This window comes from Acinetobacter sp. YH16051, from assembly GCF_013417135.1.
In the GTDB taxonomy this organism is placed as follows: Bacteria; Pseudomonadota; Gammaproteobacteria; order Pseudomonadales; family Moraxellaceae; genus Acinetobacter; species Acinetobacter towneri.
On record NZ_VPEN01000004.1, the window covers coordinates 1 to 115343 of the forward strand.

A 115343-nucleotide genomic window follows, 5' to 3' on the forward strand; every position below is an offset into this window, starting at 1 on the left:
TCAACAATACAAAAAATTTCTGTAAAATCGTACATGGTAGTTAGAGCCTTTGGGTTGTGTCGTAACTTTCTAAATGGCTCTAACTACCTTTTTTTCAAGGGCTTTTCTTATCCGTAATTCGGGTTAAATTACATATTATGCAATCCAGTTTAGCTAGGTTGAATATTCATTTCAGACCAAAACTTAATTAACCCGATGCGGTAAACGGAACATTTCATGCGTATCGGTATAAAAACTGCGACCATCTAAATTCAGTTCAATTTCCTGACCACATTCCAACAACACATGTTTTCCGACTTCGACCCATTTAAAACCATCACGGGTATTTTGCTTTTTCTTTGATGCCACCAAAGACACCATAATTTCGCGACCATTCACTGCTTTCGCAAGCATTGTTTGCATTTTTTTCAATATTTACACCAATTCATTTATAACTTACAAATCAAGCTCAAATTAAAATTTTGAGCATAGTTTTTAATACAACAACATTCATCACACTTAATTTGCAGTGCATAGAAAATAAATGCAGCACAGCATGATGATGAATAACTACGAGAGAATAGAGATATTTTTATTGTACAAGTTATATTATAACATAGATTTAAAGTCTTTGCAGCATGGACTACAAAGTTGTAAAGATAAACTTAATAAAATAAAAATTTCTTAATCAAACCTTAATCATTTTCGTGAGATAATCTACCCCAAACACAATGGATGGTGTTTGATCGCACAAGCCCACTTCGGTGGGTTTCTTATTAGGCTAACTAAATAACGATAACAAACTTTATCTTTCTGACGTTTATCTTCTGATTTTTTATCTACAAATTTCAAAAATAAAAAAGAGTATGGATTTTTTTAACCCATACTCTTTGTGTGCGACTACGCTACTCCATTAGCGCATAGTCACAAATTCTTCTGCAGCAGTTGGATGAATTGCGACAGTATTGTCAAAATCTTGCTTGGTCGCGCCCATTTTGACCGCGACTGCAAAACCTTGCAAAATTTCATCCATGCCATAGCCAATACCATGCACGCCCACGACTTTCTGTTCATCACCAACGCAGACCAAATTCATTTTAGACACTTGACGATGCTGAGTTACAGCCGTGTACATTGAGGTAAAAGAAGATTGATAGACTTTGACCTGATCTTGCCCAAACTGTTCAATGGCTTGCGCTTCACTTAAACCCACCGTACCAATAGGCGGATGACTAAAGACCACCGTGGCAACATTTTGATAATCTAAATATTCATTTGGTTTGTGATTGAATAAACGTTCAGACAATTTACGTCCTGCGGCAACAGCAACGGGTGTCAGCTCAATTTTTCCAATAATATCGCCCACCGCATAAATACCTGCTTGGCTGGTATTTTGGAATTGATCTACTGCGATATATCCTTTTTCATCAATCTGCACATTTGCAGCAGCCAAGTTCAATGCTTGTGTATTTGGTTTACGTCCAACTGCCCAAATCAGACAATCGACCTCATGCTGTGAACCATCTTCAAGATGTAATAACAAAGACTGATCCGCTTGGCGAGTGACTTTCTTTGGAATGGCTTGCGTATGCACTTGGATATGTTCATCACGCATACATTCAAGTAATGTTTCACCTAAAAATTGATCTAAACTACGCAGCGGCAATTGTTTACGAATAAACAATCCAACTTCTGAACCCAACCCATTTAAAACACCTGCTAACTCTACGGCAATATAACCCGAACCGACAATTGCCGTGCGTTTTGGTAATTGTTGCAATTCAAAGAAACCGTTTGAATCAATTCCTAGCTCTGCCCCTTCAATATCTGGACGTGTTGGCTCAGTTCCTGTGGCTATTAAAATGTGATCTGCAGTGTATTGCTGCTGATTTACTTCAACTGTTTTTTCATTTACAAAACGAGCAAAGCCCTGAATCACATCAACATTGTTTTTAGCTAAACCTGATTGATACGATGCATGGATACGCTGAATATAAGCTTGACGATTTTGAATTAACGTATTCCAATCATGCGATTTTAATTCAGTATTAAAACCATAATCTGGGCCGTATTTTTGAATAGCATCGGCGATTTGCGCAGAATACCACATCACTTTTTTAGGCACACACCCCACATTGACACAAGTCCCGCCCAAATCTGCAACTTCAATTAATGCACATTTTTTACCATATTGCGCCGCGCGATTGGCCGAAGCAATACCACCACTTCCTGCCCCAATTACCAAATAGTCATAATGTTTAGCCATTTCATGCCTCAATTTTTCGTGATTTTTTAGATACTCATCTGCAGAAATTCAGCGCAGAAAAACATTCATTTTCATCAAAACTAACACATAAAACTGCATTTCCCAAGTCAGCCATATTGTCTAAATACACAAAATCGACACACTGTCATTCAATTGATTTCACTGCCAATAAAACTGACTATTCACTTAAATTTTACGCTTTTAAGGCTATAATATAAATTTGATTTTTTATCATTGGGGTCAATGTGAAGCAGTGGGTTTACGTTCTGATATGTAGCTTTATCACTTTCGGCTGTTCCCCATCCCAACCGTCAGATCAAGCCCCAAGCATGTTTGATGAACTCGATCTCATCAATACCAAAATGAATGAAATCTTGCTTCGCGATTTAGATAACTATTCTGCAGATGAGCGCAAACATATTATTTGTGAAGAATATACGCAGATTTACAAACATGAATATATGCCAATTGTACTTAAAAATTCTAAACCTGAAGATCGGCAATATAACGAGAAAAAATTACTTGCTGAATTAAATGAAACTTACACCAACTATAAAAATGAATATCAAATTCGTTGTGACTAAGCTAGATTATTTTTAATGTATTCCAGCCACAAAAAAGCCATTTCAACGAATTGATGAAATGGCTTTTAGTTTTTTAACTTAAACCTCTAACATACTATTTAGGGTTTCAACCACGTTTTTAGATTTCACCACAGACTGCAAATTTAGCAACGCTGCTTGCACTTGGTTACGTTGTGGCTCTGCCAAAGTGTACCAACGCGACAACACCTGCAATAAACGCGAACCTACAATTGGGTTTTTCTCATCTAAATACTTGGCTAAGTCAATAAAATGCTGAACACCAAAACTCCATGTATTCACAGGGTTGCTATTTAAACCACCACTGACTGAACGAATACGGTTAGGTGTACCCAAATCATAATCAGGATGTGCAGTTAAAGCCTGAATGGTTTCAGCTGTCGCTTTTGGATGTGAAGCTTGAACCATAAACCATTGATCAAGTGCTAAAGCTTCATCTTTAAAACGTGTATAAAAATCTTCCAAAGCAGCTTTGGCTTGCGGTGCATCATTCCACACCAAGACACGCAATGCCCCTAAACGCTCAGACATATTTCGAGTTGTTTGGTATTGCTGCTTTGCCAGCTCAAACGCTTCGGCATCGCCCTGACGTGCCATTAACGCCAACATGATATTCTTTAAAGCACGTACACCCATTGCCTGAGAGAAATCTTGCTGCATGTCTGGATCAAGGCTTAAATAGGTTTCTTTGCAGAATGCACCAAGTTCGCGCGCTAATGTATCTAACAGCGCATTGCGTTGTTGCTGAATTTTTTCAGGTTGATAATTTTGATCAATACGGCTGCCCAAATAGCCTTCAGAAGGTACATCAAAAATACGTGATGCCAACAAAGGATCTTTTTCAATTAAAGCAGGTACTGTATTTTTCATGGCTTGCAAATAAGTATCTGCTGCATGTTCTTCCAATAAAATACGTTCCAATAGAGTCTGAGTCGCCTGCCACTGGTTAAAGCCATTGGTTTCGTGCTGCATTAAAAATGCCAATTCATCATTAGAATAGTTAAATTCTAAATTCACAGGTGCAGAAAAATTACGCAATAAAGAAACAACGGGATGCGCAGTTATACCGCTAAATTCAATACTTGCTTGTGCCTGATCAAACAAATACACACCATCTTTTACTGAGTTTTCAACCAAAGCTTCAGACTGCAAAATATATTGCTCGCCTGTTTCTGCATTGAACAATGCCAATGCAACAGGAATAGGCAATGCTTTTAAGTTTGGATATTTGGCATTGCTTTTCAGACTTTGTTCTAAATTTAAACGATAAACCTGCGCAGCCGCATCGTATTCGCCCTGCACTTCAAGCTTTGGTGTGCCTGGTTGATTGTACCAAGTCAGGAAATTAGATAAATCAACACCTGAACCTGCGCTTAAAGCATTGACCCAATCTTCAACCGTGACTGCTTGTCCATCATGACGACGGAAATATTCATCACTACCTTTACGGAATTTTTCTTTACCGAGTAAAGTCGACATCATGCGGTTAATTTCCGCACCTTTTTCATAGACTGTTGCGGTATAGAAGTTATTAATTTCTACAAAATGATCTGGACGTGGCGGGTGCGATAACGGGCCAGAATCTTCGGGGAATTGATGTGCTTTGAGCACCGCCACATCATCAATACGCTGTACTGCGGCAGACTGTAAATCTTCAGAGAAAGATTGGTCACGGAACACCGTTAAACCTTCTTTTAAACACAACTGGAACCAATCGCGGCAAGTAATACGGTTACCTGTCCAGTTATGAAAATATTCATGCGCAATCACGGACTGTACGCGCATAATTGCGGCATCTGTGGTGTATTCTTCATCGGCCAATACACATGACGTATTGAAAATATTCAGACCTTTATTTTCCATTGCGCCCATATTGAAGGCACTGGTCGCCACAATCATATAATTATCTAAATCATACGGCAGACCATAGTGTTCTTCATCCCAACGCATCGAATGTTTTAACGCTTGCATAGCAATTTTGCATTTTGGAATGTCTTTTTCTTCTGCATAAATTTCCAGTGCAACATTACGCCCTTCAGATGTCACATAATGGTCTTTCATGACTGCCAAATCGCCAATCACACAAGCAAATAAATAGCTTGGCTTTTTGGTCGGGTCTTGCCAAATCGCATAATGACGACCTTCGCCTGCTTCACCTGTTTCTAACAAGTTGCCGTTTGCCAATAACACAGGATATTTTTTATCGGCTTCAACACGTGTGGTAAATACCGACAATACGTCTGGGCGGTCAGGATAGAAGGTAATTTTACGGAAACCTTCAGGCTCGTTTTGGGTAACAAATAAATCAGAACTTGCCTGATATAAGCCTTCAAGTTGCGTATTGCTTTCAGGATGAATGATCACGATGGTTTCTAACGTGACTTGATCAGGTGCATTTGCAATGCGAAGCTGCTCACTATCTAATTGATAGTCACTTTCCGATAATTCCGTGCCATTCAAAATAATAGATTTCAATTCTAAATCACGGCCCAATAACACCAAATCGCCTGCAGTCTGACGCTGCATTTTCAATGTTGCACCCACTTGGGTGTAATCTGCATAGACTTGAATATCTAGCTCTACAGCATCTACCAAGAATGAAGGTTTTTGATAGTCTTTTAAATAGATAGTTTGGCTGGCTTCAACCATAGGATTTGCTGCAATATTCATCTTGTCCTCATTCTTTGTGGCGATGCGCTTGTTTTTGTAAAGTTGCAATGATCATACGACAACTTTCAACATCTGTCTGCGCACAATCTATTTCAGTCTTATTCAACAATGCTGATTTATATGGGTGCTCAACCCAAGCTTTTCAATCCTATCTGGATTAATCCTGTACAAGTAACATAAAAGCAGACTGTTTAAATCAATACCTGTATTGCTATTACGCGTAAATTTAATATTTTGATATGCAACTTCACTTCAAATACGACCAACACAGGCTAATTTTGATGATGATCAAAAGCACAGAAGCTTCCACTTTTCAGTACACAAGCCATGTATAATGACATATCACGATTTACTTGAGCTTCTATTTCACAATGCTACAAATTCTGCAAAAACAATTAGATGAAAGCACATTATGCCCTTTGTGTCAGGCATCTATGTATTGGGTAGAAGCAGAACAATATGAGCAGGAATTAAATTTTCACCAATGTAGTCATTGTGAACATCGCATCTTTCAAAATAGCCAACAACAAAACTGTCATTGCGCAAGCTGTACCCAACAACGCAAAAAAATCATGGCGGAAACCCGCTTGCAAGAACAACAAAAATTCAAAAAACAGGATGCACCTGAACGCGAATTAAATCAGCTGCGTTTTATAGATAAATTATTTTTATTGAGTATTTTAGATCAGCATGCACAGGAACATATTCCACATGAAGAATTTATAGATTGGGAAAAAATCAAGTATTTAAATATTACCCCCAACTATTTTTTCCAGCACGGCATGATCAAACATTTGCTAAAAGAGCAAATATTAATTGCCAAAGATTTTGCGGAAAATGCGCAGCAATATTATATCAATGTCCGTTTAGATGGTTATTCTGAACCAAGCTTATTCAGCATTGCACAACAATTACGTTATTGGTTTTATGAAAATCTGAGTATGGGCACACCGTTCAAAACAGCAGATGAAGTCAAAGATGCGCTGTATTTATTGCTGTATCAAGAGATTGTGCAGTTTATGCAATTTTATTGTCGGACTTGGGGAATACAAATTGCGGGCAACCATAGTTTTCAGAGCTTTTGCTACCGACTTTTAGATGTCTTGGCGGTTGGGCAAATTTATTACTTGGTGCAAACTGCTTTGGAATTTTTATACCAACAAAAAGCACTCAAACCGCGTAATGAAAACTTTATTAATACCAATTTACTGAAAAAGACTGTGCAGCAATACCGAGAACGGTCAGTGGCTGAAAAATGGGAGACCTCTACCCTGCCACGCCCGCCTAATTTGCCTTTCAGCTATATGAGCGAAATTTTATTCTTCCGCTTTTTGGGTTATGACGAAAGGATTTTCTTTCAACCTGTGTGGCGTTCTTGGCGAAAAATTGAAGCACGACTTAAATTTTATTCACTTAAACGCTGTATGCACTGCGGATCGGATGAACTGACTGTCGATTATGACGCAGAAAATTATGTGTCCTTATTTTGTCGCAACTGCAAACATCAAGATCATTATTTCACTCAATAAAACTTTGGTGAAGATGATGGTTACACCCCATCACTGCCCAAATTCATCATCTACTGCAGTATAGAGTCAACAGGATACGTACAGAGGATTACAGTTTTTCGATGTGATAAGCACCTAATCCACTTTTCTGTTTAGTGCTAAATTGAGTGCCGTTTCAGATAAAGTTTTACCGTCTAATTTACAAATACACATAATGCCCCAACCATCAAAATAATCAGGCGCGTGCTGCAAAAAGAAATTGGAATGTACATCTTGCGGAATTCTCAAATGCATCAGTTGCTCAAAACTTCGTGCTGGAGAATGAGTTTCATGCACATATACGCCTTCACCGCGCTTTTGAATTTCAGGATACCGTGCCGCCATAAGCTGCAAAACTTCATGATATTCCTTAGGCATAGTTTTCCCGACTCTTGGGAAAAAACTTTTAGAACGCGAAGCAAACAAAGAATAAATCTTCGGTTGATTAATGCTAATCACAAACCACAATGGAATAAATGGATTTTTTAAGCGTCGATTCAACATGGCTTTGACTGCACTTGGAATCGTCAAATTTTGTTTTTGATATTCAGACAAAAAACCCGCTCGTGAATTGACCACATGCATAGGCTGTTCATTATAATGAATCAAAATAAAAGGAATAACATTTTGCCCAACCACTTGATCTCGATCATGATATTGAATAACCGTGACTGCGATTGCATCGGGGTCATAAACAAAGGCTTTAAATTCTTCTAAACTCGAATTTGGAAAGATTTTTTGATCGAATTGATAAATTTTTTCAAAAAAATACGATTGCTGCTGCATTGAAAGCGCTTTAAAGTCAAAAACTGTTTCTATTAAATTCATAAAAACAACCCAGTTTCATATTTAAAGAGAGACGCAAAATTTTTTTAATTGGTCAATGCATTAATAATATGACACATTTTAATTACATAATTTTACAATCATTATAGTAAGTTATTAAAAAATATCCAATTTCATTAAAATTAAAACTAAGTAGTTCATTTCAACAAAGTTTTTACCAAAAATTATAATTAAAATTGAATACCAGCATTAATCCATTATATTTTGTGACGCAGTTTACATTATTTTATGACGAACGGTATTGATAGGCAAATTTATATTGTTTTAATAAGTTAAATCCTAATTTATTTCATAGCTTACGCCCCTATTTTTAAAATCAGCTAGGCAAGCTGAAATATCACAATCTATGCTGTTTTAAATGTCATTCATTATTAGATTGAAATTTTACACATAAAAATAAGGGCTGAATAATCAGCCCTTATTTGATCTTGCTTATCGCTCAACACTCGAACAAATCATAGATTTGCTCTTGCGTTTGCTTTTCCTAACTTAGGTCAACTGAGCAGCAGCAATTTTCTTGGTGTCTACATTCGCAGCAGCGTCTGTGTAGCTTTCCATCTGGTCAAAGTTCAAGTACTTGTAGATGTCAGCAGACATGCTGTCGATTTGAGAAGCGTACTGTTGGTATTCTTCTGGTGTTGGTAACTTACCAAGTACCGCTGCAACAGATGCAAGCTCAGCAGAAGCTAAGTAAACGTTTGCACCTTGACCTAAACGGTTCGGGAAGTTACGTGTAGAAGTAGATACTACAGTTGTGTTCGGTGCTACACGTGCTTGGTTACCCATACATAATGAACAACCTGGCATTTCTGTACGCGCACCCGCTTTACCATAAGTGTTGTAGAAGCCTTCTTCCATAAGTTGACGCTCGTCCATACGAGTTGGAGGCGCTAACCATAGACGAGTAGATAAAGAACCACCAGGAACTTTGTCTAATAACTTACCAGCAGCACGGAAGTGGCCGATGTTTGTCATACAAGAACCGATGAACACTTCATCAATTTTGTCACCTTGAACGTCAGAAAGAAGTTTTGCATCATCTGGATCGTTCGGGCAGCAAAGGATTGGTTCTTTGATGTCTGCAAGGTCAATTTCATACACTTTAGTGTATTCAGCGTCAGCATCAGCTTTAAGAAGTGATGGGTTCGCTAACCATTTTTCCATGTTCTCAACACGACGAGCCATAGTACGCGCATCGCCATAACCTTCAGAAATCATCCACTTAAGCATGGTGATGTTTGAACGAAGGTATTCAGCAACTTTCTCTTCAGAAAGTGTGATAGAACAACCTGCAGCTGAACGCTCAGCAGAAGCATCAGACAATTCAAATGCTTGTTCAACTGTTAAGTCAGTTTCCATTTCTGTTAAGTCGATTTCTAAGATACGACCAGAGAAGATGTTTTTCTTACCTTTCTTCTCTACAGTTAAGTCACCTTCTTTAATTGCGTAGTAAGGAATCGCATGTACAAGGTCACGTAAAGTGATACCAGGCTGCATTTTACCTTTGAACTTCACAAGTACAGACTCAGGCATGTCAAGTGGCATAACACCAGTTGCTGCAGCGAACGCTACAAGACCAGAACCCGCTGGGAAAGAAATACCAATTGGGAAACGAGTATGCGAGTCACCACCAGTACCTACTGTATCTGGAAGAAGCATACGGTTTAACCAAGAGTGGATAATACCGTCACCTGGACGTAAAGAAACACCACCACGGTTCATGATGAAGTCAGGAAGCGTGTGTTGCATTTGAACGTCAACTGGTTTTGGATACGCAGCTGTGTGACAGAAAGATTGCATTACTAAGTCTGCAGAGAAACCTAAACAAGCTAAATCTTTTAATTCGTCACGTGTCATTGGACCTGTTGTATCTTGAGAACCAACAGTAGTCATCTTAGGTTCGCAGTAAGTACCTGGACGAACACCTTGACCTTCTGGAAGACCACAAGCGCGACCTACCATTTTTTGAGCTTGAGTGAAGCCTTTGCCTGTGTTTTCAGGTTGTACTGGAGTACGGAACAAAGTAGATGGTGCAAGACCTAAAGCTTCACGCGCTTTAGCTGTCAAACCACGACCAACGATCAAGTTAATACGACCGCCTGCACGTACTTCGTCTAGAAGCACTGGAGTTTTAAGTTCAGATTCAGCGATTTGTGCGCCGTCTTTGAACGCTGTTACTTTAGCAGCAGCATGGTCGATTTTAAGCGTGATTTCATCACCCATGTTCATGTTAGAAACGTCGATTTCTACTGGTAAAGCACCCGCATCTTCCATTGTGTTAAAGAAGATTGGCGCAATTTTACCACCTAAGCAGTAGCCGCCATCTTTTTTGTTTGGAATGTGCGCGATTTCATCACCGAAGAACCAAAGTACAGAGTTAGTTGCAGACTTACGAGAAGAACCTGTACCAACAACGTCACCCACGTAAGCAACTTGGTTGCCTTTCGCGATAAGGTCTTTGATTTGGTTTAATGGACCAACTTCACCAGGAACTTCTGGGTTGATGCCATCACGTACGTTTTTCAACATTGCATTTGCGTGCAATGGAATGTCTGGACGGCTCCAAGCGTCTTGTGCAGGTGACAAGTCGTCAGTGTTGGTTTCGCCAGTAACTTTAAACACTGTAAGTTTGATTTCTTCAGGTACATCTTTACGGCTAGTGAACCATTCAGCATCAGCCCAAGATTGTAAAACTGCTTTCGCGTTTTCGTTACCTGCTTTTGCTTTGTCTGCTACGTCATGGAACGCATCAAATACAAGCAAAGTATTTTTCAATGCTTCAGCTGCTAAGCCAGCCAATTCAGCATTGTCTAAAAGCTCTACTAAAGGTGCTACGTTATAACCACCAAGCATTGTGCCTAGTAAGTAAACTGCACGTTCTTTAGAAACGAGTGGAGAGGTTGCTTCACCTTTTGCTACAGCAGCTAAGAAAGCAGCTTTAACGTATGCCGCTTGGTCAACACCTGCAGGTACACGGTTTTCAATCAAATCAACCAAATAAGCTTCTTCGCCTGCTGGTGGATTTTTTAATAATTCAACTAATGCAGCTGTTTGCACATCATCAAGTGGCTTCGGTGGGACTCCGAGTGCGGCACGTTCTTCAACGTGTTGGCGGTAAGCTTCTAGCACGGTGTTATTCCTCTTTTTTAAAAAATTATTTGTGAATTCCTGCTTTTAAAGCATCACAAACAATATGGACTGCAAAATTTTACTAAACTTCAGGTTAAAAGTTAATGCAACTAGAGTGTTTCTTTGTGATGCCCATTATTTTATAACTAAATGATGCGCATATTGTTCAATTTACAGGCAAAACACGACTTAATTTTAACTTTGTCTGTATGTACACTAACTTTTCGCCTAAAGTTTAACTCGTAAAAAAGGCAACGCTCATGTTGCCTGTTCTAATGAATGAATGATATTCCACCTTAGTGTACTGTCGTAGCTTGAAGATAGTGCTGTAATTGTTCACGACTACCTTCAAACTTGAGTTGAATTTCATCTTCATGCAGCATGCAATGTTCTGCACTGGTAAACGAAATTTGAACTTGATATATCTTTGCAGGTGCATCAATTTGCTGACGTAAATACACCCGATCACCTAAACTTAAAACATAATGACTGCCGCCAATCACTGCGACACCTTGTTCATCTTCTAAGAGCAAATCTGCATTATGCAGGTAAGCAACCACTTCCATTATGCGCTCCTACTGTTTTTGTTATCTTTTTAATTATTCATGAAAAAGATAAGCTTTGCCAGTTTTAAGATTTAGAACTTGTCACAATTTATTTGTTATTTATTTTAGTTTTAGACGTTTTATTTACTTAGGCTATTTTTGATAAAAGATATAGAGGTACAAAACATATTTCAATTTTAATTCATAAAAAAACCGTTCTTTTAGAACGGTTTGTAATCAGGCATTTTATCATGCGGGGTCGCGATACATTTTTCAGTAAATTGCGTACGGACTTTTTCACGTGCCGCATCAACATCACCATTAATTTCTTCAAGTGGCAATGCATATACTTGCTCAATAATCTCTGAGATAAAATTACGGGTAATGTCATCTTCAATTTTATTGGCATGCTCAATGGCACGTTCTTTTTCAATCGCATTTTGACGATCTAGCATGATGGTACGCGCAGCATTGCCAACACTTCGGCAATAGCCTTGCCATTGTTCTTCAGGGGTTAAGGGTTTCTTTTCTGCACAACCCATTAATGCAAGCACTGCAGTCACCACCAAAATCTTTTTCATTGAAGCTCTCCTGTTGTGCTTATGATAATCAAAAGTTGACATAAATACGAAACTATCCATGCACAAGCTTAAAAAATGCGCTCTGATAGAACGCATTTTAAGTGAGGTTGCCGTTAGAAGCGCCAGTTATAGAAAATATCCACTGCGCGTTCTAAAGCTTGGCTGGCTTCTAAGTACAGTCGCTTATTCATTTGATAACGCAAAGTCAATTTATTGACAGGTGTGAAAACCCCCACGCCATAACGAATAAACAAGTCTGGGGTGATATAACCCGTCAAACTGACTTGGGTATCATCGCCTGTACCTTGGGCATCAAGTGCCAAACCACTTAAACCGAATGTACGTCCAATTTGATTGGTCAAGGCACGTGTACCACCCAATCCCATACTAATACCTGCCGCTGCAATAGTATTGTTGACGTCTGACTTAAAGCTTTCGGTCTGACTCAAACCACTGGTACCTTCATTGATACGACCTGTGATCAAAGCATTTAATGCTTCTTGTTCAGATAAGCCTGCATCGTTATAGACCTGAATGTTCGGACTGCTGGCTGTGCCTGTAACTCTAAAGCCGACCATGCTGCCCTGTACATTTTTATTGGCATCCATATCTAAAGTTGGGTTAGAAATTGGGCCATTAAAACGCGCAATGGCACGGTTCAAATCCAGACTTTGTCCATAGGCTTCAATTTTCACACGCTGGCTGACCCCAATCGCACCATTGGCACGCATCGCAGTTTCTAAACCACGTTGAGATAAATACAAACGTCCAATCAGTGGAATACGGCTATTAAAACCTTGGAAAATGACCCGATCACCCAAATTCAGTTCAAGATCGGCACGAATATCCCACGGACGAGCTGAACGTAACAATGCCAGTTGATCTTGTCCTTCATGCACCACACGCACATCCGAAGAAACGTTAACCACAGGTGCCGATACTTCAGGCATAGAAATTAAAGCCCGTGGTACATCTACACGGCCTTTTAAACTCAGTTTTTTCTGGAAAGGTAAAACATCTAAGGATACATCTGGCGTAATCATTGCAGTAATCAGCGGTGCTTGACGAATTAATAAGTCTTTACCGTTTAAATTTAACTGAATACGCAGATCATTTTTCCAATCTACACTGCCTGTTAAACGCCCTACACCACCACCGCTGTTAAATGCGCCATTAATACTGGCCTGATCTTGGCGGATAGAGGAGTAGACCTGCACATTGGTCAGATTTACAGGTAAAGAAATCATGCTGATCGCACCATCTTTCAGGCGCATTTCACCCGTCAGCAATGGTGAAGTTAAAGTCCCATTGACCTTGCCAGCAAAGGACAAAGTGCCTGCCATTGAGCGCACATCGGCAATAAACGGTTTAAAAACTTTAAGTTGTACCTGATCAAAGGCAATTTCACCGCGCATTGGCATGTTTTTAGTGTAAGGATCAATCAGCACATTGGCATAACCTGTACCAATTTCAGGTGTTTTCACATCTATGCGTAATTTCAAGCCTTCGGCAATGCTTTTTGCGACCACAGCCACTTGTTCATAGCGCAAGGTTGAGCCTATATCTTGTGGATCGTCCGCAGCAAGTCCAATGACGCCATCACGCGTGACCAAATGTGCATCAATTTTTGGCTTCTGTCCTTTTGCCCACGCCGCTTTGGCATACCCATTAACCTTGCCTGTAATCGCCAAACCTTCAGGCATAAATGCAGAAAAGTCATTTAAGTCTAAGTTTTGAGTCACAAATGATGCATTGGCTTTGGTTTTACTCACACGAATAGGTTGATCAAAACACAATTGGCTTTGCTGACTCATCCAACAATGCGCACCAACATACAACTCACTGGTTCTATGTTGATATATCACGGCCGCGTTTTGGCGCTGTGCCAAATGGGTTCTTAAGGAGTCAAAATCCCCTTTCTGAATTTGTCCCATCCAATCATTTTGTGCATTTAAACCACCCGCCAATTGCACATAAAACTTACTCAACTTATTTTCAGCTTCCAGTTTTAAAATATGCGCCTGACGTGTGCCTGCTAAAGAAATCTGCCCTTGCTCAATGCCACGGTTACCACTGCGTAAATTTTCCATGGATGCCGTCATCAGCGTTGGCGTATTTTCAGAAGTTGGCAATTCACCTTGTAAGCGCAACTTACGCACGCTGAAAATATTATTGAGGCTGAACTGATCAACTGCAAAATTGGCAGTGGCTTGTAAGCGTGGCTGCGACTGCACATTGATCACATTGATATAGCCATACGCACGTCCACGTAAACCTGAATAGATTTCGTATAAAGCAGGCGCATTGACTTTAATACGCAGATTTTGTGCATTCCCCGTTGCTTGTAACTGATTTTTGGCATAAGACAAAAATAGATTATTGGCTTCAAACTGTTGTGGTAAAAAGCCTTTTTGATTAGCATCAATCAACATGGCTAAATTCCCCGTACCACGTACAGGTTTATTATTGAGCATGCCTGCCAAATTCAGACGTTCAATGTTGATCCGTTTTTGAGTGTCTGACCAAATACCTTGAGTGCGAATATTGCCCGATAATTCACCACGTACACTGGACACAAAATAGTGCGGCTTAAAGCGAATTAAAGAAGCGTTTAAATTCCAGCTCACCCCCTGATTCAAATGCAGCAAACCATCCGCCACAATTTGCCCTGCAACACCATTATGGCGTAAGTCGCTAATTTTAATTAGTTCCGGCGTACCCGATAATTTTAGTTTTAAATGTCCTTCACTGCCTTGAATGGCACTGGCATTTAACCCACCATCATAATTCACGGCAAAACTTTTAAAGCCACCACCAGCTTTCACATCATGGAACAATAAAGCGATGGTGCTTTGCCCAGTTAAATGTACGTTTTCATTTTGATTGACCAAACGCCCTGTCAAATTAATATCTTTCAAATGAATAATTTGCTGATTCGGCAATGCAAAACCATTGGCTTTAAACTGCCCATTTAACACATTAACAGGTGCTGCGGTGCTGATACTTTGCGGATTAAAGTTTTTCGCAGCCAATACTGCATTCCATTTCAACTGACGTTTATCAGTTGGTAAATCAATGACGGCGCTGCCTGCCAAATGACTATCTGCGGTATCAAATTTAAAATTAGGAATATTTAAGCGATTATTCTTTAAATTCAGTTTAGCTTGGTACATACCTGCAGGTAACATGGTTTTTTCATGTGTGCTGACTTTGGTCGCCACAAAAATATCTTGCTGACCTTCTACCAAGGCCATTTGCACATCACCCAATTCACTTTTTAACCAACCCACATACGGCACAGCACGGTCTATGTTGTTCCAGCGCACATCAAGCAACATCGGATTTGCCGCTTTGCCCTGCGCAGGTTTTTGATCGAGTTTTAAATTCCAAGTTTCATATTGGTCAAAATCGACTTGTGCAGTTAAGTGTGTGCCTTTTTCCAAATGACCTTTAGATGCTAAATTGGCATCTAAACTTGGCGGTAAAAAGTCTTTGACCACTTGAGGAATTAGTGGATCTTTAGGATTAATTTTATCCAGACGTCCTGTTAAATCCCAATTGACTTTTTTATCCCAACTGACAATGCCCGCTACATTGGCAGCACCTTGCATAAGTTGTGCATTTAAATTGCTGATATTCAGTTGATGAACTAAGTCGGTATACATCAAACCTGTATATTGACCTTTAGGAATGTGTTTACCGCTCAAATCTGTATTGACATCAATATCTAAACGCTTGATATCACCTTTAAATTTGGCTGCACCTGCTTGGGTAAAAAGCTCCTGCTCGGTCAAAATAGGCCAACGGTAGTCTTTAAATTGTAACTCACCAAACATTGGCACTTGCTTACGCATTGGATGCAGCACCACCCATCCCGTGAGCAAGTCAGGCGTATTTGTTGCAACACCCGCCTGAATCGTGTCGAGTGTGCCTTTGCCTACTACTTTAATATCGTGAATATTTAAGCTGTCATGTAAAGAGGGAATATTTAAATCACCCACCACATTAAGCGGATATTTACCTTCAAATTTCATATCGCCTGTGGCATTGCGTACATTCAAATATCCCATATCCATATTGGAATCTTCAAATTTCAGTTCTGTACCCGACCACAAGGCATTATTTAAATGAATATCGTAAAAATCAACCTGCGTACCAGAGGCGGTTTGAATCAATAAATGATCGACATCGGCAGTATCTAAACGCAAAACAAAAGGTAAGCGAATTTCATTGAATTTGAATGGATCATCACTTGGTGGGCCTTTCGGATAAATCCGCAGATTACGCACATCGGCACGATTGAGATGGATTTCTTTATCTAAAATGGCACGCCAACCAAGAATGACATCGGCACGGTCAATTTTGACATCAACAGGTTTTAAACTGACGATGATATTGCGCAGAATAATCCCGCGCCATAAATTACCGCCTTCATATTCATAATGAATAATTTCTTGGCGCTGCAATACGCTGTCTAATAAGAACTTTGAGCCACGGTCTGTTGAGAACATCACCACCAAAGCGGACACCAATAAAACCAGCATCAACAGCAGTGACAGTAAAACACTCCTGAGTATTCGACGCTTTTTAGGTGCCGTTACTGGAGTTTCTGGTTGCTGTTCAACTTCAGCCATAATGTTCTCTAAGTCTTAAATTTATAGTTGAGAGCCAATAAAGAAATGTAAACGGATTGGATGGTTATCATCTGAAATACCAGAAGCCACATCAATCCGAATTGGGCCAATTGGTGATGCCCAACGTACCCCCAAACCTACGCTATATTCGGTGTCGTTGCTAAAGTCTTTATCGTAAGCATTACCAAAATCACTAAATACTGCTGCGCGCCACCCCTCTTTAAATTGATAGTTATATTCTAATGAACCAACCGCCAAAGCCTGACCTCCAATTTTAAAGCCTTCAATTTGTGGTGTTAAAGACTTGTAGTCAAAGCCACGTAAAGACTGGTCACCACCAGTAAAATAACGCAAATTATAAGGCACTTTATTAAAATCTTCGGTGTAGATATAACCTAAGTCACTGCGTCCGACAAACTGATGATCGTCATTTTCACCCAATGAATAAATAAAACGCCAACCTGCATTTAGAATGGCTAAATCTGCATCGCTGAGCAGTGATTCACTCCCCAGTTCTATTTTATAAATTTGGCGGAAACCTTTGCTTGGGTTAACACGACGGTTACTGTCGGTACGTGAAACTTCATAGCCAAGCAATAACGATTGTTGCTCGACATCACCATTGGCAATAAACGCATCAGGCACTTTTTCCAAAAATACAGTGCCATCTTCAGTTAAGCGATCCAGTCGATAACGCAAGCCAAAAGTATGTTGCCAACTGCCCATTGGGTTTTTAATCACACGGTCTACACCTGCAACCGCAGATTCAATCATCAAGCCGCCACCTTGTGCAACATCGTCACGTTCTTCACGCTCATAACCGCCAACCAACGCGACATAATCATTCAAGGGATGGTTATAAGGAATATTATAACGTCCATCAATGGCTTGACGAATTTGCGAAAGCTCTAAGTTGGCATCGAAAGAGTGACCACGTTTATTGACAATGGCACGGCGATATTGCCCACGCAAACGCACGCCTGTGTCAGTTCCGTAACCTGCACCGACTTCGGCACTATTTAAGCGGTCTGCATTTAAAGTCACAATCACAGGAATTTTTTTGTCTATGCGTGCTTGCTGTTTTAAGCGTTCTTCTTCTGATTGTTTGTCTTCTTGCTGTGCTTGTAGCATGCGCAGCTTATCGTTGCTCGCACCTTCTTCTGTGCCAGCAAATTCAGCTTCGTTCACCACAGATTGCGTCACTTCCTGAGATGACGCCACCCGTTTTTGATCGACGACTGTGGCATCGTAAACTGAGATTTTTTGTTGATCGACCAAAGCCTGAATATCAGGTGGCAATTCCAAAGGATGCTCTACAGGATCAGGACGGATCGTATCAACTAAGGTGTAGTTGAAATAACGCGAGTTGGTGAGGTTATTGGCCAAACCATTTACACGCCAAAAAGTATAGTCAGCATTGTCCTGCCAAGTGACCATACTTTGCAGAATATCCATATCCAAAGGGAATTCTTGATTTGGATCGCTCATACGAAATTCAACATTTCCGAGTTTATAACGCTCGCCTGTTTCATAACGTAAATTGATATCGGCTGTATTTTGAGGTTGAGCGACTTTAACGTCATGCAAACGCCAGTAACTGTCAAAATAACCGTTATCTGAAGCGGCATCGGTAATTCGTTTTTTGGTTTGCTCATACAAACCATGATTAAACACATCATCTACTTCTTGATCAGGCAAGACACCAATAACCTGAAATTGTGCCTCGTATTGTCCTTCACCTGTAAATTCAATATTTTGCTGTTTAATCGCCACAGGTGGATTTGGCACAACCTGCACACGCACGCGGCTATCACTGAGTTTTTCAAACTTAAACTCGGCATTATAAAAACCCACCGCCTGCGCAGCCTGATTTGACAACGTACGCAGTTGCGGCAATGCCGATGGAAAATCAGCAAAAGATTCCTGGGTAAAACTGGAAAGTTTGGCCTTAATATTGGCACTTAAATGATCCACCGCTGTACGATAAGCATCGGGCGACACTTCTCCAATTGAGTTTTGTGTACCATTGGCGCCATTTGCGGTAATGACTACATCTGCACTAATACGCGGCACTTTGGCTGTGTTTAGCTCACGCGGTGGACGGACTTTATACAGTAAACGTCTAAAAAAACCGGGTTTATCGGCATTTTCGACCTGCGTCATCCAGCCCAATTCAGTCATTAAGGTATCGTTAGGATTGGCTTCCACTACAAAATTACTGTCTGCCTGAATATTGGTTATGAGCTGATCGACATTTACAGGCGCTTGATCAATTTGCAGTAGCTCCTGCTGTGTTGCGTCTTGAACCAACGTTTCTGGCACTTGACCATTGCGGTCTAGCATCGCTTCTTGTTTGGCTTGTTCTGCCACCTGAAAAATTTCATTGGCAAGCCCCTGATCTACAGGTGCAATGGGTAAATCTTCTAAGTCTTCAAATTCGATAGGCTGAAATTCAGCAAAAGATGCCCCTGCCTGTTGTTGCTGTTGCAGCATTTCTAGACTATTAAATTCAGGTGTTTGCGCTTGCTCTAAAGCTTCTTCTATTTTTTGTAGATCTTGGGCACTGTCTTTACCTTGTGCTGCTGCCAGTTGTTTAATTTCTGCAGCTAAATTTTGTGCTTCTTCTGCAGTTGGAGTCTGTAGCGGTACAGGATTTTCAGCAAGCTGAGCGTTTGAATTGGGTACAGTAAGACTTTCTGCAAAACTTGAAGATGCAACTAAACCTAAAAACAGACTTAGTCCGAGCTTTTTCGGCATATTCCAGCATAAAATTGCATGCATACTGGAACACAGTACTGATTTTTTAAAGTTTGTATTTACAAGCATAAAAAACTCTAAACTGATTTAATTTTTATGGAAAAACCCCAATGAACCCGCGTACAAACACCAATTTATTTGATTTTTTCATCAGTGAAAAGACTTGAAACATCATACATGATTTTCTGTACTATTATATCAAGCGGTCACATTTCTTAATAAAACTAAACGAAGTTAATCACGCATGGAAAAAAATGAACATTTGTTGAGGAGTCGTCGCTTTTTGCCGACGTTTCTCACTCAATTTTTTGGCGCACTCAATGATAACGTGTATAAACAAGCGCTGCTTTTAGTCTTTACCTATGGTCTGATTAGCCAGCAATCTGCAAATGTCAGCACCTTGAATAATTTAGCAGCCTTGTTGTTTATTTTGCCGTATTTTATTTTTTCTGCCACCGCAGGACAATTGGCAGACAAGTATGAACGCGCTCAATTGGTACGTGCCATCAAACTGCTTGAAATTATCATCATGCTGATTGGTACCGTTGGTTTTATTTTAGGAAATTTGTGGCTATTGCTGATTGCCTTATTTTTAATGGGCGCACAATCGACCTTTTTTGGCCCAATCAAATATGCCATTTTGCCTGAAGTACTCAAACCGCATGAACTGATGTCGGGCAATGCAATTTTCCAGTCAGGTACATCCATTGCAATTTTATTGGGGATGATTTTAGGCGGTGCAGTGATTTCGGTATCTGCAGGCAATTTAGTCTGGATTAGCTTAACTGTGGTGATTATTGCACTAATTGGTTATGCCTCAAGTCGTTTTGTGCTGACGCAGCGCGTCACGGCACCCGAGATTGAAATTGACTGGAATTTTTTCCGCACCAGTTTCCAGACTTTAAAATATGCCAAAAGCCTGCCGATGATTTTTTTGATCTTACTTGGAAACTCTTGGTATTGGTTTTATGGGGCAACGTATTTAACCCAAATTCCACAACTCACTCAACAAAACTTGCATGCTTCTGAAAACGTGGTGAGTTTATTACTGACGCTCTTTTCTGTCGGTATCGGTGTGGGTTCTTTGCTCTGCCGTAAAATAGGCGGTACAGACGTTAATATTAAAATGGTGCCTATTGGCGCAGTCGGTTTAACCGTCTTTGCTTTTTATTTGGCAGGCGCATTGGCTTTTGTACCAGAAAAAACAGGCGCACTACTGGGCTTAGCCGAAGTCTTTCAGCAAGGCTGGAGTTATTATCATGTCATGTGTGCAGTCACTTTACTGGGCATTAGTGGCGGTTTTTACATTGTGCCCTTGTATGCCATGATGCAAGCCTATTCCCCTCGCTCGCACCGCGCACGTGTGGTCGCAGCCAACAATATTTTAAATGCGGTATTTATGGTGTCATCTGCCATTTTTTCGATTTTAATTTTAAGCATTTTAAAAATTGATTTAAAAATTTTATTTAGTATTACGGCTGTTTTAAGTGCTGTTTTCACCTTTTGGCTCTTGTTAAAGCTCAAGCCAATGTTAGATACTGCACAGGACTCTTTGGAGGATTAATTTCATGCGTCATTACACAGGCATCGACAAGTTTATTCATTCATTTGACCAAGCCTTGCGTAGTTTAGTACCTGGCACAACTTCGGCTCAACGTGAAAACCCAGGCAATACGGTTGAAACCAAATTGGCAGTGAGTGAAGCACGTCATGTTGCAGGCTTAATGCGAGTAAACCATAGTGGTGAAGTCTGTGCACAAGCCTTATATCACGGTCAGGCTTTAACTGCGAAATTGCCCAATGTACGTCGTGAAATGGAACAGGCTGCAATTGAAGAACAAGACCATTTGGCGTGGTGCGAAGACCGCTTAAAAGAGTTAGACAGTCACACCAGTTTGCTTAATCCTGTATGGTATGGCTTGTCTTTTGGGATGGGTGCAATTGCAGGTATTGCGGGCGATAAATACAGTTTGGGTTTTGTGGCAGAAACTGAACGTCAAGTCAGCTTGCATTTAGAACATCATATTAGCCAATTGCCTGAACAAGATGATCGTTCACGTAAAATTCTAGTCCAAATGAATGAAGATGAATTGCATCATCGCGATACGGCGCTCAAAGCAGGTGGTGTAGATTTGCCTGTACCTGTACGTTTGACCATGACTGCGATTTCCAAGCTCATGACCAAGACCAGTTATTATATTTAATGAATTGATAACACTTAAACGCTCACAATTGTGGGCGTTTTTTTATGTCATTGGAATAGAAAACATCTCGATTAAAACGATCAAAAAATAACAGAGAAAGAGCCGATCTTGAGTTATCCCAAGATTTATCCGCAGATTTTGTGGATATTTTTTAAGTGCAAAGCCGTATAAATACAGAAAAATATTGTTTTTGATGGTTTTTCATACAAATATATCAGAAAGATATGACACGGTGATGTTAACCGAAACGAGATCACAGATCACAGCCAAAATTTAAAGATGTGTAGTACGAATCTACCCCTTTTATTGGCTGATTTATTCTTCACAACTCACAATTGGGTAGTCATGCTCTGGATGCACAAAAGCCTCATCTTGCCAAATATCCCACATTGGAATTTTAACATCTAAAGCCAGTGGCATTTTTTTCGGATTGAATTGCATTTGAGCTAAATTTTCACCCCACGCAATAATATCAATATCCAGTGGAATGTCATGCGATGGGCGCACACGCCCTGCTGCAACTTCCAATTCCTTAAGGATGACGTTTAGATGCTCAAAGCTTAAACGGCTTTTTAGCAAACAAGCAGAATTCCAATAGTCTGCACCAATTCCATCACGGCATGGAATCAGATAAATGTGCGAAAAATGCACTTCACCCAATGCAGCAATTTGCTGATAGGCATTTTTAAACTGACGCGGTGCTTCGCAGTTACTCGCCAGAGCGAGGGCAAAAATCGTTTCGGTGGCGTTCAAGACGAATTCCTACAGAATTGGCTTCTGGAATAATGGCAGGTTTGCGAATGGTGATGGTAATGGATTCAATGGCGGCAAAAGTCGTAAAAAGTGCATCCAATACCAATTGTGCGGCATGCTCAATCAATTTGGGCGCAGCCTGCTGAATCACTTGCGCTGAAATGCTGCAAATTTCTGCATAATTGAGCGTGTCTTGCAACTCATCTGAAGCTGCAGCTTGGCTTAAATTGGTGGCAATAATCAAATCCAACATAAGCGGTTGTTGAATCTGACGCTCCCATGCAAAACAGCCGACGACTGTTTCTACCTTTAAGCCTTCAATGATAATTGCATCCATGACCACACTCTATATTTCATTTTAAATCCTTCTATCTCTGTCTATTGAAAGGGATATTTGCCGTATTTTAAAGCCACACTGAACTCATAAAACAAAAGATCGGTGGCTTTAAAACATGCAACCAGAAGGCTTGATTCGCCCAATATGGATAATTAATGCTTTAACAACAAATTCGGATCAATGCTTTGTACCATCTGCAATCGTTGATCGGCATAAATATCGGTATAAGGTGCTAAAACGCGCATGAAACGGTCAAAGTACAGCATTTGCTTGAACAGTAAAGCAAAGTCACGCGGGAAACGAATCCCATGACGCTCACCCACAGCAACCATATCGAGCATAATGTCATTTAAATCGGCAGGGTTAGAAGTCAGCAACTCTTGAGGATCGGCCAGCAATACGCCACTAAATAAACGCTCTAAATCTGCTGCCAAAACCTGAGTATCAATTTGCTTGTCGGTCATGCCCATTTTGAGCATATTTTCAGCCATAAGCGTGTAGTTGGTATTTTGTAGAGCATCCATAAAAGCCATACATGCAGTCCACACTTCAGGATTCAGCTGTCCAACAATACCAAAATCAATAAAGCCGACACGCCCATCTTCAAGCAACATCAGGTTGCCTGCGTGTAAATCGGCATGGAAACTGTTACACATCATCAAGCTACCAAACCATGTATTCATGGCAGTAATCAACACTTGCGATGGATCGTTAGATACTTGTTTCACCACGTCAAAATCGGTCAAAGGTACGCCATACAAACGCTGCATGGTCAATACGCGACGGGTGGAATATTGATGATAGACCTTAGGTGCAGTGGCTTTCGTATTTTGGGTTAAATTCAGATAATTAATAAAATCATCTAGGTTACGTGCTTCTTCAATAAAGTCGACTTCACGCACCATACGGGTTTTGATTTCTTCGACAATATCGGCCAATGACGCAAATTTGACTTTAGGTACAGCTTTTTCGAGCAGTTTAGTCGCCCAGTGCAAGACGTTTAAATCGGTATAGAGAATGGTTTCTACACCCGGTTTTTGCACTTTAATCACTACATCTTCGCCACTCACCAATTTTGCAGCATGTACTTGTGCGATAGATGCTGAAGCTAAAGGCTTTTCATCTATTGAGGCAAATATTTCATCTAAATTGCGCCCTGCAAATTCAGATGCCAATACTTGCTGTACATAGCTAAACGGTAAAGTTGGAGTTTGGTCTAAACAACCTTGAAATTCTTCGACATATTCACGTGGGAACAATGACGGTGTACTGGCAATAAACTGCCCAAGTTTAATGTAGGTTGAACCTAAAGATTCAAATGTTTCGCGCATGAGTTTGGCATTACTTGGCTTTTCAGTGGCATATTTAATGCCTGCTTTGGCTGCCACTACGGCAGTTTCACCCATGCGAGCAACTGAACGTAAACCATCTAACCAGATATTATTTTTCATCATGTCTGAGTCATATTAAAGTAGTGAGAGTTTAACAAAAAATTGCCAAGTAAAAAGGCTATCTTGCCTGACAAACTGGACAGTTGTGGTCTTGATCAAACGACAATAAGCGTTGTTTCATGCTTAAACCATCCCAAAGTAATAGCTTTTGTTTCAGCGCGGTGTTGCCTAAACCCAAGTACAATAAGGCATGATGCGCTTGTAAACTGGCCATGACGTTGGGAGTGGTTGCCAATACGCCACTGTCGGCACAGCGCAAACTTTCATTGGCATGTTGTTCTTTCGGGAACAGACATTCATAGCAAGCAGAATCACCTTCGACCATGAACATTTGCCCTTGAAAACCAATGGCAGAGGCACTGAGTAAAGGTACATTCAATTGTCGGCAATATTGATTGACCAAATATCGGGTACTGAAATTATCACAACCATCTAAAACTAGGTCTTGTTGGGCAACTAAAGTGCCTGCATTTTGCGCATCTAACAGCGTGGTTAAACAAACAATCTCGATATAAGGATTAATTTGCATTAATCTTTTTGCGAGAATTTCGGCCTTATAAAAGCCTAAATCTGCGGGGGTATAGGCGATTTGTCGTTGCAAATTACTGGTTTCAATCACATCAGCATCAATCAGAGTGATTTTTCCCACGCCTGCACGTGCAAGTAATTCTGCGCTTAAACAGCCAATCCCGCCACACCCCACAACAAGTACGTTGGCCAGTTTTAATTTTTCTTGGGCTTCAATATCCCAGCCATCCAATAAAATTTGTCGGCTATATAGATGCATTTCTGCATCGCTCAATTCCAACTGAGTATCGAATATGCTTTCCAAGAAAATGCCCTATTCTGCAAAACCAAAACGCCAAGTATAACGGGTATTCAAAGCAAACCGCCATGACGGCGGTTGAATTGTTGCGTATTTGAACAGATGGAGATGTGCAACGACTTGCTTAAAAGTGCATCCGCATGCCTACGTTATAAGTAACGCCATCGGCATCGCCTATATATTCATTATAATAGGCAATTCCACCATTCCAGTAACATGCCGTATTCCCGACTTTGTCTGAGGTTGTCCCATCTTTACAGGTGGTATTCGAGGTGCTGTCATATAACCATTTATAACCGGCAGTGGCGTAAATCGAGAAATCAGGAACAAAGTTCAAACCGACTTCTACGCCCACAGGTAAAGTGACAAAATTGACATCATTGGCAAGCAGCTTTGAACTTGCGCCGCTATAACCTAGACCTGCGTATGTATTGAAATAAAAACCATGATAGCTGATCAGGTTTAAATTCCCGCCCATATTGAATTCATAATAATCCAAATCGTATTCATTGTTTTTTAAGAATTCCAATCTGCCATAAAAACCTGAGCGATGTGGCGTGGTGGAAACACCCAAAGCAAAACCATCTAGTTCTACTGTATCGCCACTGTCAAAATCTGCTTCAAAATTGGCGTATTCGGCAAAGACTGCATAATTTTTTTGTGGCGTTTTTGCTGCTGGATAGCTGGAATAGGCTGTACTTTCAGCAGTTGGCGCTGGGTTCCAGTTTTGTGCATAACTGCCAGAGGCACACAACAGTAAAGCTGCGCCCATCCATATCGACTTCATAAATATCCGCTTTGACGGCTGCGTGAAATTTAAATGAGCTGTTACCATGATGTTCTCCCCCAATATGTATTGCGCTGCCTACATGCTTTTATCGTAATCGAAGTACATGCAGCCTTGTTCATTGTGTCAGCATAAAGTTGAAAATATCACATCACCAATATGATGCACACATTTTCTATCGATTGAGTTCGTGCTTGCATAATCGGGTGGTTTAAATAAAGAATACAGATTTAAAAAAACGCCAATCTGTATGAATGGCGTTTTTCTTATGGCGCAATAATTAACAGGGCCTATTGGCTGAATTTAGCTCACTTTTTTAAAAGCATTTTGTTTTGCAATTTCTTGTTGCTTCAATAAATTACGCTGAATTTTTCCACTGGATGTTTTAGGCAAACTGCTGACAAATTCAATTTCTTTAGGATAGGCATGTTTCGATAAGCGTGAACGCACATACTGTTGCAGCTTTTCCTGCAATGCAGTGCTTGGTTGATATTGATTTTTTAACACCACAAAGGCTTTTACCACTTCTGTACGCTCTGGGTCTCGCTTACCAATTACTGCGGATTCAAGCACTTCCTCACATTCAAGCAAAGTACTTTCTACATCAAAAGGCCCGACACGATAACCCGAAGTTGTAATGACATCGTCTGCACGACCAATAAAATCAATCCCACCAAATTCATTTAAACGTACCGTATCACCCGTTAAATAATACTGTCCCACAAATGATTTACGGTCATCCCCATCGTAACCTTTGAACCACATTAAAGGCGATTGTGATTCATCCAGTGCAAGTGTGCCAATTTCGCCGTGAGCGACTTCCTGATGCTGTGCATTTAAAACCGCGAAACGATGTCCGGGAATAGCATAACCCGCAGAACCTACTTTTTTCTGATGTTCCAGTGCATGATGATTGGCAATCACCATCCCCAATTCGGTTTGTCCATATTGATCATAAATATTGACTTGTAAATCATGCTTAAACCAATGAATCACTTCTGGTGTGAGCGGCTCGCCTGCACTGCTAACCACACGCAGATGTCGTTGAATATCACCATCAAACTTTTCTTTAAAACCAAAGAACATTCTAAATGCGGTTGGTGAACCTGTTAAATTACTCACCTGATATTTACGGATAATTTCCAGTGCATGATCAACACTAAATGGACGTTCATCCATAATAATGCTATGCCCCAAACTCAGTGGCCCTGTAATACCGTAATACAAGCCATAAGCCCAACCAGGGTCGGCTAAATTCCAAAATGAATCTTCTGCTCTTAAATCGACTGCATGCTGCATATAACCTTTAAATGCCACAATGGCTTTTAAAGGCACAGGTACAGATTTAGCTAAACCCGTAGTGCCTGATGTAAACATCATCAGAAAATCATCTTCAAAACTGCGATACACGGTTTCAAAGTAGGTGTCTTGAGTGCTTAGAACTTGCCAAAAATCTGTATCATGGTTTTGAGCTTGATTTGCTGCGTCCACAGTTAAAATTTTCACATTAGACAAGGCATTTAGTTTTGGACGCTGCTCAGTATTGGTCACAATGAGCTGCGTCTTTGCAGTTTGAATACGGTGCTCAATCGCTTTAGATTCAAAGGCTGTAAATAAAGGCTGATACACTGCCCCAATGCGCCATGTGGCAAAAACCGTAATTAACAATTCAGGCGTACGCGGCAATAATCCTGCAATACAATCACCTGCTTTTAAGCCCAGTTGAGTAAAATAATTTGCCAATTTTCCAGATGCTTCTGCCAGTTGATCAAATGTCCACGATGCAGTTTGACCGTGTTTGCCTTCCCAAATTAAGGCAGTTTGTTGAATACCCGTATAGCGTCCGCAACATTCTTCATAGGCATTAAGTGCCGTTGGCGTTCCTGCCAATTGGGTTTGAATCAGTTGCTCAATATCAAACTGTTGATATGCCTCTTGCAAAGTTTTCATTCTTTTAAGCTCCGTCTTAAACTGATGACACTGCAATTCATTTGCAGCAATATGCGTTATTGTTTTAACCGTTTTTACAAGTTAGGATTGAATCGCTCTTTAAAATTTAAATTAGGTTTGCTGTGTTGAAGTCGATCATGCAACGCAATCACGACATGATCTTCGCGTATTTTTCAATCAAGTTAGCTAAACATGATTTGAACATTTTCTCAATTTCCACATCCTGCAATAACCTTGCAAGCTTTGGACACCGACTAAAGTTTTAGATACTCAGCTTTAACGCTTAGTCACTTCACGTGCAATCACCAAACGCTGAATATCGGATGCACCTTCATAAATTTGGCTAACGCGCACATCGCGGTAAATACGTTCAACTGGGAAATCAGATACATAGCCATAGCCCCCATGTATTTGAATCGCATCTGAACACACACGCTCTGCCATGGTTGAAGCAAAAAGCTTGGCCATAGATGCTTCTTTTAAACACGGTAAGCCTGCATCTTTGAGGCTTGCGGCATGTAGAATAAGCTGTCGTGCAGCTTCAATCTGTGTTGCCATATCTGCCAAGCGAAACGCGACTGCCTGATGTTGCACAATTTCAACTCCAAAAGCTTTACGCTCATTGGCATAGTCCACGGCTGCATCTAAAGCTGCTCGCGCCATACCCACCGATTGCGCGGCAATACCAATACGCCCCGACTCTAAATTAGAGAGTGCAATTTTGTAGCCTTCACCTTCTTGCCCCAATAGGTTTTCTGCAGGAATACGGCAGTTTTCCAACACGATGGTGGCGGTATCGGAACAGTGCTGTCCCATTTTGTCTTCTAAACGTGCCACGATATAACCTGGTGTGTTCGTCGGGACTAAAAAGCAGGAAATGCCTTTTTTACCCGCAGTTTTGTCCGTTACAACAAAAACTAAAGCAACATCTGCATATTTGCCTGTGGTGATAAACTGCTTGGTGCCATTTAAAACCCAATCCTCGCCATCTTTTTCAGCTTTACATTCAATCGCGCTGGCATCAGAGCCGACTTGTGGTTCAGTTAAACAAAAGCAGCCTAACCATTCGCCTGTTGCCAGTTTAGTTAAATATTTTTGTTTTTGCGCCTCTGTGCCGTAGCGTTGTGTAATTCCGCATGGCAATGAGTTTTGCACACTCACAATCGTTGAAATTGCACCATCACCCACAGCAATTTCTTCTAAGGCTAAAACGAGAGATACATAATCTAAACCTGCACCGCCCCATTCTTCTGCAACGGTCATGCCCAAAGCACCTAGCTCACCCAGTTCTTTTAACTCCTTTGCAGGGAATTCAGCAGTTTTATCACGTGCCGCTGCAGTTGGTTTAAGCTTTTCCTGTGCATAACTGCGCAGCATATCCTGAATCATTTTTTGTTCATGGCTTAAAATCATGGTGACCCTCTGTTTATATGGTAGATGTTGTTTTTGTCAGGAATGCGCGCAACATCCTTGTGCTGTATTGCAACGGTTTTTTAGTATCCAGTTTTTCAATACTTGAATTTTTGCTTAGGCTATTTTATGGATATAGCATCGTCATAACTTATTTCGGTTGCATACGAATTGCGCCATCCAAACGAATCACTTCACCGTTTAAATAACCATTTTCAAAAATATGACCCACCAATTGCGCAAATTCTTCAGGCTTTGCCAAACGTGGTGGAAATGGCACCATTTGCCCTAAAGCATCTTGCACATGCTGTGGAAATGCTTTCAGCATCGGGGTTTCCATAATACCAGGGGCAATCGTCATCACCCGAATGGCTTCACGTGCCAATTCACGTGCCAAAGGCAGCGTCATCCCCACAATTGCACCTTTCGATGCAGAATACGCACTTTGTCCAATCTGCCCATCAAATGCTGCAACCGAAGCAGTATTCACAATCACACCACGCTCTTCTTCATCGGCGGCTAAGTCATATTTCGCCATCAGTTGTGCCGCAAAACGGATCATATTAAAACTGCCCGTGACATTAATATTCAGCACTTTTTGGAACATTGCCAAATCATGCAAACCATCACGTCCCAAGACTTTAGCAGACGGTGCAATGCCTGCACAATTCACCAAGCCATTTAACTGTCCGTATTTTTGCTCAATATGGTTAAAAAGCTGCTGTACTTGGTTTTCATCGGTCACGTCTACAGCTACGAAGTCTGCATTTTCGCCCAATTGCTGTTGAAGCTGCTGCCCAAGTTCTTGATTCATATCAACCAAAATAACTTTTGCACCTTGCGCAACTAAATGTTGTGCAGTCGCAGCGCCTAAACCCGATGCACCACCCGTGACCACACAGACTTTTCCTTGAATTTTCATTTTATTTTCCTTATAAATTTTCAGGTTGATACAACTTAAGAAACAGATTAATCACACTCAAGCTAGAGTACAATTTCCAAACCCTGCATCGACTATGATGTATTTGAACACTCAACTTGTAAATGGAATACCACGCCATCCCATGAATGCAACTCAGCTCACTTACAGCAAAGGTACAATTTCAATTGCTTTAGTCCATGAAGCTTTGCATACTGCACAGCAACGCGGTATGGATACGCATGCGATTTTGCAGACGGCGGGTATTCCTGCAGAGCTGTTACATTCCAACAAAGCGAGGGTGTCAATTCTGCAATATGGTCAATTGTGGATTGCACTGGCAGATGCCATGAACGATGAATTTTTTGGCATGGACAGCCATGCTATGCGTCGTGGCAGTTATCAACTCTTGTCTAAATGGGTGTACCAAGCAGAGCATTTAAAGGCCGCATTACAGGACATTTTAAATTTCTTTAATTTAATACTGGATGATTTTTCAGGTGAATTAAACGTAGATGGTGAATATGCAATCTTAACCATTCACGATAAAGATCAAGTGAAACCGATGTTTAGTTATGCCACTTATTTAATGCTGATTCATGGCTTGATGTGCTGGCTGACAGGACAACGTATCGCTATTTTAAACATGCAACTCAAATGTGCTGCCCCGCAGGATGATGCTGATTATCGTGTCCGTTTCTGTGATGAAATTGAATATGCGTGTACAGCGCATAAGATTTATTTTGAGGCAAAACATCTTGATTTAAAAATCAAGCAGGATAAAAAAAGTTGGAAACGCTTTTTAAAACAAACACCTTTTAACCTTTTGGTGCGTTATAAAAACCCACATGCGCTGAGTCATAAAATCCGTAAACAATTAATGCGATTGCCGCCGAGTGAGTGGTTAGAACTGAACGAATTAACCCAACATTTCAATATGTCTGAAGCGACGTTCCAACGGCGTTTAAAGCAGGAAGGCACCAGCTATCAGCAATTAAAAAATGAAATCCGTCGAGATACGGCAATTGAATTGTTGAGCAAAACCCAACAATCACTTCAGGAAATTAGCGATCAATTAAATTTCCATGATCCTAGCGCTTTTCATCGTGCCTTTAAAAAATGGACTGGGGTCAATCCTGGTGCATATCGACAATATACCGAAAGCTCATAATTGAAAGCTCATAATTGCGTGACTTATCACCTACTACTCAGCCACTATTTTGTGTATTTTACAAACAACTTAATTATAAAAGAAAACTCATCGCTGTGATTTCAAGGTTGAGAAGTGAACTGGACGTTCATCGGCACTGCATTGTCAAAGTATTAAATTTAGTTTACTTTTCAATCAATTTAAAGCATAAATTTTATGCAATTCGGCTGTCATACTCCCCCTGTAATATTAAATGTACGAGCATCTTTGGAGGTTTCCCCATGCTTAAGATGATGGATGTACTTGAACACAATCTAGTTCAAAATTTCTCTCACTCCCTCAACCAAGCTTCTGACCAATTAGATGAATTACTCAATCAAAGTATTCTAAATACCTCAGAAGAACAGTTACGCAATGTCATGTCTGCGTTTTTCAAACGTGAAGATGCACTTGAAGCAGCGCAAGCCCTAGATATTTGCCAAGAAGATTTACAATCTTTACAAGCAGGTTTAGCACTCAAAGATGAACACCTGTGCGATACCGCTAAAATTGTTGCACTATGTTTAGCTTTAGAAACAGACAGTTTGGCACAAGTTGAAATTCCAGACTGTTTGCAAGATTACCCGATGTAAGCTAAAACTTTGAGCATTCAGTTGCTGAAAGTATTTAAAAAGTGATGTCTTCATGGCATCACTTTTTTATTGGCTGTTGCAATAATAAATAAGAAAAATTGACTTTAAGCCGCTTGCTGCTTTTTGAATCAAAAGCTAGCTATCATCTTGCCAAGCGTTGTTTGTCTATGAAACACTAAGGACAGCTTCAAGGATGCATCAAGATGATTATTCGCAATAAAAACAACAGTTTTACCCTACTGTTTGCATGGTATGGGACAATTTTACCCACGGTCTTACCTGCACTTGCAATTGTGGTCTTCCTTTCTACGGTCTTAGTGTATTTGTCTTCTCACCACTTTTTTCAAGTGCCGAGCGTACCAGCCATTGGCTTTACCATTTTCGGTATTATTTTGTCTATTTTCCTCAGTTTTAGAAATAACGCCAGTTATGAACGTTGGTGGGAAGGTCGAAAATTGTGGGGGACGTTAATTGCAACATCACGGCATATTTCACGTGACTCATACGTACTGCCAGATCAACAGCGTCGGGTCTTGATGTATCGGGTCATGTTGTTTAGTAATTTATTGCGTAACCGTTTACGCAATCAAAACCAACCTATCGATTTTTATCAAAACAAAGTCAACCTCACATCTGCAGATTATGAAGCATTATTTCCGCATATTAATGCCGCACAGTTTATTTTAGAAAGCATTCAAAAAGAGTTAGTCAGCGCACTGAAAACAGGTGAAATTTCCGATATTATTTATCAAGGCTTGAATCAACATATTGTTGAATTGGGTAATGTGCAAGCAGGTTGCGATCGAATTCTCAGCACACCCTTGCCTTTTTCTTATTCAGTCTTGTTGCACCGCACTGTGTATTGCTTCTGCTTTATTCTGCCTTTTAGTTTAGAAGCAAGTTTAGGAATCTGGACACCAATTTTGGTGGGTTTAATTGCCTATTTATTCTTAGGTTTAGATGCTCTCAGCGAACAACTTGAAGAACCTTTTGGCCTGCAAGACAATGATTTACCGCTCAACTCCATGGTGCGATTAATTGAACGGGAAATGCTGAGTTCACTTGGCGAAGAACTGCCACCTGCAATTTTGGCAGTGAAAGGCAACCTAAGCTGACATCAGTTGAGTTGAGGCTCATAAATTGGTCTTGCACTTAAACTTTGCTAATCATTCGTCTATGTTTGCAAGCTGATAAATAGATCTCACAAGATTTTTAACTGATATAACACATCAGCCAGCAAGCCATTGTGCTAAAGTCACCCGATCATTGCCTGCATAATCTTTGACTGTACGAATGTCAGAAAAACCGTGTTCTGCAAAAATCGCTTGCACTGCTAAAGCTTGGTCATAGCCATGCTCTAGTGCAATCCATCCATTTGCTTTCAGCCAGTGCTTACCCTGCGAAATAATCTGCAGAATATCTGCCAAACCCTGATCTGCTGCCACCAATGCACGTTCAGGCTCTGCTGCCAAAGCAGACATGTGTGCATCATTAGCATCTATATACGGCGGATTAGATACAATTAAATCAAAACGTGGCTCGGCTGCTGAACCCAATGCCTCAAACCATGCACCACGGGCAAATTGCACCTGATTTAAAGCATGCTTGCTTGCATTTTCTTGAGCAACTGCAAGCGTTGGCAGGTAAATATCGGTTGCGGTTACCTGCCAATCTGGACGTTCAGATGCTAAAGCCAAAGCAATCGCCCCTGTACCTGTGCCTAAATCGACAATTACAGCATCACGTTGTAATGACAAAGCCAACACAGTTTCGACCAAAACCTCGGTATCAGGACGTGGCACCAAAGTATCGTGCGTGACTTTTAAATCCAGTGTCCAAAATGGCTGTGAACCTGTGATATACGCCAAAGGCTCGCCTGCTGCTATACGTGCCAAAGCCTGCACATACATCTGCTCTTGCGCGGCACTCAATTCCTGATCTGCACGATATTTTAATTCAAGCGCACTGAGTCCTAAAAAATGCTCTAACAACCAAATATTTTCTTGACGCTCATAGCTATCGACTTCACCACGTAGCGCCAAGGCTTGCGCAATATTCATTAACCACCGTTTTGCTGAGCAAGCATCGCCAACTGATCTGCCTGATATTCACGATGCAGACTATCTAGTAGTTCAGTTAAATCACCTTCCATCACCGCATCCAACTTATATAAAGTCAGGTTAATACGATGATCTGTCATACGTCCTTGCGGATAGTTATAGGTACGAATACGCTCAGAACGGTCACCCGAACCCACCAAATCACGACGCATTTCTGAAGTTGCTGCATCTGCTGCAGCACGTTTGGCATTTTCCAAACGTGATGCCAACAACGCCATCGCTTTCGCTTTGTTTTTATGCTGTGAACGCTCTTCCTGACATTCCACCACAGTACCCGTCGGAATGTGGGTTATACGCACTGCAGAGTCGGTTTTGTTAACGTGCTGACCACCCGCACCCGAAGCACGATAGGTATCGATACGCAAATCGGCAGGGTTAATATCTACCGTGGTGTCTACATCTACTTCAGGTAAAATTGCCACAGTACACGCTGATGTATGCACACGACCTTGCGATTCAGTCGCAGGAACACGTTGCACACGATGCGCACCACTTTCAAACTTCAAACGGCCATACACGCCTTCGCCATTCACCAAGCAAATGACTTCTTTATATCCGCCGTGTTCACCTTCATTTTCAGATAAAATTTCGATTCTCCAGCCCTGACTTTCGGCATATTTGCTATACATGCGGAATAAGTCACCCGAGAAAATCGCGGCTTCATCGCCACCTGTCCCTGCGCGAATCTCCAAATAAGCCGAGTTGGCATCATTCGGGTCTTTTGGAATCATTAAAATATTTAAGTCAGCTTCAAGTTGCTGAATCAGCGCTTTATTGTCTTTAATTTCTTCTTGCGCCATTTCCTTAAAGTCAGGATCAGACAACATTGCTTCGGCTGTTTCAATATCGGCTTCGGCTTGTGTGTATTGTGACCACACTGCCGTAATTTCGTCTAAATCACTGTGTTCACGTGATAATTGACGAAAACGCTTGTTATCTGAAATCACTTCAACATCTGCCAACAAAGCAGTCAATTCTTCATGGCGGTCAGAAAGCTGATCTAATCGTAAACGTAACGATTCTTTCATTGTTTAAAAAATCTCAATGCAAAGGCTGTTACATGCAACACGCAGCACAGCGAAATTAAAAATTGCGCATAGTTTACCGATTCTACCACCCAAATAACATCATTATTAAGTCTGTACGATGTTTGAAATGCCTATCTGCAGATGTTCTAGCAGTATTTCTGCTTGATGATGCTGTGCATTGCGGTGAATGTACAACTCACCAAGTACCGCAATTAGCATCCGCATTTGGACATTTTTTTAGCAATTTTAATCAAACTCATACAAAGCCCACACCAAAGAACACCAATCTCGTCTGCACTCTCCACATTTTAAAAGCGGCGCTTTGTTAAATTGAGCCCATCAAAATTGATCATAAATAAGTCCTGTAAATGGACATGGAGTTCAACATGAAACTTAATGCAATATTAATGACAGCAGCTTTAGCCACAGCTTCAATGCTCAGTGCCAACGTTTATGCAGACAATACTACGCGCGTTGCCGCAGCCAGTGCTTTAGGCAGTGTTGCAGGTACAGCTATTGGTAAAAATATGGGTGGTACTACGGGTGCAACACTAGGCGCTGCCTTAGGCGGTGCTGGTGGTGCAGCCGTGGCGAGTGATAAGCGTCATCGTACTGAATCTGCAATTGGTGGTGCTTTGGGTGGTGGTGCGGGTTATACCGTAGGTAAAAATATGGGCGGTACCAATGGTGGTTATATTGGTTCAGCTTTAGGTGCAGCAGGTGGTGCAGCACTCGGCAATAAAATCTCGAAAGATAAAGAATATGACCGCTATCAAGAACGTAAATGGAAGAAAAAACGCAACCGTCGTTAATCTTGAACGATAGGCATAGAGCAGCAAAAAAGCATCAACACAGGTTTGATGCTTTTTTATAGGATTAATTTTTCTTCATATATCAGTTCAAAAAAACGACCATAATCAATATGAAGAAATTTAGCAGTGCAATTACAAAGTCTTTACCAAACTTTGCAGATTTACCTCATTGCCCTTCACGATCTTTGCCATCTGTTTCTATATCTTCATTACAAAACATATTAATCAATATTTGGAGCATCCGCATGAAACTTAATCGTATTTTATTGGGTAGCGTTATCGCAAGTTCTGCCTTGCTTATGAGTACTGCGCATGCAAACGATACACGTGTTGCCGTAAGTTCTGCCTTGGGTGGTGCTGTCGGAGCAGCAATTGGTCAACAAATGGGTGGACAAACAGGCGCGATGATTGGTTCAGCCATTGGTGGTGCGGGCGGTGCTGCAGCTTCTGCCAATAAACGTGACCGTAACGGTGCCATGATTGGTGCTGCCTTGGGCGGTGCAGGTGGATATAGCGTTGGTCGCAATATGGCAGGCAACAATGGTGGCTATGTCGGTGCAGGACTCGGTTCTGCAGGTGGTGCAGTATTAGGTCAAAAAGTTAGCGAAGACCGTCGAGATGACCGCTATGACAACAAACGCTACGATGATCGTTATGACCGCCGCTATGATAGCCGTGGCTATCGCTACAATGACTACCGTTATAATGACCGTTACCGCAAAGACAATGGCTTACATTTAGGTCACTATAAAAATGGTAAACGTCGTTAATTTCTCACGATACTTCTAACTTCTTCAGCACCTTCGGGTGCTTTTTGTTTGCTGACTACTTGCTTGGATAAATGTTTTTTTATAAAGCGTGCTTTTTGGATGAATGTCGCGCGTTGTTAAATGGCAATATCTCATGACTCGCCCATATATCGAAAATTTTCGATATACAAAATCAGTGCAGCATCGTATGATAAAACTCTCTTTAATCAAGCTGGAATAAATGATGCGTTCCCTGCAAGACACAAAATTTGCCATTCTTGAACTCGCACCTGTACGTGATGATCAATCAGTACAGTTTTCACTGCATCATGCACTTGAATTAGCACGACACGCAGAACAACTCGGCTATGACCGTTTGTGGTTGGCGGAACATCATAATATGGATGGCATTGCCAGCTCAGCAACCGCAGTTCTTTTGGGTTATTTATTAGCAAATACGCAAAAAATTAAACTCGGTTCTGGCGGTATTATGCTCCCCAACCACGCACCGTTAGTGGTCGCTGAACAGTTTGGAACTTTAGCGACTTTATATCCTAACCGTATTGAACTCGGTTTAGGTCGCGCACCAGGCACAGATCAAGTGACCATGCGTGCGCTGCGTCGTGGGCGACAGGAAACTGAAGATCAATTTCCGCAAGATGTTTTAGAAATTTTGCATTACTTTAAAGATGCTGAACCACAACAACGTATTGTTGCTACGCCAGGACAAGGGACACACGTTCCTGTATGGTTGCTTGGTTCAAGTTTATTTAGCGCACAACTTGCTGCAAAATTAGGACTACCCTACTCATTTGCCTCACACTTCGCCCCGCGTATGCTTGCTCAAGCCATTCAGTTATATCGTGACAATTTTGAGCCTTCAGAATATTTAGAGCGGCCTTATGTGTCTATGGGTGTGCCAACAGTGGTTGCAGATACCGACCAAGAAGCAGAATTTTTGGCGACTAGTGCCTATCAGCGTGTTTTAGGTTTAATGCGTGGACAAAGCCTAAAACTCAAAGCTCCAGTCGAAAGTATGGATGGCTTATGGTCACCTGCAGAAAAAATGTCAGTTGATAGTTTTTATGCCATGGCGCAAATTGGCTCAAAGGCGACTGTCAAAGCAGGATTGGAAAACTTATTGGCGAAGTATGATGTCGATGAGTTTATTTTTACCTGTGACATCTATGACACAGAAAAACGCTTACATAACTTTGATTTGCTCATGCAAATGAAGTTAGATACTTAATTAGCTCCGACCTTGTAGTTCTATTGAGCTACAAGGTTTCATCAATTAAAAACATTTAAAATAAATAACTTAAATCCGTTTTCTTGTTCTCTTTCGCTTAAATCTCAGTAATCTCAGTTGAATTAATTTTCAATCTTTAGGAATGACTGGCTCGCCTGCACAAAAGACTTTACCAAACAGTACTGCCCCAACAAAATAGAGTAAATGTTCTAATTTATAAAATGAATAAATCAAGAGATTCAGCATGGTCAGTCCTAAACACGACGTACATAGACACGCTTTTCAAAACTGCTTGGCAGATTTTCAAGAATTCCAAGGCGAATGCATTCCTGCAACTGAAATCAAACAGCATGACTTCACAGGTTTACGCGTTGCAGTTATTGGTGCAAATCAGGACAGCGTGGCACAACTCGATAGAATTTGTCAGCAAGCAACATCTGTTCAAGTCTTTCAAATTGCACCGCATTTTGTCCTGCCAAGTACAGAACGTGGCATCCATCGCCTAATTAGCCATCCTTTGGTGTTTAAAAATCGACGTTTGTTTAATAACCGCGTCAAAAATATTTTGGCTTTACGCTTTTTAGATGCTCAAGTCAAAGACACGTGGCTTAAACGTCAACTCACACCAAACATTGCAGATACACATCAACGCTATTTTAAATCTGATCATTATTATTCAGCTTTACAACGCGAAAATTGCCATTTGATTACTTGGCCAATTGTCAAAGTCTGTGCACATAGCGTGCATAGTATTGATGGACAAGAACATCCAATTGATACCATTATCACTACATTTTAAGTCACACTAAAAGCATTATCATTTAAATAAATAGTAGCTTGATTTTTATTCTATTTAAATCCAATAAAAAAGAGCCAAAATAAAATTTTGGCTCTTTTAATACATATAGTTTCATTAACCAATACGACGTTTTAAACCTGTCATTTGTAAAACACGTGTTGAAATTTCTTCAATCGACATTTCTGAAACATTTAAATATTTAATCCCTTCTGAAATATAAATACCTTCAATCGCACGCAATTCCATTTGGCATTGATTAAAACTTGCATAACGGCTATTGGCTTTACGTTCAGTACGAATTGCCACAAGGCGTTCAGCATCAATCATCAAGCCAAATAACTTATGTTTATGCGGCTTTAATACGGCTGGCAAACGGTTGTCATCGAGGTCTTCTTCAGTCAATGGATAGTTCGCCACACGAATCCCGAACTGTAAAGAAAGGTAGATGGAAGTTGGCGTTTTACCCGAACGCGACACCCCAATCAGAATCAGATCGGCCTTGTCGTAATGGCGTGTACGTGCGCCATCATCGTTATCTAAGGCAAAATGCACCGCATCAATACGTGCCTTGTAAGATTCAGAATCTGTTACGGCATGCGTCTGCCCGACCAAAGTGGTTGGTGGTGTTCCTAACTCTTCAGAAAGCTTACTAATTAAGCCTTCAAATACATCTAAATTAATTGCTTTGGCAGTGTTGATAATGTCACGCACATATTGGTCAACCAAGGTATCAAACACCAAAGGTAATTGACCATCAATTTGTGCTCGGGCATTAATCTCTGCCACCACATTCATAGCCGCTTCTTCAGACGTAATATAAGGATGAATATGAATATCAAAGTCCACATTTGGAAATTGCGCTAAGAGTGAATGTCCAAGGGTTTCAGCCGTAATTGCAGTTCCATCGGAAATAAAAAAAACACTCCGCTTAATTTGTTTACCATCTGACATTAAAATTCTCCTTAAACATTTGTCTTAGTGCTATATAATCTTTATAGTAAACCGATCTTACATGACTGTCGCTTAGTAAAACCAAATTGCTAAGTAGATTTATTATAATTTCATGACAAGATAGTGATTAATACTGCAAAAGTGGAGTAACAACTTTGGAAGCGCGCGTAATTGGTCTGGAAAAATTAGGGAAACACGATGTTGAGCTCGTGGGTGGGAAAAACTCATCTTTGGGCGAAATGATCAGCCACTTATCTAATGCTGGTGTATCGGTACCAGGTGGCTTTGCAACAACAGCTGCTGCTTATCGTGAATTTCTCGAGCAAAGTGGCCTAAACGCTAAAATTCAAGCAGAGCTAAAAACACTCAATGTAGATGACGTGAATGCGCTTGCTGAAACTGGTGCAAAAATTCGTCAATGGATTGTCGACACTCCGCTTACTGCATCACTAGAACAAGAAATCCGAGTTGCTTTTGAAGCACTCTCTAACGGCAACCCAAACATCGCGGTTGCCGTTCGTTCATCTGCAACTGCAGAAGATCTACCAGACGCATCTTTCGCAGGTCAGCAAGAAACATTCCTAAACATCCGTGGCATTGACAACGTATTAATTGCCATTAAAGAAGTTTTTGCATCTTTGTACAACGACCGCGCGATTTCTTACCGTGTACACCAAAACTTTGACCACGATGTCGTTGCTTTGTCTGCAGGCGTACAACGTATGGTACGTTCAGAAACTGGCGCTGCTGGTGTAATGTTTACCCTAGATACAGAATCTGGTTTCCGTGATGCTGTATTCATTACTGCTTCTTATGGTTTGGGTGAAATGGTGGTTCAGGGTGCAGTTAACCCAGATGAATTCTATATTTCTAAGCCTTTATTAAAAGCAGGCAAACACTCAGTTTTACGTCGTAACCTTGGCTCTAAACACCAAAAAATGATTTATGGTGAAGAAGGCGCGGCTGGTAAATCTGTAGTTGTGGTCGATGTTGAAAAACAAGATCGCCAACAGTTCTCTTTAAATGATCACGAACTACAAGAATTAGCGAAACAAGCGTTAATTATTGAAGAACATTATCAAGCGCCTATGGATATTGAATGGGCAAAAGATGGTGATGACGGTCAAATCTACATCGTTCAAGCACGTCCTGAAACTGTAAAAAGCCGTGAAAACGTCGGTACTATGGAACGCTACCTATTGAAACAAAAAGGTACGGTCATTTGTGAAGGTCGTTCAATTGGTCAGCGTATCGGTTCTGGTAGAGTCCGCGTTGTAACGTCTATTAAAGAAATGGACAAAGTTCAGGAAGGTGACGTTCTTGTTTCAGACATGACTGATCCAGACTGGGAACCAGTGATGAAACGTGCTGCTGCAATTGTCACTAACCGCGGTGGTCGTACTTGTCACGCTGCAATTATTGCCCGTGAATTAGGCGTACCTGCAATTGTAGGTTGTGGTAATGCAACTGAAGTTTTGACTGATGGTCAGGAAGTTACAGTTTCTTGCGCCGAAGGCGACACAGGTTTCATTTATGAAGGTGCTTTAGATTTTGAAGTTCAAAAGAACTCAATCGAATCTATGCCTAAACTTCCGTTCAAAATCATGATGAACGTTGGTAACCCAGACCGCGCATTTGACTTTGCTCAAATTCCAAACGAAGGGATTGGTCTTGCACGTTTAGAATTCATCATCAACCGTATGATTGGTGTGCATCCTAAAGCATTGCTTAATATTGACAGCTTACCACGTGAAACACGTGCAGCAGTTATGGCGCGTACTGCGGGCTATTCATCGCCAATCGAATTCTATGTAGAAAAATTGGTTGAAGGTATTTCTACCCTTGCTGCTGCATTCGCTGACAAACCAGTGATTGTGCGTATGTCTGACTTCAAATCAAACGAATACGCAAACTTAATTGGTGGTAAGTTATATGAGCCAGAAGAAGAAAACCCAATGTTGGGCTTCCGTGGTGCAAGTCGTTATGTGTCTGACAATTTCCGTGACTGCTTCGAGCTTGAATGTCGTGCCTTGAAAAAAGTACGTGACGAAATGGGCTTAACCAACGTACAAATTATGATTCCATTTGTACGTACCGTTGCTGAAGCAAAACGTGTGATCGAATTGCTTGCGCTGAATGGTTTAAAACGTGGTGAAAATGGTCTGAAAGTGATCATGATGTGTGAATTACCAACCAACGCATTGTTGGCTGAACAATTCCTTGAGCACTTCGATGGTTTCTCTATCGGCTCAAATGACTTAACTCAGTTAACACTTGGTTTAGACCGTGACTCAGGCATTGTTTCTCACCTGTTCGATGAACGTGACCCTGCAGTGAAAGCATTACTTTCTATGGCAATTCACGCATGCCGTAAAGCAGGTAAATATGTCGGTATCTGTGGTCAAGGCCCTTCAGATCACCCTGACCTTGCACGTTGGTTAATGGAACAAGGTATTGAATCTGTATCTTTAAACCCAGACTCAGTTTTAGACACTTGGTTCTTCCTTTCTGAAGAAAAAGCTCAACAAGCGTAGTAAAACGTGTTAAAAGAAAACCCATGCACCTGCGTGGGTTTTTTTTCAAATTCATTTTTTGAGATTTTATATTTATGCAAATTTACTTGGCACGAAATAATCAACAAGCTGGGCCATACACCTTAGAGCAGCTCAACCAAATGCTCGCCAGCCAACAAGTGTTGCTGACAGATTTGGCTTGGCACCAAGGCATGAGCGAATGGAAAGCTTTAGGTGAACTCACCCAAGGTAAACTTGTATATGAACCACAAGGCTACGTCAGCACACCACCTGCCCCTGAACATTCACCTTTTCAAAATACAGATTACACGGCTACAAACACATCACGACCAAGCTCAGCATCATCAAATTCAAGAACACAGGCAACAAAAAATGAATTGGCGAGCATTAACCAACGTGCTTTAGCCAAAATTATAGACATGTTGTTATGGTTGCCTGCAGCAGCACTTCCCTCTTTTTTCTTAAATGCGGACCAGTTTGAACAATTGTCTGGTTTACAACAAAAAATGCAGGCAGCGACAACGTCTGATCAAGCCATGCAATTGCAAACTGAACTCTTTCAGCTCATTCCAATGCAAGCTTGGCAAGCGGTGGCAATTTATTTATTGATTATGCTGGGCATACAAGCCTTCCTGCTGGCTAAAACTGGACAAAGTATTGGCAAACGTCTGACTAAAATTAAGATTGTCGATGCTGAAACCGATGAAAAAGTCAGCCTAATGCGTGTGTTTACTATTCGCTCTATCATTTTCATTATTTTGAATATGATGTTTATGCCCTTCATCACAATTTTAGATTATGGCTTTGCATTTGGTGCAAAACGACAGGCTTTGCACGATAAACTCGCCAAAACCAAAGTCGTAAAGCAATAATTTGATTTTATTTATTCAGGGATGATTGATCATCCCTTTTTTCTTATAATATTGATAAATATAAATAAATTAAAATTAACACAAATAATTCCGAGTATAAAAATTGGTTTTTATTCCCTCCACTTAAAGCCGCTTTATGTGTAGCTTAGTTTGTCGATATCAGGCATAATGCCCTACAACGTAGCGGTGTCCGATGATTAAGAAGACTTTTTCATCTTTTTTGATGTCTTTTTAATCATGCGACACTTTAATCGCTATCCCATATTAAATTAGGGAATGGGACTCTTCACCGAGGTTGTAAAATGAGACAAACGATTTTAGCTGTATTGTCTTTATCTACGATGGCTGCACTCTTAACTGGGTGTGGCGGTGATTTAGTACTTCTGAACTCAAAAGGTCCAGTTGCAGCAGGTCAAAGTAACCTGATGATGACTGCGATTTACCTAATGCTATTGGTGGTTATTCCATCTGCAATTATGGCATTGTGGTTCGGTTGGAAATATCGCGCATCGAATAAAGACGCAGACTATCAACCAACATGGTCACACTCTACTGCAATTGAAATTGTAGTATGGGGTATACCTGTTATTATTATTTGTATTTTAGCTTGGTTAACTTGGTGGGGTTCCCACAAGTACGACCCTTACCGTCCGCTAGAATCCGAAAAAGCTCCTTTAACTGTTCAAGTTATTGCTGAACAATTTAAATGGATCTTCATCTACCCAGAACAGAACATTGCTACTGTTAACGAATTACGCTTCCCAGAGCAAACGCCTGTAAGCTTACGTTTAACATCTAACTTCACAATGAACTCGTTCTTTATCCCTGCATTATCTGGTCAGATTTATGCAATGGCGGGTATGCAAACTCACTTGAACGTTTTAGCAGACAACACGGGCGAATTCCGTGGTTTCTCATCTAACTACTCAGGTTATGGTTTCTCGCAAATGCGCTTTAAAGCTCACTCTGTAACTCAAGCTGATTTTGAGCAATGGGTAACAGCTGTTAAAGCAGGTCAAGGTACGACTATCAATCCTCAAGCTGTTCAAAAAACAGTTTTAGATCAAGCTGAATTTGCTTCTTTACGTGACGGTAACCGTTCACAGAAACAAATTGATGCAATGGTTCGTAACGCCAAAACTGAATTAGAGAAAAAACTTGCTGCAACGGCTTTAAAAGAAGGTCCATATAAGACTCAGCCACATCCTGTGACTTATTACTCTTCTGTTGAGCAAGGCTTGTTTGAATCAGTGATCAATAACTATATGAGTAACTACCATGGTGCTGACCATTCAGCTCCTGTAGTGGCTGGTGAAGCGCCTGCTTCTGAAACTCATGTAGCAGTTGAACATGCGACTGCTTCTCAAGGGGAATAAGACATGAGCTTATTAGGTAAGTTAGGTCCAGATGCAATTCCTTACGATCCAATCGTATTGGTAACTGTTGCAGCGATGATCTTAGGTGGTCTTGCAGCGATTGCTGGTATTACCTACTTCAAAAAATGGGGCTACTTGTGGAACGAATGGTTCACATCTGTAGACCATAAAAAAATTGGTATCATGTATATCTTTGTATCTGTAGTCATGTTACTTCGTGGCTTCGCAGATGCGATCATGATGCGTCTTCAACAGTTCCTTGCGAAAGGTGGTGGTGAAGGCTATTTACACCCAGAACACTATGACCAGATTTTCACCGCACACGGTGTGATCATGATCTTCTTCGTGGCAATGGGTCTTGTTGTTGGCTTAATGAACATCTCTGTACCATTACAGATTGGTGCTCGTGACGTAGCCTTCCCGTTATTAAACTCTTTAAGCTTCTGGTTATTCGCTGGTGCTGCAGGTTTAATGATGGTTTCACTTGCATTAGGTGAATTCGCTGCTACAGGTTGGATGGCTTATCCTCCTCTATCTGGTATCGAATACTCTCCAGGTGTTGGTGTTGACTACTATATTTGGGCACTTCAGGTTTCTGGTCTAGGTACGCTTCTTACTGGTGTTAACTTCTTCGTTACCATCATCAAAATGCGTGCGCCTGGCATGAAACTTATGGACATGCCTGTTTTCACTTGGACAACATTAGTTACTGCGGTACTTATCATTGCAACATTCCCAGTTTTAACTGCGACAATTGCAATGTTAACGCTTGACCGTTACTTCGGTTTCCACTTCTTTACGAACGACATGGGTGGTAGCCCAATGTTGTATGTAAACTTGATTTGGACATGGGGTCACCCAGAAGTTTATATCTTAGTATTACCAGCATTTGGTATTTACTCAGAAGTAACTGCGACTTTTGCTCGCAAAACATTGTTCGGTTACAAATCAATGGTGTACGCAACTGTTGCAATTGGTGTGTTATCACTTGTTGTATGGGTTCACCACTTCTTTACCATGGGTGCAGGTGCCAACGTTAACGCGTTCTTCGGTATCATGACCATGATTATTGCGATTCCTACTGGTGTGAAAATCTTCTCTTGGTTATTCACCATGTACAAGGGTCGTATTACCTACACTACCCCAATGCTTTGGACACTTGGCTTCCTTGTGACTTTTGGTATCGGTGGTTTAACAGGTGTATTAATGGCAGTTCCACCAGCGGACTTCCTTGTACACAACTCTTTATTCCTAATTGCTCACTTCCATAACGTAATTATTGGTGGTGTAGTATTCGCGATGTTCGCAGGTATCATTTACTACTGGCCAAAAATGTTTGGTTGGAGACTCAATGAAACTTGGGGTAAAGCAGCATTCTGGTTCTGGTTCTTCGGTTTCTACTTTGCATTCATGCCACTTTATATCCTTGGTTTCATGGGTATGACTCGTCGTTTGAATACATATGACAACCCAGAATGGGATCCATACTTGGCAATTGCGTTCTTCGGTTCTGTGTTAATTGCTATTGGTCTATTCTGCTTCGTTATGCAGATTGTGGTTGGCTTCCTACAACGCAACCAACGCTTAGACCTTACTGGAGATCCATGGGATGGCCGTACGCTTGAGTGGGCTACTTCTTCTCCAGCACCGTTCTATAACTTTGCTCACCTTCCAAAGATCAATGGTATTGATACTTTCTGGACTGACAAAGAAAATGGTGTTGCATACGCTCGTCCAACTAAGTATGAAGATGTCCATATGCCAACTAACCGTGCAGCTGGCTTCATAATTGCAATGTTTATTACAACTATGGGCTTCGCATTAATCTGGCATATTTGGTGGCTAGCAATCGTTACGTTCATTGCGGCAATCATCAGCTTCATCGTGAGTTCTTTCACGAAGAAAGTGGACTACTATGTTCCTGCTGCTGAAGTTGAGCGTATTGAAAACGAACGCTATGCGATCCTTGAAAAACACTTGAAGAAGGACTAAGACATGGCTGAAGTACTTCATCACGACAACCACGGACATGATGATCATCACCACGATGATACAGACATCACCGTCTTTGGTTTCTGGACCTACTTGATGAGTGACCTTGTAATTTTTGGTACACTTTTCATCGCGTTCGCTGTATTAAGTAGCCACGTTCCAGTAGGCACTCCAACAGCTAAAGATTTGTTTGGCGAGTCATTAGGCTTCGTTTTAACAGAAACTTTTGCCCTGTTGATTTCTTCTGTAACTTTCGGTTTTGCCGTTTTAGCTGCTTACAAGAAAGATGTTGCTAAAGTTCTAACTTGGTTAGGCGTGACTTGGGTTTTCGGTGCGATCTTTATTGGTATGGAACTTTATGAGTTCAACCATTTAGTTCACGCTGGACATGGTCCAAGTGCGAGTGCGTTCTTATCTGCGTTCTTTACTTTGGTTGGTACGCACGGTATTCACGTAACTTCAGGTTTAGTTTGGATGATCGTGTTAATGGTTCAAATCAAGAAATATGGTTTGACTATTCCGAACATGCGTCGTTTAGCTTGCCTAAGCTTGTTCTGGCACTTCCTTGACATCGTTTGGATCTGTGTATTCAGCGTAGTTTACTTGATGGGAGTTCTCTAATGAGTCACGATCACAACTCTGCTGGTGCATCACACGGTAACACTAAGCAATATACGATTGGCTTTATCCTTTCTGTTATCCTTACCATTATTCCTTTTGGTATGGTTATGGCAGGTGGTTTTGGCCGTGGTATTTTGATTACTGTTATTTCGATTACAGCAGTTGCTCAGATTCTTATTCAATTAATTTATTTCTTGCATATGAATTCTTCTTCAGAGCAACGTTGGAACGTGATTGCATTCGTGTATACCATTCTGACCATTGCCATCCTTTTGGTTGGTTCTGTATGGATCATGAACTACCTACACTACAACATGATGATCTAAACTGGTTGTCATGCTGAAAAAGTATTTATTCCTGACAAAGCCAGGAATTCTCTTTGGTAATTTTATTACCACTTTGGGTGGCTACTTTGTAGCTGCCCAAGGTTCTGTAGATTTCCTTCTCCTACTGCTTACTCTGCTTGGTACAACGCTTGTTGTCGCCTCAGGATGTGTGGTCAACAATATTATTGACCAAGACATCGACCAAAAAATGCAACGCACACAAAACCGTGCTTTAGTGAAAAAAACTGTTTCTGTTCCTATTGCGCTGATTTATTCAGTGGTATTGGGCATAATTGGTTTTAGCATTTTATGGTTTGGAGTTAACGCATACGCTTTTCTTTTTGCACTGATTGGTTTCGTGGTTTATGTCGGCTTTTACAGTCTATGGACCAAACGCACAACAATTCATCAAACCATTATTGGCAGTATTTCAGGCGCAAGCCCACCTGTCATTGGTTATACCGCTGTTGCAAATCAATTTGACTTAGCTGCACTACTTATCTTTTTAGGTTATGCACTTTGGCAAATGCCCCACTCTTGGGCGATTGCAATTTACCGTTTTGATGATTACAAAAATGCGGGGATTCCAATTTTGCCAGTTGCTCGTTCAATTTTACGAACGAAAATTGAATCACTAATTTATGTGGTGTTATTTACCGTTGCCATGAATGGACTGTTTGTATTTGGTTATGCAAACTGGCTATATCTGGTTATTTTGAATGCACTTTGTATTTATTGGTTCTATATTGGCGTCATTGGCTTCAAAGCAGAAAATGATCAATTATGGGCAAAACGCTTTTTCCTATTTTCGGTTATTTTAATTACTGTTGTGAGTTTATGTTTTAGCTTTACAGCAACCGCACCAAGCACGCAAATCATACTTTTTTAAAAGATAGAGTTTAGCTCTATCTTTTAATGGAGTGCCTACCCTCTCCACACTTCAATATTTAAATAATAACAATTTATCTGTCTTTGATTTATTCGTCCTTAATAATTTTCGAATTAAACACTCTAAAAGTTAGTGACATACAAATACAAAGTATAAAATTTAAATTCCAATCATAGATGCAAAATATTACATTCCCTTTTTACCCAAGCCGATCTTTTCTTAGACCAAGCCTTGTATTTACTTGGTAAAAGCTCTAAAATTCACGCTTCGCAATTTTGCGACACAACTTCGGTTGTGACTCCTTGCTTCTGGCTCAATTTAGTCAGGGGCTGCATAAACCGTAAGGAGCTGACAATGCGTCACTACGAAATCGTACTTTTGGTACACCCAGACCAAAGCGATCAAGTTGTGGGTATGGTAGAACGTTACCTAACTCACATCAAAGAAGCTGAAGGTCAAATTCACCGTTTAGAAGATTGGGGCCGTCGTCAATTGGCTTACCCAATTAACAAAATTCACAAAGCGCACTACATTCTTATGAACGTTGAATGTGGTCAAACTACGCTTGACGAGTTACAAGAATTGTTCCGTTATAACGACGCGATCCTTCGTAGCTTGATCATCCGTCGTGAAAACGCTATCACTGAAGAGTCATTATTGGCTAAGAGTGCTGAAGAAAAACGTGCGCGTAAAGCTCAACGTGAAGAAGCACAACACGCTAACCAAGACTCTGCTGAAGCTTAAGGAGAACATCAATGGCACGTTTTTACCGTCGTCGCAAGTTCTGCCGCTTTACAGCTGAGAACGTTACGTACATCGACTACAAAGATATCGATACACTAAAACAGTACATCACTGAAAATGGCAAGATTGTTCCTAGCCGTATTACAGGTACTAAAGCTCGTTACCAACGTCAATTAGCGCTTGCTATTAAACAAGCTCGCTACTTAGCGTTGATCCCTTACACTGACAATCATAAGTGAGGTTGAGCTGTGGATATTATCTTATTACAACGCATTAAGAACCTTGGTAAATTAGGCGATAAAGTTTCAGTTAAAGCTGGTTACGGCCGTAACTACTTGATCCCTCAAGGTAAAGCAGTTGCTGCAACTGAAGCAAACACTGCTGCATTTGAAGCTCGTCGTGCTGAACTTGAGAAGCAAGAAGCTGAAATTTTAGCTGCTGCTCAAGCACGTGCTGACCAATTGAACGAAGTTAACATCGTAATCACTGCTAAAGCTGGTGATGAAGGTAAACTTTTCGGTTCTATCGGTACTCGTGACATCGCTGACGCGTTAACGAATGCTGGTCTTGAAGTTGACCGTGCAGAAGTTCGTTTACCAAACGGTGCGCTTCGTCACACTGGTGAATTCAACATCGCAATCCAATTGCACCATGATGTTGTTGCTGAAGTTCTCGTTACTATCGTATCTGAGTAATTTGCTGCAAAAGAAAAGAGCATGCCTAATCGCATGCTCTTTTTTTGTCTTTAGAATATACGATTAGTACAATTTTCCTAAATCGTCCTGCACGCTTTGACTTATCCTTCGCCAAAATCTACTCGCTTTTTTTTCTAGAGGGCGTATCATCGGGAAGTGGAAAGAATATGAGTTTCAAATTCTATCCCAGTGCATTATTCAGCATTTACTGTTTTAAAAATCAGGGATTTATATGTCACAGGCGACTGCTAGCGCAAAGCAACATACTGCAAAGTCTGATCTAAAACCAAATGAGAACAGCCCGCTTAAAGAGTTTCGTACCCCACCGCATAACTTAGCCATCGAACAAGCTGTTTTGGCTGCGTTAATGACTGTGGCCGAATCTTTTGAACAAGTGGGTGATGTGCTACAAGAATCTGATTTTTACGCGACACGCCACAAATATATTTTCCGCGCCATTGATTCTTTGTCTAAAGAAAACTCACCTTATGATGCCGTATTGGTGAATGACTGGCTGATTAAACAAAATTTACTTGAAGCTGCAGGCGGGGAAGAATACTTAATGCAGCTCATGGCAGACTCGCCTTCTAGTTTTTATAACCTAGAAACCTATGCCACGAAAATTAAAGAATTCTCGACCCTCAGAAACATGATTAAAGTCAGTTCTGAAATTTTACAAAATGCCTATGACACCAAAGGTCGTAGCGTAAGTGAAATTTTAGACTTGGCCGAAACCAATATTTTCCAAATTGCCGAACAACATAATAACAATGCCAAAGCACAAGGCCCAAAAGCCATTTCGAGCGTGGTTGCCGATGTATTCGACAAACTTGATGAACTTTCTAAAATGGAAGGTAACATCACAGGCTTAACCACAGGCTTTGTGGAGTTAGATAATAAAACTTCGGGCATGCAAGCGGGTGACTTGATTATTGTCGCTGCGCGTCCATCTATGGGTAAAACCACCTTTGCCATGAACTTGGTCGAAAGTGTTTTGTTTAACAATGATTTGCCTGCCCTTGTCTACTCTATGGAAATGCCTGCAGACTCAATCGCAATGCGTTTGATTTCTGCATACGGCAAAGTGCATCAAGGGAACTTACGTTCAGGTAAACTCAGTGGCGATGAATGGTCAAAAGTCACAGGCACGATTTTACAACTGCAAGAAAAGCATTTGTATATTGATGACTCATCTGCCCTACCACCTACGGAAGTACGTGCACGTGCACGACGCATTGCCAAACAACATGGCGGTAAAATTGGCTGCATCATGGTCGATTACTTGCAGTTAATGAAAGTTCCAGGCATGGGCGATAACCGTGTCGGCGAAATCTCAGAAATTTCACGTAGCTTAAAAGCCTTGGCCAAAGAGATGAACTGCCCTGTGATTGCTTTGTCACAGCTCAACCGCTCATTAGAGAACCGACCTAATAAACGCCCTGTGATGTCTGACTTGCGTGAATCTGGTGCAATTGAGCAGGATGCGGATTTAATCATGTTTATTTACCGCGACGAAGTTTACAATAAAGAATCTAAAGAAGCAGGTACTGCCGAAATTATTATTGGTAAACAGCGTAACGGCCCAATTGGTACGGTACGTCTTGCTTTTGAAGGGCAATATACCCGTTTTAGTAATTTATCTCCTGAGTATTATGCTCAGTATGATGATGAAGAGTAATGCTTGCATTGCTCTTTTTATTAAAACCATGATTTAATCTGACTTATTAACTTTGCCCACCATAGTTTCCAGCTTGAGAGTAAATTCCAATCTTGGCTATTTTCTTCCATTTCAAATGATGGAAATGCTTTATTTAGTTGCTCGCATGTCGGATACTTTTGTTGCAGTTGCGCCAAATAATGTGTCTGATCATAGTCTATAAAACCATCTAAAATCCCAACCTCTGCTCTATCGCCTGTAGAACAATTTGATGTCTGCTTATTCCAAGCTAAAAATGGGGCAATCGGTTTAGATAAAACAAACTGGTCATTCTTACAGTTTAATGCTGCAAATGAAATTACTCGATATTGCTGGGGTTTAGCACCATCTGGTGCATAAGCTAAACCAATAATTAATTGGTTTTTAGCTGTACTTTTACCTGAAAATCCACTGTACCATTGGGTGGGCTTTTTATATTTAACTTCATCTAGTATTGAGCGAAAAATAAATTGACCTGAACTAAGTTGAAAGATGAAGTCTGAACTCCCCTGTACTGCCAGTGAACCTTGGTAACGGGCAATAAAAACGTCATTGGGTGAATGTGGCATACAAGCCATAACTGACTGACAAAAAAATAAAGTACTCCATCCCAGATAACAAAATATTTTCATCATTTATTCAACATATCCAAGTTTAAAATGCATTGTTTAATCTCTCTTTGAGTTCATTTAAATTACGAACCCACTCTCCACAATCATCTGAATCTTGCCATAACTCGTACAGTTTAGAATTTCCTGAGTGAGAGCATCTAACACCATAATAGCTTTTAGAACGTATAGTTTTATATGAAAAATAAAGCCTGAAACTTTTACAAATTATTTGCAATCAATAACCTAATAGATTTTTCGATCTTAAGTTAATTTATGATCAAAAACTTAAATGTTCATGTCTATTTGAGGTTGATAGGTCTACAATAGTGAATATTTTTAAATAGAACTATTTTTAGTATTTATTTATCACTCCACAGTGTATCTAACACAAATTACCAATTGTCATTCCCAAGGAGTAACGAGGGTGCGCCAAGCAACAGTTTATATTGACAGTCAGGCACTGCAATATAATTTAAACCGTGTCAAACAACTTGCCCCAACAGCGAAAATTGTTAGCATGGTCAAGGCCAATGCTTACGGACATGGTGTAAAAGACTGCTTAGCAGCTTTAAAAGACAGCGATGCCTTTGGTGTCGCTTGCGTTGAAGAAGCCTTAGAAATTCGTGAATTGGGATATACGCAGCCCATCACCCTGATTGAAGGTGTTTTTTCTGCCGATGAAATGCAAAGTGTGTTGGCACACAAATTGGAATGTGTAGTGCATCATCAAGCACAGCTCGATTGGCTACTACAACATAAAGCTGATTATATCGCACAAGGCTTAAAAGTCTGGGTCAAACTCAACAGCGGCATGAATCGTTTAGGTTTTAAAATTCCTGAAATTATTGATGTGATTCACATGCTCAAAGCCGAAGGTTTTACCTGTGTGTTGACCATGCATTTTGCCAATGCCGATGGTGATCATGCTTTAAATGATCAACAAGTCGCGCAATTTTTGCATGTCAAAGACAATTGCAGCCCTATTCTTGCTTCTTGCTGTAACTCTGCTGCAATCTATCGTTATCCCGAATTGCATTTTGATTATGTACGCCCAGGCATTATGCTTTACGGTGCAACGCCTTTTGCCGCACATAATGTGCATACACTCGACTTAAAGCCTGTGATGACGCTCAGTGCAGAAATTATTGCTCTGAATCAAATAGATGCTGGCGAGCATGTGGGCTACGGCTCAACCTTTACCGCTGAACAAAGCATGCAGATTGCCATTGTTTCAATTGGTTATGGCGATGGCTATCCACGCACATTTACTCAACCGAATTTTGTGGCGATCAGCTCAAAACTCACACCTGTTCTTGGGCGTGTATCTATGGACATGATTGCCATTGATGTCACAGGTTTAGACGTTGAATTAGGCACACAAGTTGAACTATGGGGCAAACACCGTTTGGTGGATGATGTTGCCACAGCCAATGGTACGATTGGCTATGAGTTGTTGTGTCGTTTAAGCCCTCGCCCACAGCGCAAGGCAACCAGCATTTAACTTTCTTTTTTCGATCTGTTGCATGTAGCAGTTTTGCTGCATGCAATCGTCTAAGCCATTCTCTTTTTCTTTCTTATATTTTTCTTTTCGCTTTTTATTTTCTTAAATTCACTGTATTTCCATTCATATTGATAAAAATTTGTGGTCACCCACATTTGCATTTAGCGCTTTACAGTCATCCAAATATTTAGCTGAAAATCACACTCAAAATCTCAAGAAAAAACAATATGCTCGCGCACTGTCTTTAAACTGCCACATCGCTTCAAATTCATGGATTAATCACATTTCACCAGTTCTCAGAAGTTTGTGCTGCGCGCTACGATGAATCAATGACTTCACGACTATTTAAGCCATTTATAAAAGCATCCACATGATAAGAAAATAATCTATTACCAATATTTGTTTACTTTTGACTTCAAAGCATCATCAAACTGCAGCCTCTTTGAAATATAAAACGCTTAATTTCTAAACAAGAATAAAGAGGAAAAACTCCTTAATTTTTATAACCTTATTCTGCTTAGGAAAAGAATATGTCTGAACAAAAAGTAGCTTTAGTGACGGGTGCATTAGGTGGTATTGGCAGTGAGATTTGCCGTCAACTGGTTACAGCAGGCTATAAAATTATTGCAACGGTTGTACCAAGAGAAGAAGATCGCGAAAAGCAATGGCTTAAAGACGAAGGCTTTACAGAAAGTGATGTGCGCTTTGTTTTAACCAACTTAAATGAGCATGAAGCGGCTACAGCAGCCATTCAAGAAGCAATTGATGCTGAAGGTCGTGTAGATGTGTTGGTCAACAATGCTGGTATTACCCGCGATGCAACTTTCAAAAAAATGAGCTATACGCAGTGGTCTGAAGTGATTGAAACCAACTTAAAAACACTTTTTACCGTGACTCAGCCTGTATTTAACAAAATGTTAGAACAAAAGTCTGGTCGCATTGTGAACATTAGTTCGGTGAACGGTTTAAAAGGTCAATTTGGTCAAGCCAACTACTCTGCAACTAAGGCAGGCATCATCGGCTTTAGCAAAGCTTTGGCGCAAGAAGGCGCACGTTCAAATATCTGCGTGAACGTCGTTGCACCAGGTTATACCGCAACCCCGATGGTCACAGCCATGCGGGAAGAAGTAATTAAAAGCATTGAAGCACAAATTCCTCTGCAACGTCTTGCCGCCCCTACCGAAATTGCGGCAGCAGTTATGTATTTAGTGAGTGATCATGCTGCATACGTAACAGGCGAAACCTTATCAATCAACGGCGGCTTATACATGCACTAAGCGTGTAACACCTCATTTTAATCTACAAGTTTATTTACTGGAGTGACACCCATGCTATACGGCGACTTATTTTCAAACATGAATGCTCAATACAAAAACGTGTTTGAACCGTACACCAAATTCAACAGTATAGTTGCAAAAAATTTTGCTAACTTAACCAACCTACAATTAGAAGCAGCACGCAACTATGCCAACATTGGTTTAGCACAAATGTTTGCCAATAGCGAAGTGAAAGACATGCAAAGCATGGTGAACTGCACCACCAAGCAATTAGAAACTATGAACAAACTCAGTCAGCAAATGATTGAAGATGGCAAAAAATTAGCAACACTGACTTCAGAATTCAAAGCAGAATTTGAAAAGTTAGTCAGCGATTCAATGCCAAATAATAAATAAACACTGCTCTGAAAACCATGCGTTATCAGGACGAATGTTACGGGGAAGTGTGAAAATTTCCCCGTTTTAGTTTCAGCCTTGCACTCAATTTGATTGCTAAAAGCCATGTGCTATGGAGCGATGAAATGAACCAGAACTCATTTCAATTCAAAGAAAATATATTACAATTTTTCTCTAGCCACGATGATATCTGGAAAAAACTACAAGAATTTTATTATGGGCAAAGCCCTATTAATGACGCCTTAACACAGCTCAACAAAGAAGATATGTCTATGTTCTTTGAAGCTTTGTCTAAAAATCCAGCACGCTTGATGGAAATGCAATGGAGCTGGTGGCAAGGTCAAATGCAAATCTACCAAAATGTGATGATGCGCAGTGTGGCAAAAGACATCGAACCATTCATTCAACCTGAAAGTGGTGATCGTCGTTTTAACAGCCCATTATGGCAAGAACAACCCAATTTTGACCTGTTATCGCAGTCTTATTTGCTGTTTAGCCAACTGGTACAAAATATGGTGGATGTCGTAGAAGGCATTCCAGACAAAGTGCGTTACCGCATTCACTTTTTTACCCGTCAAATGATTAATGCTTTATCACCAAGCAATTTTCTTTGGACTAACCCTGAAGTGATTCAGCAAACCATTACCGAACAAGGCGAAAACCTTGTCCGTGGTATGCAAATTTTCCATGATGATGTGGTCAATAGCGGAAAATATTTATCTATTCGCATAGTCAATAGTGACTCTTTTAGCTTGGGTAAAGATTTAGCCTATACACCAGGCGCAGTGGTCTTTGAAAATGAAATTTTCCAGTTGTTGCAATATGAAGCAACGACAGAAAATGTATATCAAACCCCGATTCTAATCGTGCCGCCATTTATTAATAAATATTATGTGCTGGATTTACGCGAACAAAACTCGTTGGTGAACTGGTTGCGCCAGCAAGGTCATACAGTCTTTTTAATGTCATGGCGTAACCCAAATGCCGAACAGAAAGAATTGACTTTTGCCGATCTCATTACACAAGGTGCAGTAGAAGCTTTGCGTGTAATTGAAGAAATTACCGGTGAAAAAGAGGCCAACTGCATTGGCTACTGTATTGGTGGTACGTTACTTGCTGCGACTCAAGCCTATTACGTGGCAAAACGCCTGAAAAATCACGTAAAGTCTGCGACCTATATGGCCACCATTATCGACTTTGAAAACCCAGGCAGCTTAGGTGTATTTATTAATGAGCCTGTGGTAAGTGGTTTGGAAAACCTGAACAATCAATTGGGTTATTTCGATGGTCGTCAGTTGGCAGTAACCTTCAGTTTACTGCGTGAAAATACGCTGTACTGGAATTACTACATCGAAAACTACTTAAAAGGCAAAGAACCTTCTGATTTTGATATTTTATATTGGAACAGCGATGGTACGAATATCCCTGCCAAAATTCATAATTTCTTATTGCGTAATTTGTATTTGAACAATGAATTGATTTCACCAAATGCCGTTAAGGTTAATGGTGTTGGCTTGAATCTATCTCGTGTAAAAACACCAAGCTTCTTTATTGCAACGCAGGAAGACCATATCGCACTTTGGGATACTTGTTTCCGTGGCGCAGATTATTTAGGTGGTGAGTCAACCTTAGTTTTAGGTGAATCTGGACACGTAGCGGGTATTGTTAATCCTCCAAGCCGTAATAAATACGGTTGCTACACCAATGCTGCCAAGTTTGAAAATACCAAACAATGGCTAGACGGTGCAGAATATCACCCTGAATCTTGGTGGTTGCGCTGGCAGGCATGGGTCACACCGTACACTGGTGAACAAGTCCCTGCCCGCAGCTTGGGTAATGCGCAGTATCCAATCATTGAAGCGGCACCAGGTCGCTATGTTTTGGTAAATTTATTCTAAACGGTCATATAACAACAGCCATGCACATGCTATATATCATGTGCATCCACAGAAACATGAACACAAAATTTAAGGATATAAAATGAAAGATGTTGTGATTGTTGCAGCAAAACGTACTGCGATTGGTAGCTTTTTAGGTAGTCTTGCATCTTTATCTGCACCACAGTTGGGGCAAACAGCAATTCGTGCGGTTTTAGACAGCGCCAATGTAAAACCTGAACAAGTTGATCAGGTGATTATGGGCAACGTACTCACGACAGGCGTGGGACAAAACCCTGCACGTCAGGCAGCAATTGCTGCTGGCATTCCAGTACAAGTGCCTGCATCTACCCTGAATGTCGTCTGTGGTTCAGGTTTGCGTGCGGTACATTTGGCAGCACAAGCCATTCAATGCGATGAAGCCGAGATTGTGGTCGCAGGTGGTCAAGAATCTATGTCACAAAGCGCACACTATATGCAGCTGCGTAATGGGCAAAAAATGGGTAATGCACAATTGGTAGACAGCATGGTGGCTGATGGTTTAACCGATGCCTATAACCAGTATCACATGGGTATTACCGCAGAAAATATTGTAGAAAAACTGGGTTTAAACCGTGAAGAACAAGATCAACTTGCATTGACTTCACAACAACGTGCGGCGGCAGCCCAGGCAGCTGGCAAGTTTAAAGATGAAATTGCCGCAGTCAGCATTCCACAACGTAAAGGTGAGCCTGTTGTATTTGCTGAAGATGAATACATTAAAGCCAATACCAGCCTTGAAAGCCTCACAAAACTACGTCCAGCCTTTAAAAAAGATGGCAGCGTAACTGCAGGTAATGCTTCAGGCATTAATGATGGTGCAGCAGCAGTACTGATGATGAGTGCAGACAAAGCTGCAGCATTAGGCCTACAACCTTTAGCACGTATTAAAGCCTATGCAATGTCGGGTATTGAGCCTGAAATTATGGGTCTTGGCCCTGTTGAAGCGGTTAAGAAAACCTTAAATAAAGCAGGCTGGAGCTTAGATCAGGTCGATTTAATTGAAGCCAACGAAGCCTTTGCCGCACAAGCACTAGGTGTTGCCAAAGAATTAGGCTTAGACCTGGATAAAGTCAACGTCAATGGCGGTGCAATTGCATTGGGTCACCCAATTGGGGCTTCAGGTTGCCGTATTTTGGTGACTTTATTACATGAAATGCAGCGCCGTGATGCCAAGAAAGGCATTGCAACCCTCTGTGTTGGCGGTGGTATGGGTGTTGCACTTGCAGTTGAACGTGACTAAGTACACCATTGCATCGAATCTTGAAACTTGATCAAGATTGACAATAAATTCAATACATAATGGGAGCTCAGGCTTCCATTATTTTTTTAGATGCGTGCCAGACTGAATAGCCACTAATTTTATCGACAAGTTCAAAGCAGGATGAATTTTCGCTTTAATCCACAGAAAGTAAATGCTGAATGTGGTCGCTAAAATGATAAAAATTCATGCTATCTGGTTGTTGTTTAAGTTGCTGCCATGCTTCAGCCAGTGATAACCAACCTAAATCTTTGAGCAATTGCACAATAGTTTCCACTTGGGCTACTGTCATGTCCTTAGATTGTTTAAGTCGAATTTGTCGATCTAACTCTTCCAGCTTTTGCCCCAATTGAAAGAATAAAAAAATATTTTGCGGCTCAGCTTCTAGAACATCGTGGCAGTCTTGCACCACATCACAAATATAAGCAGCATTGTCACGGGCATTTCGAATGAGGCGTATCAATTCTGTATAGGCTTGAGGTGATAACACATCTGCTAAATTATGAATTTTTACGCTACTTTGCTGGAATTGCATGGCAAATGACGCGGGTTGCTCTTCATTTAAAATTAGCTCATTTAGAGATGCAGCATCAAAAGCAGGTAAACAAAAAGCATGTGCATAGCTTAAAGCAGCCGCATTTTGTTTAAAGGGAAATTGCTGACATAAATATTGAATACGGGTTAAATAGCGGGCTAACCAAAAAATTTCTCGTGCATCGCTGCTAGATAAATTCACGGTTGATTGTTCCTCCTTATTTCAAGTTAGGTTTTGTCCAAATTGTGTGCTTAATTAAACTACAGCACCATAAGGCAATACGTGTTTTTATTTACATAAACCCGCCTCAAACACACAAGAAAAAGACTTGACCTTACTTAAAGCATACAGTTTAAGCTTGCTTATTAAAAAGCACCCTCTCAAATCACCCGAAATTCTGAGTTGTCTTGCATCAATCACATACTTTTTCACATAGTTTAATCTAATTTAAAATACGTTAATCCTCTGAACTCACTGCATAGATGCATGATCTGAATATGTACTGCACCGCCCTTTTTGAGTAAAAAACTTGCTAAACATTCTAAGTTTTCTTATTGTGTTAACACTCACGTTCTGACTCATTTAAAACGACCAAGCAAATACTGAATATGTCTATACAAGAAAAAGAAACATCGAATAGTTTATATCGCCAATGGCAAATTTTATCGCGACTCTCTACAGGTAAATGGATGGGTACGCGTGAATTACACGATGTCTTGCAACGTGAAGGCATTGACATCAGTTTGCGCACCATTCAGCGTGACTTAAACCAAATTTCGCAACGCTTTCCTATTGAAAGTAACGGTACTGTGCCACAAGGTTGGCGTTGGCGATCAGATGCACCCATTCAAAGCTTGCCGCACATGACTAGCTCACAAGCGGTCACCTTTATGATGGTCGAAGAACATTTAAAACACTTGTTGCCACCAAGTCTGATTGAAGAGATGAACCCTTGGTTTGATTTGGCACGGCGTAGTCTATCTACGCAAAATAATGTTCGCCAATGGATTAACCGTGTACGGATTGTGCCTGCAACACAACCCTTAATTCCACCACTGGTAGACCGTAATGCGCAGCAAGCAATTTATGAAGGCTTGCTACAAGACAAACAACTGGAATGTATTTACCAATCACGCAGCAGTTCAGGTGAAGAAAAAACCTATGTGCTAAATCCTTTGGCACTGGTACAAAAAGGCGCAGTCATTTATTTAATATGTACCCGCTTTGATAAAACAGATATTCAGACCTTTGCCCTGCATCGTTTTAAAGCCGCAAAAGTTTTAGATTCACGCGCATTACACCCTGTCAATTTTGATATTGATGCTTATATTGAATCTGGCGAACTGGGCTTCAGAGTCAATTTCAGCAAAGCCACAGAAAATATTCAGCTCAAACTGACCATGCAAAAAGCTGATGCCATATACTTCGATGAAAGCCAATTAAGCAAAGATCAAACTATGGAAACACTGGAAAATGGTAATGTGTTGGTGACTGCCACTGTGCCGTTTACCTCACAATTGGTTTGGTGGTTGCGTAGTTTTGGTAAAAAGCTAATTCAGATTGAACCTGTAGAAGTTGCCAATGCGGTGCATCAAACTCAGGAATAAAAAAGCCCCAAATATATTGGGGCGATAGCATTATCGTTCTCTTTTAAATCAAATTATTGTGATTGCTGATTGAAGTTAAAATTAAAATTGACTCGGCATCGTTCAGCGTGGGCATGCCAGTTCAGCTGTACTATAACGAATGCTTTTTAAAGTCATATTTTGCTCCTATCTATGTTGATAAGTGTCACTTTAAATGCTCCTGATCTAGCTGTGAAATCATAAGATATGCAGTCGAAATCAGATTTATTCTTATACGCAACTTCTTCTTTGCTTAGCATCTGATTTACTTTGGCGCATAAAAAAGCCCGCAATTTGCGAGCTTTCTTAACAGGCATATCCAATCTTAAGCAGATTTACGTCCTTGTGCATTTTTACGAATGGTGATCATCACCAATTGTACTGCTGCAGGTGTCACACCAGGAATACGACTGGCTTGCGCTAATGTTTCAGGCAACACATGCTTTAATTTTAAGGTAATTTCACGTGACAAGCCTGACACAGCATCATAATCAAAATCGGCTGGAATTTTGGTTTCTTCCAGACGTTTTAACTGAGCCACATCTTCATGCTGTCGGTTAATATAACCTGCATATTTCACTGCAATTTCAATTTGATCACCGACTTGTGCAGACACTTCTGAACCAGTCAATTCTGCAATTTGCGCAAAACTGATATTAGGACGTTTGAGCAGGTCAATTGCAGAACATTCTTTAGATAAATCTGCACCAGTCATTTCTACAAATTTTTTGCCCATTGGGTTGTTCGGGGCAGCCCACAAATGCTGTAAACGTCCTGTTTCACGCTCTACAGCTTCCATTTTTTCACAGTAAGCTGCCCAACGAGTATCATCCACCAAACCTAGTTCACGACCAATTGGGGTCAAACGCTGATCTGCATTGTCTTCACGCAACATCAAACGATATTCCGCACGTGACGTAAACATGCGGTACGGTTCTTTGGTACCTAGTGTGATCAGGTCATCTACCAATACCCCAATATAGGCTTCGTCTCGTTTTGGCGTCCATTGTTCCTGATCCCAAGCACGACGTGCCGCATTCAAACCTGCCAGCACACCCTGCGCACCTGCTTCTTCATAACCGGTTGTACCGTTAATTTGCCCCGCGAAATACAGGTTATTAATGGCTTTGGTTTCTAAAGTAAATTTCAAAGCTTGTGGGTTAAAGTAGTCATATTCAATCGCATAGCCTGGACGCAAAATGTGTGCATTTTCCATACCACGAATTGAACGCACCAATTCAAACTGCACATCAAACGGCAAAGAGGTTGAAATACCATTTGGATACAACTCATGTGTGTCTAAGCCTTCTGGCTCCAAAAACACCTGATGCGAGTCTTTGTCAGAAAAACGATGGATTTTATCTTCAATAGATGGGCAATAACGTGGGCCAACGCCTTCAATTACACCTGTATACATAGGTGAACGATCTAGGCCACCACGAATGATTTCGTGAGTACGCTCATTGGTATGGGTAATATAACAGTTCACTTGCTCTGGATGCATCGACACATCGCCCATGAATGACATGGTTGGTGATGGAAAATCACCTGGCTGTGGAATCATCACAGAAAAATCGACTGAACGTGCGTCAATACGAGGTGGCGTACCTGTTTTTAAGCGCCCTACAGGCAAATTTAATTCGCGTAAACGTGCTGCTAAAGCAATTGATGGCGGATCGCCTGCACGACCGCCACTAGATTTTTCCAAACCAATATGAATAACGCCACCTAAGAAGGTACCTGTAGTCAATACCACTGTTTTTGCATCAAAGCGAATGCCCATTTGGGTCACAACACCTTTTACGGTATCGCCTTCAACAATCAGGTCATCTGCAGCTTGCTGAAAAATATCTAAATTGGCTTGGTTCTCTAAAGTGCTACGAATCGCTGCTTTAAAACGCACTCGGTCTGCTTGCGCACGTGTTGCACGAACCGCAGCACCCTTGCGTGAGTTTAAAATACGGAATTGAATCCCGCTTTTATCGGCAGCCAAAGCCATTGCACCGCCCAAAGCATCAATCTCACGCACAAGATGAGACTTACCAATACCACCAATAGCAGGGTTACAGCTCATCTGCCCTAAAGTCTCAATGTTATGAGTTAACAGTAAGGTTTGACGACCCATACGTGCTGCTGCAAGCGCCGCTTCAGTGCCTGCATGACCGCCGCCAATAACAATGACATCGTAAACTTTAGGATAGTGCATAATGGTCAATGAGAGATATAAAAATAAAGACGGAATATTATAGCAAAACTTCAGGCATAAGTTGACAGATTCAGTCGATTTTATTGGCGGTGATGCACTATAGAATTAATACTTTGTAATCTAAATTTGCATTTTTACTGTATATAAAAACATTTAAACCTATCAATTAACCAGATCACCGTTGTTTTAATTTGCCTATTTTTTATCCTATTAAGCACAGGTATTAGAAACAAAGGGAAACATCATGAATAAGAAAATTTTACTGTCATCTATGCTTTGTGGTTTATTTATTAGTCCATTTGCAGTGCAGGCAAATGACAAGGTAGAAACCATCTACAATGCGCAAAAATTCCAGCAAGTCTGTAAGGGAAAAACTCAAGGTACAGCTGTAAGTTTTGCGCATCGTGGCATTATTTGGAATGGTACGTGCGAACCACAATTCTTTAGTTCATCTAAAGCAGTACAATTACAAGGCAACGAACCTGAGTTATACCGTGCCTGTATGGCAGATGCGCAGACCACTAGCATTACACTCAATGGCACAGAACTGAAAGGAAAATGTGCGCTCGGCTTTACGCCACCACGCCCTGCTGCCATGTGATCAATCACTTAATCTATATTTTCATGAACAGATCGGCTTGTATTCATTCAAACTGAAAGCATGAAAATAACACCAAAGCAGTCATTTATAAGAAGTGACTGCTTTGTTTATTGCACAAGCTCAAAAAACAATTACACTGCAAAGAGAGGGAAAATTATACCCATAAGAAAAAAATAAAGGATGTGCTATGGATTCAGGCTTTTTTACCTTTTTTCTACCACTGACCTTGGCTGTGATGATGATGGGCTTAGGCTTACAACTCACGCCTAAAGACTTTATTCGGGTCAATCAATTTCCTAAAGTCATTTTTTTAACGCTTTTTTCACAATTGGTCATTTTGCCTGTTTTAGCATTTTCAATTTGTTTATTTTTAGAATTGCCACCGCTATTGGCAATTGGCTTAATGCTGCTTGCTGCCTCACCAGGGGGGCCTACTGCGAACTTATTTAGCTATGTCTATAAAGGTGACGTTGCCCTAAATATTACCCTAACCGCAATGAACTCTGTGATGGCAACCTTTACCCTGCCTTTTATTGTTAATTTGTCTTTTCTATATTTTATGACCGATCAACAACAAATTGGCATGCCTATTGAAAAAATGGCACAGGTTTTTTTACTGATTATTGTGCCTGTATGTGTAGGAATGGCGGTGCGTAATGCGATGCCACAAATTGCATTACAGTTGGGCAAACCTATGCGTTTGATGTCCATTTATTTCATTTTCGCTTTATTCTTTTATGCGCTTTTCCGCGAACGCGCCAATGTCTTTGACTATTTCAGTGCAATTGGCATCGCAACTGCACTATTTTGCTTTTTAAGTTTACTTATTGGTTATCTTGTGCCGTATTTGGCGGGTGTGCCTGATCAACAAGCACGCTCTTGTTGTTTTGAAATTGGCATTCATAACACTGCTGTTTCTTTAACCGTTGCGCTATCGGTTTTGCAAAGCACTGAAATTGCCATTCCTTCTGCGATTTACACCATTTTTATGTATATGTTCAGCTTTATTTTAGGGAGTATGTTAGCTAGACAATCGGCCAAACTTGCCCATCAACACAAACAGGAGCAGAGTTTAAACCACAATAAAAATACAATTTAAAACGTGAGCAAAATTAACTACATATTAAACAAACAGTTAAATATCAAATAAATTATTGTAGATGTAAAAACAAAGGAGTGTTTATGGATTCAGGATTAATCACAATATTTTTGCCGCTGGCTTTGGCCGTGGTCATGGCTGGACTTGGCTTAGAACTCACTCCTAACGACTTTAAACGGGTGAGCAAACACCCCAAAGCAGTGTTTATTGCTTTATTTTGTCAATTGGTCGTCCTGACAGCAATTGCATTCTTTATTTGTAAACTGCTGAATTTACCACCACTGCTTGCAGTCGGACTCATGCTACTAGCAGCATCTCCAGGTGGGCCAACAGCCAACTTATTTAGCTACTTATATAAAGGTGATATTGCCCTAAACATCACCCTCACTGCCGTGAATTCCGTGATTGCAGCATTTACCTTGCCCCTGATTGTCAACTTTGCCATTCAACATTTTACGCAGGATGGGCAACAAGTCGGCTTACAGTTTGCCAAAGTATTACAGGTGTTTTTAATTATTATTATCCCTGTCACTTTGGGGATGTTGGTACGCCATTTTAGCCCGCAAACGGCAGACCGTTTAAACAAACCTGTGCGTATTTTTGCTGTGGTTTTTCTGATAGTGATTATTATTGGCGCGATTGCCAAAGAGCGAAATAACATCATGCTTTATTTGGCAGATGTAGGACTTGCCACTGCTCTGTTCTGTGCCTGCAGTTTATTGATTGGTTATTTTGTCCCGCGTTTCTTTGGTGTGAACAGCCAACAAGCCCGTGCCTGCGCCTTTGAAATTGGCATTCACAACAGTACCCTTGCAATGACCATCGCCCTAACCGTTATGGCAAGCTCAACCATTGCCATGCCTGCTGCGGTTTATTCTATTTTCATGTATATTTTTGCCGCAATTTTAGGCACATTACTAATTAAATTTGTGCCGACTCCTGCATCGGAGCAATCTGCATCCTAAACAAGTCTCTCAATCATCCCCAATCCAGCAATTTGACTGTTTTGGGGATGATTGAGCGATGATGGTTCAAACAAATTCTTAACTTATATTTTTTAGAGTTATATTTTTGTCACATTATTCGACTATAAGCATAAAGCGAATTTGAAACTTCCAATCGTATAGAGTTTTCCCTTTCGCAATCCGAATAAAAAATAACAGCGCCTGCAGCAGTTCAGTTACAATAGCGCTTACGCATTAAATTTTAGGTTATCTCCGTGAAGTGGTTACAAATACATATTACTGTTGATCAAGCGCAAGTCGATTTTACTGAAACCCTGCTCAGTTCATTGGGCGCAGTCAGCGTAACCTTAGATGATGCGGAAAATCAGGACTTACTTGAGCCACTGCCAGGTGAAACACCACTTTGGAACAAAGTCATTGTGACAGGTATTTATGCACAAGACGAAGGTGAAGAAATTGATGTTGCAGCCTTAGAAACCTTTATTCGTGCGCAAATGCCAGATGCCCCTTTACGCAGTGAATTTTTGGAAGATCAGGTTTGGGAACGCTCATGGATGGATTACTACGAGCCAATCCAGATTGCAGAGAAATTCTGGATTGTACCTGAATGGTTAGAACCACCTGAGGCAGATGCAGTCAATATTAAACTTGACCCAGGTTTGGCTTTTGGTACAGGTAACCATGCCAGTACGTTCCTGTGCCTGCAATGGTTAGGTAAAACCAATGTAAAAGATAAAGTCGTGATCGACTACGGTTGTGGTTCAGGTATTTTAGGAGTAGCGGCTTTGTTGCTCGGTGCAAAAAAAGTCTATGCGACTGATATTGACCCGCAAGCAGTTTTAGCGACCAAACAAAATGCAGAACTCAACGGTGTACTTAAAAACTTATATGTGGGACTTCCAGAAGAGTTCAATGAAACCATCGGTAATGAAAAAGCAGACATTTTAGTTGCCAATATTTTGGCAGGCCCATTGATGATGCTTGCGCCAGAGTTTGCAACTTTAATTAAATCTGAGGGCGAGTTCGCACTTGCAGGTGTAATTGAAGAGCAAGTTGCTGAAGTTTCTAGTGTTTATTCTGAATTTTTTGATATAGTACAAGTCGAAAAACGTGAAGAAAACTGGTGTCGAATTTCTGGGAAACGCCATCCCCACTAACTGTAATTTTTGAGTTATGAGTGACAAGCAAACCAAGTGCCCTGAATGCCAAACTGTTTATAAAGTATCCGTTGCGCAGCTGACCGTTGCGCAAGGGATGGTTTGTTGTCCTAAATGCGACAATACCTTTAATGCTCTTTCGCATTTGGTATTTGCCTTTCCTCAAAATAAAAACTCAGTCACATCACAATTACATCACATTCAAAACCGCAGTTTTATGCAGGCAACTGCTGAACTTGCGCAACCGCAACATATTTTAGATATTTTTCAGCGTAAAGTTGAACATTCCAATATTGATCTGAAAACCTATCTGAATAACCTCAATTATTTCAGTACTGAACCGATTGGCAACATTCCTGCCATGAAGTTGTCTGCGCCTGATCTTGAAAGTGAAAAAAAGCATGGCAATGGTTACTACTTACTTTGGGGAATTATTAATCTTTTATTGATTGGCTTGTTGATCTTCCAAATTTTGTGGTTTAACCCAAAGTTTTTAAACAGCAGCCCTGCACTGAATTCTGTGTTTACCCAAGTCTGTCAATTTTTTAACTGTAGCAGTTTAGAAGAACGCTATAGCTTAATTTCAGCAAATCGCGTGAAGGTTAAACGTGTAGATCGTATGAATACACAATTTACGGGTGAGCTGATCAATTACTATGATAAAAGCTTGGCTTTGCCTAATATCAAAGTCACTTTAAAAGAAAAACAACAAACATTATCGACTTACATCTATTCCCCACAGGAGTATTTGGTCGAAAGTCTTTCGATCATTCAACGTATTCCTAAAAACAGTCCATTTAAGTTTGACATTTTAGTTCCAATATCACGAAACGACTTCGATGCCTATACTTTAGAAATTATCAAGCCTTAATTCACAAAAAAATAGTGAAAAAATAGCGAAAAAAATTAAAAAAATTGCAGTTTTCTTGCTCACTTTTTCTCATACAATGGTATCATACGCGCCACGAAAGCTTTGTGCTGCAAACTCCTCGCAAGATTCACAACAAATATAGATCTGTCTAATGCGCTTTATTTTTATATATCGCGTACAGAGTAGATTTTTTGTTTTGATTTTGGTCTGTAACAATTATTAATGTATTGTTACGCTTAAATTTCGACCAATGCCTAGAGTTGTGGCAAGCTAAATGTTCCAGTTTTAGAACTTCCCGTTTTAGGATCTAAAACGGAGTTCATTTAATTTATAGACCACATTGATATATCACTTTATCCCAGTGATATCTGATTTTCGGATTAATTCGCATGAATAGCAAATCTCCTATTTTTACTGCACAATCTGATGTTGCTTTACGTATTCACGTAGATCGCGCAGTTCGCCATTATTTTGCACAACTACAAGGTGAACAACCTTCACAAGTGTATGACATGGTGTTAGCAGAAATGGAGAAACCTCTTTTATCTGTTGTTCTTGAATACACTCGCGGTAACCAAACACGCGCTGCTGAAATTCTTGGACTAAACCGTGGTACTTTACGTAAAAAGTTAAAAGCTCACGGTTTAATGAGTGAATAAGTGATAAAATGCTTGCGACCTCCGCAGGCATTTTTTTTACCTGCATTTTGCTAGTTTGTTTTAATCTGTAATTGAAAACTGTGACGAAGATCATGACTATTAAACGCGCTTTAATCTCTGTTTCTGACAAAACAGGTATTGTTGAATTTGCACAAGACCTTGCTGCTCTTGGGGTAGAAATTTTATCTACTGGCGGTACTTATAAGTTGCTTAAAGACAACAATATTGCTGTCGTAGAAGTATCAGAGCATACTGGTTTCCCTGAAATGATGGATGGTCGTGTAAAAACGTTACACCCAAAAATTCATGGCGGTATCTTGGCTCGTCGTGGTCTAGACGAAGCAGTCATGGCAGAACACAATATTGATGCCATCGACTTGGTTGTTGTTAACCTTTATCCATTTGCTGCGACTGTTGCAAAACCAAATTGTTCACTTGCAGATGCGATTGAGAACATCGACATTGGTGGCCCTACTATGGTTCGCGCTGCAGCGAAAAACCATGCTTCTGTAGGTATTGTAGTAAATGCTTCTGACTATGCGACTGTTATTGCAGAAATGAAAAGCAACGGTGCATTGTCTTACGAAACTCGTTTTGATTTGGCAGTGAAAGCATTTGAACACACTGCACAATATGACGGCATGATCGCCTCTTACTTAGGTGCACGTGTAGGTAAAGAAGAAGGTACTGCTGACCAATTTGCACGTACATTCAATACACAATTGAACAAAGCGCAAGATTTACGTTACGGCGAAAACCCGCATCAATCTGCAGCGTTCTATGTAGACCCTGCTGCAACTGAAGCTTCTGTTTCTACAGCGAAACAGCTTCAAGGTAAAGAATTATCTTATAACAACATTGCAGATACTGATGCCGCACTTGAATGTGTGAAATCATTTGCAAAACCTGCTTGTGTGATCGTAAAACACGCGAACCCATGTGGTGTTGCTGTATCTTTAGACGGTATTCAAGCGGCTTATGACCTTGCTTATGCAACTGACCCTGAATCTGCATTTGGTGGCATCATTGCGTTTAACCGTGAGTTAGACGTTGCGACTGCACAAGCGATTGTAGACCGTCAATTCGTTGAAGTGATCATTGCACCAAGCATTGCTGATGGCGTACTTGAAGTGACTGGCGCGAAGAAAAACGTACGTGTACTGGTATGTGGCGAACTTCCTGCGATTGATGCACGCGCTCCACAAATGGATTACAAACGTGTCAACGGCGGTTTATTGGTTCAAGATCAAGACTTGGGCATGATCACTAAAGATGACTTAAAAGTTGTGACCAAACGTGCACCAACTGAACAAGAAATTGACGACATGATCTTTGCTTGGAAAGTTGCGAAATACGTAAAATCGAACGCAATTGTTTATGCAAAAAACCGTCAGACCATTGGTGTTGGTGCAGGTCAAATGAGCCGTGTAAACTCTGCTCGTATTGCTGCCATTAAAGCAGAACATGCAGGTTTAGTGGTTGAAGGTGCAGTAATGGCATCTGACGCATTCTTCCCATTCCGTGATGGTATTGATAACGCAGCTAAAGCTGGTATCAAATGCATTATTCAACCGGGTGGTTCTATGCGTGATGAAGAAACGATTGCAGCAGCAGATGAAGCTGGTATTGCAATGGTCTTCACTGGCATGCGTCATTTCCGTCACTAATTAAACTCATTAATTAGAAGTCGTATTTAATAATCCTCCGAAATCCCCCTTTTTTATAAAAGGGGGACTTTTCACGTAAGGGAACTGTGTTTTTATGCACAATCTCCTTCCTTTTCAAGGGTGAATAGCATAGCTTCGCTAGGGGGATTTTATTCTTTGAGGGATTTTTAGATGAATATTTTAGTTTTAGGTAGCGGCGGTCGTGAACATGCGTTGGCATGGAAAATCGCACAAGATGACAAAGTCGCTAAAGTCTTCGTTGCACCGGGTAATGCGGGTACTGCAACAGAAAACAAATGCGAAAATGTAGCGTTAGATATTCAAAATAACCCTGCAATCATCGACTTTGCCAAAAATAATGCAGTTGATTTAATCATTGTTGGTCCTGAAGCACCACTGGTCAATGGTGTGGTAGATGCCTGCCGTGAAGCGGGTTTAAAAATTTGGGGCCCAACCCAGTTTGCTGCGCAGCTTGAAGGTTCTAAAGCCTTTGCCAAGCATTTCTTAAAACGCCACAACATTCCAACTGCATTCTATGACGTATTCACTGAAGTTGATGCGGCAAAAGCATTTGTTGAAAAAAATGGCGCGCCAATCGTAATCAAGGCGGACGGTCTTGCTGCAGGTAAAGGCGTGATCGTGGCGATGACCAATCAAGAAGCATTCGATGCAATTGATGACATGCTAGCAGGCAACAAATTTGGTGATGCGGGTTCGCGTGTAGTTATTGAAGAATTCCTTGCAGGTGAAGAAGCTTCTTTCATTTGTATGATTGATGGCGACAACATCCTTCCTATGGCAACTTCACAAGACCACAAGCGTATTTTTGAAGGCGACCAAGGTCCAAACACTGGCGGTATGGGTGCTTACTCTCCTGCCCCTGTCGTGACTGCAGACGTATTTGAAAAAACGATGAATGAAGTAATGCGTCCTACCGTTGAAGGTATGAAAAAAGACGGTCATGTTTATACAGGTTTCTTATACGCTGGCTTAATGATTGACGACAAAGGTCAACCAAAAGTGATCGAGTTTAACTGCCGTTTTGGTGACCCTGAAACGCAGCCAATTATGATGCGCTTAAAGTCATCTTTGGTAGATTTGGTTGAAGCAGGTATTGCTGGCAACTTACCTGCCGAAGCAGACTGGGATGAACGCAAAACTGTCGGGATTGTATTGGCGACTGCGGGTTACCCTGAAACTTCAGGCAAAGGTGATGTGATTTCTGGTTTAGAAACACAAATGGCAGATGCGAAAGTATTCCACGCAGGTACAGCAAGCAATGCCGATGGTGAGATTGTGACCAATGGTGGTCGTGTACTGTGTGTAACTGCGCTCGGTAATACCATTGGCGAAGCGCAAGCTAAAGCCCTTGAACTGTGCGAAAAAGTTACCTTTGATGGTGTGCAATATCGTAAAGATATTGGCTATCGTGCCATTGCTCGTGAAAATGCTTAAAATTTTTAGTTTAGCCTAAAAATTTAAGTCCATAAAAAAGCTCGTCACTGTACGAGCTTTTTGTTTATCAGGTTGTAACCCATGTACATTGTGATGATCTACGTTTATAAAATACTTTAGATCAATAAACATGCAAAAAATAAAAAGCTTCAAAGAATTTTTAATTTCAATATTCGTTGAGTTTACATTGCAAATACTTTTTATTTTTGCAGGATTAATATATTTGGCTTATGTTTTTATAGGGATAGGTTCATTGTTACTCTGTTTGCCTGCAGATTCTTTTTCTAATGGACACCAAATTTCACAAACAAATGAACAGAGAATCGCATCTAACTTGGACACTTTAAATGGGAATAACAACTCAATTTCGTATAAGCACCATTATGTCAACTGAATATAGTTTTTTGAAAATTTTAACTTTGAATCAGAGATTTCATTTTAAATATGATAAAACTCAAGGATAAAGAAGCTTTAGATTTAGGTATGTAATAAGTGAATTTTTCAGGTGATGTAGAAGTTTTTTTATCTTGTCTTGGAACTAAAGAATCAAGTTCAGATATTTTGAAAGCAGTTATTCTTGTTGCAAGTGAGTTTGATACATCAGAGACTAATTTTGGTGGAGAAAAGCTATCCTATTGGGAATTTTTTAAGAGAGGCGTTACGTTCAGATTTAATGAACATCAAATACTAGACACTATTTTCATCTACGTCAAAGAGAATGAAGAATATTACCCATACCCATTTTTAGAAGGTCTTATCATAGGTATTAATCATAAAAGTACGAAGCAATCTGTAGTTAAGCTATTTGGAAATCCAGAAAGAGAAAGTAACAGTTGGCTGAAATATAAAATACTTGATAGCTACTTACATTTTGAATTTGATAAGTCATCAGAGTTAAAGCAAATTACGATGGGACAATTTTAAAAATAGAATCTGATTTAGTTTAAGATTTTCTAAAATTAACATAATGCACGTTATACATAATGCTTGAAATATTCCTGCAAGCATCAATATCTTAGTCAAAGCTGTTCTAGGGTTCAGTGCACCGGAACAGCTTTTTGGTGATTTTTCATGTTGCGCGGTCAATAAACAATTAAAATTCCACGGCTTTATGTAGTCTTATTTAATCTTAAAAAAGAAAAAAATGTCCAGATAAAATAAGAATAGATGTCCAAGTAGTTATTGATTTTGCAGTTTGCCTTATATATGGGCGATATATTATCGTTGGAAAAATCATTCATAACTTCTTTTATGTATTTACATCCATGTTCTGATTCTTGTAACTAAGCCGATTTCATACCGACAATTTCATATCTCGTTTTTTACTATCGATTGCAGAATAAATTTTAAAGCACCTAAATATTTAAACACTTGTTCAAATCCTTAATCTTTACAGAATATATTTATTTATAAGAACTTATTTTGACTTATTCGCTTTCTGTTGTAAAACAGTGATATGCATAACATACACAGCACTATATAGAATTATTTTTTATTGTTATGATGGTGCATCTTTTGAAAAAGTGAATTGCCCATCCATCTCAAAATTATTGATTGAGCTGTGGGCTGACTTTTTCAGTACTCAAACAATACCTACAACATATTTGAGAAACATACAAAATCATCATCATGCGATTCCATCCATCGTGCTGATTTGATTCTTCTCAATCATTGGCAACTTTAGGCACGGCTTAAACTTGCTCGGGATATATTCATGAAAAAGCTCCTTGGTCTTGTACTTGGTCTTTCAGTTGGCTTGGCTGGCTGTGGCAAACAAGAAGCGCCTGCGACTGACGCGGCACAAAAAGATTCTTCTGCTCTACACACTGTCACTATGGCATCGACTGGTTCAGATGCAGATATTTGGCGTTTTATTGCCGACTTACCTGAATCCAAAGCAGCAGGTATTCAACTTGAAGTGAAAAACTTCACCGATTACGTGTCAATGAACACGGCGGTAGCAAATAAAGAAATTGATCTTAACGCATTCCAATCTTATGCCTATATGGTGGCATTTAATGCCAACAATAAAGATCAAATTGCACCAGTAGCGACAACTTACTTAGAGCCAATGGGTATTTACTCAAGCAAAGTGAAAAAGTTGGATGAGTTCAAAACAGGTGCAACCATTGCTATTCCAAATGATGGTGCCAATGAATCACGTGCACTGTTATTACTTCAATCGGCTGGTTTGGTTAAACTGAAAGATGGTTTTGACAATGTTCAAGGCACGCCTGCAGACATCGTAGAAAATGCTAAGCAAATTCAAATCAAACCAATTCAAATGGCAACGGCTGTACGTGTAAAAGATGAAGTCGATGCAATTGTCTTGGGCAACACCCTTGCTATGGAAGGTGGTTTGAACGTACTGAAAGATTCAATTTATTACGAACCAATTGACCAAAGCACAAAAATGAATGTCAATATTCTCGCGACTGCTGCAGATCGTCAAAATGACCCAATCTTGCAAAAAGTAGGTGCGTTGTATCATACCGAAGCGGTGAAGCAATATATTGATCAGCACTTTGGCGGAACAAAAGTTGCGGTAAATAAACCTGTCAGCTATTTCACTGAAGCAGCAAAATAGTAATATAATGCGTTAAACAAAACAGGCAAAGCGAACTTTGCCTGTTTTTTCATTTATGGACATTTCTTGACGATATGATTGAATTTAAAAACATTTCAAAGCACTATCAGCTCAAAGGTCAAACACTGCGTGCGTTGGATCAAATTAATCTACAAATTCCAACAGGCAGTATTTTTGGCATTATTGGCTATAGTGGTGCAGGTAAAAGTACGTTAATCCGCTTGATCAATTTGTTGGAGCGTCCAAATGCTGGGCAAGTCATCATTCATCAAAAAGATTTTACTGCACTCAATGCCCGTGAATTGCGTCAAGAACGTGCCCATATTGGAATGATTTTTCAGCACTTCAATTTATTGCAGACCAAAACTGTGGCTGCCAATATTGAAATGCCGATGAAACTGTTAGGCTGGAACAAAGCCAAACGTGAAAAACGTTTAAATGAATTACTTGAGTTTATTGATTTAAAACATAAAAAAGATGCCTATCCTGATGAACTTTCAGGCGGACAAAAGCAACGTGTCGGTATTGCGCGTGCGCTAGCCAATCATCCTAAAATTTTACTCTGCGATGAAGCGACTTCGGCACTTGATCCGCAGACTACCAAATCTGTACTGGAATTACTGAAAAAAATTAACCGTGAACAAGGCATTACCATTGTAATGGTGACGCATGAAATGGATGTGATTGAATCGGTTTGTGATTATGTTGCAGTGATGGAACAAGGCAAAGTGATTGAAACAGGTTCAACCTTGGAAATTTTTAGTCAGCCGCAACACCCGACCACTAAAAGCTTCATTCAAACTGTGTTGCAGCAACAATTGCCTATCAATATTTTGAATAATCTGGAAAATCAAAATCAGCACAGCATTTATTGTCTGAAATTTTTAGGTAAATCGGCTCAGGAAACCGTGATTCAAGCTATCATTAAACAGTTTGATATCAGCCTGAATATTTTATTTGCCAATATGACCGAAATTGATGGCGCTGTGATTGGGCAAATGTTTATACAATTGCTCGGTGATGCAAGCGTCATTCAACAAGCACTTGAATTTCTGCAAGCCAATGGTGTTGAAGTTGAACAGTCAGGAGTACAAGCATGAGAGATTTAATTGTACAGTGGCTGACTTCGGTAACCACACCTTTCTGGAAAAGCTCTTTATCTATTGACCAATTTGTTACGGCCTTACAAGAAACCTTTCATATGGTGTTCTTTGCCATGTTGTTTGGTTGTATCTGGGGCTTTATTCAGGGCATTACCCTTGTAGTGACTCGTCCGACAGGTATTTTGCCAAACCGTGTGATTTATCACGGGCTTAACCCGATTGTAAACGCACTGCGCTCCCTACCCTTTATTATTTTATTGATTGCGGTGATTCCGCTGACTAAATTGTTAGTGGGTACATCCATCGGAACTTGGGCAGCCATTGTTCCACTGACCATTTATGTCGGCCCGTATATTGGTCGTTTGGTAGAAACTTCACTGCTTGAAGTCAATGAAGGGATTGTCGAATCTGCACAGGCAATGGGTGCTACACCATTACAAATTATCTTCAAATTTATTTTACCTGAAGCACGCAGCTCACTCATTTTGAACCTAACTACAGCCACCATTAGCTTAATTGGCGCAACTGCGATGGCAGGTGCAGTCGGTGCTGGAGGCATTGGTGACCTTGCTATTTCTTATGGTTATCAGCGTTTTGATAGTAGTGTCGTGATGCTAACCGTGGTGGTCTTATTAATTTTAGTGCAATTGGTGCAAAGTTTAGGTGACTGGTTATCTAAACTCAGATAAATCTTTCATCTACACATCAGAAATAGATTCATCATTTAACCCCTTGCTACTCATAAGAGCATGTAAGGGGTTAAAACCGTACTCCTTCTCCATGCATGCTTGATTCACACCATATCAACATCCCAAAAACTGAAAATTTGATATACGGTCTAGGTCATCGAAAACCGTAGGAAAAACTTTGCAGCATGTTTTGTCTTGAGCAGAGCATGCTAAAATAACCCGTGATTTTTTAAGGGACTGATTCATGCGCTTTGTTCATTTAGGTATACATACAGAATTTTCGATTACCGAGTCGATTGTACGCATACCTGACTTGATTAAAGCTGCAGTCAATGAAGAAATGCCTGCTTTGGCATTGACCGATCTCTCTAACCTACACGCTGCCGTAAAGTTTTATGGCAAATGTTTGGGACAAGGCATCAAACCGATTTTAGGTTCAGTGCTGCGTTTAAATGATGCCGATCATCGTGTGACGCTATTGTCGATGAACAATCACGGCTGGCGCAATCTGACCGAACTGGTGTCGCGTGGCTATATTGAAGGTCAGCAACTCAATATCCCTTGCGTCAATAAAGCATGGATTTTAGAACAAGCCGATGATCTGATTCTGTTACTCGGCATTCAAAGTGATGTCGGCAAAATGCTGATCACGTCCAATCCACAAAAAGCCGAACCGTTGCTAGAAGAATGGATAGAAAAATTTGGTAATCGGGTCTATTTGGCGCTGACCCGTACAGATCGTCCCGATGAAGATGCTTTTATTGCCGAAGCGGTTAAATTAGCTAAAAAATATAATATTGGCGTGGTGGCACATAATGATGTGCACTTTGTCCGCCGTGAAGATTATGAAGCGCACGAAGCGCGAGTTTGTATTGCCGATGGTTATGTTTTAGGGGATAACCGTCGTCCTAAAACGTATAGTCCTGAGCAATATTTTAAAACTACTGCAGAAATGACGGAATTATTTTCCGACATTCCAAGTGCTATTGAAAACAGCTATCACATTGCCAAACGCTGTAACGTCACGCTGCAATTGGGTAAATATTTCCTTCCAGATTATCCAATTCCAGACGGACACACCATTGATACCTACTTCGCGCACCTATCCAAACAAGGTTTAGAAGAACGTCTAAATGTGCTCTATCCTGTCACACAGCGCGATGAAGACTGGGCAGAAATTCGCAAACCTTATGATGAACGAATTGAATACGAAATTAATATTATTAACTCGATGGGCTTCCCAGGTTACTTCCTCATCGTCATGGACTTTATTCAATGGTCTAAAAATAATGGCGTACCTGTTGGGCCGGGTCGTGGTTCAGGCGCAGGCTCATTGGTCGCTTATAGCTTAAAAATTACCGACTTAGACCCATTGCGTTATGAACTACTCTTTGAACGTTTCTTAAACCCAGAACGTGTATCCATGCCCGACTTTGACGTCGATTTCTGTATTGCAGGACGCGATAAAGTCATTGATTATGTGGCACGCACCTATGGACGTGATGCGGTATCACAAATTGCCACTTTCGGTACTATGGCCGCCAAAGGTGCGATTCGAGATGTCGCACGGGTTTTGGGCAAGTCTTATGGTTTGGCAGACCGTATTTCTAAACTGATTCCAACTAAACCTTTAGGGCTTAGTTTGGAAGAATCAATTGAAGCCGAACCACAGCTGAAAGATGTGGTGACCAATCCATCTAACCCAGACTATGACGATGCTTCAGAAATTTGGGAAATGGCTTTAAAACTTGAAGGCATTACCCGCAACACAGGCAAACACGCAGGTGGTGTGGTCATTGCACCAACCAAAATCACCGACTTTTCTGCGGTTATGTGCGATGCTGATGGAACCGCCCGTGTTGCACAATACGATAAAGACGATGTTGAATCGGCAGGTTTGGTCAAATTTGACTTCTTGGGTTTACGTAACCTGACGGTTATTGAAGATGCAGTACAAAATATCAATAAACGCATCCAAGCCGATACACCGCTAGATATTGCCCATATTCCATTGGACGATAAAGATGCCTATTTAGTCTTTGCCAATGCCAACACCACAGCGGTATTCCAGTTTGAATCCGTGGGCATGAAAAAGATGCTGAAAGAAGCACGCCCAAGCAAATTTGAGGAAATTATTGCCTTCGTGTCCTTGTATCGTCCTGGCCCGATGGATCTCATTCCAGACTTTATTCACCGTATGCACGGTGGCGAGTTTGAGTATCTGCATCCTTTGCTAGAAGGTGTGCTTGAACCAACCTACGGCATTATGGTTTATCAGGAACAGGTAATGCAGGCGGCACAGTATTGTGCAGGCTATACCCTCGGTGGTGCGGACTTACTACGTCGTGCTATGGGTAAGAAAAAACCTGAAGAAATGGTGAAACAGCGCCAAATCTTTATTGAAGGTGCTGCGAAAAAAGACATTGATGCCGCCACAGCCAACCATATTTTCGACTATATGGAAAAGTTCGCAGGCTACGGTTTTAACAAATCCCACGCGGCTGCTTATGCCCTCGTTGCCTATCAGACGGCATGGCTGAAAGCACATTACCCTGCCGAATTCTTGGCTGCGGTAATGTCGTCGGAAATGCAAAACACCGATAACGTGGTGTTCCTGATTGATGACTGTCGCCACAATGGTCTGGAAGTTTTACCACCTTCGGTAAATATGTCTTTGTATCATTTCCACGCCAGCGATGAACGCACCATTGTCTACGGACTTGGCGCAATTAAAGGCGTGGGCGAACAAGCCATGCAATCGGTGATTGATTCTCGCCAAAAAGAAGGCCCATACCGCGATTTATTTGACTTCTGTCATCGTATTGATTTGAAAAAAATCAACAAACGAACCCTTGAAGCCTTAATTCGTGCGGGTGCATTAGACTGTTTAGGCATCGAACGCTCAAGTTTAATGGCACAATTGCCAGAAGCGGTACAAGCGGCGGAACAAGCACGTTCCAACCGTGAAACAGGCATCATGGATTTATTTGGTGAAGTTGAAGAAGTACAACGTAAGCCTGCCAAACCTGTAAAACCATGGTCAGATGAAGTCCGACTTAAAGGTGAAAAAGACACACTTGGACTTTACCTCACTGGTCACCCGATTGATGTCTATCGCAATGAATTAAAAGCCTTTATTCCAAGTAAAATTAATGAACTGACGCCAACCCGTCGTGGCGTGACCACCGTCTTTGCAGGCTTGGTGGTGGATGTCGCCAACTTCCCAAATCGGATGGTGGTCACTTTAGATGATGGTACGGCACGTATTGAAGTATCTGCCAACCATGAGCGCTTCCAACGCTTTAAAGATATTGTACAAACTGAAAAAGTGGTGGTGATTGAAGGCGAAATTTACGAACGTGAAGGTTTTGACCGCCCAATGGGACGCTTAACCAAAGCGTTTAGCTTGAATGAAATTCGTCAAAAACGCGCCAATAGTATTCAAATTCACTTGCATGCAGAACATTTAAGCAAGACCTTGAGTCAAGACTTACAAAATATGTTGCTGCCTTATTGTAATGTGGATTTATGCACGCATATTCCTGTTTTATTGCACCTTGACTATGCTTATGCCACTGCAGAATTACATTTGGGCATTCAGTGGAAAATCGCACCCTTAGATGAAGCCCTGGTCAAATTGCGTGACTATTTTGGTAAAGAAAGCCTGCATATCGAATATCAAGTGAAATCCAAAGCCGCGAAAGCTGTCGATGTGGCGAAACCTGCATCGATTGCTCCACCACCTGCTGATATGAGCATGGATGATGCTATGGATTTATACCATACCGAAGTTGATCAATATTCTTAATTAAAAATTTAACCCATCTGGATTTGTTATGAGTCAAACCGACAATGCAGCTGTTGCCGCACACCTCTCCCACGTGCGTATTGTCATGGTGAATACCACCCTGCCTGCCAACATCGGTAGCGCCTTACGCGCCATGAAAACCATGGGGCTATGTAAATTGGTTTTGGTTGATCCAAAAACCTATCCGCATCCAGATATTGATACTTTGGCGGCAGGTGCAACCGATTTAATTGAACAGATTGAAGTGGTTGAACAGCTCGAAGATGCAATTGCCGACTGCCATTTGGTCTTTGGCACCAGTGCACGTAGTCGTACTATTCCTTGGCCACTCTTAGATGCACGCCCTGCGGCAGAAAAGTCGTTAAATGCTGTGGCACAGCATGGGCAAAATGTTGCCATTATTTTTGGACGTGAAGATCGTGGTTTAACCAATGAAGAGCTGGCTTTGGCGAATTATCACGTGACGATTCCTGTCAATGAAGAATATGGTGTGCTCAATGTTGCTCAAGCCATTCAAGTGATTTGCTATGAAATGCGTATGGCTGCCATCGATATTGTCGGAAAAATTGCCGATCCTGCAGCGACGATGCAAGTGACAGATTCTGAAGCGATGCAATGGGATGAACCTTTGGTCAACCATGAACAAATGCAACAGTTCTATCCACATTTAGAAAAAATGCTGGCAGAAATTGAATTTATGGATCCAAAAAATCCACGATTATTGCCTTTGCGCTTGCGTCGGCTTTTCGGACGTATACAATTAGATCGTATGGAATACCATTTACTTCGCGGTATTTTTAGCCGCGTACAAGCAATGAATAACGGTTCATGGAAAAAATCTACATCAACACAGGACGAGGATCAAACTAATGCTTAAACAGCTCAAAGAAGACATTCAAGCTGTCTTCGCGCGCGATCCTGCTGCTCGAAATACACTTGAAGTCTTAACCACTTATCCAGGAATTCACGCTTTAATTATGCATCGTGTGGCGCATGAATTATGGAACAAAGACTGCAAGGGGTCGGCACGTCTACTCTCGTCATTTAGCCGTTTTGCTACAGGAATTGAAATTCATCCCGGTGCAAAAATTGGTCGTCGCTTTTTTATTGACCATGGCATGGGCGTGGTGATTGGTGAAACTGCTGAAATTGGTGATGATGTCACCTTATATCATGGCGTGACTTTAGGCGGCACAACGTGGAATAAAGGCAAACGTCATCCAACTTTGGAAGATGGCGTAGTAGTCGGTGCAGGCGCGAAAATTCTAGGCCCATTCACCGTACATAAAAATGCCAAAGTTGGCTCTAATGCGGTTGTGACCAAAGAAGTACCTGAAGGCGCAACTGCTGTGGGTAACCCTGCGCGCTTTATTATGAAAAATAAACCTGCCGATGATCAGGAAGCACGTCGTCGTGATTATGCTGCCAGTATTGGTTTCCAACCTTATGCAGCAACGCAGGACCAATCTGACCCAGTATTGGACGGCATGCGAGTATTACTAGATCGCTTGGAACAAAATGAAAAACGTATGAATTTATTATGTCAGCGTCTCTCTTTACTTGACCCAAGCTTTAAAAACCCACAGCAAAATGAACAACCTTATAGTGCAGAAGAATTAAAAATAATTGAAGATGTTAGACGTGAGTGTGAAGCACAAAGTAAATAGGGCTGTTTATTTGATCAATCCTACATACTTAAAAAAACTTCGTATCACTGTGTAACTAAGCCCCCTCAATTGTATTGCATGTTCGGAACAGATTTCTTAGACTGACCGACATGCAATATTTTAATCCGACACAATCACCTCTCACTTTTAAAATAAATTGAACGGAAGAACACCATGACTCTTAAGCCTTTGGCACTCAGTATTCTAGCCGCAACGCTCGTTAGCGCCTGTGTTGCACCACCAAAACAAGAAGTAAAACCACCTATCGTATTTACCGAACCTGAATTAAGTGCACCATTCTATGCCTTAAATCCATTTAATTATGATGCCCCACCACCATTTGAAATTAACCTACAAAAAGCAGCAGCACAGCCTGTGACTAAAATGGTGGTTACTAACCCAAATGATCCAAGCAAAAGCATTACCTTAGATCAAAACAAATTGATTGTACCTACGGTCAATAACAATGCCCGTAGCTTGAAGTTTGCAGTTTTGGCAGGTGAAAACGAAATTGACATCACCGAAATTGATGACTTCTTACAATTGGTCGAAGGCAAAGCACGTCACTATCCACCACGTTTTAGCGAACGTCAGGAACGTCGTGGTTTCGAGGCAAAGCTCAAAGAATTGACTCAACAATTAGACACTTTGGCAGCCAATGAAAATGCCTCTTTTGATATTTTGATGCGTGCATTTAAAGCCAGTGTTATGGCACGTAATCTAGACTTAGGCTCTGTTTACACCACACGCTCACTTAACTATGCGCAGCGTATCTTAAAAATTAATCAGGAAGATGCCGAAGCGAATTTCTGGTTTGGTTTCGGTCTGTCTGAAGGTGGCGGTCATCGTGAAGCCATTCCTTATTTAGACAAAGCCATGAAAGCAGGTGTGCAGGAAGCTTATTTGTCTGCGGCAAACAATTATATTGCCATGGAACAAAAGAAAAATGCAGTACAAACTTTGAAAAACTATAAAATCAAATACCCGCAAGAAGCCGAAGTGGCTGACCGTTTGATTGCTGAAATTGAAAAGCAAGGTCGCTGGAATGTGTGGCAAGTGATCGCACCACGCACTTAATAAAAAATCGATACAAAAATACCTAAAAATAGACCGTTTCGACGGTCTATTTTGCTTTCTACGCAATTGAAAAAGCTTTAAAAAAACGTATGATGGAAAAAAATCTTAAAAATTAAGCCAGACTTTCCATGAATAAAATTGTGATTGCTGCATTGCTCAGTACAACATTGCTGTCTGGTTGTCAGGTGGTCAGTGTTAAAAATCAGGCGTTAAAAGTTAGTATTGCCAATGAACGTGATAGTATTTTATCGCGCAAAAAACTGAGTGAAGCCAGTTTAAATGTCTTGTCGATGACAGGACGTGAAGCCAATATTTGTGCCGAAAAACCTGAAGAATGTGTGAGTGCACTCAAGCAAATCCCACAAATTCAGGATGAACAACTGCTCTCAACCGCCAGTGAATTATATTTAGCGAAAGCGATTGAACTGGAAAATTCATCGTCCTGTAAAATCAGTATTCTGAACAGTAAAAGATCGGAAGAACAACAAAAAATTCATCAGGCCAATTATGAACAATGTTTAGATCAGCAATTGCACATGCTCGATCAAAGTATTCGTTATAGTTACGCCTACATGTTTAAAACCAAACGTGCGCCGCAAGACCGTCTTTTTGATAACAGACAAGTCCAAATTCGGGATTTTTATAATCAGGCGATTGCCAAATTGGTCAGCAGCTATGCGCTGCGCTATAAACACGATGAATTGCAACAACAAATTCGTGTTGGCAACAGCATTTATGACATTGATTTTGATTACTACCCACAGTTGAAACAGCAGAAAATTCAGCAGTTGATGTCAACCTATAACCTGAACTTTTCGGGTTTGCGCTCGGTCACGCGCCGTGATGGTTTTGGGTCTGAATTTCTAGTGGTACTACCTGAAAATCCAAACGATGATCTGAGCAAAAGCAAATATATTATTGATCCGCTAAAATATGATTATCCTGCAGGAAAAAATCCAAATATTCACCAAGCTCGCTATTTAGCCGCGACAATCACTGCAGAACCACATAGCGCCAATTCCATTGAAGATATTTTGAATCGGCCGCATTTTAAGCTCAAGGCTTATGATCCGTATAAATATGAATCTGCCCAAATTGCACAAAAGAACTACCCGCTTGCAGCTAACTTTTCTGCACCTTATGGCTTGTGGTTAGCGCAAAATAATTTAGGTAAATCGGCTTATTTATCCTTAATTGATCGTGAAGAACGACTCAGTATGCCGCATTTGTACTTACTTGAGCCTTATAATCCGAATAAAAAAGTCATTGTACTCATTCATGGTTTGGCCAGTAGCCCCGAAGCGTGGATTCGCTTAACCAACGATATAATGGGCGATCCTGTATTGCGGGAAAACTTTCAAGTCTGGCAAGTGTTTTACTCGACCAATATGCCAATTTTAGAAAGCCGTTTCCAAATTTATGCCTTGCTTCAACAAGGCTTTAAACAGGTCAGTCCTTCTGCTGCAGCCAAAAAAGATGCTGTAGTAATTGGACACAGCATGGGTGGTATTTTGGCACGTTTGTTGGTCAGCGATACTGATTTAACTCAACCTGCCATGCAAATGCTTAAAAACCGACGTCTGGAACGCTTTAAATCTGATCCTTTGTTGCAAGCACGTTTGCGCCTTAAACCCATCACCAATTTTAACCGTGCAATATTCTTGGCTGCACCGCATAAAGGTACAGAGTTTGCAGACCGCTGGTTCACCCTTGCAGCACGTAAAGTCATTCGCTTACCGACTGCATTTTTAAGCGCGTTTGCGGATACCTTGCAGCAACATGAAGTCGATTTAAAAAATCTAACCAAAGAAATTGGGCATGGCGTCATTCAAAATGGACCGAGTGATTTAAGTAAAAATTCCAAATTTACGGAATTAACTGAAGATATTTTGCCTGTCAAAGGATTTAAATATCACAGTATTATTGGCAATAATACCGACAGCACTGAGCATCTGTTAATGAATGACGATGTGGTGCATTACAACAGTGCCCACTTAGATGGCGCTGTTTCAGAAAAAATTATTAAAGGCGGACATTCCATTCAGGAAACGCCAGAAGCTGTATTGGAACTGCGACGTATTCTTAGATTACATTTGCAAGATTTAGGCTTGTATAAACCGTAATCCGTCACGGCAAATAAAAAACCGAAGTCTAAGTGGCTTCGGTTTTTTATCTATCATGCTATTTTTTAGCAGCATTATAGCGGTGCTTGTCCCCAATAGGCTTTGGTCAATAAAGCCTCTAATTCGGCATAGTCATATTCACGTGGATTATAATATGGACTATCACAGATAATACGTGCCACTTGGGCAGGTGCTGTTTCGGGTAATCCTAAATCTTTAAGTGCCATTGGAATATTCAATTTTTGGTTAAGCTGATAAATCGCCAAGCCTAACTGTTCCCGATCTGACACATTTAAAGCCGCTGCCAGTTGATTCATTGCAGCAATATCTGCATGTCGGTTGTAATGCACTGAATACGCCAACACAATGGCGTGGGTTTGCGCATGTGGTAACTGATAGCGTCCGCCCAAGCTATGGCAAATTTTATGATGAATTGCCATACCCACCGAACCCAAACACACACCTGCCAACCATGCGCCATATAAAGCATGTTCACGTGCCTGCATATTATGAGGCGCTTGCACAATTTCAGGTAAAGCCTGTGCCAGTTGAGTAATCGCCTCTAGCGCCATTAAACTTACAATGGGATTTTTATCCTGTGCATATAATGCCGCAACTGCATGTGCCATCGCATTCATACCCGAACATACCGAAATTTCAGTGGGTAAGTTGAGTGTCAATTCAGGATCATAAATCACTACTTTAGGCAAAACTTGAGCTGCTTTGCCTGTGGTTTTCAGCTGGTTTTCGGTGATGCCATACACCGCAGTCATTTCACTACCTGCATAAGTGGTCGGAATTGCAATAATCGGTAAATGGGTTTCTAAAGCAATTGCTTTGGCTAAACCAATCGCAGAGCACCGCCGAGTGCCAAACAGCAATCGACCTTTAAACGCTGCACATCTTGAATGGCTTGATCGGCAACTTCTTTTGGCACATGCATCACCGCATGAGGATAGACCGCTACAGCCATGTCTTGGATTAGTGCCAATAAACGCTCGCCTGCGGCTTTTTGCCCTGCAGTGGCAATAGTTAAAATACGCCTATAGGTATAAGATCGTAAAATCTCTTGAATTTTTTGCAGATGACCTACGCCAAAATGAACATTGATTGGCAATACCTGATAATGGAATGCTTACATGTTATTAAACTTAAATATTGTCTTTAGATTTTAATAGCATTTAACTATGACTAGGCTGCTGAACAGCCCAATTCTGCAACGCTGCTTTGCAAATATTCAAATAAAACTCAAAACCAACTGTTTTGCTGTAAACACAAAAACCCATGATCGCATGGGCTTTTGGATCATTAAAATTAAATGCGATGAATCATCTATCAATTTTAATGTAAAGAAAACTTATACTTTTGTGCTTAGTCTATTTCTTTTAGGCACACTGCAGACAAAATTGGAATACCAAAACATGGAAGCAACAATAAAATCCAGTATTCCACGACGGTAGCTTCACCACTGATCATATTGATGAATAATCCACCAATGATTAATACCGCTGCAATTAAACCCAGAAAAATTCCAAAAAATCTTGCAGGCATTTGACGTCCCCTGAACAATCGAACAAAAGTGTTAGATCTAGTATATACCTTATAGTTGAATAAGATATGACTTTTTGATCAATTGATGACTTAAATTTTATTAGGATTTAAACACCTGATTTAAAATGTTTTTATAGAAAATCACAACGATATTCGATCAGACACATTTCCTAACAATAATAAAATCTTATTAAATATATAATATTATATTATATAAACTCAAAATAAATGAGTGTGGATGAATGAAAACACCAGATCAACTAATCACTGAAGCCAAAAGTGAAATTACAGAAATTAGCGTGCAAGAATTGCATGAAAAATATTTGCAACATCCCGATATTATTTTGATTGATGTACGAGAACCTGAAGAACATCAGGCTTGTGCAATAGACCGTGCAGTGAATTTTCCACGCGGCATGTTAGAAATGAAAATTGCACAACACCCTGTAGTAAACCACTATTGCGATGTTGAACGTGCTCTTACCAATCTGGCTGAACGAGATATTTACTTACTTTGTGGTACTGGTGCGCGTTCTGCACTTGCCACTCAAGCCTTACAAAGAATGGGTTTCGAGAAAGTCTATTCAATGCAAGGTGGTATGCAAGCTTGGCTGGAAGCAGGTTTTCCGACAGTTTCTTTTACAAGATGATACTAGGGTCTGTTGAATGCTTAAATAACGCTCAATATTAAGGTTAAATATTAATTAAAACTTCGTGTAATACTTCAATATTTATCATTGGCATTTTTGTTATAGTATTACATGAATAAATTGAATAAAAGATTGATACAGTGTTTATGATGTTGGGCAGATTGCTAGGATTATTTGCAATCTTGTTACAAGTCGCTGTGTTCCTACAGCCTTTATTGCCAGAGAAACAACATTTTTCCTCTGTCTGTGAAACTATTGCCCAAGCATTATTTTTAGAACGCACCGCACCCCATTCTTCGTATTCATCTACACACCATGAAACTGCGACTCATGTTGCATTGGAACTTGAAAGTTCACACGAACATGCATCACCTGAAGATGCGGCGCATACAGATCATGAATGTGAATACTGTCTAGTTTATAGTTTTGCACTACCATTATTTGAAAACAAACTCAGACCAATTTTAGTCCGAACGCAAATTCGGATTTTGTCTTTTAAAACATCGTTTACACCAACACTATTTCAAACTGAGCCGCTTTTTATTCTACCACAAGGTCGTGCTCCGCCTCGTTTTGACTCTTGAATTTTCTTATCATTTCTTACAGTGTTGCCATCTTTGCTTCACTCTAAAGTGTAAATTTTGCAGTATCAAATTTATGCAGCTGTAGGACAATACTTATTTTAATAACTCATTGACTTGTTTATTCGACCCTAAGGAGGAGATAACTATGCATCTGCTTCAACACAGTCATAATCATGTGAATCATACTGTAGAGCAAACGGCTTGTTTGGATTTAGCACAACAGATCATTAAAGTTCGGCAAAAAATGAATATTTCACAAACTGAACTTGCGGCAAAATTGTGTATCTCTGCCCGAACTTTAGAAAGTTGGGAACGTGGTGTCCGTCAACCGTCGAGTTCTGCTCAAGCATTGATTCGATTATTTATTAAATCGCCACAATTTGTGTTAGAAAACTTGGCATAAAGCACTTTATAATTATGAATTAAAGCAATGTAAATCAATAAAGAAGCTCCCAAGGGAGCTTCTTTGGTCAAAAGAGTTGAAGCATCATTTTGATATACATATAGAATGAATACCCTTGCTGTTTCATAGCTCTATATTCAAAAATAGAATAAAGATATGAATTTATATTCAAATACAAGAATACAACTTTTCAATATACTGACGCATATATTGTTTTTACTCGATCTATATTCTCATGAAATATCTATCTTCTTTTATCTCAATTGCTGTTATCGCACCTTTGTTTTCAACATCTGCTTTTGCAACAACAGGATATTTCATGCATGCATATAGTGTAAAATCTCAAGGAAATGCAGGCACAGCCATTGCTAATTTTCAGGACAGTTTGACTATTGCAAGCAACCCGCGGGTTTGAGCTGGTTAGGTAAGCGTGTTGATGCTGGTTTAACTATTTTCTCTCCAGATCGTGAGTCTGAAATTACAGGAAATGGTTATGGAGCAAATGGTCAGTATGATGGCAATAGCCGTAAATACTTTGTAATTCCAGATGTAGGTTATGTTCACCCAGTGAATGAACAAGTCACTGCGGGTATTGCGGTTTATGGCAATGGTGGCATGAATACCAATTATAAAAATAATCCTTATGCAGTTTATGATAATACAGGAAGCGCAGGTATTTCATTAACCCAAGCCTTTATTTCACCTGCTTTATCTTGGAAATATGCAGAAAATCAATCTATAGCCTTGGCTGCAAATATTTTATATCAACGTTTTAGTGCACAAGGTTTTGCTGGTGATGTCTTTGGTGGTGCTTCGTCAAACGGTGCGGCAATTAGCGATCGTGGCAATGACGATTCATACGGCGTAGGTGCACGTATTGGCTGGTCGGCAAAACCAAATGATAAACTGACCCTTGGTGCAAGCTATTCATCTAAAATTAATGCCAGCCGCTTTAAGAAATATGAAGGTTTATTTGCCAAACAAGGTGATTTTGACGTACCTGAAAGCTATGGTGTAGGTTTAAATTATCAACTTACCCCTGCTTTATCAGTCGCGACAGATTACTTACGCATTAATTATTCAGATGTAGATTCTGTTGGCAATAAACTGGATCAATTATTCGCAAACAATAAATTTGGCACAACACAAGGTCCTGGTTTTGGATGGGATGACATCAATGTCTATAAAATTTCAGCGACTTATCAAGCCTCAGAAAAACTGACTTTACGTGCGGGTTATAGCTATAACGATCAGCCTGTTAAAAATGATCAAACCTTCCTAAATATTTTGGCACCAGGTGTGGTACAAGAGCATTTAAGTGTTGGTGCAACTTGGCGACTCGATGATCAACAAAATGTAAGTGTGGCTTATACACACGCACTCAAAGAAACAGTGCAAGGTAACAACTCTATCCCCGCTGATTTTGGTGGTGGCGAAGCCAATTTAAGCATGAGCCAAAATATTTTGGGCGTGTCATATAGTTTGAATTTTTAAATTCTACATAGCTTGAGTTTGAATAATAGCTTGCCATGATCTGAAAAGATGATGGCTTTTTTTACTTTGATTGTGATGAAGTTTTTCCAAAGTACGGCTTTAGCTAGAAATAAGACCATGCAAAGCATAATGTTACAACATGCACTACTTTCTAAATGAATCCATAGAAAACAATCAAATTTCGATGCTTTTTATAACGATGAATTACACGAAAAACTCAGTAAAATTCAGCCAAATGACACAATAATTTTCACTTTTAACTTCGCAAATCATACATTTTCAACAGCTAAGCTCTTTGAGCTATGCGATATCATTTTTGAAACTGTCGGTTTAGATTTTATGGGCGATATTTTTTATGGCTGTGTGCTCACTAACACACCAGATCAATTGAATATTATCCATTTAAAAGCTTAAACCGCTCGATGTTCGACTCGTTAGAGAGCGAGCAACAATGACATGCAGGTTCACTAATTTGACTAAGATGGCGTAAAATAAGCTAGTCACATACTTACACTTAAATTACGCTTCAAATTAAAGGACTTCAACTGCATGAACATGACAGAAATCATGGCTGATCTATCTTCACACACTCCAATGATGCAGAAATACCTTAACATTGATTTATAATGTTTTTTTAATAAGTTTTATTAAAACCTACACAACAACCTACACTTTATCTCGATCATTCAAATACAGTACTACATCGTTTTTTATGGCCCTAGTTGGGTAAAGTTTGATTTATTAAAAACAGGAAATGGGAAATTTCTGAAGAGCGCATGAAAAATTGCTTATCTCACTGTGTAGAATTAACTGACATGATTATTGAAGAAATACATACTTTGCGTTTAACCCATAATTAGAACTTACTCTTTCCACATCGGCTAAATAACAACAAAACCATACTGCCAGACTACTCAAAAATAGTTTTCGTAATTGTTAAATACTGCGCAAGTGCTTGTGCACTATAAAGATAACGATCTGGTGCACTAGCATTTTTGAAGGTTGTTAATTGGTTAAATTCATAGCTGTTTGTTTGATCATCATAAGTTAAACCCAGAGTACCTCTAAAATTCTCTGACCATACTCGAAAACAAAAATATTGTCTTTTTTTGATTTTTTCATGATACGTTAAAATACAGTGTTGCATTTCGTTTGCCTCATTCCTTAGCTTTTCGGGATTGCAAATCAATTCAAAATGCACGTCATTGAATTCAATTTGCTTCGGCTCATAGCTAAAATAGTCATCCTTCATTTCTATCCATAAGCTTTGGCTATGCCAATCTTGGCTTTTTCTTAATGCGCTTTTTAAAGTTATATTTGGATGAAATTCTTCTAAATTAAGCGCAGTCGTATATTGGCAATTTTCAATTTTATGACCAAATATAAAATCAGTCAGTTCAATATAAGTATTCCAATCTGCATTCATCTTCTGCTGAAATTCCAGCAGAAGCTTTAAAGACTTAATATATTGATTGATGAATGCAATATTAAAATTATAATACTCTAGATCAGGAATGTTTAAGATAGCTGAATAAATATCATCAAAATAAAATTCATCAACATCCAAAGCCAAGTTTAGTGCGAGAACACTACAAAATGTGTTTGGGTAATCTTGAATAAAAATTAGATCCAATATCTTCCTAAATTTACACGATGGAAGACTAAATAGTTTTTTTATTAAAGCATTTTTAGGAAATAGTAGAGTCCCATTAAGCTCTATTTTTTTCAATTTTTCATAACTAAAGTAATCAGACTGATCGATACCTGTTAAATCCTGCCAATATAAAAACCACAGTAAACGATTCTTGTTCTCCAACTCCCAACGAAGTAAATCCTGAATAAAAGGCGAAAAATTTTCATAAAATGTAAAATATTGCGTTGGACTAAATTTTTCATATCTTAAAAAATACCAACGGAGTAAATCCTTTTGCACAGCAGATTGATGTAATCTCGTCTTAATGAATCTTATATTTTCTTGAATGTAAGTTAAGCACTCATGCTTTTTGTTTTCTTCGACTTGAATAATGATTTCATGCTCACGTAAAGGGATACGTGATTCTACAAACAAAAACTTATACGATAATTCACTCAGTTTCTTTGTATAAATTTCATTCATTAAGGGATAATTGCACACCACAGATTGCACAATAAAATTAAAGAATATTTTTTCTAATTGGCTAATATGTGTTTTTTCTTCTAAAAGTTCACATAAAAAATTCTCAATTTCCCCTGCTCGTTGTTTTGAATGCTCTCCACTCAAATGCAGTTCCCATAGCGAGCTCTCTTGAGCATTCTTAACAACCAAATCAAAGATCGGAGGCACTGAAATGACACATGAATCACTATCAACCTGCATCAAAATTTGCATATTTTTCAAAGTATCCGAGATCTCATTAAAAAATTTAACCCAATGATTCTCCAATATTTTATACATGCAAAAATCTCAATGATTCTATATTGTTAATAGACCTTGCGAAAGTATCGTTTTACCTAATTTTTGAATTGGCTAAAACCTTATAAAATGTAGCTTTGGGCTGTTTAAATTTTGACTAACGCAAGAAGTCTAATTATTCATACATGCATATTCTTATATAAATCTACCACTCATTCTCATTCCCCAAATACCACTTATTCCTGTTCCTAGTAGACCACTAGGAGAAGCCTGTAGACACATCGCCAAAATCTATACAAGCAGTAAAGACTTTCCTTTTCAGCTAGTCGAAAATTAATCCAAAAAAAGCCCACACAATCGAGGGCTTTTTTACATCAGATGATATTTTTAGCGACCAAAGATCAAACTAAATAAGTACCCAACCCCTTCACCTTTCATACCATTAGCAATATGAAAAGCAATAGCTAAACAGATGATGACCGTTCCATAGAAAAACAGGTACGGTGCTAAAACACCTTTGAAATTCTTTTCCATTTGATCATGTAATGTGTATTTGATCGGAGCGGAACTTTGATCACGACTATTATCACTTGGAGTATCACGATCATCTGACTGAATAAGATTGCGCTCTCTAGGAGCAACACCCTGATCCCAAGAATATTCTTTAAGTTTTAACTTGTTTACTAGGTATAAAATATCATCACTAGCAAGACTAATCCCCTTGGTATGGAGTCTAGACAAAGTATCCACTGAATTGGCAATATCGGTAACATAAAACCACTTTCTTACCGAATGAGACAAATCCATTTGCGTACTAGATAACTCATTCAGGATGATGCAACCACTAATAAAACCTAAGTTTTGGTCGGTAAACAATTCAGCACTTTTGAACCACTCTAAAACAGCAAATCTGTTCTTCCGAATCTGAACAAATGGATTAATCTGAGAGCCACCCTGAACCTCAAGCTCACCATTAATCTGCCATTCCCCATTTTCCGACCCAACCAGATTGCCGGAATAGTTTTTTAGGTCAATAACAATGATTGCTTCCTTGGTGAAAGCAATAACATCAATTTCCTGACCTGACCACATTGTGTTATAGAACAAATAAATCCAATCTTCACTATTACCCCAATGAAGCTTCAATTGGGTTAATAAGTCTTCAAACATTTTTTGTTCATTTTTCAGGTGGCTAACATCACCATAATACGCATGAATAGTCATTATTAATCCTCATCCGTATAAAACAAAACTTCACCGCATTTAGCACAAGAGTTGCGAATTTTGTAAGTATTGTTTTTTAAGGCATATCTGCGAATTGATGTACTTTCACAAAAACAGCATTTCACGATATTTGTAGTCACAACACATTGAGGGTATTCAGTCTTATACCATTCAAGTGTTTGGGTGTTACGAACAAAGCGCTGTCTCTGCCACCCAATTTGCCCAATTGTTCCGTGGTAATGGAAATACAATCCTGCTAGAGAGAAACCACCACCCCAAACCAAAAAGAACAAACCAGAATTGCCACCCATCAACACGTAGTTATAAATTAACGCCGTGAAACCCACCGTCATAAAAAGACCAGTGAATATACTTGAAAAAATCACCTTCTCATTCCACCTAAAGTTTAAAAAATACTGCTTTCAATTAATTTCTAATAACAAATCCAAAATAATCACATCAACCCAATGCTGCTAATTTTCGAGCAATACATTGGTTGATTACAAGTCAAGTTCCGAAAAATTATGGTTTGAGCAATTTCATGATCCAACTATTGCTGATGCTGTAATGGATCGAATTTTACATAGGTCCTACGAATTAGAGATTAAAGGAAAATCATACAGAGAAAAAATTTACGCTGACAAAGGCAATAACTAGATTTTTTTATTAAAGTGGCCTACTAGGAATAAGAATGACTGGTAGGCCGTATATAGGAATGAGTGGCTGATTAATCCAGTAATTTGCATTCATACATATCCGAATAATAGTTTGGATCATCATGGTGTGAGTTTTTTAGAGCCATTTCTAATGGTAAATACATAAACTTCACATTAGCATTTTTCATACTTCCATCTTGGTTTTCTAAATGATTAACTAGCTTTTTGTAAACAGGATCATTTTCATCAAAAACTACATCCAGATATAAATGTCCTACATACGGTTGTATTAATAAACCATCGACTGCAACACCAAAGCAAGGTTGAAATTCAATATTATTTTCAGTTAACCAATGGATCAACTCGTTACGTTCAGGGAGGTTCTGATATTTTTCACTAAAATCAAATACATCATCTATAAAAACAACAAATAATACGTCTCGATTTTTTTCTCTAGCAATGGCATCTATATGGTTTAGAATCCTTGGCATTATTTTTTCCTTTTTTGTATAGTTAATAATTCATTTAATTATACAGAAAATTTAGAATAAGAATTAAACCCATAAGCTATAAAAATTCATGTGCTTATGGGTAAACCTAGATACTTAATCAAGGTTAACTACTGGATAAAAAGGCTTACCCCATGTTTTATCATCGTGGTTATTCAACATCACCAATAGCATTTCTGGAATAAGTGTAGATAAAATATTACATGCATCCTTTAATTGGCTTCGGTTAACAGTACTATTAAAAGTTGCACCGCCATGAATAATTTGATTACGCAAGGTATAAAGATGATTAAAAGTTGCTGCTAATATTTCTGTCGTATCCTTTTGGCTTAAAGCCTGTAATGCTTTTTTCTTGTTACGTTCAAAACCTTCCTTCCACTCTGCTTCACTAATCAAATCGTTGTGATAGTCCCAAAAAGGCTGAAAAGTAAATTGATTATTAAGCAATACTCGAATACTGCCAGAAAATGTATCCCATACAGCACTATAAATTTTTTGTTCTTTGTCTAAGTAGCAAATACGATATATAAACTGTACAAATAATCCTTTATCCACACTTCGTATTCCAGCACCTAAGTCTTTAGCATAGGCCGCGTTAAAACTAATCCATAAAAAGATGAATTGGGAATCTATATCCTCATCCTGTTTTGCTTGTTCAGCACGCTGCAACCAACTTAATGAGCGATGTATTCTTAAACGAAAATCCTCATTAAATTGTTCACGGTTTTGTTTAAATAATTGTTGTAAATTTAAAGTCATACTACATCTCAAAAAAATTATACTTTGTTTGATTAACTCAAATCGCTATATTTATGAAGCAAACTGTAAAACTGTACTAGCTCCATCTGATCGAATCTTGTACCCAAACCCTTTTTTATCTCAAAGCTCTAAATACTCTTTTAAGCCTTTTTCTACCTCGTCTTGCAAGCCTTCAGGATTTACAATTTTGAGATGAGGAATCCAATACCGAACCAAAGGTAAAATTTGAGTAATATGTGTAATTCGACTTGAAAGCAATAAACTCCCATCGTCCAATTCTTTAACAATTTGTTGTTCTGGTAAAAGTTGTCTTTGTTTGAAGTGTAACGCCACATCTGCATGAACAGTTAAAATCACTTCACTTTTTTCTTGACCAAACCAAATGCTCTCTTCATCTTCTAGTTGAGCTAAAATTACAGGATCTGGTTTATAAGTTGATAATTCATGTGCATGAGCAGACATCTCTATTCGACTTAATCTGTAAGCTCTTAATTCACCCTTTCTTACCGCTGCCAAATACCAACTGCCATGATGGTGCAACAACTTGTATGGTTCAACAACACGCGACTCTCCTTTATAAAGAAAAGCTGTCTGCTGCTGCTTTAAAATTGCACTGCTAAAAATACGAAATAGCTCTTTAAATTGCGAGGCATCTTCAACAGAATAACCCTTACCACCATATACGCGGCTATCCAATAACTCACGTACAAATGAAACATCGAGCTTTGGATATAAATGACGTATGCCTGAAATCTGTGAAAATGTTTGAATATCTTTAAAAGTTAGCTGCCCCAAATATTTAGGGTCTAAAAAGTAATATTTCCCTTCTTTTTGCAATGGAATATTGCAAGATTCAAAGCGGATAAAATCACGTCGAATAGTACGTGGATGTGTATCAAATTCTTTAGCAAGCTCTGCTGCTTCCAATCTATAACCTGAGTTCAAACGGGTCAGGATATCAACTAAACGGTTTGCTAATGTTTCATGTTTACTTGTTCGCGTAATATCCTGCATCTTAAAACCCACACACCCTCTTATCTTCTTAATTATGTTAACCAGCAGGACAGGTTATGTCTCTTTTACTGGAATAGTACATTTTCATTTAACAATAAATATAGTACCTAATGTTACAATTTACCACATGATTTTTTTTAATTTTTTCTAAAAGCTTTACGCTTTTTTTACAAAAATGTCATGACTCATTCACATCTCGATGGGAGGAGTCTGGAAGCGATTGAAGCAACTTCAAGATGAGGCTGTCTCATGTCTAGGATACTGGGAGCAGTCCACACATTACTTAAAGCTAGTTAACCCTGCACAATCTTATTGTAGAGAGCTAATTAACTTAATGTCAGGCTTATAGAGTTTAATTACGATCAAGAACGACAAATAATGTCGCACAATCATTATTGATTTACTACAGAATACTTATAATTCCCTTCAAAATAAGTACAGGATGCTTTTGGCTGAAACAGTGAATGGCTTATACAAAACAGAGGTGATTGAGTATTTAAAAGCAGATTGGAAAGGTTTAGCAGATGTACAACTTGCGGCACTAAACTGGGTAAATTGGTTCAATAAAAAGCGTGTACACAGTGCACTGGGTTATGTATCGCCTTTTGAGTTTGAAGCAATGTACTATGATAAGATTAACCCATTAGGTCAGGTGGCCTAACTTAAATAAAAAAGTCTCCGACAAACCCGGTACGGTTCAGTGATTACAACCTCATGAATTTTCACATATAAAATCTAAGGTTGCTATAATTCAGTATCTATTATATTTTCTGCTTCACCCTTATGAAACTCATTGATAACATTAATAATATATTAGGCTCAGATATTGGAGAAAATCTCAGTAGTAAGTCTAGATTAAAAATTGCTGCTTCCTATTTCTCAATCTATGCTTATGCTGCTTTAAAAAAAGAACTAGAAAAAATCGAAGAGCTACAATTTGTCTTTACGTCACCTACTTTTGTTGCTGATAACGTCACAGATAAACTAAAAAAAGAAAAACGTGAGTTCATCATTCCTAAGCAAGATCGTGAAAGCAGCCTGTATGGGACTGAATTTGAGATTCACTTAAAAAATCAGTTGTCACAAAAGGCAATTGCGAAAGAATGTGCAGACTGGATTAGACGCAAAGCTATATTTAAGTCAAATAACAGTAATGCACCGATGCAGGAATTCATCAGTATTCAAAAACCTGAGCATTCGCTCACTTATATGCCCATTCAAGGATTTACGCCTATGGGACTTGGCTTTGAAAAAGGAAATGCTATTTCCAATATGGTGAACTGCTTTGATGAGCAACCAATGGTGCAAACCTATATTCAGCTCTTCAATCAAATATGGAATGACCCTTCAAAAGTTGAAGATGTCACCAGCGAAATCATCCGACATATTGAGTCTGTATATCAGGAAAATCCTCCTGAGCGTATTTATTTCTTGATGCTTTATAATATCTTCAAAGATTTCTTAGAAGATATTAATGCCGATGTCATGCCGAATGATTTAACAGGTTATCAAGACACTTTAGTTTGGAATAAACTGTTTAATTTCCAAAAAGATGCAGCCGTTGGCATTATTAATAAACTAGAGACCTATAATGGCTGTATCTTGGCTGATAGTGTGGGTTTGGGTAAAACCTTTACTGCACTGGCAGTGATCAAATATTACGAGTTACGAAACAAAAGTGTTCTTGTTTTATGCCCTAAAAAACTAGGTGCAAACTGGACGAACTACAACGCTAATTTAGTCACGAATATCTTTGCCAAAGACCGTTTTAGCTATGACGTACTTTATCACACAGACCTTTCGCGCAAAGGTGGTGAAACTCTAGGGATAGATTTAGCCAAAATCAATTGGGGCAACTACGATTTGGTGGTGATTGATGAATCACACAACTTCCGTAACCGTGGTGCATTTAAAGATCGTGAAACACGTTATGACCGCTTAATGAATCAAGTGATTCGTAAAGGGGTAAAAACCAAAGTGCTGATGTTGTCGGCAACACCAGTCAATAACCACTTTACCGACCTCAAGAACCAATTGGCACTCGCTTACGAAGGCAATGCAGCCTTATTAGAAAATAAGCTTGATACAGAGCGTGATTTAGAAACCATCTTCCGTAGAGCGCAAGCCAGTTTTAATGCGTGGGCAAAACTCGAACCACATCAAAGAACAACACAAGCAATTCTGAATCTTTTAGATTTTGACTTCTTTAAGCTTCTAGATAGCGTGACGATTGCCCGTTCAAGAAAGCATATTCAAACTTTCTACGACACCAAAGATATTGGACAGTTCCCTCAACGCCTCAAACCGATTTCATTCCGTTGCGCTTTATCTACGGATCAGAATAGTGTGTCTCTGAACCAGATTTATGCGGATCTGTCCTTAATCAAGATGTCTGTCTATGCACCAGTGAGTTATATCTTTCCAAGTGCTTTAAGAAAGTATGAAGAGATTTTTGATACGCGGGTAGAAGGCAAAGGTAAATTACGACAGGTAGATCGTGAAAAAAGTTTACAGGCTTTGATGACGGTCAATTTGTTGAAACGCTTAGAAAGCTCTGTTCATGCTTTCAGATTGACCTTGAATGTCTTAAAGCAAAACATTGAGAATGTGTTATCTAAAATTGCTGATTTTGAAGCTCGACAAGCTGATGATGAAGTGAGTATTTCACCAGACATTGGCTACGATGAAGACGAGAATGGTGAGTTACTGAATACCGAAGATCTTATTGGTAATAAGCTGAAAATTCATTTAGGTGATATGGATCTATTGACGTGGAAAGTAGATCTAGAGGGTGACTATCACATTATTCTTGATTTACTGCGCTCGATTCAGCCGATTAACGCGGACAAGGATGCCAAATTACAGCATCTTAAAGCACACGTAATTGAGAAGATTCAAAGTCCAATTAACGCCAATAACCGTAAAGTCATCATATTTACTGCCTTTGCGGATACAGCGAATTATATCTATGAGCATCTTGCTCCAATCTTGCTAGAAACTTATGGTTTGCACAGTGCCAAAGTGATTGGCAGTGACAATACCTCAACGATCAAGACCCGTGTAGGCAGTCGTCAAGGTTATGACATGCAAGGTCTGTTGACCCTCTTCTCGCCACAATCCAAGCAAAAAGCAGACATCTTCCCTGAAGAACAGAGAGAGATTGATGTACTGATTGCAACAGACTGTATTTCAGAAGGTCAAAACTTACAGGATTGTGATTATTTGATTAACTTCGATATTCACTGGAACCCTGTACGCATTATTCAGCGATTTGGTCGTGTGGATCGTATTGGTTCATCCAACAATGTAATTCAGCTTGTGAATTACTGGCCTGATATTAGTCTTGATGAATATATTAACTTGCGTGAACGAGTTGAAAATCGCATGGTGATTGTCGATATGACCAGTACAGGCGATGACAACGTTCTCAGCGCGCAAGCGAATGACATTGCCTATCGTCGTGAACAATTACAGAAATTACAAACTGAAGTCCTAGATTTGGAAGATGCCAATACAGGTGTCTCTATTACTGACTTGGGTTTGAATGACTTCCGTATGGATTTGCTTGGTTATATGGAAGAACATCCTGAATTAGAGCGATTACCAAACGGATTGCATACGGTCGTTCCTGCACAGCCAGAAATGGGCTTGAATGCAGGGGTCATTTTCACACTAAGAGCACGATATCCTGAGTTGCCGAACAGCCAAAGCAATCGCTTATACCCATATTACTTGGTTTATATTAACCAAGATGGTGAGGTTGTTTACGACTATACACAAGCCAAATATTTACTTGATGTGGCTCGTAAAGCATGTCGAGGAAAGGATCAGCCTATTCCTGAAGCATTTGAAAAATTTAATCAGAAAACCAATGATGGACGGGATATGAGTCAATATTCAGAGCTATTGGATATAGTGATTCATACCATTCAGGATGTGAAGGCTGAAAAGGATATTGATAGCCTGTTCTCTGGTTTAGCCACTTCTGCGTTAGTCGATGTCGTTTCAGGGTTGAATGACTTTGAGTTGATTAGTTTTATTGTGATTGAAGAACCTTGATCATGAAGTTATATAAATTTCCACCACAGGCAAAAGTGGATCGGTTAATTCCAAAAAATAAGTTTTATGAGCAAGGCAAAGCCAATAGCAAGATCGAACAGCTATTTGTTGATCAAGTAGAAAATATACGGTGGGCTTACAAGTTGGCTTCATCTACAATTCACCTCCAAGATCAGGAAGATTTGAAGGAAATTCAAATCTTTCGAGTGAAAAGTCGTGTCGAAGATTTGGATGTATCGATTCTCTCTTTCATTGATAAGCTGATCCTCACTCCTATTATTTTTGAAGTGATTTATCAAGACAAAGTGAAAGTGATTGCCACTTATAAACGTTTAAACCAAGCCGATAAAACCAAGGCTGTAATTGGTCAGTATTATGCTTCTGATTGGTTAGATGGGGATAATCGTACTGAGTTACCGATTTACTTAAAACTGGCTGACCTGTATGAACACTTTATCTCACAGTTACTGCCAATTAGCTCGAATGAAGATCAAGAAAATGATGGTGAATCACTTTCGATTGAAGATAAGTTGCTGAGAGCTCAACAACTTGAAGGGTTGCAAAAGCAGCTTGCTAAGCTGAGATCCAAGCTAAAAAGTGAAAAACAGTTCAATCGTAAGGTTGAATTGAATAAGCAGATTCAGGCAATTGAATCTGATCTCAATAAATTAATGAATTAAATCTAAGGGTATATTGATGGACAAGTTAAAAATGCATTCCCCAAACCTAGTGGAGAGCAACATAGAAAAGATTGCTGCCTTATTTCCCAATTGTGTCACAGAAGCACAAGGGGAAAATGGTGAGCTGAAAAAAGCCATTGATTTTGATTTGCTCAAACAAGAGCTTTCTCAAGTTTTAGTTGAGGGTGAACAAGAGCGTTATCGTTTGGATTGGGTGGGGAAAAAACAATCTATTCTTACTGCTAATGCTCCGATTGCTAAAACTTTGCGTCCATGCCGTGAAGAAAGTGTAAATTTTGACACCACAGAAAACCTTTTTATTGAAGGCGATAATCTTGAAGCATTAAAACTCCTGCAAGAGAATTACTTAGGCAAGGTCAAAATGATTTATATTGACCCGCCATACAACACAGGCAACGACTTTATTTATGACGATGACTTTGCTGAAAGTACAGACGCTTTTTTTGAAAAATCACACCAAATAGATGAAGATGGTAATCGTTTAATTGCAAACACTGAAAGTAACGGTCGCTTTCATTCTGATTGGCTAAGTATGGTATATAGTCGATTAAAGTTAGCTAGAAACTTACTTTCTGATGATGGCTCAATTTTGATTAGTATTGATGATAATGAGCAAGAAAATTTAAAAAAAATTTGTGATGAAGTTTTTGGCTCAAAGAATTTTATTAATCAATTTGTTTGGAAGAAAAACAGTAGTGGAAAAACCGTAAGTAAGCAATTTCCTACTAATATTGAATATGTATTAATGTATTCAAAAAATTTTTTAGCACACAAATTTAATGTTGTTTATAAACCATTATCTGAAGCAACCTTAAAAATGTATAACAAAGATGATAATGATGGGAGAGGAAAGTATCGTTTATATCCTCTACAGAAAACAGGAGGAGCTGGCCCAGAAACAACTTATGATTATGTGGATAATAATGGAAAAGTTTGGCCTTGTCCTGCAAAAGGTTGGAGGATGAATAAAGAAAAATTGAAAAAATTAGAAAATGATGGACGTTTAGAGTTTGGAAATTCCACTTTATCAGAAAAGGCTTATTGGAATGAGCGAGATAGTGAGGGGAAAGTAGCAGATACTTTGTGGGATGATATTGATGAAGGAAATGTAGGAACGGCAGAAGTTTCTAAATTATTTGGCTTTGTGGCCTTTAATCATCCTAAACCAACAGGCTTATTGAAAAGAATTATAGAACTTGGAACAGATCAAGATTCAATTATTTTAGATTTTTATAGTGGTTCCTCCACTACCGCAGATGCCGTTTTTCAAATTAACATGAAAGACCAAGGACAAAGAAAAATTTTACTTGTTCAGATCCCTGAAGATATTGATGTACATTCAGAAATGTACAAAAATGGCTATAAAACGATTGCTGAAATCTCTAAAGAACGTATCCGTCGTGCTGGTAAAAAAATCCTAACAGATAATGCAGGTAAAGAAGGTATTGAAAATTTAGATATTGGCTTCCGTGTTTTAAAAATTGACTCAACCAATATGAAGGAGGTGTATTACACACCAGATGCTTTTAAACAAGCTGATATGTTGGATTTAGCTGACCACATTAAATCAGACCGTACATCTGAAGACCTCCTATTCCAAGTGATGTTAGATTGGGGGCTTGAACTTTCTTTGCCGATTGAACGTAAAACTATTGCAGGAAAAGAAGTCTTTTACGTTGCAGGCAATAGCCTTATAGCTTGTTTTGATGAATTAACATTTGATGTGGTTGATGAAGTTACTAAAGATCATCCTTTACGCTTTGTATCGGCAGAAAAAGCCATCCATCTGGATCATGATAAAACCAATATCAAAGAACGCTTTAAACAGCTCTCTCCTGATACCGAAGTCAAGTTTCTTTAAGGGGTAAATAATGGAAATTCGTTTTAAAACCCTTGGGTATCAGAAAGATTCTGTACAAGCGATTGTAGATTGCTTTAAAGGACAACCACGTTCTGAAGGTCATCGTTATACGATTGACCTAGGTGCAGCCAAAGCCAAAAAAGCAACGGCACAGGTTGATATGCTTGAAGAAACCTTGGACTTACAAGGTGGTAAGGCTAAAAAAGTGATTGCAGATGTTGGTTTTGAGAATGCCCATATTTTTGATCTGCAAGCTGTATTGAAAAATATTCAGGACGTACAAGCAGCAAGTGGATTACAAAGATCATCTCAACTTATCACGGATGATAATGGCAAAGGCAAGAACCTGACCAAAAGTCCATTAAACCTTGATATTGAAATGGAAACAGGTACAGGTAAAACCTACTGTTATATTCGTACTATGTTTGAACTGCATAAGCAGTATGGCTGGTCGAAATTTATTGTGGTCGTACCAAGCATTGCCATTCGTGAGGGCGTTTACAAAAGCCTGAATATGATGGCAGATCACTTTCAAGAACTCTATGGGAAAAAGGCTCGTTTCTTTATCTATAACTCAAAAGAATTACACCACTTAGAAAGCTTTAGCTCGAATGGTGGCATCAATGTCATGGTAATTAACGTACAGGCATTTAATGCGACAGGTAAAGATAACCGTCGTATTTATGGTCAAGTCAAGATGCGGAATGGGCTGCCAGTAATTGATCCTAAAACAGGTCAACCTATCATGGAAGGACTTGATGAATTTAATAGTCGTATTCCAATAGAAATTGTGAGCCGAAACCGTCCAATTTTGATCTTAGATGAACCGCAAAAAATGGGAGCGGATAAAACCCTAGAGTCTTTATCTAACTTCAACCCATTATTTATTCTGCGCTATTCCGCGACACATAAGCGAAATTATAACCTTGTGTATAGATTGGATGCTTTGGATGCCTATAACCAAAAACTTGTGAAAAAAATCACTGTAAAAGGTGTGGAAGTACAAGGCTTAACAGGTACACATGGGTATTTATACTTACAAGACATCATTGTATCTAAATCTGCTCCAATTGCCCGTTTGGAAATTGAGATTGAGACCAAGAATGGCTTCAAACGTGAAATAAGAAAAGTCGGTAAAGGCGATAACCTTTACGATATTTCCAATAAGGCCGAACAATACAATGACCGTTATGTTGTCTCAGACATTGATGCACGAGATAACTCGGTGACTTTCTTGAATGGTACCAAAATTCATGTCGGTGAAGCATTGGGGCATGTTGATGAAAAGATCATGCGAACCATTCAGATCCGTGAAACGATTCGTGCACATATTCAAAAAGAACGTCAGTTGTACAACCAAGGCATTAAAGTTCTCAGTCTCTTCTTTATTGATGAAGTAGCGAAATATCGTCAATATGATGAAGAGAATAATCCTGTCGATGGTGAATACGTTCAAATTTTCAAGGAACAGTATCAACAGGTACTCAATGAAGTTCTGGATCTCAACTTAGAAAATGACCCATATTTTGACTATCTGAAAGCAATTGAGGTAGACCGTACTCACAATGGTTATTTCTCAATTGATAAGAAATCAAAACGTCTTGCCAATCCAGCAATTGATAAGAAAGCTGAAGAAGCTCAGGTATCCAATGATACAGACGCTTATGACCTGATTTTAAAAGATAAAGAACGCCTACTTTCCTTTGAAGAGCCAACTCGTTTTATTTTCTCTCACTCAGCGTTACGAGAAGGTTGGGATAACCCGAACGTGTTTGTGATCTGTACTTTAAAGCATTCAGATAATGTTATTTCTCGTCGCCAAGAAGTGGGTCGTGGTATGCGCCTTGCAGTGAATAAATTTGGCGAACGTATGGATGCCAACCATTTTCAAGGTGCATTAGGTGAAATTCATAAATTGAATAACCTAACTGTTGTGACTAATGAAAGTTACAAAGAGTTTGTGTCGAATCTACAATCAGAAATTCTAAATACAATTCAGAATCGCCCGACACAAGCTACGCCTGATTACTTTAAAGGGAAAATCTTTAAGTTATCAGATGGATCTAGTGTTGAAGTCACTGAATTGATGGCAAAGCAAATCAATAAGCATTTGTTTAAGCATGATTATATTGATGACAATGATCAGTTAACGCCAAAATATCACGAAGCGAAAGAGCAAGGTACGCTTGCTGAATTGCCTGAAAGTTTAGTGGCTTATACTGAGCAAATTCACAAGCTGATTAATGGGCTGTTTGATCCAAAAGCTTTGGAAGGCATGACAGATAATGGTAATAAGAAGCTGACCAATACCATCAATCAAGCCAATTTAGAGCGTAAAGAGTTTCAGGCTTTATGGTCGCGTATTAACCGAAAAGCCGTTTATCAAATTCATCTGGATTCTGAAAAACTCATTGAGCAAAGCATTAGTGCTGTTGAGCGTACTGCTGTAGAACGCAACAATAAGTTTGTAGAAACGCTGAGTTATAAACTTGCTGAAGCAACTCAGCATGATGAATCCACCTATGAGCAAGTTAAAGCCAAAGAAATGTTTGGAAAAGTTAAAACAAATACTGAAGTTGCAAACATTTCAATTCAATCTCAAGTGACCTATGACCTAATTGGTAATATTGCAGATGATACGAACCTGACTCGTAAAACAGTTGCTCGTATTTTACAGGGAATCAATGCAGCAGTATTTTCTCAGTTTAAGTTAAATCCAGAAGCTTTTATTCGTGAAATGAGCCGTATTATTAATGAACAGCAAGCTAAAATGGTCATTCAAGGACTGAAATACAATCCTTTAAATAGCACTTATCCTGACAATGAAATTTTTGTCAGCAACGACAATATTCCATTGCAGTCTTATAAGGCTGAACGTCATATCTGGGAGTATGTGGTTACTGATTCTGATGTGGAGCGCAAATTTGTTGAGGAGCTAGATGGTGCAGATGAGGTGGTGGTTTATGCTAAATTGCCTGATCGCTTCCAAATCCCTACACCTTTTGGTGGCTATAATCCTGACTGGGCAATTGCTTTTAATAAAGACAAAGTACGTCAGATTTATTTTGTCGCTGAAACGAAAGGCTCTATGCTAGATGCTGACTTAAAAGCCAAAGAAAAAAGTAAGATTGAAAGTGCTAAAAAATTCTTCACAACTTTAAATGAAGAAAATCAGTCATTAGGTGATACTGTTCAGTATTCGGTGATTGATAGTTTTGGTAGTTTGATGAAGTTGGTTCAGTAAATTAAAAAGGTCTGAAGCTTTATTTCAGACCTTTTTTGAGGGGGGATTACCAGTCACACGCATCAACCTCATAACCTTTCTTTTTAAAAGCAAGGCTATCCCGCCCCAATCCACAGCCTAAATCCAATATTTTTGCTGTACTTGGCAAGTGCTCTAAAAATGGCTAATACAAAATTTCCATATCCACATTAAAAGTAGATTCCGCGAATTGGCTTGCATGTGTATTGTAGTAATCTATTGTTTTTCATTACTGACTATTTTTCGCCCCAAACATAATAGTACTCACCTGTTACGACTTTTATTTTGGATTGTCTTGGTTAATTTCTGAATGCTGATCTTGACTTTTTAAACCACGGAATACTACTGATCACCGCCATTCGTATTGCAGTACCAGTCATGGTTATCCATCGTTAATAAGGACAGCATTTCTTCTTCATGCTGCTTTATTTGAACTTCGCCCCAAGTTCCATCTTTCTCAAGTAACTGGATCATGCGATATAATTTAAGTGTATCAATTTTTTTATCGGCAATCGCAACTGCAAAATGCTCACGTTTGGCATTTGGTTGATAATTACTTAAACGTGAATTTTTGCTATGACTAATCAAGCATAAATTACCAAAGCGATTTAAATACTCTGCAGGAAGTTCTGAATATCCATCCATCGGGTGTTGAGGATAAAAATGTTCAACAGAACTCCGGAAAGTAAACTCAAACTCTTCAATAATTGCATTTGGCTTTTCTGAGCATAATTCATCGCACCAAATCAAGTAATCCAAATAGTTAAATACAAAATTGTTTTCGATATTCCCATAAATTAATTTTGACGTATCAATCTCGTTTGAGGTAGATATTGCATTATCATCAGCATAAATCATGTCATAGTAGTCAGCGCCCTCCCCTGATTGTAAGAATCGAGAGAACACGAACCGTCTAGCTAATTTCTCTAATGCAGATAAGTACTCATTCGCATTGACATCAACCTGTTGATATAAATAATACAATGCTCCATTTAGCCAATGCTTGTATACCATTGTCGGCGTAGATACATGAAATGCACTTAACAACAGAATAGTTCGATGGTTAATACCTTCAAAACCATCTTCTTTATCATCAAAGGTATTGAGATAAGTAACACTTTTATCTGAATACCAATGCAAGCGTTTCAGGCTCCAGTTATCTTTACCATTGGCAAAATCACGCTTAACGATATACTGATCAAACATGTACTTGCATTTCAATAAAGCAAATATAAAACTCTTCACTGTGTCAATTGGATTTTCAGCTTTTAAGACATGCGTCTCAAATTGCTCAATTAATTTTTTGTCATCCAATACTACATTATTACAAGACGACCAAACACGGACTACATGTAGTAAGAAATTTGAAAAATTAATAACACTGTTAAAACGCTCTGTTGGGATTTCAGCACCACCTTTCAAAATCTTGCTTGGTGGTCGTTGTAGCATCTCCATTAAACAGACAGAACTATTGCTGATATTGGATATATCAGTCTCCCCTGTTTCTAAACAGGTTAGCAATTCTGCAAAATTTTTAGGTGTAAATTTGCCCCAATCATCAGCCCCAAAAAGTGCATGTCGCTCTTGGGGAGTAAATCCATATTGCACATATTTTTCCATATTTGCAGTAGCATCCCAGACCTTAGTCAAGACATTAATACTCGCATTTTTTTCAGATTCATCATTAATGCGACTCAGCACTTCCATCAATCGAGCCTTGATAACCTCGTGCTTTTCCAATTGCTCGCCACGACTGTTCATCACCTCAAAGTAATGAGTGAGATTCGTATCTTTAGGGACATGCACACTTGTTATCTGTACATGCTGAAACAGAAATTCGCAAAAGTCCTTTAGCTGATCACCCAATGCAAGTAAACTCTTTCGCAGGAGCTCAAAACCATTGACCACATCAGCATTATGTTCCTCACCTTTCAAGAAATGTGTTTCTACACCTTGTGCTAATGCTGTAATGGTTGCTACAGACTTAGGCCGGCTTTCAAAATCAATATTTGGTTTTGTGTACCAAGTCATATCTGGTACACATGAATCTTTATCATTTAAGGTTTTTAAACAGATTGCCAATAATGACAAGGTTGTAAATCGCTGCTGACCATCAATAATCTCAAAACTGCCATCCTTACGTTCAAAAACTACTAAAGTACCAATATAATAGGTTGTTTTTTGTTCTTTATTCTGATTCTTTTGCTGATAATCCAACACATCCTGAATGAGCTGATTAATTTCGCCTTCACCCCATGCATAATTGCGCTGATACATAGGAACTAAGTAGCGATGTGAATCACTTAGCAACTGCTGCACACTAAAGGCTTGCACAAATTCACTCATAATACTTCATCTCTTTGAATAACATGACCAACGCTTCCCCGCTGTTGGATTTGTTTTCTTTAGTCTCTTTTATGACTTCTAGTGGCCATGCTAAGAGTTCATTTGGGCCTACGGAATGTTTAATCAGACTAAAAACATTATTTGTTAATACATACTTATCAATCGTTGCGAGTTGTACGACCTTCTGACGAATGCGACAGCTATAAGCCCAGATAAACAGCTTTTCAATCGCATGTGATAACCCCTTTGCACCAAATTTATCCAAATAAAATATAACCGCACAATCAAACATAACCCGAACATATCGATCCCCTGTTCGTTTGCGTTCGGGGTAATTGTTGAGTGTATGTATAATTCGGCTGGCTAAGGGTTCCAGTGTTAATCCTAAAATCTGGATAGGCTGCTTATCATCTAGATGATATTCACCCTTTACAATCTCAGATACCTGCTGCTGATAATGTTCTACCATTTCAAAAAAACGACGACCATTAATGATCATCTGGTCTAAATGAAATGGAAAAACCATCATCTGACGATCAACTTTACGCTGATACTGCTGATTATAATCATCAACAAAATGATGAGATATACGAAGCGACTCCGCATAAGGGTAATGTTCTACTCGATCAAGATTAACCCCTTTGAACACAGATACGTGATTTTTTCCAAAGAAACGCGCAGACATTCCCTGTGTCCATCGACGAATACGAAACAGATAATTGGCAAACAAATTCTCCAAATCTTCACTGCGCAGATCTTCCCAATGAGCTACGGACTGTGCTTTTAAATGACTTTCCACCTCTGCGAACTCGCGTAAGTGATAAGCTTTCAATAAATCATGAGGTTCTAGATCACGGCCACGTGCATTTTGTGAGTCAAAGAACTGAAATGCCTCTGAGATATCATCTAGAACAAAGCTTACCAATTGACAGCGATTTAATAGAAAATCGATATCATCTTCACCGAAATCATTACGTGCCACTTTTCTCTTAGCGGCTAGAAAATTCTGGTGCAAATTATGATGAGAAATATCACTGGAAAAATGCTGGCGTTTAATAAAAGCTTTTATTATTGGTTCAAGAGCAAGCAATGCCTGTTTGATATCATTTCTTTGCAGTTTAGAGTACCTTTCCTCAATAATTGCAAGAACAATCAATACCAATGTTAAGGTTCGCTGCTGACCATCTACAATATCCAAATGTATCTGATCAAGGTTACCATGCTGGTGGAATACGACTGAGCCCAATCGATAAGCCGATTTATCCTTATATTCACGTAAATCAGAAAATAGGTCATTCAGGTTTTTTTCTGTCCACTTATAAGGCCGTTGATATGCTGGAATAGATAAATTTGGTAATGCCAATAATTTTTGGACAGAAATAATGCTCTTATCAAGCTGAGCCATGATTATCACCCTCTAGCTTTGTTGACTACAGTAAAGTCAAATATCTTAAGTTGACCATTAGTCTCTTTCCATTGTGAGTCAGCTAATGTATTACCCTTCCAGATCTTCTCAGTGGCGTTATCATGCAGAACAAAACCTTTCCCCTGTCTCACATCAATTCCACAACGTAGTTCATCACAGCTGGCCCACAATGACGAATAAAATTCTGCTTTCTTAATAGCCATGTTTTATGTTTCTCGTATTAATTACTTGAAATATATCTTTTTAAGCGATTCAATTAAAAAAAAACAGGATCTCTGTTTCTACCAGGATCCAATTATTCCCAACAACTTAACATGCTATTTTTCAACTTTCAAAATCATATGTTGCCAATACAGCTTCCCAATCAGCGACAATCTCTATGTCACCATTTTTTCTCAATTTCCTAGCGACTCTATTCAGTCTTACTTTACATACATTTACTCTTTAAAAGTATCATTCAATGCCTGTTGAACAGCATCAATGCGAGACTTGCATGCTTTATAGGCGGTCATTGATTCTTCAACAATTGCCATCAGATTATCAATATCTGGCTCTTCCTGTGATTCGAGTTTTTCTGCATTTTTTTTCAGAATCTCATAACCTTGCTTGAAACTTAATTCTTCATTATTCATGTACTATTACCTCTGTCACGGTGGCATGAATGATGCCATCTTGTAGTTCAATCTGAAGTTGCGGGTCAATTATCTTTTGAATTGAACGGATCGCTTTCCCTCGGCTACGAATAATGGCATAGCCTTTAGCCATGACATTGCGTGGATTCTGTAGCAGGGTCTCTCGCATCAGTGATTCTGTACGCTGCGAAGCCTGTTTAATTTGCAGTTGTGCAAGATATTGGGTGTCACTTTTTAGGAGATCAACACTACGTTGAGCCTCATTGATTTGGTTTTGTGCCATGGTTTTGATGGTTTTAAGACACTGATCATTCTGACTCTGATAAGCGGTCAATTGATGCTGTGATAACAGTTTAATCGTTTGTAAAGCCGTACTAGCTTCATTGACTCGTTCCACAATCAGGTTGCGGATTCCTGCAATCACCTTACTTGGCGTATCAAAAGATCGGTGAGCGATTTCATCCAAAATGGTACGGTCTTTTTCATGACCAATACCCACCCAAATTGGCACAGTTCTTTTACATAGCAGTGCCGCTAGATCATAGTCATTCAGGTAGGCCAAATCATTCACTGCTCCCCCACCACGTATAATCACAATCAAATCTGGAGCGATTGAATAGTCGGCAGCCCATTGTTTTAATGCAGTACTCAATGCTTGTATGATGCTAATCGGCGCCGTATTGCCCTGAAAAGTCGCTGCATGATAAACAAAATAACAGACACCAGCTTGTTCCAAGGCATCAGCATCTTTTCTAAAATCACCCAAACCTGCTGCGTTTTCTGGTGCGATGACCAAAACATTTTGAACATCAAAAGGTGTTGGCAGCTGTTTATTATTAGTGAGTAAACCTTCTTGAGTCAGTCGCTGAATGATTTGCTGATAGCGTTTGGCAATATCACCTAAAGTAAAACTGGAATCAATGTCTTCGACATTAACAGAAAAACCGTACTGAGGATCAAATCTCGCTTTAACCTTAATCAGAACATTTAGATCTTTAGCCAGCTCAATACCACTTTCTCGTTCGAACTTTAAAACAATTTTTTGTGCCGTGAATTTCCAAATGGTGCCTTTACAGCTAGCAATCACCTTATGGGTTTCTTCATCTTTCTCAGCCAATTCAAGATAGTAATGACCACCTTTAATACTTAAATTACGAATCTCAGCTTTAACCCACACTGCTTCACTGAAAGTGAGCTGAACGACTTCCTGCACACTGGCAAGGTATTCACTAAGGCTTAGTTGGGTCTCTGACATAAATGAATAAATAGAATGAGTTTAATCGATAGTACAAAACAACACTGTTTATCACAATACAAAAACTACTTGCTAGACTACCCACCCTATAAAATTTCTACCCCATCAATAATCTCTAAAATGTAGGCCGTATCTCTCGCACTTATTTTTCTAAATACTTATAATACGGCTTTCATTAAATAAAAAATGTATAGTTCGATGCATTTATTTTGGAGAGCTTCCATATAGATTTTCATTTTTTTGCCCTTCAGTGACAAACCAAATGAGTATTAAAATTGCACCAATAATAGGTACGAATACAATCGACAACCACCAACCAGAACGACCAACATCATGTAGACGACGCACAGTGACAGCAAGATCAGGTAAAAAGGTTGCTAACAAAAATAATCCTAAGAATATTCCATCTGTTCCAAGAGCACTTTCAACGAACACGATCGCTAAAGTTAATAAAAAGATGGTTAAGCGAAAAAACCAATATTCCTTACGTCTTGCTCGACCACTAAAATTCACATAATTTTTTATGCATTTAATAAACCAATCAAAAAACTGATATTGGCTTTCCTCTGTATCTTCAACATTAAAACTCACTGGTACAGCTTGTTGAGCTAATGCTTTATATACTCCAATGGCTTGCCCAACTTGATTTAGATCAAAGTCCACGTACACTCCTCGCTGCGGAGGAGTATTTTCTTTCCATTCACTACCAAAAAATGTATAACGTTTTTCATCTTCACCCGCGATCAAACCACTATTGGTTTGAATGGAAAAGTCTAAAATTTTTCCCTTCAATTTTATAACCTCTATAAAGTATTTTTAGTTTGTAATGTCCAAAGCTATTATTTCGTTTAAGGTTGACAGCTGATGTCACAATTTTTCTATATTCAAAAAATATCATTTATAAATGCAAAATCTACACATTACTAGTCAACAAAATTTTTGAAGTTATATTAAAAAGATTAGTTATTTAAAAAATAATTCTATGCTCAAAAGTAAACCTAACATACGGTAATTTCTCGACTCAGCTAAAATAATTATTCTACCTACACCTAAAATTCCTAATATATTTTATGCTGGTTTAACGTAAATTAATCTGATAAAAATTCATGGAAAACTCTATATTCTTAGTTTATTAAAAAATCTTACTCACGCACCACACAATCGAATCAGCCTGAGCCCAACCAATTTAAAGTATTGATTTAACCACGTCTTTCAGACCAGCAAAAACCAAATTACACACTGATTTAAGTAGAATAAATATTTATATTGGTAAGTTATTTTGAAAAGTAAGTTGTTCAGAATTGCTTTGTGCACCTAGTGTCATCAATTCAACAAAGCGACACATTTTGTCGCAAAGATCCTATTATGGCAGTTTTTTTGATCTAATTATGTTAAAGTCAATTGTAAAACTTAGCTTGTCTTTGATCTGTTTAATTTTAATTCCCTATTAACAAGATGTTCAATTACGACCTGAGATCATAAAACTCTAGAACAGGCTAATTGCCATAAATAACCAAATTAGGTACTAACTCAAACGTGAGAAGTATAAAATGCTAATATTTAATGCATTTGCAGTTTCAAATAATAAATCTCAAATCAGACAATTTCATGTTGATAGTAATGATGATTATGAGGCTAAAATCAAAATTTTAGAGCCATCAGACACGGCATTGATAGCAGAATATCCTGCGGAAAATAATATAGTTCTAAATATTGCTGTAAAATATTGGTTAGGCTATGGCTTATATTATCCTGATATCAAAGAAATCGACTTAAGCCTGCTCAGCTCACGTATACCTAAAATAATTCTACTCACTTTAAACCATCCTGACACTGATGTTTTTTCCAAATTTGGTCAGGTTGTATATGATGAGACTGAATATCGAGAATGTGTTGCTCAGCTGGTTTATTCTCCTATTTTTTTTGAAAATGACTGAATAAATAAATTAAGGAACAAAATGTCGTATCAAATCTCTCAAACACTTTTTAATGCCAATTTAGATATTATTGGTGATATTCACGGAGAAATCAAAGCATTACGAAGTTTACTATCCAAGCTTGGTTATGATCAACAAGGTAACCATCCTGAACATCGTAAACTAATTTTTGTTGGTGATTTATGTGACCGTGGCCCACAAAGTGTTGCTGTTATTCAATTGGTTAAAACATTAATCGAACATGGCAATGCGCAATGTGTTTTGGGAAATCACGAGTTAAATTTATTAATCAATTCCAAACGTGAAGGCAATGGATGGTTTTTTGGATCGCCACACGAAGATGATGAGAAACCTTTTCAATCTCTGCCTGCATCTGATACAGATCGAGTATGGATTATCGAGTTTTTAAATAGTCTGCCTTTGGTACTGGAATCAGATCAATTAAGAATTGTACATGCTTGTTGGGATCAACAGTCTATCGACACACTCAAGCAATCCCAAATGCGCTCACTCAAAGAAATTTATGATTATTTTGTCCAGCAAACGGAAAGATATCTTCAAAATTCAGATGTTGCCCAACGGGCACAACATGAAAAACAGCAACATAGCTCTCAGCTAAAAAATCCATCAGCCACACTGCCTTTATTAAAAAACCTAGGACAGCAAGATTTACTTGAGCAAATGATGAATCCTTTTAAAGTCCTGACGTCTGGGGCTGAAGTTTTAGCAAAAGAACCTTTTTTTGCAGGTGGGAAATGGCGGATGGTCGATCGTTTAGCTTGGTGGGATCACTATCAGGATAATATTCCTGTCGTTATTGGGCATTATTGGCGCAACTTTAATTCTCCAGATCAAAAGCATGGGCTTTTTAAATATATAGAACCATTGGAATGGTTTGGTTTAAATCAAAATGTTTTTTGTGTGGACTACTCCGTTGGAAAACGATATTTAGATCGTCATAAGCAACGCGCCTTTTCTAACCAACTTTGTGCTTTACGTTTTCCCGAAAATACCTTGTTATTTGAAGATGGCTCTACAAAGCAAATTACGAATCAATGTACAGCTATCAGAAGTCGAATCTAAACTTAAGTTTTGATCTGCCTCTATAAGAGACCATGTACTAGTATTCAAACTTATAATTTTTAGCTTTCCAATATTGGAATGAGTTTAATCGATAGTACAAAACAACCCTGTAGATCACAATACAAAAACCACCAACTGAACTGCCTCCGCTTTCCCTGAATAGCTTAGTGATTACATCATTGAATAGATTTAGAAAACGGAGCATATTGTTTTTACATTGTGAGTTTTCTATAATCTTAATTATGTTACATAATCAAGATTGATAATAAAAATGACACAAAATAAGCATGGTGGTGCACGCAAAGGTTCTGGCCGTCCTTTTGTCTATAACGAACCGACCAAGGTCATTCGGGTGCCAGAGTCTCGTGTATTGGAAATCAAACAATACCTGAAGAAAAATGACACTCCAAAGTTTAACGATATTTCCTCTATTACATTGCTTGAGACAAAAACACATTATGAGATTCCTGTTGCTTTGCAAAAAGTTGCTGCAGGCTTCCCTTCCCCTGCTCAGGACTATATCGATAAGACCCTTGATCTAAACGAGTTTCTTATTCAAAACCAACAGGCAACCTTTATCGTTGAAGTGGAATCCTTATCCATGCGTGATGCAGGGATTGATCTGAATGACAAGCTAATCGTTGACCGTAGTATTGAAGCCAAGCATGGGGATATTGTTCTGGCATTGATTGACAATGATTTTACGATCAAACGCTTGATGATTGAGGGTGATCAATGCTGGTTGCAGGCAGCCAATCCAGATTTTTCCGATATCCATTTAAAAGATAATCAAACCATGCTGATCTGGGGTGTGGTCACCAGTGTGATCAAGAAGTTCAGATGAACAGTTACGAGCGGATTTATGCCCTGATTGATATTAACAACTGCTATGTCAGTTGTGAGCGGGTATTTAATCCCAGTCTAAACAATAAACCTGTGATTGTGCTCAGCAATAACGATGGCTGTGCTGTGGCAAGAAGTAATGAAGCCAAAGCGCTGGGCATCAAAATGGGCGTTCCTCTCTTTCAAATACAAGATATTGTTCAGCAACATCAGGTCGTGGTGTTATCCAGTAACTATGCTTTATATGCTGAAATGTCCAAGCGTTTTCATTCAATTTTGGCTAGTTTTGTTGCGCCACATGAACAGGAAATCTATTCAATTGATGAGTGTTTTTTAGACCTGACCAGTTATGCACAAAATTTTGACTTAACTCAGTATGCGCATCACATGAAACAACGATTGTTGGATTGGATTGGCT

General features: G+C 39.5%; 95 protein-coding genes and 3 pseudogenes (1 of these 98 running past the window's edge). 59 read left to right on the forward strand and 39 right to left on the reverse strand.

Annotation, left to right across the window (positions count from 1 at the left end):
- Positions 1–183 precede the first annotated feature (183 nt).
- Complete coding sequence (locus tag FTV41_RS04740) at positions 184–402, reverse strand: hypothetical protein (RefSeq protein ID WP_004973244.1); 219 nt, start codon at positions 400–402, stop codon at positions 184–186.
- Between the two features lie 490 nt (positions 403–892).
- On the reverse strand, positions 893–2245 hold the full coding sequence (gene gorA / locus FTV41_RS04745) for a glutathione-disulfide reductase (protein ID WP_179996202.1): 1353 nt from the start codon (positions 2243–2245) through the stop codon (positions 893–895).
- A gap of 329 nt (positions 2246–2574) precedes the next feature.
- Between gorA and FTV41_RS04750 the strand changes: the two genes are divergently transcribed.
- On the forward strand, positions 2575–2829 hold the full coding sequence (locus tag FTV41_RS04750) for a hypothetical protein (RefSeq protein ID WP_004973239.1): 255 nt from the start codon (positions 2575–2577) through the stop codon (positions 2827–2829).
- Positions 2830–2907: 78 nt separating this feature from the next.
- Here the strand turns inward: FTV41_RS04750 and pepN are convergent, their stop codons facing one another.
- Complete coding sequence (gene pepN / locus FTV41_RS04755) at positions 2908–5517, reverse strand: aminopeptidase N (protein ID WP_154320695.1); 2610 nt, start codon at positions 5515–5517, stop codon at positions 2908–2910.
- 371 nt (positions 5518–5888) lie between these two features.
- On the opposite strand from pepN, the gene FTV41_RS04760 reads away from it, so the two are divergent.
- Entirely contained in the window at positions 5889–7046 is a 1158-nt protein-coding gene (locus FTV41_RS04760) for a hypothetical protein (protein ID WP_004973232.1), read from the forward strand.
- 114 nt (positions 7047–7160) lie between these two features.
- On the opposite strand, the gene FTV41_RS04765 is transcribed toward FTV41_RS04760, so the two are convergent.
- The 6 genes from FTV41_RS04765 to FTV41_RS04790 form a co-directional block, all read right to left on the reverse strand.
- Positions 7161–7892 carry a hypothetical protein gene (locus FTV41_RS04765; RefSeq protein ID WP_004973230.1) on the reverse strand — a complete coding sequence of 244 codons (732 nt, stop codon included), beginning with the start codon at positions 7890–7892 and terminating at the stop codon, positions 7161–7163.
- Between the two features lie 507 nt (positions 7893–8399).
- A complete protein-coding gene (locus tag FTV41_RS04770; RefSeq protein WP_096900892.1) occupies positions 8400–11039 on the reverse strand; it encodes a bifunctional aconitate hydratase 2/2-methylisocitrate dehydratase in 2640 nt (879 codons plus the stop codon).
- Positions 11040–11335: 296 nt separating this feature from the next.
- Positions 11336–11605, reverse strand: coding sequence for a hypothetical protein (locus FTV41_RS04775; protein WP_004973220.1), 270 nt, complete (start codon positions 11603–11605; stop codon positions 11336–11338).
- Between the two features lie 200 nt (positions 11606–11805).
- Positions 11806–12165, reverse strand: coding sequence for a hypothetical protein (locus tag FTV41_RS04780; RefSeq protein WP_104852111.1), 360 nt, complete (start codon positions 12163–12165; stop codon positions 11806–11808).
- A 113-nt stretch (positions 12166–12278) separates the two neighbouring features.
- Positions 12279–16799, reverse strand: a complete 4521-nt coding sequence (locus FTV41_RS04785; protein WP_179996203.1) for a translocation/assembly module TamB domain-containing protein — start codon at positions 16797–16799, stop codon at positions 12279–12281.
- 21 nt (positions 16800–16820) lie between these two features.
- Complete coding sequence (locus FTV41_RS04790) at positions 16821–19625, reverse strand: autotransporter assembly complex family protein (RefSeq protein ID WP_179996204.1); 2805 nt, start codon at positions 19623–19625, stop codon at positions 16821–16823.
- Between the two features lie 175 nt (positions 19626–19800).
- Between FTV41_RS04790 and FTV41_RS04795 the strand changes: the two genes are divergently transcribed.
- Together FTV41_RS04795 and coq7 are read left to right on the forward strand one after the other, a co-directional pair.
- Complete coding sequence (locus FTV41_RS04795; RefSeq protein ID WP_154320692.1) at positions 19801–21120, forward strand: MFS transporter; 1320 nt, start codon at positions 19801–19803, stop codon at positions 21118–21120.
- Between the two features lie 4 nt (positions 21121–21124).
- On the forward strand, positions 21125–21760 hold the full coding sequence (gene coq7, locus FTV41_RS04800; protein ID WP_004973212.1) for a 2-polyprenyl-3-methyl-6-methoxy-1,4-benzoquinone monooxygenase: 636 nt from the start codon (positions 21125–21127) through the stop codon (positions 21758–21760).
- A 315-nt stretch (positions 21761–22075) separates the two neighbouring features.
- Here the strand turns inward: coq7 and FTV41_RS04805 are convergent, their stop codons facing one another.
- The 8 genes from FTV41_RS04805 to FTV41_RS04840 form a co-directional block, all read right to left on the reverse strand.
- On the reverse strand, positions 22076–22513 hold the full coding sequence (locus tag FTV41_RS04805; protein ID WP_179995121.1) for a 2-amino-4-hydroxy-6-hydroxymethyldihydropteridine diphosphokinase: 438 nt from the start codon (positions 22511–22513) through the stop codon (positions 22076–22078).
- Positions 22470–22850, reverse strand: coding sequence for a dihydroneopterin aldolase (folB, locus tag FTV41_RS04810; protein ID WP_004973210.1), 381 nt, complete (start codon positions 22848–22850; stop codon positions 22470–22472). Before folB ends, FTV41_RS04805 begins: the two co-directional genes overlap by 44 nt.
- A 152-nt stretch (positions 22851–23002) precedes the next feature.
- On the reverse strand, positions 23003–24301 hold the full coding sequence (locus tag FTV41_RS04815) for an AarF/ABC1/UbiB kinase family protein (RefSeq protein ID WP_026438367.1): 1299 nt from the start codon (positions 24299–24301) through the stop codon (positions 23003–23005).
- Between the two features lie 58 nt (positions 24302–24359).
- Positions 24360–25088, reverse strand: coding sequence for a HesA/MoeB/ThiF family protein (locus FTV41_RS04820; RefSeq protein WP_096900943.1), 729 nt, complete (start codon positions 25086–25088; stop codon positions 24360–24362).
- Positions 25089–25251: 163 nt separating this feature from the next.
- Positions 25252–25914 (reverse strand): hypothetical protein, encoded by a 663-nt coding sequence (locus tag FTV41_RS04825; RefSeq protein ID WP_179996205.1) that lies wholly within the window; start codon positions 25912–25914, stop codon positions 25252–25254.
- A gap of 303 nt (positions 25915–26217) precedes the next feature.
- Positions 26218–27864, reverse strand: coding sequence for an AMP-binding protein (locus FTV41_RS04830; RefSeq protein WP_179996206.1), 1647 nt, complete (start codon positions 27862–27864; stop codon positions 26218–26220).
- 276 nt (positions 27865–28140) lie between these two features.
- Positions 28141–29277, reverse strand: coding sequence for an acyl-CoA dehydrogenase family protein (locus FTV41_RS04835; RefSeq protein WP_179996207.1), 1137 nt, complete (start codon positions 29275–29277; stop codon positions 28141–28143).
- Positions 29278–29425: 148 nt separating this feature from the next.
- Complete coding sequence (locus FTV41_RS04840; protein WP_004973201.1) at positions 29426–30196, reverse strand: 3-hydroxyacyl-CoA dehydrogenase; 771 nt, start codon at positions 30194–30196, stop codon at positions 29426–29428.
- A gap of 142 nt (positions 30197–30338) precedes the next feature.
- Here FTV41_RS04840 and FTV41_RS04845 point away from each other — a divergent pair, with 142 nt between their 5' ends.
- The 3 genes from FTV41_RS04845 (at position 30339) to FTV41_RS04855 (ending at position 33090) form a co-directional block, all read left to right on the forward strand.
- Positions 30339–31364 carry an AraC family transcriptional regulator gene (locus tag FTV41_RS04845; protein WP_178865887.1) on the forward strand — a complete coding sequence of 342 codons (1026 nt, stop codon included), beginning with the start codon at positions 30339–30341 and terminating at the stop codon, positions 31362–31364.
- Positions 31365–31624: 260 nt separating this feature from the next.
- The gene (locus FTV41_RS04850; protein WP_104852119.1) at positions 31625–31975 is read left to right on the forward strand and encodes a hypothetical protein; all 351 of its coding nucleotides are present in this window, start codon (positions 31625–31627) and stop codon (positions 31973–31975) included.
- Positions 31976–32178: 203 nt separating this feature from the next.
- Positions 32179–33090, forward strand: a complete 912-nt coding sequence (locus FTV41_RS04855; RefSeq protein WP_004973196.1) for a bestrophin family protein — start codon at positions 32179–32181, stop codon at positions 33088–33090.
- A gap of 114 nt (positions 33091–33204) precedes the next feature.
- On the opposite strand, the gene prmC is transcribed toward FTV41_RS04855, so the two are convergent.
- Positions 33205–34035 (reverse strand): peptide chain release factor N(5)-glutamine methyltransferase, encoded by an 831-nt coding sequence (prmC, locus tag FTV41_RS04860; RefSeq protein WP_167846066.1) that lies wholly within the window; start codon positions 34033–34035, stop codon positions 33205–33207.
- Positions 34035–35123, reverse strand: a complete 1089-nt coding sequence (prfA, locus tag FTV41_RS04865) for a peptide chain release factor 1 (RefSeq protein WP_004973192.1) — start codon at positions 35121–35123, stop codon at positions 34035–34037. The genes prmC and prfA overlap by 1 nt, the downstream gene beginning before the upstream one ends.
- A 386-nt stretch (positions 35124–35509) precedes the next feature.
- Between prfA and FTV41_RS04870 the strand changes: the two genes are divergently transcribed.
- From FTV41_RS04870 to FTV41_RS04885, 4 genes are all read left to right on the forward strand, one after another.
- On the forward strand, positions 35510–35935 hold the full coding sequence (locus FTV41_RS04870) for a glycine zipper 2TM domain-containing protein (RefSeq protein WP_179996208.1): 426 nt from the start codon (positions 35510–35512) through the stop codon (positions 35933–35935).
- A 245-nt stretch (positions 35936–36180) separates the two neighbouring features.
- Positions 36181–36705 (forward strand): hypothetical protein, encoded by a 525-nt coding sequence (locus FTV41_RS04875; protein WP_104852121.1) that lies wholly within the window; start codon positions 36181–36183, stop codon positions 36703–36705.
- Positions 36706–36928: 223 nt separating this feature from the next.
- The gene (locus tag FTV41_RS04880; protein WP_004973182.1) at positions 36929–37933 is read left to right on the forward strand and encodes an LLM class flavin-dependent oxidoreductase; all 1005 of its coding nucleotides are present in this window, start codon (positions 36929–36931) and stop codon (positions 37931–37933) included.
- Between the two features lie 244 nt (positions 37934–38177).
- Positions 38178–38732, forward strand: coding sequence for a hypothetical protein (locus tag FTV41_RS04885; RefSeq protein ID WP_004973179.1), 555 nt, complete (start codon positions 38178–38180; stop codon positions 38730–38732).
- A 114-nt stretch (positions 38733–38846) separates the two neighbouring features.
- Here the strand turns inward: FTV41_RS04885 and FTV41_RS04890 are convergent, their stop codons facing one another.
- Positions 38847–39683 (reverse strand): pyruvate, water dikinase regulatory protein, encoded by an 837-nt coding sequence (locus tag FTV41_RS04890; protein WP_004973178.1) that lies wholly within the window; start codon positions 39681–39683, stop codon positions 38847–38849.
- Positions 39684–39838: 155 nt separating this feature from the next.
- Here FTV41_RS04890 and ppsA point away from each other — a divergent pair, with 155 nt between their 5' ends.
- From ppsA to dnaB, 11 genes are all read left to right on the forward strand, one after another.
- On the forward strand, positions 39839–42217 hold the full coding sequence (gene ppsA / locus FTV41_RS04895) for a phosphoenolpyruvate synthase (protein ID WP_004973175.1): 2379 nt from the start codon (positions 39839–39841) through the stop codon (positions 42215–42217).
- Positions 42218–42291: 74 nt separating this feature from the next.
- On the forward strand, positions 42292–43089 hold the full coding sequence (locus tag FTV41_RS04900) for an RDD family protein (protein ID WP_004973172.1): 798 nt from the start codon (positions 42292–42294) through the stop codon (positions 43087–43089).
- Positions 43090–43391: 302 nt separating this feature from the next.
- Positions 43392–44465, forward strand: coding sequence for a ubiquinol oxidase subunit II (gene cyoA / locus FTV41_RS04905; RefSeq protein ID WP_004973169.1), 1074 nt, complete (start codon positions 43392–43394; stop codon positions 44463–44465).
- A 3-nt stretch (positions 44466–44468) separates the two neighbouring features.
- Positions 44469–46457 carry a cytochrome o ubiquinol oxidase subunit I gene (gene cyoB, locus FTV41_RS04910; protein ID WP_096900904.1) on the forward strand — a complete coding sequence of 663 codons (1989 nt, stop codon included), beginning with the start codon at positions 44469–44471 and terminating at the stop codon, positions 46455–46457.
- Positions 46458–46460: 3 nt separating this feature from the next.
- Entirely contained in the window at positions 46461–47078 is a 618-nt protein-coding gene (gene cyoC, locus FTV41_RS04915; protein ID WP_004973159.1) for a cytochrome o ubiquinol oxidase subunit III, read from the forward strand.
- Complete coding sequence (locus tag FTV41_RS04920; protein ID WP_004973158.1) at positions 47078–47404, forward strand: cytochrome o ubiquinol oxidase subunit IV; 327 nt, start codon at positions 47078–47080, stop codon at positions 47402–47404. The genes cyoC and FTV41_RS04920 overlap by 1 nt, the downstream gene beginning before the upstream one ends.
- Before the next feature lie 10 nt (positions 47405–47414).
- Positions 47415–48293, forward strand: coding sequence for a heme o synthase (gene cyoE / locus FTV41_RS04925; RefSeq protein ID WP_004973155.1), 879 nt, complete (start codon positions 47415–47417; stop codon positions 48291–48293).
- Between the two features lie 354 nt (positions 48294–48647).
- Positions 48648–49037, forward strand: a complete 390-nt coding sequence (rpsF, locus tag FTV41_RS04930; RefSeq protein WP_179993783.1) for a 30S ribosomal protein S6 — start codon at positions 48648–48650, stop codon at positions 49035–49037.
- A gap of 11 nt (positions 49038–49048) precedes the next feature.
- Positions 49049–49276 (forward strand): 30S ribosomal protein S18, encoded by a 228-nt coding sequence (gene rpsR / locus FTV41_RS04935; RefSeq protein WP_004719336.1) that lies wholly within the window; start codon positions 49049–49051, stop codon positions 49274–49276.
- Between the two features lie 9 nt (positions 49277–49285).
- Complete coding sequence (rplI, locus tag FTV41_RS04940; RefSeq protein ID WP_004973150.1) at positions 49286–49732, forward strand: 50S ribosomal protein L9; 447 nt, start codon at positions 49286–49288, stop codon at positions 49730–49732.
- Positions 49733–49964: 232 nt separating this feature from the next.
- On the forward strand, positions 49965–51410 hold the full coding sequence (gene dnaB, locus FTV41_RS04945; RefSeq protein WP_004973149.1) for a replicative DNA helicase: 1446 nt from the start codon (positions 49965–49967) through the stop codon (positions 51408–51410).
- Between the two features lie 20 nt (positions 51411–51430).
- On the opposite strand, the gene FTV41_RS04950 is transcribed toward dnaB, so the two are convergent.
- The gene (locus tag FTV41_RS04950) at positions 51431–51997 is read right to left on the reverse strand and encodes a hypothetical protein (protein ID WP_179996264.1); all 567 of its coding nucleotides are present in this window, start codon (positions 51995–51997) and stop codon (positions 51431–51433) included.
- A 466-nt stretch (positions 51998–52463) separates the two neighbouring features.
- Between FTV41_RS04950 and alr the strand changes: the two genes are divergently transcribed.
- The 5 genes from alr to FTV41_RS04975 all read left to right on the forward strand — a co-directional run bounded on the left by alr (position 52464) and on the right by FTV41_RS04975 (position 58372).
- Positions 52464–53540, forward strand: a complete 1077-nt coding sequence (gene alr, locus FTV41_RS04955) for an alanine racemase (RefSeq protein ID WP_179996209.1) — start codon at positions 52464–52466, stop codon at positions 53538–53540.
- Positions 53541–54070: 530 nt separating this feature from the next.
- Positions 54071–54817, forward strand: a complete 747-nt coding sequence (locus tag FTV41_RS04960; RefSeq protein ID WP_004973144.1) for a beta-ketoacyl-ACP reductase — start codon at positions 54071–54073, stop codon at positions 54815–54817.
- A 51-nt stretch (positions 54818–54868) separates the two neighbouring features.
- The gene (locus FTV41_RS04965) at positions 54869–55213 is read left to right on the forward strand and encodes a phasin family protein (RefSeq protein WP_179991079.1); all 345 of its coding nucleotides are present in this window, start codon (positions 54869–54871) and stop codon (positions 55211–55213) included.
- Between the two features lie 125 nt (positions 55214–55338).
- The gene (locus FTV41_RS04970; RefSeq protein ID WP_179996210.1) at positions 55339–57111 is read left to right on the forward strand and encodes a class I poly(R)-hydroxyalkanoic acid synthase; all 1773 of its coding nucleotides are present in this window, start codon (positions 55339–55341) and stop codon (positions 57109–57111) included.
- Between the two features lie 82 nt (positions 57112–57193).
- Positions 57194–58372: an acetyl-CoA C-acetyltransferase gene (locus FTV41_RS04975; protein ID WP_179996211.1), complete on the forward strand. Its 1179-nt coding sequence runs from the start codon at positions 57194–57196 to the stop codon at positions 58370–58372.
- A 154-nt stretch (positions 58373–58526) separates the two neighbouring features.
- Here the strand turns inward: FTV41_RS04975 and FTV41_RS04980 are convergent, their stop codons facing one another.
- Positions 58527–59126 (reverse strand): hypothetical protein, encoded by a 600-nt coding sequence (locus FTV41_RS04980; RefSeq protein WP_179996212.1) that lies wholly within the window; start codon positions 59124–59126, stop codon positions 58527–58529.
- A gap of 407 nt (positions 59127–59533) precedes the next feature.
- On the opposite strand from FTV41_RS04980, the gene FTV41_RS04985 reads away from it, so the two are divergent.
- Positions 59534–60532 carry a YafY family protein gene (locus tag FTV41_RS04985; RefSeq protein WP_179996213.1) on the forward strand — a complete coding sequence of 333 codons (999 nt, stop codon included), beginning with the start codon at positions 59534–59536 and terminating at the stop codon, positions 60530–60532.
- Between the two features lie 343 nt (positions 60533–60875).
- Here the strand turns inward: FTV41_RS04985 and mnmG are convergent, their stop codons facing one another.
- Entirely contained in the window at positions 60876–62756 is a 1881-nt protein-coding gene (gene mnmG, locus FTV41_RS04990) for a tRNA uridine-5-carboxymethylaminomethyl(34) synthesis enzyme MnmG (protein WP_179996214.1), read from the reverse strand.
- A gap of 244 nt (positions 62757–63000) precedes the next feature.
- Here mnmG and FTV41_RS04995 point away from each other — a divergent pair, with 244 nt between their 5' ends.
- The 17 genes from FTV41_RS04995 to FTV41_RS05075 all read left to right on the forward strand — a co-directional run bounded on the left by FTV41_RS04995 (position 63001) and on the right by FTV41_RS05075 (position 84284).
- The gene (locus FTV41_RS04995; protein ID WP_179996215.1) at positions 63001–63357 is read left to right on the forward strand and encodes a hypothetical protein; all 357 of its coding nucleotides are present in this window, start codon (positions 63001–63003) and stop codon (positions 63355–63357) included.
- A 187-nt stretch (positions 63358–63544) separates the two neighbouring features.
- Positions 63545–64456 carry a bile acid:sodium symporter family protein gene (locus FTV41_RS05000; RefSeq protein ID WP_004973134.1) on the forward strand — a complete coding sequence of 304 codons (912 nt, stop codon included), beginning with the start codon at positions 63545–63547 and terminating at the stop codon, positions 64454–64456.
- A gap of 83 nt (positions 64457–64539) precedes the next feature.
- Positions 64540–65421 carry a bile acid:sodium symporter family protein gene (locus FTV41_RS05005; RefSeq protein WP_154320680.1) on the forward strand — a complete coding sequence of 294 codons (882 nt, stop codon included), beginning with the start codon at positions 64540–64542 and terminating at the stop codon, positions 65419–65421.
- Between the two features lie 254 nt (positions 65422–65675).
- Positions 65676–66578 (forward strand): 50S ribosomal protein L11 methyltransferase, encoded by a 903-nt coding sequence (gene prmA, locus FTV41_RS05010; protein ID WP_004973131.1) that lies wholly within the window; start codon positions 65676–65678, stop codon positions 66576–66578.
- Between the two features lie 16 nt (positions 66579–66594).
- Positions 66595–67449 carry a DUF3426 domain-containing protein gene (locus tag FTV41_RS05015; protein WP_179996216.1) on the forward strand — a complete coding sequence of 285 codons (855 nt, stop codon included), beginning with the start codon at positions 66595–66597 and terminating at the stop codon, positions 67447–67449.
- A 389-nt stretch (positions 67450–67838) separates the two neighbouring features.
- Complete coding sequence (gene fis, locus FTV41_RS05020) at positions 67839–68108, forward strand: DNA-binding transcriptional regulator Fis (protein ID WP_001086304.1); 270 nt, start codon at positions 67839–67841, stop codon at positions 68106–68108.
- A gap of 92 nt (positions 68109–68200) precedes the next feature.
- Entirely contained in the window at positions 68201–69775 is a 1575-nt protein-coding gene (gene purH, locus FTV41_RS05025) for a bifunctional phosphoribosylaminoimidazolecarboxamide formyltransferase/IMP cyclohydrolase (RefSeq protein WP_004973127.1), read from the forward strand.
- A gap of 171 nt (positions 69776–69946) precedes the next feature.
- A complete protein-coding gene (purD, locus tag FTV41_RS05030) occupies positions 69947–71230 on the forward strand; it encodes a phosphoribosylamine--glycine ligase (protein WP_004973125.1) in 1284 nt (427 codons plus the stop codon).
- Positions 71231–71722: 492 nt separating this feature from the next.
- A complete protein-coding gene (locus FTV41_RS05035; protein ID WP_154320678.1) occupies positions 71723–72154 on the forward strand; it encodes a hypothetical protein in 432 nt (143 codons plus the stop codon).
- A gap of 790 nt (positions 72155–72944) precedes the next feature.
- Positions 72945–73817 carry a MetQ/NlpA family ABC transporter substrate-binding protein gene (locus tag FTV41_RS05040; RefSeq protein ID WP_179996217.1) on the forward strand — a complete coding sequence of 291 codons (873 nt, stop codon included), beginning with the start codon at positions 72945–72947 and terminating at the stop codon, positions 73815–73817.
- A gap of 74 nt (positions 73818–73891) precedes the next feature.
- On the forward strand, positions 73892–74917 hold the full coding sequence (locus tag FTV41_RS05045) for a methionine ABC transporter ATP-binding protein (protein WP_179993777.1): 1026 nt from the start codon (positions 73892–73894) through the stop codon (positions 74915–74917).
- A complete protein-coding gene (locus tag FTV41_RS05050; RefSeq protein ID WP_179993771.1) occupies positions 74914–75609 on the forward strand; it encodes a methionine ABC transporter permease in 696 nt (231 codons plus the stop codon). Before FTV41_RS05045 ends, FTV41_RS05050 begins: the two co-directional genes overlap by 4 nt.
- A gap of 244 nt (positions 75610–75853) precedes the next feature.
- Positions 75854–79417, forward strand: a complete 3564-nt coding sequence (gene dnaE, locus FTV41_RS05055; RefSeq protein ID WP_179988651.1) for a DNA polymerase III subunit alpha — start codon at positions 75854–75856, stop codon at positions 79415–79417.
- A 28-nt stretch (positions 79418–79445) separates the two neighbouring features.
- Positions 79446–80294, forward strand: coding sequence for an RNA methyltransferase (locus FTV41_RS05060; RefSeq protein ID WP_179988652.1), 849 nt, complete (start codon positions 79446–79448; stop codon positions 80292–80294).
- On the forward strand, positions 80287–81084 hold the full coding sequence (gene cysE / locus FTV41_RS05065) for a serine O-acetyltransferase (protein ID WP_004973118.1): 798 nt from the start codon (positions 80287–80289) through the stop codon (positions 81082–81084). The genes FTV41_RS05060 and cysE overlap by 8 nt, the downstream gene beginning before the upstream one ends.
- Before the next feature lie 174 nt (positions 81085–81258).
- Positions 81259–82161, forward strand: coding sequence for an ABUW_2363 family tetratricopeptide repeat lipoprotein (locus FTV41_RS05070; RefSeq protein WP_154320674.1), 903 nt, complete (start codon positions 81259–81261; stop codon positions 82159–82161).
- Positions 82162–82289: 128 nt separating this feature from the next.
- The gene (locus FTV41_RS05075; RefSeq protein ID WP_179996218.1) at positions 82290–84284 is read left to right on the forward strand and encodes a triacylglycerol lipase; all 1995 of its coding nucleotides are present in this window, start codon (positions 82290–82292) and stop codon (positions 84282–84284) included.
- 74 nt (positions 84285–84358) lie between these two features.
- Here FTV41_RS05075 and FTV41_RS05080 read toward each other — a convergent pair whose 3' ends face one another.
- The 3 genes from FTV41_RS05080 to FTV41_RS05085 all read right to left on the reverse strand — a co-directional run bounded on the left by FTV41_RS05080 (position 84359) and on the right by FTV41_RS05085 (position 85835).
- The gene (locus FTV41_RS05080; protein ID WP_253103578.1) at positions 84359–85165 is read right to left on the reverse strand and encodes a maleylacetate reductase; all 807 of its coding nucleotides are present in this window, start codon (positions 85163–85165) and stop codon (positions 84359–84361) included.
- Positions 85126–85401 carry an iron-containing alcohol dehydrogenase gene (locus FTV41_RS15195; RefSeq protein WP_253103581.1) on the reverse strand — a complete coding sequence of 92 codons (276 nt, stop codon included), beginning with the start codon at positions 85399–85401 and terminating at the stop codon, positions 85126–85128. The genes FTV41_RS05080 and FTV41_RS15195 overlap by 40 nt, the downstream gene beginning before the upstream one ends.
- Before the next feature lie 254 nt (positions 85402–85655).
- Complete coding sequence (locus tag FTV41_RS05085; RefSeq protein ID WP_004973110.1) at positions 85656–85835, reverse strand: hypothetical protein; 180 nt, start codon at positions 85833–85835, stop codon at positions 85656–85658.
- A 242-nt stretch (positions 85836–86077) separates the two neighbouring features.
- Between FTV41_RS05085 and FTV41_RS05090 the strand changes: the two genes are divergently transcribed.
- The 4 genes and pseudogenes from FTV41_RS05090 (at position 86078) to FTV41_RS05105 (ending at position 88966) form a co-directional block, all read left to right on the forward strand.
- Positions 86078–86485: a rhodanese-like domain-containing protein gene (locus FTV41_RS05090; protein WP_096900921.1), complete on the forward strand. Its 408-nt coding sequence runs from the start codon at positions 86078–86080 to the stop codon at positions 86483–86485.
- Positions 86486–86634: 149 nt separating this feature from the next.
- The gene (locus FTV41_RS05095; protein ID WP_179996265.1) at positions 86635–87069 is read left to right on the forward strand and encodes a DUF2946 family protein; all 435 of its coding nucleotides are present in this window, start codon (positions 86635–86637) and stop codon (positions 87067–87069) included.
- 145 nt (positions 87070–87214) lie between these two features.
- A complete protein-coding gene (locus FTV41_RS05100) occupies positions 87215–87472 on the forward strand; it encodes a DNA-binding transcriptional regulator (RefSeq protein WP_004973099.1) in 258 nt (85 codons plus the stop codon).
- A 235-nt stretch (positions 87473–87707) separates the two neighbouring features.
- A pseudogene (locus tag FTV41_RS05105) lies at positions 87708–88966 on the forward strand (OmpP1/FadL family transporter).
- 910 nt (positions 88967–89876) lie between these two features.
- Here FTV41_RS05105 and FTV41_RS05110 read toward each other — a convergent pair.
- The 3 genes from FTV41_RS05110 to FTV41_RS05120 form a co-directional block, all read right to left on the reverse strand.
- Positions 89877–91400: a PcfJ domain-containing protein gene (locus FTV41_RS05110; RefSeq protein WP_179996219.1), complete on the reverse strand. Its 1524-nt coding sequence runs from the start codon at positions 91398–91400 to the stop codon at positions 89877–89879.
- Between the two features lie 345 nt (positions 91401–91745).
- Positions 91746–92582 (reverse strand): nuclease-related domain-containing protein, encoded by an 837-nt coding sequence (locus FTV41_RS05115; protein ID WP_179996220.1) that lies wholly within the window; start codon positions 92580–92582, stop codon positions 91746–91748.
- A gap of 2 nt (positions 92583–92584) precedes the next feature.
- Positions 92585–92935 carry a hypothetical protein gene (locus FTV41_RS05120; protein ID WP_216078121.1) on the reverse strand — a complete coding sequence of 117 codons (351 nt, stop codon included), beginning with the start codon at positions 92933–92935 and terminating at the stop codon, positions 92585–92587.
- Positions 92936–93149: 214 nt separating this feature from the next.
- On the opposite strand from FTV41_RS05120, the gene FTV41_RS15335 reads away from it, so the two are divergent.
- Positions 93150–93239 (forward strand): hypothetical protein, encoded by a 90-nt coding sequence (locus tag FTV41_RS15335; protein ID WP_373682950.1) that lies wholly within the window; start codon positions 93150–93152, stop codon positions 93237–93239.
- A gap of 70 nt (positions 93240–93309) precedes the next feature.
- Here the strand turns inward: FTV41_RS15335 and FTV41_RS05125 are convergent, their stop codons facing one another.
- From FTV41_RS05125 to FTV41_RS05135, 3 genes are all read right to left on the reverse strand, one after another.
- Positions 93310–93729, reverse strand: coding sequence for a hypothetical protein (locus FTV41_RS05125; protein ID WP_179996221.1), 420 nt, complete (start codon positions 93727–93729; stop codon positions 93310–93312).
- A gap of 114 nt (positions 93730–93843) precedes the next feature.
- The gene (locus FTV41_RS05130; protein WP_179996222.1) at positions 93844–94506 is read right to left on the reverse strand and encodes a HEPN domain-containing protein; all 663 of its coding nucleotides are present in this window, start codon (positions 94504–94506) and stop codon (positions 93844–93846) included.
- 120 nt (positions 94507–94626) lie between these two features.
- Positions 94627–95520, reverse strand: a complete 894-nt coding sequence (locus tag FTV41_RS05135) for a YafY family protein (protein ID WP_179996223.1) — start codon at positions 95518–95520, stop codon at positions 94627–94629.
- A 442-nt stretch (positions 95521–95962) separates the two neighbouring features.
- Here FTV41_RS05135 and FTV41_RS05140 point away from each other — a divergent pair.
- The 5 genes and pseudogenes from FTV41_RS05140 to FTV41_RS05160 all read left to right on the forward strand — a co-directional run.
- Positions 95963–96181 (forward strand): annotated as a pseudogene (locus FTV41_RS05140) (IS3 family transposase); the annotation flags it as partial.
- A 122-nt stretch (positions 96182–96303) separates the two neighbouring features.
- A complete protein-coding gene (locus FTV41_RS05145; protein WP_179996224.1) occupies positions 96304–99579 on the forward strand; it encodes a helicase-related protein in 3276 nt (1091 codons plus the stop codon).
- A gap of 2 nt (positions 99580–99581) precedes the next feature.
- Positions 99582–100259 carry a DUF4391 domain-containing protein gene (locus FTV41_RS05150; RefSeq protein WP_179996225.1) on the forward strand — a complete coding sequence of 226 codons (678 nt, stop codon included), beginning with the start codon at positions 99582–99584 and terminating at the stop codon, positions 100257–100259.
- A gap of 16 nt (positions 100260–100275) precedes the next feature.
- Complete coding sequence (locus FTV41_RS05155; protein ID WP_179996226.1) at positions 100276–102141, forward strand: site-specific DNA-methyltransferase; 1866 nt, start codon at positions 100276–100278, stop codon at positions 102139–102141.
- A gap of 10 nt (positions 102142–102151) precedes the next feature.
- Entirely contained in the window at positions 102152–105385 is a 3234-nt protein-coding gene (locus FTV41_RS05160; RefSeq protein ID WP_179996227.1) for a type III restriction-modification system endonuclease, read from the forward strand.
- A gap of 49 nt (positions 105386–105434) precedes the next feature.
- On the opposite strand, the pseudogene FTV41_RS05165 reads toward FTV41_RS05160, so the two are convergent.
- The 7 genes and pseudogenes from FTV41_RS05165 to FTV41_RS05195 all read right to left on the reverse strand — a co-directional run.
- Positions 105435–105623 (reverse strand): annotated as a pseudogene (locus FTV41_RS05165) (class I SAM-dependent methyltransferase); the annotation flags it as partial.
- A gap of 122 nt (positions 105624–105745) precedes the next feature.
- Positions 105746–107749 carry a DUF262 domain-containing protein gene (locus tag FTV41_RS05170; RefSeq protein ID WP_179996228.1) on the reverse strand — a complete coding sequence of 668 codons (2004 nt, stop codon included), beginning with the start codon at positions 107747–107749 and terminating at the stop codon, positions 105746–105748.
- Positions 107742–109154, reverse strand: a complete 1413-nt coding sequence (locus tag FTV41_RS05175) for a DUF262 domain-containing protein (protein WP_179996229.1) — start codon at positions 109152–109154, stop codon at positions 107742–107744. The genes FTV41_RS05170 and FTV41_RS05175 overlap by 8 nt, the downstream gene beginning before the upstream one ends.
- Before the next feature lie 5 nt (positions 109155–109159).
- Positions 109160–109378, reverse strand: coding sequence for a hypothetical protein (locus tag FTV41_RS05180; protein WP_179996201.1), 219 nt, complete (start codon positions 109376–109378; stop codon positions 109160–109162).
- Positions 109379–109612: 234 nt separating this feature from the next.
- Complete coding sequence (gene xseB, locus FTV41_RS05185; RefSeq protein WP_179996230.1) at positions 109613–109807, reverse strand: exodeoxyribonuclease VII small subunit; 195 nt, start codon at positions 109805–109807, stop codon at positions 109613–109615.
- A complete protein-coding gene (gene xseA, locus FTV41_RS05190; RefSeq protein WP_179996231.1) occupies positions 109800–111062 on the reverse strand; it encodes an exodeoxyribonuclease VII large subunit in 1263 nt (420 codons plus the stop codon). Before xseA ends, xseB begins: the two co-directional genes overlap by 8 nt.
- Positions 111063–111266: 204 nt before the next feature.
- Positions 111267–111854: a DUF805 domain-containing protein gene (locus FTV41_RS05195; RefSeq protein WP_179996232.1), complete on the reverse strand. Its 588-nt coding sequence runs from the start codon at positions 111852–111854 to the stop codon at positions 111267–111269.
- Positions 111855–112612: 758 nt separating this feature from the next.
- Here FTV41_RS05195 and FTV41_RS05200 point away from each other — a divergent pair.
- From FTV41_RS05200 to FTV41_RS05215, 4 genes are all read left to right on the forward strand, one after another.
- The gene (locus FTV41_RS05200; protein ID WP_179996233.1) at positions 112613–112999 is read left to right on the forward strand and encodes a hypothetical protein; all 387 of its coding nucleotides are present in this window, start codon (positions 112613–112615) and stop codon (positions 112997–112999) included.
- Positions 113000–113020: 21 nt separating this feature from the next.
- Positions 113021–114082: a metallophosphoesterase gene (locus FTV41_RS05205; protein WP_179996234.1), complete on the forward strand. Its 1062-nt coding sequence runs from the start codon at positions 113021–113023 to the stop codon at positions 114080–114082.
- A 271-nt stretch (positions 114083–114353) separates the two neighbouring features.
- Positions 114354–114926 (forward strand): LexA family transcriptional regulator, encoded by a 573-nt coding sequence (locus FTV41_RS05210; protein WP_179996235.1) that lies wholly within the window; start codon positions 114354–114356, stop codon positions 114924–114926.
- Positions 114923–115343: the 5' end (the start) of a Y-family DNA polymerase gene (locus FTV41_RS05215; RefSeq protein WP_179996236.1), read on the forward strand. It continues 878 nt past the right edge of the window; the window shows 421 of its 1299 coding nt (coding positions 1–421); the start codon lies at positions 114923–114925; its stop codon lies beyond the right edge, outside the window. The genes FTV41_RS05210 and FTV41_RS05215 overlap by 4 nt, the downstream gene beginning before the upstream one ends.

Coding starts and splice junctions, on each gene's coding strand:
- FTV41_RS05205 (WP_179996234.1), top strand. CDS start 113,021: ATGTCGTATCAAATCTCTCAAACACTTTTTAATGCCAATTTAGATATT.
- FTV41_RS04740 (WP_004973244.1), bottom strand. CDS start 402: ATGCAAACAATGCTTGCGAAAGCAGTGAATGGTCGCGAAATTATGGTG.
- FTV41_RS05070 (WP_154320674.1), top strand. CDS start 81,259: ATGACTCTTAAGCCTTTGGCACTCAGTATTCTAGCCGCAACGCTCGTT.
- FTV41_RS05005 (WP_154320680.1), top strand. CDS start 64,540: ATGGATTCAGGATTAATCACAATATTTTTGCCGCTGGCTTTGGCCGTG.
- FTV41_RS04995 (WP_179996215.1), top strand. CDS start 63,001: ATGAATAAGAAAATTTTACTGTCATCTATGCTTTGTGGTTTATTTATT.
- dnaE (WP_179988651.1), top strand. CDS start 75,854: ATGCGCTTTGTTCATTTAGGTATACATACAGAATTTTCGATTACCGAG.
- FTV41_RS04890 (WP_004973178.1), bottom strand. CDS start 39,683: ATGTCAGATGGTAAACAAATTAAGCGGAGTGTTTTTTTTATTTCCGAT.
- FTV41_RS05015 (WP_179996216.1), top strand. CDS start 66,595: ATGAGTGACAAGCAAACCAAGTGCCCTGAATGCCAAACTGTTTATAAA.
- FTV41_RS04960 (WP_004973144.1), top strand. CDS start 54,071: ATGTCTGAACAAAAAGTAGCTTTAGTGACGGGTGCATTAGGTGGTATT.
- prfA (WP_004973192.1), bottom strand. CDS start 35,123: ATGAAAGAATCGTTACGTTTACGATTAGATCAGCTTTCTGACCGCCAT.
- FTV41_RS04795 (WP_154320692.1), top strand. CDS start 19,801: ATGGAAAAAAATGAACATTTGTTGAGGAGTCGTCGCTTTTTGCCGACG.
- purD (WP_004973125.1), top strand. CDS start 69,947: ATGAATATTTTAGTTTTAGGTAGCGGCGGTCGTGAACATGCGTTGGCA.
- FTV41_RS04750 (WP_004973239.1), top strand. CDS start 2,575: ATGTTTGATGAACTCGATCTCATCAATACCAAAATGAATGAAATCTTG.
- FTV41_RS05145 (WP_179996224.1), top strand. CDS start 96,304: ATGAAACTCATTGATAACATTAATAATATATTAGGCTCAGATATTGGA.
- FTV41_RS04845 (WP_178865887.1), top strand. CDS start 30,339: ATGAATGCAACTCAGCTCACTTACAGCAAAGGTACAATTTCAATTGCT.
- FTV41_RS04950 (WP_179996264.1), bottom strand. CDS start 51,997: ATGCCACATTCACCCAATGACGTTTTTATTGCCCGTTACCAAGGTTCA.
- FTV41_RS05170 (WP_179996228.1), bottom strand. CDS start 107,749: ATGAGTGAATTTGTGCAAGCCTTTAGTGTGCAGCAGTTGCTAAGTGAT.
- cyoA (WP_004973169.1), top strand. CDS start 43,392: ATGAGACAAACGATTTTAGCTGTATTGTCTTTATCTACGATGGCTGCA.
- cysE (WP_004973118.1), top strand. CDS start 80,287: ATGCTTAAACAGCTCAAAGAAGACATTCAAGCTGTCTTCGCGCGCGAT.
- FTV41_RS04975 (WP_179996211.1), top strand. CDS start 57,194: ATGAAAGATGTTGTGATTGTTGCAGCAAAACGTACTGCGATTGGTAGC.
- FTV41_RS04820 (WP_096900943.1), bottom strand. CDS start 25,088: ATGCATCTATATAGCCGACAAATTTTATTGGATGGCTGGGATATTGAA.
- FTV41_RS05175 (WP_179996229.1), bottom strand. CDS start 109,154: ATGGCTCAGCTTGATAAGAGCATTATTTCTGTCCAAAAATTATTGGCA.
- FTV41_RS05210 (WP_179996235.1), top strand. CDS start 114,354: ATGACACAAAATAAGCATGGTGGTGCACGCAAAGGTTCTGGCCGTCCT.
- FTV41_RS05100 (WP_004973099.1), top strand. CDS start 87,215: ATGCATCTGCTTCAACACAGTCATAATCATGTGAATCATACTGTAGAG.
- FTV41_RS04855 (WP_004973196.1), top strand. CDS start 32,179: ATGATTATTCGCAATAAAAACAACAGTTTTACCCTACTGTTTGCATGG.
- FTV41_RS04790 (WP_179996204.1), bottom strand. CDS start 19,625: ATGCTTGTAAATACAAACTTTAAAAAATCAGTACTGTGTTCCAGTATG.
- FTV41_RS04760 (WP_004973232.1), top strand. CDS start 5,889: ATGCTACAAATTCTGCAAAAACAATTAGATGAAAGCACATTATGCCCT.
- cyoE (WP_004973155.1), top strand. CDS start 47,415: ATGCTGAAAAAGTATTTATTCCTGACAAAGCCAGGAATTCTCTTTGGT.
- fis (WP_001086304.1), top strand. CDS start 67,839: ATGAATAGCAAATCTCCTATTTTTACTGCACAATCTGATGTTGCTTTA.
- FTV41_RS04965 (WP_179991079.1), top strand. CDS start 54,869: ATGCTATACGGCGACTTATTTTCAAACATGAATGCTCAATACAAAAAC.
- mnmG (WP_179996214.1), bottom strand. CDS start 62,756: ATGCACTATCCTAAAGTTTACGATGTCATTGTTATTGGCGGCGGTCAT.
- FTV41_RS05050 (WP_179993771.1), top strand. CDS start 74,914: ATGAGAGATTTAATTGTACAGTGGCTGACTTCGGTAACCACACCTTTC.
- FTV41_RS04775 (WP_004973220.1), bottom strand. CDS start 11,605: ATGGAAGTGGTTGCTTACCTGCATAATGCAGATTTGCTCTTAGAAGAT.
- FTV41_RS05160 (WP_179996227.1), top strand. CDS start 102,152: ATGGAAATTCGTTTTAAAACCCTTGGGTATCAGAAAGATTCTGTACAA.
- FTV41_RS04830 (WP_179996206.1), bottom strand. CDS start 27,864: ATGAAAACTTTGCAAGAGGCATATCAACAGTTTGATATTGAGCAACTG.
- FTV41_RS04885 (WP_004973179.1), top strand. CDS start 38,178: ATGGTCAGTCCTAAACACGACGTACATAGACACGCTTTTCAAAACTGC.
- FTV41_RS05180 (WP_179996201.1), bottom strand. CDS start 109,378: ATGGCTATTAAGAAAGCAGAATTTTATTCGTCATTGTGGGCCAGCTGT.
- folB (WP_004973210.1), bottom strand. CDS start 22,850: ATGGATGCAATTATCATTGAAGGCTTAAAGGTAGAAACAGTCGTCGGC.
- FTV41_RS05000 (WP_004973134.1), top strand. CDS start 63,545: ATGGATTCAGGCTTTTTTACCTTTTTTCTACCACTGACCTTGGCTGTG.
- coq7 (WP_004973212.1), top strand. CDS start 21,125: ATGCGTCATTACACAGGCATCGACAAGTTTATTCATTCATTTGACCAA.
- FTV41_RS04985 (WP_179996213.1), top strand. CDS start 59,534: ATGTCTATACAAGAAAAAGAAACATCGAATAGTTTATATCGCCAATGG.
- FTV41_RS05200 (WP_179996233.1), top strand. CDS start 112,613: ATGCTAATATTTAATGCATTTGCAGTTTCAAATAATAAATCTCAAATC.
- FTV41_RS04815 (WP_026438367.1), bottom strand. CDS start 24,301: ATGAAAAATAATATCTGGTTAGATGGTTTACGTTCAGTTGCTCGCATG.
- purH (WP_004973127.1), top strand. CDS start 68,201: ATGACTATTAAACGCGCTTTAATCTCTGTTTCTGACAAAACAGGTATT.
- FTV41_RS04765 (WP_004973230.1), bottom strand. CDS start 7,892: ATGAATTTAATAGAAACAGTTTTTGACTTTAAAGCGCTTTCAATGCAG.
- FTV41_RS04900 (WP_004973172.1), top strand. CDS start 42,292: ATGCAAATTTACTTGGCACGAAATAATCAACAAGCTGGGCCATACACC.
- FTV41_RS04880 (WP_004973182.1), top strand. CDS start 36,929: ATGCGTTCCCTGCAAGACACAAAATTTGCCATTCTTGAACTCGCACCT.
- FTV41_RS04785 (WP_179996203.1), bottom strand. CDS start 16,799: ATGGCTGAAGTTGAACAGCAACCAGAAACTCCAGTAACGGCACCTAAA.
- FTV41_RS05120 (WP_216078121.1), bottom strand. CDS start 92,935: ATGACGGTGGGTTTCACGGCGTTAATTTATAACTACGTGTTGATGGGT.
- FTV41_RS04825 (WP_179996205.1), bottom strand. CDS start 25,914: ATGAAGTCGATATGGATGGGCGCAGCTTTACTGTTGTGTGCCTCTGGC.
- FTV41_RS05085 (WP_004973110.1), bottom strand. CDS start 85,835: ATGCCTGCAAGATTTTTTGGAATTTTTCTGGGTTTAATTGCAGCGGTA.
- FTV41_RS05075 (WP_179996218.1), top strand. CDS start 82,290: ATGAATAAAATTGTGATTGCTGCATTGCTCAGTACAACATTGCTGTCT.
- FTV41_RS05110 (WP_179996219.1), bottom strand. CDS start 91,400: ATGTATAAAATATTGGAGAATCATTGGGTTAAATTTTTTAATGAGATC.
- FTV41_RS04970 (WP_179996210.1), top strand. CDS start 55,339: ATGAACCAGAACTCATTTCAATTCAAAGAAAATATATTACAATTTTTC.
- FTV41_RS15335 (WP_373682950.1), top strand. CDS start 93,150: ATGGATCGAATTTTACATAGGTCCTACGAATTAGAGATTAAAGGAAAA.
- xseA (WP_179996231.1), bottom strand. CDS start 111,062: ATGTCAGAGACCCAACTAAGCCTTAGTGAATACCTTGCCAGTGTGCAG.
- gorA (WP_179996202.1), bottom strand. CDS start 2,245: ATGGCTAAACATTATGACTATTTGGTAATTGGGGCAGGAAGTGGTGGT.
- cyoC (WP_004973159.1), top strand. CDS start 46,461: ATGGCTGAAGTACTTCATCACGACAACCACGGACATGATGATCATCAC.
- cyoB (WP_096900904.1), top strand. CDS start 44,469: ATGAGCTTATTAGGTAAGTTAGGTCCAGATGCAATTCCTTACGATCCA.
- dnaB (WP_004973149.1), top strand. CDS start 49,965: ATGTCACAGGCGACTGCTAGCGCAAAGCAACATACTGCAAAGTCTGAT.
- FTV41_RS05155 (WP_179996226.1), top strand. CDS start 100,276: ATGGACAAGTTAAAAATGCATTCCCCAAACCTAGTGGAGAGCAACATA.
- prmC (WP_167846066.1), bottom strand. CDS start 34,035: ATGAATATTGCGCAAGCCTTGGCGCTACGTGGTGAAGTCGATAGCTAT.
- xseB (WP_179996230.1), bottom strand. CDS start 109,807: ATGAATAATGAAGAATTAAGTTTCAAGCAAGGTTATGAGATTCTGAAA.
- FTV41_RS04780 (WP_104852111.1), bottom strand. CDS start 12,165: ATGAAAAAGATTTTGGTGGTGACTGCAGTGCTTGCATTAATGGGTTGT.
- FTV41_RS05130 (WP_179996222.1), bottom strand. CDS start 94,506: ATGACTTTAAATTTACAACAATTATTTAAACAAAACCGTGAACAATTT.
- FTV41_RS05095 (WP_179996265.1), top strand. CDS start 86,635: ATGTTGGGCAGATTGCTAGGATTATTTGCAATCTTGTTACAAGTCGCT.
- FTV41_RS05045 (WP_179993777.1), top strand. CDS start 73,892: ATGATTGAATTTAAAAACATTTCAAAGCACTATCAGCTCAAAGGTCAA.
- pepN (WP_154320695.1), bottom strand. CDS start 5,517: ATGAATATTGCAGCAAATCCTATGGTTGAAGCCAGCCAAACTATCTAT.
- FTV41_RS04850 (WP_104852119.1), top strand. CDS start 31,625: ATGCTTAAGATGATGGATGTACTTGAACACAATCTAGTTCAAAATTTC.
- FTV41_RS05040 (WP_179996217.1), top strand. CDS start 72,945: ATGAAAAAGCTCCTTGGTCTTGTACTTGGTCTTTCAGTTGGCTTGGCT.
- rpsR (WP_004719336.1), top strand. CDS start 49,049: ATGGCACGTTTTTACCGTCGTCGCAAGTTCTGCCGCTTTACAGCTGAG.
- FTV41_RS05125 (WP_179996221.1), bottom strand. CDS start 93,729: ATGCCAAGGATTCTAAACCATATAGATGCCATTGCTAGAGAAAAAAAT.
- FTV41_RS05115 (WP_179996220.1), bottom strand. CDS start 92,582: ATGACTATTCATGCGTATTATGGTGATGTTAGCCACCTGAAAAATGAA.
- rpsF (WP_179993783.1), top strand. CDS start 48,648: ATGCGTCACTACGAAATCGTACTTTTGGTACACCCAGACCAAAGCGAT.
- FTV41_RS04840 (WP_004973201.1), bottom strand. CDS start 30,196: ATGAAAATTCAAGGAAAAGTCTGTGTGGTCACGGGTGGTGCATCGGGT.
- FTV41_RS05060 (WP_179988652.1), top strand. CDS start 79,446: ATGAGTCAAACCGACAATGCAGCTGTTGCCGCACACCTCTCCCACGTG.
- FTV41_RS04870 (WP_179996208.1), top strand. CDS start 35,510: ATGAAACTTAATGCAATATTAATGACAGCAGCTTTAGCCACAGCTTCA.
- FTV41_RS04835 (WP_179996207.1), bottom strand. CDS start 29,277: ATGATTTTAAGCCATGAACAAAAAATGATTCAGGATATGCTGCGCAGT.
- FTV41_RS04875 (WP_104852121.1), top strand. CDS start 36,181: ATGAAACTTAATCGTATTTTATTGGGTAGCGTTATCGCAAGTTCTGCC.
- FTV41_RS04920 (WP_004973158.1), top strand. CDS start 47,078: ATGAGTCACGATCACAACTCTGCTGGTGCATCACACGGTAACACTAAG.
- FTV41_RS05135 (WP_179996223.1), bottom strand. CDS start 95,520: ATGCAGGATATTACGCGAACAAGTAAACATGAAACATTAGCAAACCGT.
- FTV41_RS05150 (WP_179996225.1), top strand. CDS start 99,582: ATGAAGTTATATAAATTTCCACCACAGGCAAAAGTGGATCGGTTAATT.
- FTV41_RS05090 (WP_096900921.1), top strand. CDS start 86,078: ATGAAAACACCAGATCAACTAATCACTGAAGCCAAAAGTGAAATTACA.